The organism is Corallococcus sp. AB038B, from assembly GCF_003668955.1.
In the GTDB taxonomy this organism is placed as follows: domain Bacteria; phylum Myxococcota; class Myxococcia; order Myxococcales; family Myxococcaceae; genus Corallococcus; species Corallococcus exiguus.
Window position 1 is genome coordinate 514,858 of sequence record NZ_RAWO01000002.1, and the last position, 115,343, is coordinate 630,200.

General features: G+C 69.5%; 93 protein-coding genes and 2 tRNA genes (2 of these 95 only partly in view). 53 read left to right on the top strand and 42 right to left on the bottom strand.

Features of this window, described 5'->3' with window-relative positions; all coding sequences use genetic code 11:
- The 9 genes from D7Y04_RS13255 to D7Y04_RS13295 form a co-directional block, all read left to right on the top strand.
- Window positions 1–1,867, top strand: the 3' portion of a protein-coding gene (locus D7Y04_RS13255; protein ID WP_120598238.1) for an ATP-binding protein. Its footprint begins 632 nt before the window's first position; only the last 1,867 of its 2,499 coding nucleotides appear in the window; the start codon falls outside the window, past its left edge; the stop codon is at window positions 1,865–1,867.
- A 5-nt stretch (window positions 1,868–1,872) separates the two neighbouring features.
- Window positions 1,873–3,759, top strand: a complete 1,887-nt coding sequence (locus tag D7Y04_RS13260; protein ID WP_368666416.1) for a tetratricopeptide repeat protein — start codon at window positions 1,873–1,875, stop codon at window positions 3,757–3,759.
- Between the two features lie 12 nt (window positions 3,760–3,771).
- Window positions 3,772–4,608 (top strand): alpha/beta hydrolase, encoded by an 837-nt coding sequence (locus D7Y04_RS13265; RefSeq protein ID WP_120579804.1) that lies wholly within the window; start codon window positions 3,772–3,774, stop codon window positions 4,606–4,608.
- Between the two features lie 53 nt (window positions 4,609–4,661).
- Complete coding sequence (bacN, locus tag D7Y04_RS13270; RefSeq protein WP_120537550.1) at window positions 4,662–5,003, top strand: bactofilin BacN; 342 nt, start codon at window positions 4,662–4,664, stop codon at window positions 5,001–5,003.
- A 63-nt stretch (window positions 5,004–5,066) separates the two neighbouring features.
- Window positions 5,067–5,390, top strand: coding sequence for a polymer-forming cytoskeletal protein (locus tag D7Y04_RS13275; RefSeq protein WP_014397641.1), 324 nt, complete (start codon window positions 5,067–5,069; stop codon window positions 5,388–5,390).
- A 3-nt stretch (window positions 5,391–5,393) separates the two neighbouring features.
- Window positions 5,394–6,101, top strand: a complete 708-nt coding sequence (locus D7Y04_RS13280; RefSeq protein WP_121759564.1) for a polymer-forming cytoskeletal protein — start codon at window positions 5,394–5,396, stop codon at window positions 6,099–6,101.
- Window positions 6,102–6,225: 124 nt separating this feature from the next.
- Window positions 6,226–7,488, top strand: a complete 1,263-nt coding sequence (locus D7Y04_RS13285) for a ParB N-terminal domain-containing protein (protein ID WP_233601393.1) — start codon at window positions 6,226–6,228, stop codon at window positions 7,486–7,488.
- Between the two features lie 3 nt (window positions 7,489–7,491).
- The gene (gene pyrE / locus D7Y04_RS13290; protein ID WP_120581549.1) at window positions 7,492–8,067 is read left to right on the top strand and encodes an orotate phosphoribosyltransferase; all 576 of its coding nucleotides are present in this window, start codon (window positions 7,492–7,494) and stop codon (window positions 8,065–8,067) included.
- Window positions 8,064–8,693, top strand: a complete 630-nt coding sequence (locus D7Y04_RS13295) for a hypothetical protein (RefSeq protein ID WP_121759566.1) — start codon at window positions 8,064–8,066, stop codon at window positions 8,691–8,693. The genes pyrE and D7Y04_RS13295 overlap by 4 nt, the downstream gene beginning before the upstream one ends.
- Before the next feature lie 17 nt (window positions 8,694–8,710).
- On the opposite strand, the gene D7Y04_RS13300 is transcribed toward D7Y04_RS13295, so the two are convergent.
- Genes D7Y04_RS13300 through nadB form a run of 3 tightly spaced genes read right to left on the bottom strand, consistent with a single transcriptional unit; the run spans window position 8,711 to window position 11,673 of the window.
- Complete coding sequence (locus D7Y04_RS13300) at window positions 8,711–9,313, bottom strand: TIGR00730 family Rossman fold protein (RefSeq protein ID WP_121759567.1); 603 nt, start codon at window positions 9,311–9,313, stop codon at window positions 8,711–8,713.
- 2 nt (window positions 9,314–9,315) lie between these two features.
- The gene (locus tag D7Y04_RS13305; protein WP_199749659.1) at window positions 9,316–10,080 is read right to left on the bottom strand and encodes a rhomboid family intramembrane serine protease; all 765 of its coding nucleotides are present in this window, start codon (window positions 10,078–10,080) and stop codon (window positions 9,316–9,318) included.
- Window positions 10,081–10,086: 6 nt separating this feature from the next.
- Window positions 10,087–11,673, bottom strand: a complete 1,587-nt coding sequence (nadB, locus tag D7Y04_RS13310) for an L-aspartate oxidase (protein ID WP_120595235.1) — start codon at window positions 11,671–11,673, stop codon at window positions 10,087–10,089.
- Between the two features lie 89 nt (window positions 11,674–11,762).
- Between nadB and D7Y04_RS13315 the strand changes: the two genes are divergently transcribed.
- The 12 genes from D7Y04_RS13315 (at window position 11,763) to D7Y04_RS13370 (ending at window position 26,583) form a co-directional block, all read left to right on the top strand.
- Entirely contained in the window at window positions 11,763–12,452 is a 690-nt protein-coding gene (locus D7Y04_RS13315; protein ID WP_120576663.1) for a transglycosylase SLT domain-containing protein, read from the top strand.
- Window positions 12,409–14,169, top strand: a complete 1,761-nt coding sequence (locus D7Y04_RS13320; RefSeq protein ID WP_121759568.1) for a tetratricopeptide repeat protein — start codon at window positions 12,409–12,411, stop codon at window positions 14,167–14,169. The genes D7Y04_RS13315 and D7Y04_RS13320 overlap by 44 nt, the downstream gene beginning before the upstream one ends.
- 11 nt (window positions 14,170–14,180) lie before the next feature.
- Window positions 14,181–14,870 (top strand): CDP-diacylglycerol--glycerol-3-phosphate 3-phosphatidyltransferase, encoded by a 690-nt coding sequence (pgsA, locus tag D7Y04_RS13325; RefSeq protein WP_014397631.1) that lies wholly within the window; start codon window positions 14,181–14,183, stop codon window positions 14,868–14,870.
- A gap of 85 nt (window positions 14,871–14,955) precedes the next feature.
- Window positions 14,956–15,030, top strand: a tRNA-Gly gene (locus tag D7Y04_RS13330).
- Between the two features lie 30 nt (window positions 15,031–15,060).
- A tRNA-Gly gene (locus D7Y04_RS13335) sits at window positions 15,061–15,135 on the top strand.
- A 155-nt stretch (window positions 15,136–15,290) separates the two neighbouring features.
- On the top strand, window positions 15,291–16,070 hold the full coding sequence (locus tag D7Y04_RS13340; protein ID WP_120576666.1) for an ABC transporter permease: 780 nt from the start codon (window positions 15,291–15,293) through the stop codon (window positions 16,068–16,070).
- Entirely contained in the window at window positions 16,067–17,377 is a 1,311-nt protein-coding gene (locus tag D7Y04_RS13345; protein ID WP_121759569.1) for an ABC transporter ATP-binding protein, read from the top strand. The genes D7Y04_RS13340 and D7Y04_RS13345 overlap by 4 nt, the downstream gene beginning before the upstream one ends.
- Window positions 17,378–17,427: 50 nt before the next feature.
- The gene (locus D7Y04_RS13350; protein WP_233601394.1) at window positions 17,428–18,225 is read left to right on the top strand and encodes a glycosyltransferase family 2 protein; all 798 of its coding nucleotides are present in this window, start codon (window positions 17,428–17,430) and stop codon (window positions 18,223–18,225) included.
- Entirely contained in the window at window positions 18,222–19,643 is a 1,422-nt protein-coding gene (locus tag D7Y04_RS13355; protein WP_121759571.1) for a glycosyltransferase family 2 protein, read from the top strand. The genes D7Y04_RS13350 and D7Y04_RS13355 overlap by 4 nt, the downstream gene beginning before the upstream one ends.
- 4 nt (window positions 19,644–19,647) lie before the next feature.
- The gene (locus tag D7Y04_RS13360) at window positions 19,648–21,924 is read left to right on the top strand and encodes a glycosyltransferase (protein ID WP_158627514.1); all 2,277 of its coding nucleotides are present in this window, start codon (window positions 19,648–19,650) and stop codon (window positions 21,922–21,924) included.
- Window positions 21,925–22,074: 150 nt separating this feature from the next.
- A complete protein-coding gene (locus D7Y04_RS13365) occupies window positions 22,075–25,692 on the top strand; it encodes a class I SAM-dependent methyltransferase (protein ID WP_121759573.1) in 3,618 nt (1,205 codons plus the stop codon).
- An 18-nt stretch (window positions 25,693–25,710) separates the two neighbouring features.
- Window positions 25,711–26,583: a bifunctional 2-polyprenyl-6-hydroxyphenol methylase/3-demethylubiquinol 3-O-methyltransferase UbiG gene (locus D7Y04_RS13370; RefSeq protein ID WP_120595242.1), complete on the top strand. Its 873-nt coding sequence runs from the start codon at window positions 25,711–25,713 to the stop codon at window positions 26,581–26,583.
- A gap of 4 nt (window positions 26,584–26,587) precedes the next feature.
- Here D7Y04_RS13370 and D7Y04_RS13375 read toward each other — a convergent pair whose 3' ends face one another.
- The 6 genes from D7Y04_RS13375 to D7Y04_RS13400 all read right to left on the bottom strand — a co-directional run bounded on the left by D7Y04_RS13375 (window position 26,588) and on the right by D7Y04_RS13400 (window position 32,325).
- A complete protein-coding gene (locus D7Y04_RS13375; RefSeq protein WP_121759574.1) occupies window positions 26,588–27,985 on the bottom strand; it encodes a DUF2142 domain-containing protein in 1,398 nt (465 codons plus the stop codon).
- Between the two features lie 26 nt (window positions 27,986–28,011).
- Entirely contained in the window at window positions 28,012–28,422 is a 411-nt protein-coding gene (locus D7Y04_RS13380) for a DUF2304 domain-containing protein (protein WP_121759891.1), read from the bottom strand.
- A 5-nt stretch (window positions 28,423–28,427) separates the two neighbouring features.
- On the bottom strand, window positions 28,428–29,126 hold the full coding sequence (locus D7Y04_RS13385) for a glycosyltransferase family 2 protein (protein WP_120595244.1): 699 nt from the start codon (window positions 29,124–29,126) through the stop codon (window positions 28,428–28,430).
- A 59-nt stretch (window positions 29,127–29,185) separates the two neighbouring features.
- On the bottom strand, window positions 29,186–30,097 hold the full coding sequence (locus D7Y04_RS13390) for a bifunctional 2-polyprenyl-6-hydroxyphenol methylase/3-demethylubiquinol 3-O-methyltransferase UbiG (protein ID WP_120595245.1): 912 nt from the start codon (window positions 30,095–30,097) through the stop codon (window positions 29,186–29,188).
- Between the two features lie 64 nt (window positions 30,098–30,161).
- Window positions 30,162–30,689, bottom strand: coding sequence for a hypothetical protein (locus tag D7Y04_RS13395; protein WP_121759575.1), 528 nt, complete (start codon window positions 30,687–30,689; stop codon window positions 30,162–30,164).
- Window positions 30,679–32,325 (bottom strand): glycosyltransferase, encoded by a 1,647-nt coding sequence (locus D7Y04_RS13400; protein ID WP_121759576.1) that lies wholly within the window; start codon window positions 32,323–32,325, stop codon window positions 30,679–30,681. The genes D7Y04_RS13395 and D7Y04_RS13400 overlap by 11 nt, the downstream gene beginning before the upstream one ends.
- 114 nt (window positions 32,326–32,439) lie before the next feature.
- Between D7Y04_RS13400 and rfbB the strand changes: the two genes are divergently transcribed.
- From rfbB to D7Y04_RS13425, 5 genes are all read left to right on the top strand, one after another.
- On the top strand, window positions 32,440–33,465 hold the full coding sequence (rfbB, locus tag D7Y04_RS13405; protein ID WP_121759577.1) for a dTDP-glucose 4,6-dehydratase: 1,026 nt from the start codon (window positions 32,440–32,442) through the stop codon (window positions 33,463–33,465).
- 4 nt (window positions 33,466–33,469) lie between these two features.
- On the top strand, window positions 33,470–34,369 hold the full coding sequence (locus tag D7Y04_RS13410; protein WP_121759578.1) for an SDR family oxidoreductase: 900 nt from the start codon (window positions 33,470–33,472) through the stop codon (window positions 34,367–34,369).
- 72 nt (window positions 34,370–34,441) lie between these two features.
- A complete protein-coding gene (gene rfbA, locus D7Y04_RS13415; protein WP_120576678.1) occupies window positions 34,442–35,323 on the top strand; it encodes a glucose-1-phosphate thymidylyltransferase RfbA in 882 nt (293 codons plus the stop codon).
- The gene (gene rfbC / locus D7Y04_RS13420; RefSeq protein ID WP_120576679.1) at window positions 35,320–35,865 is read left to right on the top strand and encodes a dTDP-4-dehydrorhamnose 3,5-epimerase; all 546 of its coding nucleotides are present in this window, start codon (window positions 35,320–35,322) and stop codon (window positions 35,863–35,865) included. Before rfbA ends, rfbC begins: the two co-directional genes overlap by 4 nt.
- 145 nt (window positions 35,866–36,010) lie before the next feature.
- On the top strand, window positions 36,011–37,072 hold the full coding sequence (locus tag D7Y04_RS13425) for a YihY/virulence factor BrkB family protein (protein ID WP_121759579.1): 1,062 nt from the start codon (window positions 36,011–36,013) through the stop codon (window positions 37,070–37,072).
- A gap of 53 nt (window positions 37,073–37,125) precedes the next feature.
- On the opposite strand, the gene D7Y04_RS13430 is transcribed toward D7Y04_RS13425, so the two are convergent.
- Genes D7Y04_RS13430 through D7Y04_RS13440 form a run of 3 tightly spaced genes read right to left on the bottom strand, consistent with a single transcriptional unit; the run spans window position 37,126 to window position 38,816 of the window.
- Entirely contained in the window at window positions 37,126–37,611 is a 486-nt protein-coding gene (locus tag D7Y04_RS13430) for a hypothetical protein (RefSeq protein ID WP_121759580.1), read from the bottom strand.
- A gap of 48 nt (window positions 37,612–37,659) precedes the next feature.
- Window positions 37,660–38,280, bottom strand: coding sequence for a hypothetical protein (locus D7Y04_RS13435; RefSeq protein ID WP_147477101.1), 621 nt, complete (start codon window positions 38,278–38,280; stop codon window positions 37,660–37,662).
- A gap of 23 nt (window positions 38,281–38,303) precedes the next feature.
- Entirely contained in the window at window positions 38,304–38,816 is a 513-nt protein-coding gene (locus tag D7Y04_RS13440) for a helix-turn-helix domain-containing protein (protein WP_121759582.1), read from the bottom strand.
- 91 nt (window positions 38,817–38,907) lie between these two features.
- On the opposite strand from D7Y04_RS13440, the gene D7Y04_RS13445 reads away from it, so the two are divergent.
- Window positions 38,908–39,567: a glutathione S-transferase family protein gene (locus tag D7Y04_RS13445; protein WP_121759583.1), complete on the top strand. Its 660-nt coding sequence runs from the start codon at window positions 38,908–38,910 to the stop codon at window positions 39,565–39,567.
- Window positions 39,568–39,574: 7 nt separating this feature from the next.
- On the opposite strand, the gene D7Y04_RS13450 is transcribed toward D7Y04_RS13445, so the two are convergent.
- Complete coding sequence (locus D7Y04_RS13450; protein ID WP_233601396.1) at window positions 39,575–41,098, bottom strand: serine hydrolase; 1,524 nt, start codon at window positions 41,096–41,098, stop codon at window positions 39,575–39,577.
- A 237-nt stretch (window positions 41,099–41,335) separates the two neighbouring features.
- Between D7Y04_RS13450 and D7Y04_RS13455 the strand changes: the two genes are divergently transcribed.
- Complete coding sequence (locus tag D7Y04_RS13455; protein WP_158627515.1) at window positions 41,336–42,433, top strand: serine/threonine-protein kinase; 1,098 nt, start codon at window positions 41,336–41,338, stop codon at window positions 42,431–42,433.
- Here the strand turns inward: D7Y04_RS13455 and D7Y04_RS13460 are convergent.
- The 5 genes from D7Y04_RS13460 to D7Y04_RS13475 form a co-directional block, all read right to left on the bottom strand.
- A complete protein-coding gene (locus D7Y04_RS13460) occupies window positions 42,420–43,757 on the bottom strand; it encodes a hypothetical protein (RefSeq protein WP_121759584.1) in 1,338 nt (445 codons plus the stop codon). The two genes, D7Y04_RS13455 and D7Y04_RS13460, sit on opposite strands and share 14 nt — an antisense overlap.
- 952 nt (window positions 43,758–44,709) lie before the next feature.
- Window positions 44,710–45,195 carry a hypothetical protein gene (locus tag D7Y04_RS44020; RefSeq protein WP_147477103.1) on the bottom strand — a complete coding sequence of 162 codons (486 nt, stop codon included), beginning with the start codon at window positions 45,193–45,195 and terminating at the stop codon, window positions 44,710–44,712.
- A gap of 6 nt (window positions 45,196–45,201) precedes the next feature.
- Window positions 45,202–45,699, bottom strand: coding sequence for a hypothetical protein (locus D7Y04_RS13465; protein ID WP_121759585.1), 498 nt, complete (start codon window positions 45,697–45,699; stop codon window positions 45,202–45,204).
- A gap of 1,016 nt (window positions 45,700–46,715) precedes the next feature.
- Window positions 46,716–48,002: a Shedu immune nuclease family protein gene (locus D7Y04_RS13470; protein WP_121759586.1), complete on the bottom strand. Its 1,287-nt coding sequence runs from the start codon at window positions 48,000–48,002 to the stop codon at window positions 46,716–46,718.
- A gap of 576 nt (window positions 48,003–48,578) precedes the next feature.
- Window positions 48,579–50,177, bottom strand: coding sequence for an ABC-F family ATP-binding cassette domain-containing protein (locus D7Y04_RS13475; protein ID WP_121759587.1), 1,599 nt, complete (start codon window positions 50,175–50,177; stop codon window positions 48,579–48,581).
- Window positions 50,178–50,460: 283 nt separating this feature from the next.
- Here D7Y04_RS13475 and tgt point away from each other — a divergent pair, with 283 nt between their 5' ends.
- The 3 genes from tgt (at window position 50,461) to D7Y04_RS13490 (ending at window position 53,865) form a co-directional block, all read left to right on the top strand.
- Window positions 50,461–51,630, top strand: a complete 1,170-nt coding sequence (tgt, locus tag D7Y04_RS13480; RefSeq protein ID WP_120580612.1) for a tRNA guanosine(34) transglycosylase Tgt — start codon at window positions 50,461–50,463, stop codon at window positions 51,628–51,630.
- A gap of 109 nt (window positions 51,631–51,739) precedes the next feature.
- A complete protein-coding gene (locus D7Y04_RS13485) occupies window positions 51,740–52,924 on the top strand; it encodes a nuclease (protein WP_121759588.1) in 1,185 nt (394 codons plus the stop codon).
- Between the two features lie 179 nt (window positions 52,925–53,103).
- On the top strand, window positions 53,104–53,865 hold the full coding sequence (locus D7Y04_RS13490) for a transglutaminase-like domain-containing protein (protein ID WP_121759589.1): 762 nt from the start codon (window positions 53,104–53,106) through the stop codon (window positions 53,863–53,865).
- Window positions 53,866–53,921: 56 nt separating this feature from the next.
- Here D7Y04_RS13490 and D7Y04_RS13495 read toward each other — a convergent pair whose 3' ends face one another.
- Window positions 53,922–54,482, bottom strand: a complete 561-nt coding sequence (locus D7Y04_RS13495; RefSeq protein WP_121759590.1) for a sugar O-acetyltransferase — start codon at window positions 54,480–54,482, stop codon at window positions 53,922–53,924.
- A gap of 104 nt (window positions 54,483–54,586) precedes the next feature.
- Between D7Y04_RS13495 and D7Y04_RS13500 the strand changes: the two genes are divergently transcribed.
- On the top strand, window positions 54,587–55,360 hold the full coding sequence (locus D7Y04_RS13500) for an HAD family phosphatase (protein ID WP_121759591.1): 774 nt from the start codon (window positions 54,587–54,589) through the stop codon (window positions 55,358–55,360).
- 97 nt (window positions 55,361–55,457) lie between these two features.
- Here D7Y04_RS13500 and D7Y04_RS45610 read toward each other — a convergent pair whose 3' ends face one another.
- From D7Y04_RS45610 to D7Y04_RS13515, 4 genes are all read right to left on the bottom strand, one after another.
- The gene (locus tag D7Y04_RS45610; protein ID WP_233601397.1) at window positions 55,458–57,170 is read right to left on the bottom strand and encodes an OmpA family protein; all 1,713 of its coding nucleotides are present in this window, start codon (window positions 57,168–57,170) and stop codon (window positions 55,458–55,460) included.
- Between the two features lie 36 nt (window positions 57,171–57,206).
- On the bottom strand, window positions 57,207–60,470 hold the full coding sequence (locus tag D7Y04_RS45615) for a kelch repeat-containing protein (protein WP_233601398.1): 3,264 nt from the start codon (window positions 60,468–60,470) through the stop codon (window positions 57,207–57,209).
- A gap of 165 nt (window positions 60,471–60,635) precedes the next feature.
- A complete protein-coding gene (locus tag D7Y04_RS13510) occupies window positions 60,636–61,640 on the bottom strand; it encodes a type VI immunity family protein (RefSeq protein WP_147477104.1) in 1,005 nt (334 codons plus the stop codon).
- Window positions 61,641–61,997: 357 nt separating this feature from the next.
- Window positions 61,998–62,981 (bottom strand): hypothetical protein, encoded by a 984-nt coding sequence (locus tag D7Y04_RS13515; protein WP_121759593.1) that lies wholly within the window; start codon window positions 62,979–62,981, stop codon window positions 61,998–62,000.
- A gap of 48 nt (window positions 62,982–63,029) precedes the next feature.
- Between D7Y04_RS13515 and D7Y04_RS13520 the strand changes: the two genes are divergently transcribed.
- Window positions 63,030–63,881 carry a tRNA (5-methylaminomethyl-2-thiouridine)(34)-methyltransferase MnmD gene (locus D7Y04_RS13520; RefSeq protein WP_121759594.1) on the top strand — a complete coding sequence of 284 codons (852 nt, stop codon included), beginning with the start codon at window positions 63,030–63,032 and terminating at the stop codon, window positions 63,879–63,881.
- On the opposite strand, the gene D7Y04_RS13525 is transcribed toward D7Y04_RS13520, so the two are convergent.
- Window positions 63,832–64,449, bottom strand: a complete 618-nt coding sequence (locus D7Y04_RS13525; protein WP_121759595.1) for a DUF2378 family protein — start codon at window positions 64,447–64,449, stop codon at window positions 63,832–63,834. The two genes, D7Y04_RS13520 and D7Y04_RS13525, sit on opposite strands and share 50 nt — an antisense overlap.
- 79 nt (window positions 64,450–64,528) lie before the next feature.
- Window positions 64,529–65,530, bottom strand: coding sequence for a LysR family transcriptional regulator (locus D7Y04_RS13530; RefSeq protein WP_233601399.1), 1,002 nt, complete (start codon window positions 65,528–65,530; stop codon window positions 64,529–64,531).
- Between the two features lie 81 nt (window positions 65,531–65,611).
- On the opposite strand from D7Y04_RS13530, the gene D7Y04_RS13535 reads away from it, so the two are divergent.
- Window positions 65,612–66,505 (top strand): NmrA family NAD(P)-binding protein, encoded by an 894-nt coding sequence (locus tag D7Y04_RS13535; RefSeq protein ID WP_121759597.1) that lies wholly within the window; start codon window positions 65,612–65,614, stop codon window positions 66,503–66,505.
- A 138-nt stretch (window positions 66,506–66,643) separates the two neighbouring features.
- Window positions 66,644–69,412 (top strand): bifunctional acetate--CoA ligase family protein/GNAT family N-acetyltransferase, encoded by a 2,769-nt coding sequence (locus D7Y04_RS13540; protein ID WP_121759598.1) that lies wholly within the window; start codon window positions 66,644–66,646, stop codon window positions 69,410–69,412.
- A 30-nt stretch (window positions 69,413–69,442) separates the two neighbouring features.
- Here D7Y04_RS13540 and D7Y04_RS13545 read toward each other — a convergent pair whose 3' ends face one another.
- The 4 genes from D7Y04_RS13545 to D7Y04_RS13560 form a co-directional block, all read right to left on the bottom strand.
- Window positions 69,443–70,258 carry a hypothetical protein gene (locus D7Y04_RS13545; protein ID WP_233601400.1) on the bottom strand — a complete coding sequence of 272 codons (816 nt, stop codon included), beginning with the start codon at window positions 70,256–70,258 and terminating at the stop codon, window positions 69,443–69,445.
- Window positions 70,259–70,276: 18 nt separating this feature from the next.
- Window positions 70,277–71,113 carry a hypothetical protein gene (locus D7Y04_RS13550; protein ID WP_147477105.1) on the bottom strand — a complete coding sequence of 279 codons (837 nt, stop codon included), beginning with the start codon at window positions 71,111–71,113 and terminating at the stop codon, window positions 70,277–70,279.
- 60 nt (window positions 71,114–71,173) lie between these two features.
- Complete coding sequence (locus D7Y04_RS13555) at window positions 71,174–72,826, bottom strand: serine/threonine-protein kinase (RefSeq protein ID WP_121759601.1); 1,653 nt, start codon at window positions 72,824–72,826, stop codon at window positions 71,174–71,176.
- 148 nt (window positions 72,827–72,974) lie between these two features.
- The gene (locus D7Y04_RS13560) at window positions 72,975–73,607 is read right to left on the bottom strand and encodes a DUF4142 domain-containing protein (RefSeq protein WP_120599138.1); all 633 of its coding nucleotides are present in this window, start codon (window positions 73,605–73,607) and stop codon (window positions 72,975–72,977) included.
- Between the two features lie 192 nt (window positions 73,608–73,799).
- On the opposite strand from D7Y04_RS13560, the gene D7Y04_RS13565 reads away from it, so the two are divergent.
- Window positions 73,800–76,361, top strand: a complete 2,562-nt coding sequence (locus tag D7Y04_RS13565) for an RNA helicase (RefSeq protein WP_121759602.1) — start codon at window positions 73,800–73,802, stop codon at window positions 76,359–76,361.
- A 3-nt stretch (window positions 76,362–76,364) separates the two neighbouring features.
- Here the strand turns inward: D7Y04_RS13565 and D7Y04_RS13570 are convergent, their stop codons facing one another.
- On the bottom strand, window positions 76,365–76,658 hold the full coding sequence (locus D7Y04_RS13570) for a LysR family transcriptional regulator (protein ID WP_120599136.1): 294 nt from the start codon (window positions 76,656–76,658) through the stop codon (window positions 76,365–76,367).
- A 101-nt stretch (window positions 76,659–76,759) separates the two neighbouring features.
- Between D7Y04_RS13570 and map the strand changes: the two genes are divergently transcribed.
- Both map and D7Y04_RS13580 read left to right on the top strand, forming a co-directional pair.
- A complete protein-coding gene (map, locus tag D7Y04_RS13575; protein ID WP_120599135.1) occupies window positions 76,760–77,551 on the top strand; it encodes a type I methionyl aminopeptidase in 792 nt (263 codons plus the stop codon).
- Window positions 77,552–77,596: 45 nt separating this feature from the next.
- The gene (locus tag D7Y04_RS13580) at window positions 77,597–78,589 is read left to right on the top strand and encodes a YeiH family protein (RefSeq protein ID WP_233601401.1); all 993 of its coding nucleotides are present in this window, start codon (window positions 77,597–77,599) and stop codon (window positions 78,587–78,589) included.
- Between the two features lie 133 nt (window positions 78,590–78,722).
- Here D7Y04_RS13580 and D7Y04_RS13585 read toward each other — a convergent pair whose 3' ends face one another.
- Window positions 78,723–79,637, bottom strand: coding sequence for a LysR family transcriptional regulator (locus tag D7Y04_RS13585; RefSeq protein ID WP_120599134.1), 915 nt, complete (start codon window positions 79,635–79,637; stop codon window positions 78,723–78,725).
- A gap of 133 nt (window positions 79,638–79,770) precedes the next feature.
- Here D7Y04_RS13585 and mltG point away from each other — a divergent pair, with 133 nt between their 5' ends.
- Both mltG and D7Y04_RS13595 read left to right on the top strand, forming a co-directional pair.
- Entirely contained in the window at window positions 79,771–80,787 is a 1,017-nt protein-coding gene (gene mltG / locus D7Y04_RS13590; protein WP_121759603.1) for an endolytic transglycosylase MltG, read from the top strand.
- 9 nt (window positions 80,788–80,796) lie between these two features.
- Window positions 80,797–82,491, top strand: coding sequence for an ATP-binding protein (locus D7Y04_RS13595; protein WP_121759604.1), 1,695 nt, complete (start codon window positions 80,797–80,799; stop codon window positions 82,489–82,491).
- A gap of 4 nt (window positions 82,492–82,495) precedes the next feature.
- Here the strand turns inward: D7Y04_RS13595 and D7Y04_RS13600 are convergent, their stop codons facing one another.
- Window positions 82,496–83,461: a hypothetical protein gene (locus D7Y04_RS13600; RefSeq protein WP_199749660.1), complete on the bottom strand. Its 966-nt coding sequence runs from the start codon at window positions 83,459–83,461 to the stop codon at window positions 82,496–82,498.
- A gap of 146 nt (window positions 83,462–83,607) precedes the next feature.
- On the bottom strand, window positions 83,608–85,959 hold the full coding sequence (locus D7Y04_RS13605; RefSeq protein ID WP_120596968.1) for an immune inhibitor A domain-containing protein: 2,352 nt from the start codon (window positions 85,957–85,959) through the stop codon (window positions 83,608–83,610).
- A gap of 201 nt (window positions 85,960–86,160) precedes the next feature.
- Between D7Y04_RS13605 and D7Y04_RS13610 the strand changes: the two genes are divergently transcribed.
- The 3 genes from D7Y04_RS13610 to D7Y04_RS13620 all read left to right on the top strand — a co-directional run bounded on the left by D7Y04_RS13610 (window position 86,161) and on the right by D7Y04_RS13620 (window position 91,551).
- Window positions 86,161–88,830, top strand: coding sequence for a phosphoenolpyruvate carboxylase (locus D7Y04_RS13610; protein WP_120596969.1), 2,670 nt, complete (start codon window positions 86,161–86,163; stop codon window positions 88,828–88,830).
- Between the two features lie 10 nt (window positions 88,831–88,840).
- A complete protein-coding gene (locus tag D7Y04_RS13615) occupies window positions 88,841–89,563 on the top strand; it encodes a hypothetical protein (protein ID WP_121759605.1) in 723 nt (240 codons plus the stop codon).
- A 77-nt stretch (window positions 89,564–89,640) separates the two neighbouring features.
- The gene (locus D7Y04_RS13620; RefSeq protein ID WP_121759606.1) at window positions 89,641–91,551 is read left to right on the top strand and encodes a CotH kinase family protein; all 1,911 of its coding nucleotides are present in this window, start codon (window positions 89,641–89,643) and stop codon (window positions 91,549–91,551) included.
- Here the strand turns inward: D7Y04_RS13620 and D7Y04_RS13625 are convergent.
- From D7Y04_RS13625 to D7Y04_RS13640, 4 genes are all read right to left on the bottom strand, one after another.
- A complete protein-coding gene (locus D7Y04_RS13625) occupies window positions 91,545–91,910 on the bottom strand; it encodes a DUF2845 domain-containing protein (protein ID WP_121759607.1) in 366 nt (121 codons plus the stop codon). The genes D7Y04_RS13620 and D7Y04_RS13625 overlap by 7 nt on opposite strands.
- Before the next feature lie 80 nt (window positions 91,911–91,990).
- A complete protein-coding gene (locus D7Y04_RS13630) occupies window positions 91,991–92,344 on the bottom strand; it encodes a DUF2845 domain-containing protein (RefSeq protein WP_120596972.1) in 354 nt (117 codons plus the stop codon).
- An 89-nt stretch (window positions 92,345–92,433) separates the two neighbouring features.
- Window positions 92,434–93,711 (bottom strand): SGNH/GDSL hydrolase family protein, encoded by a 1,278-nt coding sequence (locus tag D7Y04_RS13635; protein ID WP_121759896.1) that lies wholly within the window; start codon window positions 93,709–93,711, stop codon window positions 92,434–92,436.
- A 216-nt stretch (window positions 93,712–93,927) separates the two neighbouring features.
- Entirely contained in the window at window positions 93,928–94,818 is an 891-nt protein-coding gene (locus D7Y04_RS13640; RefSeq protein ID WP_233601402.1) for a hypothetical protein, read from the bottom strand.
- A 127-nt stretch (window positions 94,819–94,945) separates the two neighbouring features.
- Here D7Y04_RS13640 and D7Y04_RS13645 point away from each other — a divergent pair, with 127 nt between their 5' ends.
- Window positions 94,946–95,302, top strand: coding sequence for a TIGR02266 family protein (locus tag D7Y04_RS13645; RefSeq protein WP_120580246.1), 357 nt, complete (start codon window positions 94,946–94,948; stop codon window positions 95,300–95,302).
- Window positions 95,303–95,360: 58 nt separating this feature from the next.
- Here D7Y04_RS13645 and D7Y04_RS13650 read toward each other — a convergent pair whose 3' ends face one another.
- The 3 genes from D7Y04_RS13650 to D7Y04_RS13660 form a co-directional block, all read right to left on the bottom strand.
- Window positions 95,361–95,831 (bottom strand): GNAT family N-acetyltransferase, encoded by a 471-nt coding sequence (locus tag D7Y04_RS13650; protein ID WP_169827289.1) that lies wholly within the window; start codon window positions 95,829–95,831, stop codon window positions 95,361–95,363.
- Between the two features lie 120 nt (window positions 95,832–95,951).
- The gene (locus D7Y04_RS13655) at window positions 95,952–97,007 is read right to left on the bottom strand and encodes an alpha-ketoacid dehydrogenase subunit beta (RefSeq protein ID WP_120596975.1); all 1,056 of its coding nucleotides are present in this window, start codon (window positions 97,005–97,007) and stop codon (window positions 95,952–95,954) included.
- Window positions 97,008–97,009: 2 nt separating this feature from the next.
- Window positions 97,010–98,017, bottom strand: a complete 1,008-nt coding sequence (locus tag D7Y04_RS13660) for a thiamine pyrophosphate-dependent dehydrogenase E1 component subunit alpha (protein ID WP_120596976.1) — start codon at window positions 98,015–98,017, stop codon at window positions 97,010–97,012.
- Between the two features lie 345 nt (window positions 98,018–98,362).
- On the opposite strand from D7Y04_RS13660, the gene D7Y04_RS13665 reads away from it, so the two are divergent.
- From D7Y04_RS13665 to D7Y04_RS13690, 6 genes are all read left to right on the top strand, one after another.
- On the top strand, window positions 98,363–100,162 hold the full coding sequence (locus D7Y04_RS13665; protein WP_120596977.1) for a PP2C family protein-serine/threonine phosphatase: 1,800 nt from the start codon (window positions 98,363–98,365) through the stop codon (window positions 100,160–100,162).
- An 8-nt stretch (window positions 100,163–100,170) separates the two neighbouring features.
- The gene (locus D7Y04_RS13670; protein WP_121759609.1) at window positions 100,171–102,684 is read left to right on the top strand and encodes a tetratricopeptide repeat protein; all 2,514 of its coding nucleotides are present in this window, start codon (window positions 100,171–100,173) and stop codon (window positions 102,682–102,684) included.
- Window positions 102,681–103,607, top strand: coding sequence for a PhnD/SsuA/transferrin family substrate-binding protein (locus tag D7Y04_RS13675; protein WP_233601403.1), 927 nt, complete (start codon window positions 102,681–102,683; stop codon window positions 103,605–103,607). Before D7Y04_RS13670 ends, D7Y04_RS13675 begins: the two co-directional genes overlap by 4 nt.
- A gap of 236 nt (window positions 103,608–103,843) precedes the next feature.
- The gene (locus tag D7Y04_RS13680; protein ID WP_120596979.1) at window positions 103,844–106,444 is read left to right on the top strand and encodes a TonB-dependent siderophore receptor; all 2,601 of its coding nucleotides are present in this window, start codon (window positions 103,844–103,846) and stop codon (window positions 106,442–106,444) included.
- Window positions 106,445–106,470: 26 nt separating this feature from the next.
- Window positions 106,471–107,295: a hypothetical protein gene (locus tag D7Y04_RS13685; RefSeq protein WP_233601404.1), complete on the top strand. Its 825-nt coding sequence runs from the start codon at window positions 106,471–106,473 to the stop codon at window positions 107,293–107,295.
- Window positions 107,296–107,299: 4 nt separating this feature from the next.
- A complete protein-coding gene (locus D7Y04_RS13690) occupies window positions 107,300–110,650 on the top strand; it encodes a serine/threonine-protein kinase (protein WP_121759610.1) in 3,351 nt (1,116 codons plus the stop codon).
- 73 nt (window positions 110,651–110,723) lie between these two features.
- Here the strand turns inward: D7Y04_RS13690 and D7Y04_RS13695 are convergent, their stop codons facing one another.
- Window positions 110,724–111,116, bottom strand: a complete 393-nt coding sequence (locus D7Y04_RS13695; RefSeq protein WP_121759611.1) for a hypothetical protein — start codon at window positions 111,114–111,116, stop codon at window positions 110,724–110,726.
- 87 nt (window positions 111,117–111,203) lie between these two features.
- Window positions 111,204–111,509: a hypothetical protein gene (locus D7Y04_RS13700; RefSeq protein ID WP_121759612.1), complete on the bottom strand. Its 306-nt coding sequence runs from the start codon at window positions 111,507–111,509 to the stop codon at window positions 111,204–111,206.
- A gap of 242 nt (window positions 111,510–111,751) precedes the next feature.
- On the opposite strand from D7Y04_RS13700, the gene D7Y04_RS13705 reads away from it, so the two are divergent.
- The 3 genes from D7Y04_RS13705 to D7Y04_RS13715 all read left to right on the top strand — a co-directional run.
- Complete coding sequence (locus tag D7Y04_RS13705) at window positions 111,752–112,282, top strand: molybdenum cofactor carrier protein (RefSeq protein WP_121759613.1); 531 nt, start codon at window positions 111,752–111,754, stop codon at window positions 112,280–112,282.
- 134 nt (window positions 112,283–112,416) lie between these two features.
- The gene (locus D7Y04_RS13710; protein ID WP_120580637.1) at window positions 112,417–112,818 is read left to right on the top strand and encodes a hypothetical protein; all 402 of its coding nucleotides are present in this window, start codon (window positions 112,417–112,419) and stop codon (window positions 112,816–112,818) included.
- 18 nt (window positions 112,819–112,836) lie between these two features.
- A protein-coding gene (locus D7Y04_RS13715; RefSeq protein ID WP_121759614.1) for an AAA family ATPase crosses the window boundary here: on the top strand, window positions 112,837–115,343 show its 5' portion. Its footprint extends 1,795 nt past the window's final position; the window shows 2,507 of its 4,302 coding nt (coding positions 1–2,507); it begins with the start codon at window positions 112,837–112,839; its stop codon lies beyond the right edge, outside the window.

The window sequence follows — 115,343 nt, forward strand, 5'->3', positions numbered from 1 at the left end:
GCGGCAGCCCGTCCTGATTGAAGAGGCGCAGCGCGACCCGCTGATGGCGGAGGTGCGCACGTCGCTGCTCCCGCAGGGCGTGAAGTCCATCCTGGTGCAGCCGCTCATCTGCCAGGACGACCTGCTGGGCGCGCTCTTCCTGCGCGTGTCCAAGGGCGAGGCGTCCATCGGGCGCGACGAGCAGGAGTTCGCGGAGGCGGTGGCGGGCGTGCTCGCCAACTCCATCCGCAACGCGCGTCTGCACACGGCGGTGAAGAAGAAGCGCGAGGACCTGGAGCTGGCGTACGTGGAGCGCTATCGCGAGCTCAACGACGCGAACCGCCGCCTGAAGGAACTCAACCGCCTCAAGGATGAGATCATCGCGGTGTGCAGCCACGACCTGCGCGCGCCGCTCCAGGTGCTCCTGGGGCACGGCCGGCTGCTCTTGGAAGGGCCGCTGGAGACGCAGCAGAAGCAGTCCGCGGAGGCGATGATCCGCCAGGGCCGGAAGATCCTCACCCTGGTCGAGTCCCTGCTGGAGAAGGGCAAGGGCGAGGCGGCGCGGCTGTCCATCGAGCCCCGTGTGCTGGACGTGGCGCAGCTGTGCCGCGACGCCGTGGCGGAGCTGGAGATTCTCGCGGCGGAGAAGGCCGTGTCGCTGCGCTCCGAGTGCCCCGACAGCCTGATGCTGATTGGCGACGAGGTGAAGCTGCACGAGGTGCTGCAGAACCTCATCAGCAACGCCATCCAGCACGCCAGCGACCCGGGCGTGGTGGTGGTGCGCACGCAGCGGCTATCGCGGCCGGACGGCGACGCGGTGCGGGTCATGGTGAGCGACAACGGGGTGGGCATTCCCCCGGACGAGCTGCACCTCGTCTTCGACCGCTACCGCCACGGGCCCAAGGGCACGGGGCTGGGGCTGGCCATCTGCAAGGAGTTCGTGGAGCTGCACGGCGGTGAAATCTGGGCGGAGAGCCCGGCCGACGGCGGCTGCACCTTCGTCTTCACGCTGCCCCTGGCGCAGGAGGCCGCGCGCAACCCCCGGCCGCAGCCCGCGCCCGGCTCCGCGCCCGAGCAGCCGCGCGTGCTGGTGGTGGAGGACGAGCCGGAAATCGCGGCGGTGCTGTCGGAGGTGCTGCGCTCGAAGTACCGCGTGGAGGTCGCTCGCGACGGCGCGGAGGGCCTGGCGAAGGCACGCGCTTCACGGCCGGACCTGGTGGTGATGGACGTGTTCCTGCCCAAGCTGGACGGCCTGGATGCGGCCATGGCGCTCAAGTCCTCGTCGGACACGGCGCACATCCCGGTCATCCTCCTGTCCGCCCACCAGGGCGTGGCCGACAAGGTCCGCGCGCTCAACCTGGGCGCGGTGGACTACATGGCCAAGCCCTTCAACGCAGTGGAGCTGCTCAACCGCACCGAGCGCGCCCTCAAGCTGAGCCGGGGTGAGAAGGATCAGCAGGACAAGACGAACTCGCTGCAGCGGCGCACCGGCAGCGATCCGGTGACGGGCCTGCTCGACCGCCGCGGCCTGCTCCTGCGCTTGGAGCAGGAGGTGGCCCGCAGCCGGCGCTACCACCGCGCCCTCACGCTGGCGGTGCTGCGTCCGGACCGCGAGCTGGAGGCCATGCCGCCCAACATGGCGGAGGTGATGCGCAAGCGCGTGCGCCACCCGGACTCCATCGCCCATCTGGGGCTGGGCGTCTTCGCGGTGGTGCTGCCCGAGTGCAACGCGGACGCGGCGCGCACGGTCATCAACCGCCTGATGCCGGACGTGGAGAACGTGACCTCCATCGAGTACCGGGCCGCCATGGCGGACGTCAGCCAGGACAGCGATCCGGTGGAGAAGCTGCTGGAGAAGCTGGGAGCGCCGCCTCCCGAGGTCCACTAGCCCGCGTGCGCCCGCTCCCGCTCCTCAGCCGTGCCGCCGTGATGTGCCTCGCGCTGGCCGCCGGAGGTTCGGGGGCCGCGCCCGCGAGGAAGGCCCCGGCCCCGCACGTCGACCGCGAGGCGATGCGCGAGGCAATGGATTCGAGCGACCGCGACGACGAGCCGTCCGCGTCGTCCGCCAGCTACGCGCACTACCTCCAGGCGCGGCTGATGCACCTGGAGGGCAACCACCGGGCCTCGGTGGACGAGCTGCGGCTGGCGCTCGCCACCGACGACGGCAACCCGACCCTCCTCACCCAGCTGGGCGAGGAGTACGCGCGCCTGGGTGACCTGGAGCGCGCCGAACGCGAACTTCGCCGGGCCGTGGAGAAGGCCCCCACGCACTACGCCGCCCACGTGCTCCTGGGCCGGGTGTTGCTGGAGTCCGGCCGCACGGTGCGCGCGAAGCAGCACCTGCGCCGCGCGGTGGCCCTGCGTCCCCGGGAGCCGGAGGCGTACCTCGTCCTGTCGCAGCTGTACCTGGACGCGAAGGCCCCCGACGATGCGGTGAAGGTGGTGGAGTCGCTGGCCCACGCGCTGCCGGGAGAGGCCTCCGGCTACCGGCGGCTGGGGCTCGTGCTGGCCGAGCGCGGCGACGCGGCCCGCGCCGAGCGCCTGCTCGCGAAGGCCTCCGAGCGCGACCCGGGCGACGTGGAGGTGTGGTCCACGCTGGCCCGTCTCTACGAGGACTCCGGCCGTCCGAAGGAGGCGGAGGACGCGCTGGCCCGCGCGCTGGAGGCGGATCCGGACAGCCGCGAGGTGCTGCTGTCCGCGGGCCGTGCCGCGCTGAAGGGCGGGTCGGCGACCCGGGCGCGGGCCTACTTCGACCGGCTGCTGTCGCTCTCCGCGTCGCCGGAGCTGGCCGTGCGGGTGGCCTTCAGCTACCTGTCCTCCGGAGAGTCCGCCGCCGCGAAGGAGGTGCTGGACGCCGCGCGCAAGGACGCGCCGGACGAGCCCCGTCTCGCGTACTACGCGGGCCTCGTCGCGGAGCGCACGCGCCGCTTCGCCGTCGCCGCCGCGGACTTCGCGGGCGTGCCCCCGGACTCGGAGGTGTTCCCCGACGCCCGCGTGCGCCAGGCCCGCTGTCTGTCGCTGACGGGAGACCATCCTCGCGCGCTGGTGCTCTACCGCATGGCCATGTCGGAAGCGCCCGACGACGTGGAGGTGCGCGTCGGCTACGCCCGGGCGCTGGAGCGGAGCGGGGACGCGGCGCGAGCGGAAGGCGTGCTGCGCGAGGCGCTGGCGGGGGAGGGTGGGGCGCTGGCGTACGACGCGCTGGCCAGCCTGCTGGAGCGCCAGGGCCGGGCTCCGGACGCGCTCGCGCTCTTGAGGGACGCCGTCGCGAAGACGCCGAGGAACCAGGACCTGCAGTTCGCCCTGGCCACCCTGCTGGATCGTCAGGGCGACGTGGCCGGAGCGCTGTCGCGCATGCGGGGGGTGCTCGCGCTGAAGCCGGACCATTCCGCCGCGCTGAACTTCATGGGTTACGTGATGGCGCAGCGGGGCCGGGACCTGGACGAGGCGGAGCGGCTGGTGCGCCGCGCGCTGGCGCTCCGGCCGGACAACGGGGCCTACGTGGACTCGCTGGGGTGGGTCCTCTTCCAGCGCGGCGACGCGAAGAAGGCCGTGGAGGTCCTGGAGCGCGCAGTGGAGCTGGCCCCGGACGACCCCGCCATCCTGGAGCACCTGGGGGACGCGTACCTCAAGGCAGGCCGCGCCCCGGAGGCCGTCCTGACCTGGAAGCGCGCGCTGGAGGTGCTGACGCTGGAGCCGGAGGCCGCCGAGCCCGCGGACCAGCGCACCACCCTGGAGCGCAAGTTGAAGGCGCTACCCTCGACCGCGCCGGGCCGCTAAGGTCCCGGGCTCATGGCCCGCCACGACGAAGGCTTCTTCACCGGGAAGGACAACACCCGGCTGTTCTGGACGCTCGACCTGCCGGACGCGGCTCCGCGCGCGCACGTCGCCATCGTCCATGGCTACGGCGACCACATCGGTCGCTACCGGCCCGTCATCGACGCGCTGGTGCAGGACGGCTTCGCCGTGCACGGCTTCGACTACCGGGGCCACGGCCGCGCGGATGGCCGGCGCGCCTACGCCGCGAAGTGGACCGAGTTCCTCGACGACCTGGACGGCTTCTGGCAGCGCGTGCGCAAGGCCGCGGGCAACGAGAAGATCTTCCTGCTCGCCCACAGCCACGGCGGCCTGATGGCCGCGCACGCCCTGACCGGGAGACTGGAAGGCCTCTCCGGCGCCATCCTCTCCGCGCCCTACCTCAAGCTGGCCATCAGCCCGCCGGCCGCGAAGGTGCTCGCCGCGCGCATGGTGGGCACCCTGGTGCCGTGGATGAAGGTCCCCTCGGGCCTGGCCCCGGAGATGCTCAGCACCGACCCGGACATCCAGAAGGCAGTCGGAGCGGACCCGCTCTACGTTCCCTTCGCCACGCCCCGCTGGTTCGTGGAGTCCACGGCCGCCCAGGCGCAGACGCTCGGGCTGGCGCCGAAGATTCAAGTGCCGCTGTTCGTGCTGTGTGGCCAGGAGGACGGGGTCGCGCTGCCGGCGGCGGCGCGGGCCTTCTTCGAGGCTGCGGGGACGGCGGACAAGAAGTTCAAGGAGTACCCCGGCATGCGGCACGAGCCGCTCAACGAGCGGGACCGCGCGACGGTGTTCCAGGACATCTCCGGCTGGATCTCCGCGCATCTCTGACATAATCAGGTCGCCCCGCTCCCGACGGAGCAGGCGCTGGCGAGGATCACCTCATGGCACAGGGTGAAACGGGCATCATTGGCAAGGGCATCGTCATCAGGGGCAACCTCACGGGCGGAGGGGACCTGGTCATCGAAGGACGCGTGGAGGGGCAGATCGCCCTGAAGAACCACCTCACCATCGAAGGCACCGGCAAGGTGCAGGCGGACATCCGCGCCGAGGAACTGACCATCAACGGCGAGGCGAGCGGCAACATCGACGCCTCCACGCGCGTGGCCATCAACGCCTCGGCGAAGGTGGCGGGCGACATCAAGGCCCCGCGGGTCGTCATCGAGGATGGTGCCGTGTTCAACGGCTCCATCGAGATGGACGTGAAGTTGCCGGACGACATCTAGCATCCACCGGGGACCGACCCACGGCCCCCCAGGCGCACAGCTTCGAGAAGGCGGACAACACTCATGGCGAATACGATCATTGGCTCGAGCATCGTCATCGACGGGGAGATTTCCGGGGACGAGGACCTGGTCATCCAGGGCACCGTGAAGGGGAAGATCTCCCTCAAGGAGAGCCTCTACGTGGAGGGCTCGGGCGTCGTCGAGGCGGACATCGAGACGCAGAACGTGGAGATCGCCGGCCGCGTGACGGGCAACATCGCCGCCACCGACAAGGTCGAGCTGAAGACGGACTGCCGCGTGGTGGGCGACATCAAGGCCCCGCGCATCCTCATCGCCGACGGTGCCTCCTTCAAGGGCAACGTCGACATGGACATGAAGGAGCGCTGATCCGTGGCGACCGCGAAGGATCTTGCAGGCAACTCCGTCGACAACACCGTGGTGGGGCCTTCCATCCTCATCAGCGGTCGGCTCACGGGTGACGAGGACCTCACGGTCCGCGGGCGCGTCGAGGGTGAACTCACCCTCAGCCGCACCCTCATCGTGGAGCCGTCCGGCGTGGTGAAGGCCAACGTGGCGGTGAGAAACGCCATCGTCAGCGGCGTGGTGGTGGGCAACATCAACGCCACGGAGAGCGTGGAGCTCACCCGCGAAGGCCGCATGGTGGGCGACATCCGCGCCCCCCGCGTCATCATCGTGGACGGGGCCAGCTTCCGCGGCCGCGTGGACATGGGAGACGTGGAACCGGGCCGGCTGCCGTCCGAACGCCCCGCCGTGGCCCGTCCCCAGGCGGTGACGCGTCCCACGGTGCGTCCGGGCGCCACCCCGCCGCGTCCTCCGACGCCGCCGGCCGCTCCGCCGCGCGCCGCCCCGCCCCCGCCTCCCGCGCGCACGCAGCCCGCGTCGGCGCCGGCCACCGTCGTGGCCCGTCCGTCGGCCAAGCCGCTGCCGCCGCCCCCTCCGCCCGCCGCGACCACGACCCGGGCTCCGGAGCCTCCGCGTCCGGCAGTCACTGAGCAGGCGAGCAGTGCCGGCGCGCCCCTTTCCCGCGTGATGGGTGCTGGCGCGAAGAAGAAGGTCGTGGTGAAGAAGTCCCGTTAGAGCCCGCCCGCCGCGCCGTCGTTTCCGGCGGCGCGGGGGTGGAACAACCGGGGGTGCCACCATGGACGCCGAGCACAGGGCCGAGGGACAGGAAGGGATGCCGGGCACACCTGGAGAGAATTCGATGCCGTCCCAGCAGGAGGGAGCGGCTGACGCGTCCGCGCCGAAGCAAGGCGAGGGCGCGAGTGGAGACGTGACGCCGGAAGGTGCCCCCCAGGCCGAAGCGGGTGGGGCGCAGACCGACGTGCCTGAAGAGAGTGGGCAGGCCTCCGTGAGCGCGACCGAGGCCAGCACGGCCGCCGGAGCCTCCAGTGAGCCGGAGACACGCACCGAGGGCGGCGAGTCGCCGGGCCGCACCGGCGAAGAGACTCCCGCCGGGGACGCCGCGACGTCGGGTGGAGCATCCGCCCACGCTGGCGAACCGGAAGGCTCCGGGGCGACCGTGCAGGGCGAGGGCACCAGCACCCCGGCGGACGCGGAGGCCTCTTCGGGCCCTGGCCGCTACGTGGAGCTATCCTCGGGCGAGAGCGTCCAGGACGCCTCCGCCACGGGCAGCGACGGTGGCGGCGAGGCGAAGGACATGGTGGCGGAGCCGAGCTCCGGTCCGGTGTCGGGCGCGGATGACGCGCTGCTGAGCGCCGGCATCTGGGACGTGGCGAGCCGTGCGAGCCAGGAGGACGCGGGCTCCATGGGCTCCGGAGACGGTTCGGAACACAGCGCCAACGACGGCGCGGCGACTTCGGATGGGGAGCCCCACGCGCAGGCCATCGAGCCACGCGTGATGGGACAGGTGACGGCGATGGTGCTGCCGCTGGAGCGACTGGAGGAGGACACCACCTTCCGCCTGCGGGACGAGGGCGACGTGTCCGAGCTGGCGACGGACCTGGCGCGACTGGGCCAGCTGTTCCCGGTGGACGTGCGCCCGCGCGGCGAGGAGCGCTACCAGCTCATCTGCGGCTTCCGGCGCGTGGCGGCGCTGCGCTTCCTCAAGCGCGACCAGCTCCAGGTGCGCGTGCACGAGGAGCTGTCCGACGAGGACGCGCTCCTGTTGTCCCTGGCGGAGGCCATCCACGCCTCGCCGGTGGAGCACGACGTGCTGGAGGCCAAGCGCGAGTCGCTGGAGGCCGAAGGCCGGCTGACCGCGCCGGTGCGCGACATGCTGGAGAAGGCGCTCGCCACCGAAGAGACGCTGGCTCCGGAGGGCGTCGAGGAGGAAATCGACGCGGACGAGCTGGCGGTGGACGTCGCGCAGCGCATGGGCGCCCTCAACCAGGACTTGTCGCTGCTCGCGGACGTGTTCGCGGCGCTGGACGAATCGCGCAAGGCGGAGCTGCTGATGCAGCTGCGCTACTCGGCGCAGCTGGTGGCGTACCTGGAGGGTCTGTAGGCCATGGCGGAAACGCTCGAACGCGACCGCGCCCGGCTCCTGGAGGTGCTCACGCAGCGCTCCTTCGAGCGCAGGCGCGTGGTGCTCTCCTCCGGCAAGGAGTCGGACTTCTACATCGACTGCAAGCGCACGGCGCTGCTCGCCGAGGGCCACTACCTCATCGGCCGGCTGCTCCTGGAGGCCATCCGGCGCGACGCTCCGTCGGCGGTGGCCGCGGGCGGTCTGACGCTGGGCGCGGATCCGCTCGCGTCGGCGGTGAGCCTGACCAGCTTCCTGGAGGGCGGCGGCCAGAAGCCCCTGCACGCGTTCATCGTGCGCAAGGAGCCCAAGGGCCACGGCACCGGCCAGTGGATTGAAGGCCTGTCCGCGCTGAGCCCCGGCGCCCCGGTGGCCATCGTGGAGGACGTGGTGACGACGGGCGCGTCCACGATCAAGGCGATTGAGCGCGCGAAGCTGGAGGGCCTGACGGTGCTGGGCGCCTTCGCACTGGTGGATCGGCTGGAGGGCGGACGCGAAGCCGTGGAGTCCGCCGGCCACCGCCTCACCACGCTGTTCACGCGCAAGGACTTCATCCCGTGAGAAGGCTGCTGTTGGCCGCGGTGCTGCTGGTCGTGCTGGGCGGCTGCTCCACCTCGCCCCCCATCGTCGGAGAGCCCGCGCCCACGCTGGATGACCCCAAGCAGGAGTCCGCCTACATGGCGGTGTTGGACCGCTACTCGGACCGCAAGGAGATCTACGACGGCTTCGACACGCGCGTCTTCGCGGGGGCCACGTTCCAGACGCCTGCGTTCCGCGAGGCCCGCATCCACCGCCGAGCCATCTTCCAGACGCTGCCCGCGGCGAAGGTGGAGCAGCTGCTGGCGGAGGAACAGGCCGAAGCGGCGAAGTTCTACGAGTTCTTCCTGGCGGTGCACGTCAACGACTACCGCTACGACGACTTCGCCCACCGCAACAGCATCTGGCGGATCGCGCTGGTGACGCCCGCGGGCGAAATCACGCCCATGGAGATCCGCCGCCTGGGCCGGGCGGACCTCAACGTGCGCGCCTACTACCCCTACGCCAGCCTCTTCTGGGTGGGCTACCGCGTGCGCTTCCCCAAGACCTTCACCGACGGCCAGCCCGTCATCCCCGAGGGCACCGAGCAGGTGATGCTCCGCGTCGCCTCGTCGTTGGGGAACGCGGAGCTGAAGGTCCACGCGCGCTGACCGCGGCGGGACGGCCTTCAGGTCTGCTGGCCGTCCTTCAGCCACTTCGACGTGAGCGGCATCGTGGGCCCCGCGAGCAGGCGGTCCAGGAGCGCGTCCGGCGAGGCATTCACCGCGAAGGGCACGCCCTGCGTCTCCGGGACGAAGCCCGCCTCCACCATCTGCTTCGCCATCGCGAGCAGCGGCTGGAAGAAGCCGTCCACGTCCAGCAGGCCCATGGGCTTCCGGTGCAGGCCCAGCTGCGCCCAGGTGACGATTTCGAAGAGCTCGTCCAGCGTGCCGAAGCCGCCGGGCAGGGCGACGAAGGCGTCCGAGCGCTCGGCCATCATCGCCTTGCGCGAGTGCATGGAGTCCACCCGGTGCAGCTCCGTCAGCCGCGGGTGGGCCAGCTCCTTCGCGTCCATGAAGTGGGGGAGCACGCCCACGGTCTGGCCACCGTTGGCGATGACCGCGTCCGCCACCGCGCCCATCAACCCCACGCTGGCGCCGCCGTAGACGAGCGTCAGGCCCCGCTTCGCCAGCGCGGCCCCCATCCTGGAAGCGGCCTCGCGGTACTCGGCGCGCACGCCGGAGCGCGAGCCACAGAAGACGCAGACGCTGCGAACGGTGGGTTCAGCCATCGTCAAAAGCCTCCAAGGCGCCCGGGATGGGCGGCGACCACGGCCAGCGCCGCGGCGATGAACAGCAGGACGGGGATGGCGCGCGCGTAGACCTTCGGGCCCATGCGCAGCGCCATGCCGCACGGCAGGCCGAAGACGAAGCCGCCCAGGTGCCCCGCCCAGCTCACCCCGGGCAGCAGGCTGATGACCGCCACCTGCACGAGCCAGAACATGTGATCCCGGCGGCCCTGCTGGTTGAGGATGGGCAGCATCGCGCCGCCCCAGCCGAGGATCATTCCGGACGCGCCCACCGTCACGATGTCGAAGTTGAAGAAGAGCGCGAACGCGGAGCCGCCCAGCGCGGTGACGAGCGACAGCCCCAGGAACCTCAGGCTTCCGATGCCACGCTCCAGCGACGCGCCCAGCGAATAGACGGCGAGCATGTTGAAGAGCAGGTGCATCGCGCCGCCGTGCTCGAACACCATGCCGAGCAGGCGCCAGTACTCGCCCGCCTGGACCCACGGCCCGTAGAGCGCCAGCGGCCCCACGATGCCGTAGTTCGTCCCGTCGATGATCAGCGGCCGGCCCAGGGACCGACTGAGGACGAACATCCCCACCGCGCCCGCGATGATGGCGAAGCTGACGTAGGGCGTGCGCAGCGCGGGCCGGGGCTGCTGGGGGCCCGGGGGCGGTCCGTCCCCGCCCTGTCCACGTGGCGCGTTGTCCTTCTCGTCTCCCAGCCCGGAGGGGCCGGGGAGGTCATCCAGCATGCGGCGCGGACGGGACATGGGTTCTCACAGCTCCCGTGAAAGGACGGTGTCGCGCGTGCCCTGGTGCTCGTCCGTGTGGGGGTAGTCCAGGGTGTAGTGCAGGCCCCGGCTCTCCTTGCGGCGGCTGGCGCAGTCCACGATGAGGTGCGCCACCTCCGCGATGTTGCGCAGCTCGATGACGTCGCGGGTGACCTTGAAGCGCCAGTAGTAGTCGCGGATCTCCTCGCGCAAGAGCTCCAGCCGCCTCCGTGCGCGCATCAGCCGCTTGTCCGTGCGGACGATGCCCACGTAGTTCCACATCAGCCGGCGGATCTCATCCCAGTTGTGGGTGACGACCACGCTCTCGTCGGAGTCCACCGCGCTGCCGGAGTCCCAGGCCGGAGGGTCCTCCTTCGGCAGCGTCAACGAGGACAGCTCCTCCGCCGCCACCTGCACCGCGCGGTGGCCGTACACCAGGCCCTCCAGCAGCGAGTTGGAGGCGAGCCGGTTCGCGCCGTGCAGGCCGGTGCAGGACACCTCGCCAATGGCGTAGAGGCCCGGGATGTTGGTGCGCCCGTGCAGGTCCGTCACCACGCCGCCGCACTGGTAGTGGGCCGCGGGCACCACGGGGATGGGCTGCACCGCCATGTCGATGTTGAAGGCCTTGCAGGTGGCGTAGATGTTGGGGAAGCGCTCGGTGAGGTACGCGCGGCCCAGGTGCGTCATGTCCAGGTAGACGCAGTCATTGCCCGTGCGCTTGAGCTCCGCGTCGATGGCTCGCGCCACCACGTCGCGCGGGGCCAGGTCCCGCATGGGGTGGTAGCGGTCCATGAACGTCTGGCCGCCCTTGAGCCGCAGCTTGCCGCCCTCGCCGCGCAGCGCTTCGCTGATCAGGAAGCTCTTGGCCTCCGGGTGGAAGAGGCACGTGGGGTGGAACTGGTAGAACTCCATGTTCGCCACGCGCGCGCCCGCGCGGTACGCCATGGCCACGCCGTCGCCCGTCGCGACGTCCGGGTTGGAGGTGTAGAGGTACACCTTGCCCGCGCCACCCGTGGCCAGCACCGTCACCTTGGAGAGGAAGCGCTCGATGGAGCCGTCCTCCATCAGTGCGTACGTGCCCAGGCACCGGCTGCCGGCCGGGGTGTGCGGACGCCGGTCCAGGATGAGGTCGATGGCGGCCGTGTTCTGGAAGAAGGTGATGTTGGGCTGCGCGTCGCACGCGGCCAGCAGCGCGCGCTGCACCTCGCGGCCGGTGATGTCACCCGCGTGGATGATCCGGCGGGCGGAGTGGCCACCTTCGCGCGTGAGGTCGAACTCGCCGCCGCGCTGGTCGAACGCCGCGCCCAGCGCCACCAGTTCCTTGAGACGCGCGGGCCCCTCCCGCACCGTCACCTCCACCGCGTCGCGGTGGCACAGGCCCGCGCCCGCCACGAGCGTGTCCTCGATGTGCGAATCGAAGGTGTCCGTGGGGGAAAGTACCCCGGCGATGCCCCCCTGGGCGTAGGCGGTGTTGCCTTCGCCGCGCTCGCGCTTGGTGAGCACGGCGACCGTGCCGTGCCGGGCCGCCTGGAGGGCGAACGACAGTCCGGCCACGCCGCCGCCCATGACCAGAAAATCAAACCGATGGGGCATGGCCAACAGCCTTAATGGCGGTAAGTGCTGGAAACAAGGCGTTTTCTTGAGGACTTTCCGGGTGTTGTCTAAGGTTTCGCACCGCCGCCATGCGTGTCCTGACCGCCCTCGTCGTCCTGTTGACCGCCGCCCTGCCGGCCGCTGCCTCGGACGGCATCTACAGCTACGTGGAGAAGGACGGCACCATCGTCTACACGAACGTGCCGCCTGGAGGCGCGCGCAAGGCCCGCAAGCTGTCCGGGACCTTCACGCCCGCGCCGGCCAAGTCCGCTCCCGTGCGGGGCCGTTCGCGGACGCCCACGGAGTTGGATCCGCACATCACCACCGCGGCGCTGCGCTACCGCATCCCGCCCGCGCTGGTGCGCGCCATCATGCACACGGAGAGCAACTTCAACCCGAACGCGCTCAGCCACAAGGGCGCCAGCGGGCTGATGCAGCTCATGCCGGGCACCGCGTCGGACATGTACGTGAAGGACATCTTCGACTCGAAGGAGAACATCGAGGGCGGCGTGCGCTACCTGCGCGTCCTGGCCAACATGTTCGACGGCGACATGGTGAAGATGGTCGCTGCCTACAACGCTGGGCCGGACGCGGTGAAGAAGTACGGAGGCCAGGTGCCGCCGTACGCCGAGACGCAGGATTACGTGCGCAAGGTCCTCCAGCTCTACCAACACTACAAGGAGCGCGAGCGGCTCGCCCAGGCCGAGGCCAGCAGCCGTGAGCCCACACCCGAGAATGACGACGCGCACGAAGGGGACGAAGCCGCCGGGCCCCGATGACGAGGAGTTCCTGCAGCAGCTCCATCGCGGGAGCGAGCTGCTGGGCGCCGGCAAGGTCACCGAAGCGAAGGACTTCCTGGAGCGTGCGCACCAGCTCCAGCCGCGCCATGAGAAGGCCCAGAACCTCCTGGGCCTGACGTATTTCAAGCTGGGCCTCTTCGACCGCGCCGCCGACCTGTACGAGATGCTCGTGCGGGACAACCCGGTGGACCCGACGCTGCGCGTGAACCTGGGGCTCGTCTACTTGAAGACGAACGCGCTCCAGCGCGCGGCGCGTGAATTCGAGACCGCCACCGACCTGGCTCCGGATCACAAGAAGGCCCACAACTACCTGGGCCTGACCTTCGCCCAGATGGGCGAGTACGGCCGCGCGCGCGAGCACTTCCTCCTGTCCGGCAGCGACGCCATGGCGGAGAAGATGTCGCGCGCCATCGCCGGGGAGGTCTACAGCCGTCCTCCCGCCGCCCCCATGCCGGCCCGTCCGCGCGAGGAGGAAGAGGAGACCGCCGCGCCGCCTGCGTCCAGCTCCGGCGAGAGTGACTGGGGTGCCCAGTTCGGTCTGGATGAGGCGCCGCGCAGTCCTCGCACCGCCGCCGCGCCGCCGCCCCAGGTCGCCGCGAAGCCGCCGGACGACGACATGCGCTTCGCGGAGGACGAGGGCCCTCCCGCTCCCACGGATGACCACGCCTTCACCTCGGGAGCCGCGATCCAGGTCCAGGAGGACGAGGACCCCAGCCTGGCTGCGGGCGAGAGCCTCTTTGACGAAGACGCGGAGCTCGCCGCCACCACGGACGCGGACACCTCCGGTGACGACGTCGAGGTCGCCGACGAGCTGCCCCCCACGCCGGTGTCGGAGGAGATCGAGGTCTCCGAGGAGCCGCCCGTCCTCGCGTCCGACCTGGAGTCGGAGCCCGGCGACGCCTTCGCGGAGACCTTCGCCGCGCTGGCCACGAGCGAGCAGCCCCCGGAGACCCGGCCTGCCGAGCCGCTCCAGCTGACCCGGTCCATCGGGTCGCTTCAGGTGACCCACTCCGCCGAACCGCCTTCCTCGCCTGATGCCGGAACGGGCGTGAGTCCGCCGGTGCTCACCGCGTGGGTGCCCTCGGTGGCGCTGCCGGGCGCGGTGCCGGGCCAGCCCTTCACCCAAGGTGCGTCCGCGATGGCGCTCGCGGTGGAAGGCGAGCTGCTCACGCGCCTGGAGGGGCTGATCGCCGTGCGCGGGCAGGTCACCTTCGAGCCGGAGATGAAGCGCTTCCGGGGTCGGGCCACGGACAAGCCCTTTGGCGAGGGCGACCAGTCCATGGTGCGCGCCCGGGGGCAGGGGACGCTGCACCTGGAGCCGGTGTCTGGGCGGCAGTGGGTGGCTGTCTCCCTGGACGACGAGTCCGTCTACCTGCGCGACGCGTGCGTCTTCGCCTTCGAGGAGCCCGTCGTCTTCGAGAACGGCCGCGTGCCGTCGGACCTGGCCCAGGACCTGGACCTGGTGCACCTGCGCGGGCAGGGGCGGGTGCTGCTCAGCCTGACGGGCCCGCTGCGCTCGGTGCCGGTGGCCATGGACCAGCCGGTGACGGTGCCCCTCACGCACCTGGTGGGCTGGGTGGGCAACCTCACGCCCCGCGTGGTGCCGCTCGTGACATCCGCTGCCGGGGAGACACTGAAGGCGGCGGTGGAACTGGGCGGTGAAGGATTTGCCCTCATCGCACTCGGGGTCCGGTAGAACGCGCGCCCATGGCCACCGAGCGAGCCCTCAGGAAGCAGCGCAAGCGCGAGGAGCGGGCCCGCCGCCGCGCGTCCCGCCGTCCCAGCATCCTGGTGCAGGAGTTCTGGAACCTGCCCAACATGCTGACGCTGGGGCGCATCCTCCTCATCCCCGTGTTCGTCTGGCTCACCTACGACGCGGACCCCCTGCACTCGCTGCTGGCCGGCCTGGTGTTCGCCGTGGCCGCCATCACCGACGTGATTGACGGCTACCTGGCGCGCCGCTGGAACCTCATCACCGTCGTCGGCAAGTTCATGGATCCGCTGGCGGACAAGCTCATCGCCATGGCCGCCCTGGTGATGATGGTGCGCCTGGGCCGCATCGCCGCCTGGGTCGTCATCGTGCTGCTGGCCCGCGAGTTCATCGTCACCGGCCTGCGCACCATCGCCGCCAGTGAAGGCATGGTCATCGCCGCGGGGCAGGAGGGGAAGTGGAAGACGTCCCTCCAACTGGTGGGGATCATCTCCCTGTGCGTCCACTACGTGCATCCGCTGGACGTGGGCTTCCGCGTTGTCACGGTGGACTACAACCAGGTGGGCAAGGTGCTGGTGTACCTGTCGGGTGCGTTCTCCGTGTGGAGCGCGGTCGTCTACTTTCGCGCGTTCCTCAACATGCTCGCCCGCCGGGGCAGCACGGATCCGGATGCGAAAAGTGTTTGACGTGTCCGAAGGGCCTCTGTATATCGCACCCCACCTCCGGCGCGGCACCGACCGGCGGGTGGCGAGTAACACAGCGGTACCTGATGCGGGAATAGCTCAGCGGTAGAGCATCGCCTTGCCAAGGCGAGGGTCGAGGGTTCAAATCCCTTTTCCCGCTCCAAGCGAAGTACGCAGCACTGCAGTACCTGATGCGGGAATAGCTCAGCGGTAGAGCATCGCCTTGCCAAGGCGAGGGTCGAGGGTTCAAATCCCTTTTCCCGCTCCAATCAAAGGCCCTCTGGGAAACCAGGGGGCCTTTTTCTTTTCCAAGATGGCCTCTCCGAGGGCGCGCGAGGGCTGCCGGCCAGACGGGCTTTCGCGTGGATGGCTGGAGTCCCATGCCTGACACCTTCCGGGGGCATGAGGTATGGATGGCGCCGCATGCTTCGCAACCTCCGTGAGCTCTACCAGTACCGGGGCCTCCTGCTCAGCCTGACCCAGCGCGAGCTGAAGGCGCGGTACCGGAACTCGGTGCTCGGCTTCTTCTGGACGTTCCTCAACCCGATGCTCCAGATGGGCGTCTACTCGCTGCTCTTCACCGTCTACATGCGGCAGAAGATCCCCGGGTACACGTTCTTCGTCTTCATCGGTCTGCTCCCATGGATCTGGTTCTCCACGTCGCTGGGGACCGGGGCCAGCGCCATCAGTGACCGGCGCGATCTGCTCACCAAGGTGCGCTTCCCCGCGCAGGTGCTGCCGGCCACGGTGGTGGTGACCAACCTGTGCAACTACGTGTTGTCCCTGCCGCTGATGGTCGCGCTGGGGCTGCTGCTGGGCTACGTGCCCAGCTGGCACGTGGTGGCGTTCCCCGTGGTGCTGCTCACGCAGCTGTGCATGACGGTGGCGCTGGTCTACATCGTGTCCGCGCTCAACGTGACGTTCCGGGACCTGCAGCAGATCATCGCCAACCTGCTGACGATGTGGTTCTTCGTCACGCCGGTGTTCTACCGGGTGGACTCGCTGCCGGAGGCGGCCCGGGGGCCGATCGTGCTGCTCAACCCCATGGCGGTGATGGTGACGTCGTACCAGGCCATCTTCTACGAACACCAGCTGCCGCAGCCCGGCCCGCTCCTGATGTGGATGGGCATCTCCGCTGCGCTGCTGTGGGTGGCGGCGGGCATCTTCGAGCGCCGTCGCGAGGACTTCGCGGAGTTCATATGACCACCGCCATTGCGTCTCCGGACGCCATCGTGCTCCGCAACGTGGTGAAGAGCTTCCGGAAGAGCACCATCCGGCGCGAGTACACCACCATCAAGTCGGAGCTCATCCGCCTCCTGCGTGGCCAGCGCGACACGGACGGCAAGTCCATGATCGAAGCGCTCCGGGGCATTGACCTGGTGGTGCCCCGCGGCAAGACGGTGGGCATCATCGGGCGCAACGGCTCCGGCAAGAGCACGCTGCTCAAGCTCATCTCCGGCATCTACACGCCGACCACGGGCACCATCGACATCAACGGGCGCATCAGCGCGCTGTTGGACCTGGGCGCGGGCTTCCACCCGGACTTCTCCGGCCGGGAGAACATCCTCATCAACGGCATCATCCTGGGGATGTCGCGCGCGGAGGTGAAGGAGCGGATGGAGGAGATCATCTCCTTCAGCGAGCTGGGCGACTTCATCGACGAGCCGGTGCGCACCTACTCCAGCGGCATGTACATGCGTCTGGCGTTCTCCGTGGCCACGCACGTGGATCCGGACATCCTCATCATCGACGAGATCCTCGCCGTCGGTGACGAGCACTTCGGCAAGAAGAGCCTGGCGAAGATGACGGAGTTCAAGCGGGCCGGGAAGACCATCGTCATCGTCACCCACGACCTGGGGACGCTGGAGCGCTGGTGCGACCTGGGCGCGTGGATCGACGCCGGGCGCATCCGCGAGTTCGGTCCGCCCGCGGACGTCATCCGCAGCTACCGTCGCGCGGTGGCGCTGGCGGAGGAGCGCGGCATGTCCATGGAGGCGCCCGCGCTGGCGTCGGACGGCGGTGCGCTGCCGTCGCTGGCGGCGCCCCAGGCCGAACCGTCTCCGCTGACCGTGGACGCGGTGCGGCTGCTGGGCCGGGACGGCGCGGCGGTGGAGTTCGTGGACACCGAGGACGGCCTGGAGCTGAGCGTGGCGTACACCGCGCGCACGCCCGCGCCGGAGCTGGGCCTGGGGCTGGAGCTCTCCCGGGCGGACGGGGTGCTGGTGCACGCCACGGACACGTTCGCGGAGGATGTTTCCTTCTGCGCGGCGGCGGCCGGCAGCGGGACGGTGCGCTTCGTGGTGGACCGGCTGGGCCTCACCGCGGGGCGCTACGCGTTCACGGTGGTGGTGCGCGACCGGGCAGGGCAGGTGCGGGAGAAGCGCGAGGCGGCGTGCTCCTTCGAGGTGCGCTCCAGCGTGCGGGACGGAGGCCTGACGCGGCCTCCGCACCGGTGGATCGTGGAGGGCGTCGCGGCTCGCGTGGCGCCAGTGCGAGACGTCGGCTCGTGAGCGGCCCTGCTTCGGCGAATGGGGGGGGGCCGGGCATCTGGCTGGGCATCGTGCTTTACCGGAACCCGGAGCGGGAGCTGGAGCGACTGTGGGAGTCGCTCCGGTGGAACCGAGAGGTCCCGGGTGCACCCGCGTTCCGGGTCGTCTGGATGGACAACTCGCCGGACGACACGCTGCGCTCGCGGGTGGCGCGGCTGGACGCGGACGCGGACTACCGTCACGCCGGCAGGAACCTGGGCTTCGGGGCCGCGCACAACCGGCTGATGACGGAGGCCTTCGGTTCGGGCGGGGCGCGGTACTACGTCTGCGTGAACCCGGACGGGCTCCTGCATCCGGACTGCGTGCGGGAGCTGGCGCGGGTGGCGGATCAGCGGGCGGACACGGGGCTGGTGGAGGCCCGGCTGTTCCCGGACGAGCACCCCAAGCCGTACCATCCGGCGACGGGCGAGACGCCCTGGTGCAGCGGCTGCGTGCTGCTCGTGACGAAGAAGTTGCACGCGACGGTGGGCGGCTTCGACGAGCGCTTCTTCATGTACTGCGAGGATGTGGACCTGTCGTGGCGGGCGAGGGCCTCCGGGCTGTCCATCCGGGTGGCGCCCTCCGCGCTGGTGCACCACTACACCGTCACCCGGGAGGAGAGCCCGGTGCGCGAGCGGATGGTCCGCCGCAGCGCGGTCCTGCTCGGGGCGAAGTACGGTGACGCGGCCTTCACGAACGCCCGCATGCGGGAGTACGCGCAGCTGGGCGGCGAGCCATTCCAGACGCCCGACATCCTCAAGCCCGGGCGGCGGCTCGCGGGCATCGCGGACTTCAGGCACCATCTGGAGTTCGCTCGGAGGCGCTGGTGAACGCTCTGTCCGAAGAGGCGCCTCCGTCCGTCGCGTCCGCGCGGTGGATGGAGCTGGTGCTGTCGCGTGCGCACGCGGGCGCGGCGGTGTGCCTGGTCGGCGCGTCGCCTGCGCTGGCGGAGGCTCTGCGGGCTCGGGGCGGCTCCGTGCGGGAGCTGCCGGGGCCGGAGTGGAAGCGGGGCAAGGGTCCCGCGCCGACGCTCGTGGTGCTGGAGGGCGACGCGGTCGAGCGGTTGCTGGAGGAAGGGCTGGAGGCGCTGCGGCGCGAGGCACCGGGGGCGGAGCTGGTGTTCAGCTTGCGCAACGCCGGTTCGGCGCGGGCGCTGATGGGCGCGCTGACGGGTGACGCGCCGGTGCGCGCGGGGCTCTCCGAACAGCGGATGCTGCGGCTGCTGGCCGAAGCCGGCTACCGCGTGGCGCACCGTGAGGTGGTGCCGTGCGCGTCCGGGGGCACGGCGCTGGCGGAGGACACCGCGCAGGCGCTGCGGGCGCTGCTGGCCCAGCTGTCGCCGTCCACGCAGGTGGAGGAGGGGCTCTACGTCGCGGTGCCGGACGGGCCCGTGCGCGCGCCGGTAGCGGGACTGCTCAGCGTCGTCGTCACGGTGGAGCCGGGGACTCGGGACGCGGCGCTCGACGAGGCTCTCTTCGCGCTGGCCTGTCAGGAGCAGCAGCCGCTGGAGCTCCTGCTCGCGGCGCCCGAGGGCGTGGACCTGTCCGCCGCGGAGGCGGCGCTGGAGCGCTACGGCAGACTGGGGTCGTTCCAGGCTCGCACCGTGCGCGCGCCCTCGGGGGCTCTGTACGCGGAGGCCGTGCGCGAGGCCCGGGGACAGTACCTGGCGTTCGTGGATGCTCGGTGCGTGGTGTACCCGCGTCACTTCGTGGAGTTGGTGCGCGCGCTCCAGACGGGCCGTGAGGCCTGGGCGTTGGCGCGGGCGTTCCGCACCGAGTGGGCGTCCGGTGAGGGGACTCCGCCGTACGTGCGCGCGAAGGTGCCTTTCCCGCTGGGTGAGCGGCTGGAGGTGGAGCACCTGGTGATCCACCCGGAACTCGTCCACGCGATGGTGATTGACCGGAGTCGCATCGGGCCCTTCCCGGTGGCGATGGAGTCGGGACTTGGGGACCTGCCGGCGCGGCTGGGGGCGCTGTTTCCACCGGTGTTCCTGGGCGGTATCGCCTCGTGTGAGGTACGCGGTCCGCGCGAGCCGCCGTCCGTCGCCGTGGCTCCGGGGACCTGGCTGGTGCGCCCGCTGGATGCCTGGGTGGACGTCGTGGCGCGGATCCGCGAAGAGACGCTCCAGGCCAGGGAGTTCCGCCACCGGGTGGTGGACATGCTGAATGCCCGCGTCCACGGCATCCCCTGGGTCCACGGTACGCTCAAGGCCCTGGCGAATCGGCTCAAATCCGGCAGCGGGCGCTGAGACGATGGGCACCGCCGACAGTGACGGCCCACGTGGCTCGCGGGAGACGCCGGGCGTCGAGGCAGCGACGTTGGATGCGGCCGACCGGAAGTCATCCTCCGTTGCGGAGTCCGCGTCGGGACCTCCAGGCGGCCGGGCGCATCCGCCGCGCGATATCTTCGTCGAGGTGTTGGGCTTCGATGTGCCTCAGTCGCACCGCGCGCGCTGGGGGCCGGTCATCACCGCCGCCAAACGCTTGGGGACGCGGGGGCTCTCGCCCTTGCAGCGCTGGGTGCTGGATCGCCAGCTGCGCTTCGACCTGCGGCTGAGGGCATTGATCCGGCAGCCGGAGCGGACACTGCCGGAGCTGGCCCGCGAGGAGCTCGGGCGACTCGCGGATCCTCGGCCCGTGGGCGCGGTGGGCCGCTGGCTTCCCTCCGTGCCCGGGCTGGAGGCACAGCGGGCCTGGAACCTCGCAGTCGTGGCCCTGCTCTCCAGACCTGGATGGCCCCTCCGGACCGAAGGTGCCGCCGAGGCACTGGACGCGCTGGAGGCCCGCTGCGACGTGCTGTCGCAAGAGGCCGGTGCGGTGGGCCTGCCCTTGTGGCGCGAGCTGTGGCGGCGGCAGGTCGCCTTCAATCACGCGACCGTCCGCCTGTTGCGGCACCTTCTGGGCGTGGCCCGTCCCGCCGTGTTGTTGCCCGCGCCGGTGGGGTACACGCGCGACGCCCTGGAGCAGGAGGCCCACGAGGTCTGCGACGCGACCGCCGCGCTGGCACGGCTGGAGCGCCAGCCGCTGATCAGTCTGGTCACGCCCGCGTGGGAGACGCCGGTGGACGTCCTCCGCGCATGTGTCGCGTCCGTGCGTGCGCAGGTGTATCCGCACTGGGAATTGTGCATCGTCGACGACGGGTCGCGCTCGGCGGCGGTGGCGGACACGCTGCGAGAGGCCGCGGCCGGCGACGCGCGCATCCGCTTCGAGCGGCTGGAGTCGAACCAGGGCATCGCCCGCGCGACCAACGCCGCGCTGGCCCTGGCCACCGGCGATTACGTGGGTTTCCTCGACCACGACGATCTGCTGGCGCCGCACGCGCTGGCCGAGGTCGCGCTGCGGCTGGGTGAAGCGCCGGACGCGGACGTCGTCTACTCGGATGAGGACAAGGTGGACGCGCAGGGGCTGCGCTTCGCACCCTACCTGAAGCCCTCTCTGTCTCCGGAGTTGCTGCGCGCGGTGAACTACGTGTGCCACTTCCTCGTGGTGCGCGCATCGCTGCTGCGCGAGGTGGGAGGCATCCGCCCGGGCTTCGAGGGAGCGCAGGACCACGACCTGTTGCTGCGCCTGATGGAGCGCACGCGGCGCTTCGAGCACATCCCCCGCGTGCTCTACCACTGGAGGACGCTGCCCGGCTCCACGGCCACGGACGCCAGCGCGAAGCCCGCGGCCTCCGAAGCGGGACGCAGGGCCGTGGCGGAGCATCTGGCGCGCATGGGGGAGGGCGGCTCCGCGGAGACGGTCTCGCCAGGGCTGTACCGGATCCGTCACCCGCTCGTGGGCCGTCCCCGGGTGTCCGTGCTGCTGTCGGAAACGCCCACCGAGGCCGAACTCGCAGCGCTCCTCGCCTTCACGGACGACCTGGACGTGGAGGTCCGCGTCCCTGTTTCGTCTCCAGCAGCTTTCTCCACCGGCAACGCCATCCGCGTCCAGGTCGACGCGGCCGCGACTCCGGGCGCCGTGGCGAACCAGTTGCTGCGCGAGGCCCGGGGCGAACTCATCCTCGTCCTGGAGGCAGGCACGCTTCCGACCGGACCGGGGTGGCTGCGGGAGCTTGCGTCGCAGGCTTCGCGCCCCGGCGTCGGCGTGGTGGGCGCGCGCATCGTCTCTCCCTGGGGCCTGGTGCTGGAGGCCGGGCTGCGCTTCGACGCCGAGGGCCAGGTGCTGCGTCCCTTCGCGGGGCTGTTCGATCCCACGCTCGGCGCATTCGGTGGCTCGCATTGGCCGCGGGACGTGCGCGCCGTCTCCAGCGCCTGCGCGATGATCCGCCGCGAGGTCCTGGAGTCGCTCGGAGGTTGGGACGCGGCCTTCACCTCCGACGAGGCCCGCGGCGTGGACCTGTGCCTGCGCGCGAGCGAAGCCGGGCTGCGCGTCCTCTATGCTCCCCACGCGCGACTCGTGTGCACCCGCTCCCGGGACGACGCACCCGAGGCCACCCACGACGCCAACCGGCTCCGTGAAGCGTGGGTCCGCGCGGGACGGACCGACCCCACCGGACATCCGCGCCTCCGCTTTCTCCAGACACCGTAGAAATGAACAGCGACCGCGCCTCCTCCCATGGGGAGCGGGCGGGCTGCCAGCCTTGACGCTCCCGGAGGGGGGTGACATGGAGGACATCCGCCAAGGAGAGGGGGGCGTGCCTTGCCTGCAGCGAGGGTCGGCCTTCCGGACGCCACCACCATGCATCCACAGCTCAATCCCCTGGAACACCCCCTCTGCCTCACGCAGCCCCTGCGGCTGCTGGCCTCCTCAGCCTGGGTGGAGCACGTCCCGTTCGCGATGTTCCTGATGGACCTGCTGCGTCCCGCGACGCTGGTGGAGCTGGGTGCACACACCGGCGTGTCCTACTCCGCGTTCTGCCAGGCGGTGGACGCGCTGAAGCTGGAGACGCGCTGCCACGCGGTGGACACCTGGCAGGGCGACCCGCACGCGGGCTTCTACGGGGCGGACGTGCTCGCGGACCTGCGCGCGCACCATGACCCGCTCTACAGCCGGTTCTCACAGCTGCACCAGATGACCTTCGACGAGGCACTGAGCCAGTTCGCGGACGGCTCCATCGACCTGCTCCACATCGACGGCTGCCACGAATACGCCCAGGTGAAGGCGGACTTCGAGCACTGGCGCCCCAAGATGAGCGCGCGCGGCGTCATCCTCTTCCACGACACCCACGTGCACGAGCGCGACTTCGGCGTCTGGCAGCTGTGGGAGGAACTCCGGGGTCAGTATCCGTCCTTCGAGTTCGAGCACGGCTTCGGTCTGGGCGTGCTCGCCGTGGGCCCGGAGCAGCCGGAAGGGATGCTTGCCCTGACGAGCACCCGGGACGCGGAGCGCGAAAACGTGCGGCAGGCCTTCGCCACGCTGGGCGGGCGACTGACGCTCCTGCTGCACCGGCAGCACCTGCGCGACGCCTACGGCCAGAAGGAACAGCAGGCCGCGGACCACGCGCGCCAGGCGCAGCAGCTTCAGACGGAGCTGGACGCCGCCCGTGAAGCGGCGCGCGACACCGCCAGCACCCTGCGCGAGTTCGAAGGCCGGCTCGCGCGGCAGGGCCTGGCCCAGCGGATGCTCCAGGAGGAGCTGGGCCGCAAGAACGCTCGCATCTACGAACTGGATGCGCACGTGTCGCGCCAGGGCTCGGAGCTGGCGCACATCAACGGCAGCCTCGCGTGGAAGGCCATCAACCGCTACTGGGCCATGCGCGAGCGCGTGCTGCCCCCCGGCACGAAGCGCGGCCACCTCTACCAGAAGAGCAAGGGCACGCTGCACAAGGTGGGCGCGAAGCTGATCAAGCTTCCCGCGAAGCAGGGCGCGCTCAAGGCGCTGCGCGCCGCCAAGGCTGCCCTCACGCCGGCCGCCCCCGTCGCACTCACTGCCCCCATCCCCGCGGTCGTGGCCCCGAGCGCGCCGCTCGCGCCCCCGGCTCCATGGACCGCGCCGCTGACGCAGCTCTCCCAGGCCAGCCTGGGCCGGCGCATCCTGATCATCGCGGAGCTGTCGCTGCCCCAGTGCAAGCGCTACCGCGTGGATCAGAAGGTCGCCATGTTCCACCGGCTCGGGTACGACGTCACCGTCCTGCGCTGGAACGACCACGAGGAGTGCAAGGCCGCGCTCCAGTTCCACGGCCTGGTCATCTACTACCGGGTGCCCGCGTTCCCTGGCGTGGAGGAACTGCTGGCGGAAACGAAGCGCCTGGGTGTCCCGCACTTCTTCGACGTCGACGACCTCATCTTCGACGTGGAGGAGTACCAGAAGAACACCAACGTGCAGCGGCTGCCGGAGAACGAGCGCGAGCTGCTGCTCAACGGCGCGAAGCTCTACCGCAAGGCGCTCAGCCTGTGTGAGCACGCCATCGCCAGCACGCCCACCATCGCGGAGCAGATGGCCCGCGTCATCTCCGGCAAGGTCTACGTCGTCGAGAACTGCCTGGACGACGGCATCCTGGAGCTGGCCCGGGAGATGGAAGCGCGCCCGCCCGCGGTGGACGCGGACACGGTCACCATCGGTTACGGCAGCGGCACCCGCACGCACGACGCCGACTTCGCCATCGCCGCGGACGCCATCCTCGCGGTGATGGAGCGCCATCCGAACGTGCGCCTGGCCATCCACGGCTTCCTGGAGCTGCCGGCGGGCTTCGAGCGCTTCTCCGACCGCGTCTTCCGCATCCCGTTCCTGGACGCGGACGACTACCTGCGCGCGCTCGCGTCCTGGCAGATCTCCATCGCGCCGCTGGAGACGACGGTCTTCAACGACGCGAAGAGCAACATCAAGTTCATCGAGGCGTCCATCTTCCGCGTGCCCGCGGTGTGCTCCGGCTCCGGGCCGTTCCGGGAGATCATCGACCACGGCCGTAATGGCTTCGTCGCCACCACCCGTGAGGAGTGGGAGTCCGGGCTGTCCGCGCTGGTGCAGGACGCGTCGCTGCGCAAGCGCATGGGCGAGGAGGCCCACCGCAGCGTGATGGCGCGCTACCACCCGGCGGTGGTGGCCACGGAGCGGCTCCAGCCCATCCTCCAGCACCTGCCGCCCGCGCCGCCTCCGCGCCTGAAGGTGCTGGAGGCCAACATCCTCTTCGCGCCCTTGAGCTTCGGCGGGGCGACCGTCGTCGCGGAGCAGTTGGCGCACCAGTTGAAGACGGAGGGCTGCGACGTCACAGTGTTCACCGGCATCCTGAACTCGCCGCTGCCCGCCTATTCGGTGGTGCGCTACGAGGCGCTCGGCCTGCCGGTCATCGCCACCCAGGTGCCGGCCCTCACCGACCGCGCCCAGGAGTACCAGAACCCGCGCATGGGGGAGACCTTCACCCAGGTGCTCAAGGCGGTGCGCCCGGACGTGGTGCACTTCCACTCCATCCAGCTCTTGACCTCCGCGCTCGCCACGGCGTGCGCCGCGGAGGGCATCCCGTACACCATCACCGTGCATGACGCGTGGTGGCTGTGCGAGCGGCAGTTCATGGTCCGCGAGGACGCCACGTACTGCGGCCAGAAGGGCATCGACCTGCGCGTGTGCACCAAGTGCGTGCCGGACACGCGCTACACCTTCAAGCGCACGTTCGCCCTGCGCAAGGTGCTGGACGGCGCGGCCCTGCTGATGGCGCCCAGCGAGTTCCAGCGCCAGCTCTACATCGCCAACGGCGTCGCGCCGGAGCGCATCGTCGTGAACAAGAACGGCGTGCTGCTGCCCACGCGTGCGCGCGCCCCGCGCCCCGCCAACGCCCCCGTGCGCTTCGCCTACCTGGGCGGCCACGCGGTGCACAAGGGGTACTTCTGGCTCAAGGACATCCTGGAGTCGGTGCCGGAGTCCGGCTGGGTCCTGAAGATGACCGACATCCAACTGCGCATGGGGTCGGCCTCCATCGACGCGAAGGAGTGGAAGGTGAAGGGGAAGGTGGAGGTGGTGCCTCCGTATGATCAGGACGGGATGGACGCCTTCTTCGACGGGGTGGACGTGCTGCTGATGCCCTCGCAGTGCAAGGAGAGCTTCGGCCTGACGGTGCGCGAGGCCATGGCCCGTAACGTGTGGGTGGTCACCACGGCGTCAGGCGGCGTCAGCGAGGACATCGTGGAGGGCGTCAACGGCAACGTCGTGGACATGGCGGACGCCGACGGCTTCCGCCGCGTGCTGCGCGACCTGGTGGCCCACCCGGAGCGTCTGTCGCGCGCACCGAGCTCCCAGCACACCACCGTGCGCGACTACGAGACCCAGGCCAAGGAACTCCACGGGCTTCTGTCCGGCCTGGTGAATCCGCCTGCCCGAAGCACGCCTCTCAAGGAAGCCAACACCGCGGCGACCCAACGCTGAACCCACCGGAGACGACCCATGCGTTTGTCCCAGCTCAAGGCCCTGATTCCTCCCGCGATCAAGACCGTCGTGCGCTCCCAGCTCCACACGGGGCTGACACGCACGGAGAACCAGTTGGCATCGCTGCGGTCGCGCTGGTCGCCGCCGGCCCCCGTGGAGCCGTCACCGCCGGTCGTCGAGGCGCCGCCACCGCCGGCCCCCACGCTTCCGCCCATCACCCGGCAGCTCATCGCGGCCCAGTACCTGCGCGGTGAAGGCCTGGAGATTGGTGCCCTGTCCAATCCCACGCAGCTGCCCGCGGGAGTCCGGGTCCGCTATGTGGACGTGGCGCCCATCGACGTGCTGCGCGCCCGTTTCCCGGAGGTGGCGGACCGCATCGTCACGCCGGACATCGTGGACAACGGCGAGGAGCTGGGCACGGTGGCGCCGGAGTCACAGGACTTCGTCATCGCCAACCACGTGCTGGAGCACTGCGAAGACCCCATTGGCACGCTGAAGAACTTCATCCGGGTCCTGCGGCCCGGAGGCATCCTCTTCATGGCCATCCCGGACAAGCGCTTCACCTTCGACCTGCCCCGGGCGCTCACCTCCGCGGCGCACGTCGTGGAGGACCACCTCAAGGGGCCGGAGGTCTCCCGGCGCGCCCACTACGACGAGTGGCTGCGCGTCATCGACCGGAAGGAGGGCGAGGAGCTGGCCCGCCTGACGGAGGACTTCATCCGGAACGGCACCAACATCCACTTCCACGTGTGGACGTTCAACGAGATGTTCGAGCTGTTCTCCGCGGCCCGCGACCAGCTGGGCCTGCCCTTCGACATCAAGCTGGCCTTCCTGGATCCGCCGTGTCTGGAAGTGGTGTGGGTCCTGGAAGTGAAGAAGCCCCAGGCCTGAGACCCTACGCCGGGCCGTAGTAGCGCTGGTACACCGTGGTGAGCGTCACCGCCGCGGTGAGCAGGATGAAGCAGGCGATGAGCACCGGTTTGAAGCGCGCCAGCGCGCGCGGTGCCCAGGCGGGCGGGGCCAGCGCCACCACCAGCAGCGGCGTGTAGGGCAACAGGTAGCGGCCCTGCACCCCGTCCACGTGGTTCGCACCCGGAGCCGTCCACGCCAGGTACAGCATGGCCTGGATGGCCAGCACGCCCGCCACCGCCACACCCAGCGCCACCACGCGCTCGCGCCAGCCCACCTTCGGCGCGGCCCCGTCGGCGTCCAGCGCCATCACTCCCAGGAGCAACGCGGCCAGGGCGAAGAGGGCAGGGCGGGGCACCGGCGTGTCCAGCCAGCCCAGCACGCCGCCGCCCTGGTGCAGGAAGTCCGGCAACCGCCTCCAGAAGTCGCTCACCAGCACGCCCAGCACCTGGAAGGGGTGCGCGCGGATGTGGGCCACCTGCGCCACCACCTCGCTGGGGCGGAAGATGTCCCGCACGGTGGAGGACCACGCGAACTGGAGCAGCGCGGGCACGGCGACGATGGCGGCCAGGGCCAGGGCGTAGCGGCCGCGCGTCCCCAGGCGGGTGAGCGGCAGCAGCAGGAACACCAGCGACAGCGGCAGGTAGGCCTGCTTGCAAAGCGCCACGAACACCGCGCTCGCCAGCAGCAGCCCCAGCTGCTTCGCGCCCAGCGGCCCCGGGTGCGCGAAGGTGTAGTGCAGAGACAGCGCCACCAGCAGCAGGCACGCCGACATCGTGATGGGATCCGCGGAGACCGACGCGCGCTGGAAGAGCACCATGGGCGTGAGCGCCAGCAGCGCGAAGGCCCACCGCTGGAAGGGCATCAGGCGCAGCGCCAGCGCGGTGAGCACCAGCGCCACCAGCACGTTGCCCAGCCGGCCCGCCCACAGCACCGCCACCGGGGACGCCTCCAACAGCCGTGCGGGCACCATGCCCAGCGACTGCGGGAAGTAGACCAGCGGGAAGTAGATGGCGGACGCGGCGAAGCGCCACTCCTGGGTGTCCTGGGGCGCCAGCGCCGCGTGCATCGCGTCGCTCAGGCGCTGCCGGTCCTGGCGCACCTCGGGATGGCCACCCACGCCGTCGGACACCTCCTGCGCCACCCGCACGATGCTGCGCGGGAGCTGCCCTCCCGCGTCACCCACCGGGATTCGCGTGGCCGTCAGCTGTCCCTCGGAGACCTGGTACGCGCGGTAGAAGTGCGCGGGCTCGTCCGCCACCTGGAACGGGGGCGTGAGGAAGCTCAGCACCGCGCCCAGCACGGCGGCCACGACGAGGAAGGCCACGACGGGCGCGATGAAGAACGGACGCAGCGGAGACGGGGGCGGTGAAGACGGAAGCATGGAGAAGGGATGGGCCCGTTGGGCCCTCAGACGGCGTGCGAGTCGCGACGGGCGGCGACAGCGGAGGAGACGACTTCAGGACGGGGCTGTGTACGCGCGACGCGCTCGGCCTCCGCGGAGGTGAGCAGGGCGACCTCCTGGGCCAGGCGCTTGAGCTGCTGGCGCTGGTCGGCCACCTGGAGGCTCAGCCGGTATACCAGCCACATGAGGCACGTCAGGGCGATGAAGAAGAGGGCGGATGGGGCGTAGTAGATGCCCATGGCTGACGCCAGCGCGTCGATGCCATGGCGCCACAACGACAGGCCCGCGATGGCCACCGCCACCAGCAGCCACGCGAAGGTGTGCCGCTCGCTGGTGCGCCGGCCCCGGGCCGACCACAGGACGCTGAAGGCGAAGGCGGCCGCGAAGGCCACGCCGATGAGGCTGGAGCGAAGCATGGGCATCAGACGGGACGGACCCGCTCCATGAGCAGGGCGAAGGACACCTTCGCCATGTAGAAGGCCGACTTCCACGGCGTCAGCGAGCTGGTGCCGGTGAGGCGCGGGCGCATGCGCACCGGCACCTCCGCGATGGCGAAGCCCTGCCGTGCCGCCATCAGCACGCTCTCCGGCTCCGGGTAGTCGTGCGGGTGGACGCGCGCGAAGAAGCGGATCGCCTGCGGACCGAAGCCCCGGAAGCCGGAGGTGGGGTCGGTGATGCGGTGGTGGCTCAGCGTGGACAGGAGGCTCGACAGGAACCGGTTGCCGAAGCGGCGCAGCCACGTGGAGCGGAAGCTGGTGACGCCCGCGAAGCGGCTGCCGATGACCAGCTCCACGCCCGACTGGAGCGCCTCGCGCAGTGCGGGCACGGACGCCGGGTCATGCTGCCCGTCGCCGTCCATGCGGATGACGTGCTCGTACCCGTTGCGGGACGCGAACAGCAGGCCGCTGGCCTCGCCCGCGGCGACGCCCAGGTTGAAGGGATGGGTGAGCACCCGCGCTCCGCAGTCCCGCGCGCGCTGCGCCGTGGCGTCGCGTGAGCCGTCGTCCACGACGAGCACGTCGAACTCCGGCAGCGCCTCGCGCAGCTCCGCCACCGTCGAGCCGATGCACTCCTCCTCGTTGAAGGCCAGCAACACGATGAGGCCCTGTCGGGTGTCCATTCAGCCCCCTCCTGCGTCTTCCGGGCTTCTATCGTTTCCCGGCACGCACGAACAACTCGCTACGCCCGATTCCCGCTCACACGCGCGATGAAGATACCCGCGTCCTCCAGGCTCAGGCCCCTGGCCACCGCGCCCAGGCCCTGGCCCGCCAGGGAGACGAGCGGCCGGGGGAGCTTGCGCAGGGCGTGCGCCCGGTCCGCCAGGCTGTCGGCCTCGAAGTCCAGGTCCCCGAAGGCGTCCACGCGCTCCAGGCCCACGCGCGGGAGCAGGGCGTCCATGGAGTCGTGGGTGAAGTAGCTCTCGTGCGGCGGAAAGGTGCCGGCCTGGTAGAGCTGCTCCAGAAGCCCCGACGAGGCCACGCCGGCCATGGCACGGGAGACGCGGTAGAGCAGACCGCTGGCCACCGGCACCTTCAACACCACCCACTCCAACTCGGGCGCCAGCTGTGTGACGAGGTGGCGCACCATGTCCGTCAGGTGCGCACCCGGGAAGTGCTCCACGACGTCCAGAAGCGTGAGGATGCGCGGACGGAAGGGCAGGTCCTGGAGGGGCAGGGGCCACTGTCCGCCCTCCGGAAGGGGCAGGCGCATGGCGGGGATGCCCGCGTCGCGCATCAGGTTGACGGACAGCTCGGAGATGTCCGCGCCAGCCAGCTCCTGGACGCCCGCCTCGCGGCAGCCCTCCAGGAACCAGCCCCGGCCCGCACCGAAGTCCAGGAGCCGCGAGGGCTGGGGGATGTGGCGGCGCAGACGCTCGACGATGCTCCGGGCCTGGCGCTGGCGCGTGACGCGCAGCGAGTCCATGAAGCCACCGCTGTCGTATTGCGCGTGGTAGTCGGCGGTGTTGCGCGGCGCGCGGTGGGTGGCCACTCGGTGGCCACAGCTCGCGCAGGTCTCCACGTCCAGCCGGGGCCCCTGGAAGGACGGTCGGAGCGAGGATGAAGCGCAGGCGGGACAGGAGGGGGCGGACATAGGGGGCGGCACCCTACCGCTTCCGCGCGTCCCCCGTCACGTGTCCGCCGGGCTTCCAGGCCAGCTAGCGGCCCCGTCGCCGCGAAGGCCCACGGCGCGGCGGTTCCTGCGCTGGCTCTGGAGACGGCTTCGGCGAAGGCTCCGGCGCCGCGGCAGGCTGGCGCGACGTCAGCTGCTCCAGCTGGCGCTCTACCTCCTGGCGCCACAGGGACTGCGTGCGCGCCTGCACGCGCTGGTGTTCGTGGATGAGCGCGAGCGCGTCCAGGATGGCCTCGTTGAACTCCACCTGTCGCCGGAGCGCCTCGTTGATGAAGGGCTGGAACGCCAGCCGGAAGGCGCGCTTGGCCATCACCAGCGCGGGCCCCACCACGGGCCGGTGGGACGAAGGGGGGTCCGCGTAGCGCGCGTCGCGCTTCAGCCGCGCGCCCTCCAGGAACGGAGGCCACGCGGGGCTGGTGGCCGGGCCCTGGGTGGCGGCGAGGCGTCTGCGCAGCGCCTCCACCTTCTCGGGCTCGGGCGTGGGCAGCCGCTCCAGGGACTCCAGCACCGCCTTCACGGTGGGGTCGCCGGTGATGAGGTCCTCAGCTCGCATGCGGGCGTCCTCCCACGTCCAGCTCTCTTGCCAGCTCCGCCGCCAGCGACGTCAGGTCGCGCCCCGGGGTGAGCTCCCACAGCCTCTTTCCCAGCACCTGTTTGACGCTCGCGTCCGGCGCGCGGCGAGGCTCCCAGATGCCCGCGACGCGCATGTCCGGCGGCAGCCGAGACACCGTGCGCCGGGCCACCTCCTCACCGGCGCCCGCGAACAGCAACGGCCCCGGGGCGCACCGCACGCCCGTCTCCAGCGACGACGACGGCGGGCTGACCCCGTCCAACCCGAAGCAGGGCTCGTCCGCCGTGAAGCGCCGCACCCGCGTCACGCCGTCGCGCTCATCGCTCGGGGCCAGCTGCAGGGGCATCACCTGACGGCGCACCGTCCACAGGCTCGCGTCCGGCAGCCGGTCCACCACCGCGCGCGCCAGCTGGGACATGGGCGCATCCGGCGAGGCGTCGAAGCCCGGGCACACCACGGTGACGGCGGGCGCGGCGGGCGGACGGGCCGGGGGTGCATCTCCCTGGAGGAAGGGCATGAGCGCCTCGCGCACGCGCTGGGCCACGGACTGCTGGTCCAGGGACGCCAGTCGCTGGCGCTGCGCCTCCACCACTCGCGAGCGCAGGGCGGGGTCTCGCTCCAGCACCGCCAGCAGCCCCGCCACCTGCGCGGGGTCGTCCGACAGGGTGGTGAGGCCCGCGCCGCCCATGGTCTCCGGCACCGCCGCGGCGCCGTAGGCCACCACCGGCACGCCCCGGTACATGGCCTCCAGCAGGGGCACGCCGAACCCCTCGTGGCGGCTCATGGAGAGGTACGCGGTGGCGGAGGCGAAGCACGCGGACAGCTGCGCGGCGTCCACCCGCCCCAGGAACACCACGCGATCCGGGCCCAGCTGCTCGCGCAGCGCCAGCACGGACGCGTCATAGGGCGCGCTGCTGTAGAGCGTCCCCGCGACCAGCAGCCGGCTCTTGGGCTGGTACAGGCGCTGGTAGGCGGTGAAGACGCGCAGCACGTCCTCCAACCGCTTGCTGGGCACCGTGCGGCCCACGAAGAGCACGTTGGCGCACCCGTCCTCCACCTGCTCGCGCAGGGCCGTGTCTGGCGGCACGTTGAACGCGTTCCAGTCCACCGCGAAGGGCAGGACGCTCGCGTCCGGATAGCCCGCGGCGGACAGCTCCTCCACGCTGAAGTGCGAGTACGCCCAGGCGTGCGTCACGTGCTCGCGCAGCTGGAGCAGCTCCTCGCGCGCGAGCATGCAGCCGCGGGCGACGTGGCGGTCGGTGCCCTCGAAGAACCGTTCGGGCGTGACGTTGTGGTACAGCAGCGCCTTGCGGCCCTTCGCCTTGGCCACCAGCGGCACCAGCCGCGACTCGAAGCTGTGGTGGACGAGCAGCGCGGTGTCCCGGCCCGCGTCGCGCGCGTAGTCGAGAGCTGGGCGCACCTCGTCGCGACACGCCTCGTCCCACTGCTCGGCGTAGATCTCCGACGCGTATCCCCATCCGCGCAGAAGGTTTCGCAGGTAGCGCACCTGGTTGCCCACGGCGTCGCCCCAGGCCAGCCGCGGCACGAGCTGGTGGACTGCTCCGGCGCTCGAGGACGCGGTCCCTCGCTTGCTGTTCCAGAGGCTCACGTTGGGCATGGCATTTACCCCTGGCCCGGACCGGCCACAAGTGGTCGCGCGCTTGCCTTGACGGGGATCCTTCCCTCCGCTACGGAGGGCGCTTTCTCTCGAAGTGCGAGTGGTGGCTTGTCAATGAACGTCCTGGTGACAGGGGGCTGCGGCTTCATCGGCTCCAATCTGGTGAAGTACCTGCGCCGCGAGCGCCCCGACTGGAAGATCATCAACCTCGACAAGCTCACGTACGCGGGCAACCTCGAGACCCTCGCCGACCTGGAAGGTGACCCGAAGCACGTCTTCGTGCGCGGCGACATCGCCAACCGGGAGCTGGTGGAACACCTCATCGTCCAGCACGGTGTCGACGCGGTGATGCACCTGGCCGCCGAAAGCCACGTGGACCGCTCCATCCTGGGCCCGGAGGTGTTCATCAACACCAACGTGCTGGGCACCCAGCAGCTGCTGGAGGCCTGCCGCGCCCGGGGCGTGAAGCGCTTCCTGATGGTCTCCACCGACGAGGTCTACGGCTCGCTGGGCCCCACGGGCGCCTTCACGGAGACCTCTCCGCTGCAGCCCTCCAGCCCGTACTCCGCGTCCAAGACGTCCTCCGACCTGGTCGCGCTGGCCTACCACCACACGTTCAAGATGGACGTGGTGGTGACGCGTTGTTCGAACAACTACGGCCGCTACCAGTTCCCGGAGAAGCTCATCCCGCTGATGGTGGTGAACGCGCTGCACGACAAGCCGCTGCCCGTCTACGGCGATGGCGCCAACGTGCGCGACTGGCTCCACGTGGAGGACCACTGCCAGGGCCTGCTGGTGGCGCTGGAGAAGGGCCGCGCGGGCGAGGTCTACAACATCGGCGGCGGCTCCGAGCGCCGCAACATCGAGATCGTCAAGGGCATCCTGGGCCTGCTGAAGAAGCCCGAGTCGCTCATCCAGTACGTGGCGGACCGGCCGGGCCATGACCGTCGCTACGCCATCGACCCCACGAAGATCCGCACGGAGCTGGGCTATCAGCCGAAGCACACCTTCGAGCAGGGGCTGGAGGAGACGGTGACCTGGTACATGGAGAACCGCGCCTGGTGGGAGCGGGTGACCAGCGGCGCCTATCGCCAGTACTTCGACACCCAGTACAAGGCCCGTCTGCAGGGGCGGGGCTAACGCCATGCGCTTTCTCGTCACGGGAGCCAACGGCCTGGTGGGCAGCCGCGTCTGCGCGCAGCTGACCGAGCGCGGACACGAAGTGGTGGGTCTGGGGCGCGGTCCCCGGCGCACGGGTGGCACGCACGGCTACGTGGAGGTGGACCTCACGCGCGAGCAGGACGTGGCCGCGGCCATCGCCCAGGCCCGTCCGGAGGCCATCATCCACCCCGCCTCCATGACGGAAGTGGACGCGTGTGAGAAGGACCCGGACGCGGCCTACGCGGCGAATGTCCACGCCACGGCGGCAGTGGCCCGCGCGGCGAAGGTGGCCGGGGCGCACCTGGTGCACGTCTCCACGGACTACGTCTTCGACGGGGACGCCGGGCCGTATTCCGAGGACGCGCTGCCCAACCCGCGTGGCGTGTACGCGCTGACCAAGCACATGGCCGAGCAGGCGGCGCGCGTGTTCGCGCCGGGCTGCGCCATCGCGCGCACGGCGGTGGTGTACGGCTGGCCCGCGGCGGGGCGTCCCAACTTCGGGGCGTGGTTGGTGGGGGCGTTGGAGAAGGGCCAGCCGGTGAAGCTCTTCGAGGACCAGGTGGTGTCCCCCAGCTTCGCGGACAGCGTGGCCGCCATGCTGGTGGAACTGGGTGAGCGTCGGCTCGGTGGCGTGTGGAACACCTGCGGTGGCACGGTCATCGACCGGGTGGGTTTTGGCCGGGCGCTCTGCGAGGTGTTCGGCTTCGACGCGTCGTTGATCACGCCCACGCGGATGGCGGACCTGAAGCTGGCCAGCCCCCGTCCGCTGCGCAGCGGCCTCAAGACGGACAAGGTGCGCACGGAGCTGAAGGCCCAGCCGCTGGAGCTGGCGGAGTCCCTGGCGCGCTTCCACGCGGCCTGGAAGGCGCACCGCGCCGGTTGAGCATCGCGCGCGTGGCGTCCGGGCCGCGCGCATCCGTTTCGCGGCCGGGCCGTGGAACACAGGGGAGCACGCATGAAGGGAATCATTCTGGCCGGGGGTTCGGGCACGCGCCTGTATCCACTGACGCGCGTGGTGAGCAAGCAGCTGTTGCCCGTCTACGACAAGCCGATGATCTACTACCCGCTGACGACGCTGATGCTGGCGGGCATCCGGGAGATCCTCGTCATCTCCACGCCGCAGGACCTGCCGCGCTTTCGCGAGCTGTTGGGCGACGGAGAGCAGTGGGGCATCCGCCTCCAGTACGCCGAGCAGCCGCGTCCGGAGGGCCTGGCGCAGGCGTTCGTCATCGGCCGGGACTTCGTGGGCAATGACCCCGTGTCGCTCATCCTGGGTGACAACATCTTCTACGGCCACGGCATGGGAGAGCTCACCCAGCGCGCGTCGAAGCGCACGCAGGGCGCCACGGTGTTCGGCTACTACGTGAAGGATCCGGAGCGCTACGGCGTGGTGGAGCTCAACGCCCAGCACAAGGCCGTCAGCATCGAGGAGAAGCCTACGAAGCCCAAGTCGCACTACGCCGTGACCGGTCTGTACTTCTACGACAACCAGGTCATCGACATCGCGGCGAACCTCAAGCCGGGCAAGCGCGGCGAGTACGAAATCACCGACGTCAACGCGGAGTACCTGCGCCGCGGCCAGCTCAACGTGGAGCTGATGGGACGCGGCTACGCGTGGCTGGACACCGGCACGCACGAGTCGCTGATGCAGGCATCCAACTACATCGAGATCATCGAGCGCCGTCAGGGCCTCAAGGTGGCCTGTCCGGAGGAGATCGCCTTCCGCATGGGCTACATCGACGAGCAGCGGCTGACGGCGCTGGCGGAGCCCATGCGCAAGAACGAGTACGGCCAGTACCTGTTGGACCTGGTGGAGAAGCGGGGGGCGGTGTCGTGAAGGTGACCCCGCTGGCGATTCCGGACGTCCTGCTCATCGAGCCGAAGGTGTTCGGCGACGACCGGGGCTTCTTCCTCGAGTCCTTCCACGCGAAGCGCTACGCGGACGTGGGCGTGGTCGGCCCGTTCGTACAGGACAACCTGTCGCGCTCGGTGAAGGGCACACTGCGAGGCCTGCACTTCCAGGAGCCGAACGCGCAGGGCAAGTTGGTGCAGTGCCTGGCGGGCGCGGTGTGGGACGTGGCGGTGGACATCCGCAAGGGGTCGCCCACGTTCGGCCGCTGGGTGGCCGCGGAGCTGACGGGCGAGAACAAGCATCAGCTCTGGGTTCCCGCGGGCCTGGCGCACGGGTTCTGCGTGGTGAGCGACTCGGCGGACTTCTTCTACAAGTGCACCGCGCTGTACTCCCCGGAGTCCGAGCGGAGCGTGGCCTGGGATGATCCGGACCTGGCCATCCCGTGGCCGGTGAAGCAGCCGCTCTTGTCGGCGAAGGATCAGCGCGCGCCCCGGTTGAAGGACGCGCCCGTGCTGCCCGTTTTCTAACGCGAAGGGCGGCCGGGCAGGCGTGGCGCGGGGGCTTGTCATTCCCCGCCCCCTGCGCGATGAGCAGGCAGGGGGGCGAGCTCCGTCCTGGGGGAGGAAGCCAGCCGGGGGATGGAATGCCCAATCTCCTCCAAGGAGGAGACGCATGGTCCTGCCCGGCAGGGGAATGAGTTGGAAGGAGTTCTTCAAGTCCCTCAAGGACGAATGGGGGCGCGACAACGTGAGCAACGTCGCGGGAGCGCTGACGTTCTCCGCCATCATGGCGTTGTTCCCGTTCCTTCTGTTCCTCGTGTCACTGGCCGGTGTGCTGATTGATCCGCACCAGGCGCAGCAGCTCATCCAGGAGCTGTCGAAGGTGGCGCCCCAGGAGGTGACGAAGATCCTGGGCGAGCGGCTGGAGGCGCTGGCGAGCAGCAATCCGGTGGGGCTCTTGACGATCGGTGGCGTGGGCGCCGTCTGGGCGGCATCCGGCGGTGTGGTGGCGCTGATGGACGCGCTCAACACGGTCTACGGCGTGACGGAGAAGCGCCCGTTCTGGAAGAAGCGTGGACTCGCGCTGCTGACGACGCTGGGGACGGCGGTGACGGTGGTGTTGGCGGCCCTCGTCGCCATCGTGACGCCGGCGATCGCGAACAAGCTGGGCGAGCCGTTCACCAGCATCGTGCTGTGGCTGCGCATGCCGGTGGCGGGCATCCTGATGATGCTGCTCCTGGCGGTGCTGTACTACGTGCTTCCGGACGTGAAGCAGAAGTTCAAGTTCATCACGCCGGGCTCGGTGGTGAGCGTGGTCATCTGGGTGATCGCCTCGTGGGGCTTCTCGAAGTACGTGGCGAACTTCGGCTCGTATGACGTGAACTATGGCGCCATCGGCGGTGTCATCGTGATGCTGCTGTGGATGCAGATCTCCTGCATGGTCGTGCTGCTGGGTGCGGAGATCAACGGCATCCTCGAGCACAAGTCGCCGGACGGGAAGGCTCCGGGTTCGCGTGATCCGGACGCGCCGGGACCGAACGTGACGAAGACGGAGGCGGAAGAGGAGGGCGCGAACCTCCCCGGCGCCACGGACTTCCGTCCGGTTCCGCCCCAGCCTCAGTACGAGAACCGCCCGGTGCCGCTGAGCAAGACGCCGCTGGCCGCCGCGGCGAAGTGGGCCGCGGGCGTGGGCCTGGGCGTGTTCCTGATGCGCCGCAAGTCCACGGCGCGGTAGTCATGCCGCTCGACGGCGGGCGGTCCTCGAAAGGGGGCCGCCCGTTGTCATTTTCAAGGCAGGGGTGACGTGACGTAGTCCATCCCGTCGGAGTGGCAGCCGTGGCAGGTCGAGTGGGCGCGGCCGTAGTAGTTGTTGGAGTAGCTGGGGCCGAAGCCCTCGTAGAAGATCCAGGTGTCCTTGCCGGGGCCTTCCGAGACCTTCACGTCCAGCGCGTGGCCTCGGAGCGTCCTCCCGTCGTCCTCGAAGAGCTCCTTCACCAGGATGCTGCCCACGGGGTGCGTGGCGTTGCCGTCGCGCAGCGAACGCGTGACGACGTCGTTGAAGAACACGCGGACCTTGCTGCCGTGGGGGGCGCGCGTGTCATGGACCGAAGGCTCCGCGAGCCAGGAGGTGTACTGGCCCGAGCGGACGAAGTCCGTGATGCCCTTCTCGGACGTGTCGATGCCCTGGACGACGCCGAGCCCCTCGTCCACGGAGGAGGAGGGACCACAGGCGGAGGCGAACAGGACCAGGAGGGGCAGTGCGTGGGCGCGCATGCCCAGGACTACGCCAGGGGCGCGGAGGCGGTTACAGCCGGGCCCGGCTCACTGCGGTGCGTAGTTGTGGCTCAGCTCGAAGACGAGCGTCTTCACGATGGGCGGGATGGAGAGCTCGATGCGGCCCAGGTTCAGGTCCGCGCGGGTGACCTGGTAGGAGAGGCCGCCGAACTCGTCATCGAAGGTGAAGTCGTCGTTGTCGAAGATGGAGATTTCAATCGGGTAGCGCAGGAGGTTGGAGGAGATGACCTGGCAGCCGCCGGAGCGCCATTCGGGCTCCCAGCTCTCGTCCTCGGGGGTGCGGGAGCGATCGGGAGCGGAGGGGCACTTCATCTCCACGACGACGTCCGGAGGGGAACCGTCGGAATCCCAGTCCTCGCCCGTGTCCGGATCGACGTCAGCGATGACAGCCCGCCGGGGCTGCACGTAGGTGCGCATCACGCCCGCGTAGCAGGCGCGCTGGTCGAGCCGGCAGACACTGCCTTCCGCGCACGCTTCACAGCTGCCGCCATTGGGGCCGCATTCCGAGTCGCTCCGGTAGCGGATGCATTCATTGAGCGCGGAGCAGCATCCGTCCGCGCAGTTCTCCGCAGTGCAGTCGTAGGGACCGCAGGCGGGGAGCCACAGCGCGCACATCAGGACGAACATCCACCAGCCGATGACTTTCATGAGCGCGGTGAACGCTACCTGCTTCAGGTCCGTCCGTCCCGAGCGTTGCGAGCGACGGCCTTCTCGTAGGCTGCCTGAAGCTCGCTGAACACCGAGCGGGAAGGGCGCGGCGCGTCCAGGTGCAGGTGGCGCAGCTCGTCCATGAACGCGTTCCAGAGGGACGGGCCGCCCTTCTCAAGCAGCTCCGCGCGTACCGACAGCTCCTCGCTCACCTGCGTGTGCCGGCGGCCCCAGGCCCCCATGTGCGCGAGCAGGGGCACCAGTTGGATGGACGCCTCCGTGAGGCTGTAGATGCCTTTCTGCTGGTGGTTCGGATCCGGGCGTCGCGACAGCAGGCCGGACGCAACCAAGCGCTTCAGCCGGTCCGCGAGGATGTTGGAGGCGATGCCTTCTTCGCTCTGTGAGAGCAGGTCGCCGTAGCTGCGCCGGTTCCCGAACATGACGTCGCGGATGACGATCAGGCTCCAGCGGTCGCCAAGCTGTTCGAGCGTCAGGTTGATGGGGCAGCCGGAGCGCCCTGTCTGCGGCATGGCCATGCTCCTGGGGTTTCTGCTTGCAGTATGCAAGTGGTGCAAATACGGTTCAACCCGTTGTTAAACGCAAGTGGTCGAATGGAGAGGTCCGACGATGTCGCTCGCGGTCTACGGTCACTATTTCTCTTCGTATACGCAGAAGGTGCTCATCGCGCTGTATGAGAACGGCACGCCCTTCGAGTTTCGAAGCATCAGCCCGGAGACGCCGGAGCATTCAGCCGAATGGCTGCGCCGCTGGCCGCTGCGCAAGTTCCCGCTGCTGGTGGACGGTGACCGTCAGGTCGTCGAGACGAGCATCATCATCGAGTATCTCCAGCTGAAGCATCCCGGGTCGGTGCGCCTGCTGCCCGAGGACCCGCTGGTCGCGCTGGACGTGCGGTTCCTCGACCGCTTCTTCGACCTGCACGTCATGGACGCGGCCCAGCACGCCGTGAACGGAGCGCTGACGGGGGACCCGGTGAAGCGCCAGGACGGGATGAAGCTGGCGGTGGAGAAGCTGGAGCGGTCCTACGCGTGGATTGAAGGCCAGCTGGGTGGCCGGACCTGGGCCGCGGGCAACGACTTCACGCTGGCGGACTGTGCGGCCGCGCCGTCGCTGTTCTACGCGGACTGGACGCACCGGATTCCCGAGTCGTGTCCCCAGCTGCGCGCCTATCGCGCGAGGTTGCTCGCGCGTCCGTCGGTCGCCCGGGCTGTGGATGGAGGGAGGCCGTACCGCCCGCTCTTCCCGCTGGGCGCGCCGGACCGGGATTGATCGCGGCTCAAGGCGAGACCGCGGCCATGATGTACCGGGGCAGGAGTTCCTCGCGGAACTTCCGCCAGATGGCGACGTGGTTGTAGTTGCCCGCGGTGAACAGCACGACGAGGTCCAGCTCCGGGACGACCATCACGAGCTGGCCACCGTTGCCGCTGGCCTCGTACTGCGAATACACACGGTCGCCGACGCGGAGCTCATGGCGCCACCACGTGTAGCCATAGGTCCGTCCGTCCGGCATCGTCGCCTGGTTCGCGACGGAGCGTTCCACCCAGCGCTGGCTGACCACGCGCTTCCCGTTCCAAGTGCCACCGGAGAGGTAGAGCTGCCCGAGCTTCAGGGCGTCGCGAGGGCGCATGTAGATGCCGCCGCCGAGGTACTGCTCGCCGTCAGGCATCAGGTCCAGGTGGTAGCCGCGCATCTGGAGGGGCGTGGCGACGTTCTTCGTGAAGAACTCGGGGATCCACGTGCGGGTGGTGTTGCGGACGACGCCGCCCAGCAGGTTGATGTTCGCGGAGCAGTACACGGCCTTCCCGCCGCCGGGAGCACGGACCATGGGGAGGTCCAGCGTGTACTTGTACCAATCCGGTACGGAGTCCTCGAGCCGGTCCTCGTTGCCGGGTGAATCCGGATTGTCGTCGTCACAAGCCAGGCCCGTCGCCATGGTCATCAGGTGCGCGACGGTGAGCTTGCGCTTGCGCGCGTCCAGGTTGGAGAGCTTGCCTTTGTACGCGGGGAAGAGGGACGCGACGGGCGTGTCCACGGAGAAGGCCGCACCCTGGTCCAGGGCAATGCCAATCAACAGCGACGCGTAGGACTTGGAGGAGGAGCGCAGGTCGTGGGGGCGCTCCTTGTCGAAGCCCTGGAAGTACTCGTCGACGATGAGCTTTCCGTGACGCGCGATGAGCAGCCCCTGGATGGCGGGCACTGAGTCCGGGCTGGGTTCCTGGTCGAGGATGCGCTGCACGAACTGCTGGAGCGGTTGGACGTCCATGCCGACGTCGGCAGGGGAGGCCGTGGTCCAGCCGTCGTCCTCCGCGATTGGCTTCTGGTAGGCGTAGGGGCCGGGAGCGGGCGTGCGCGAGTAGAGGCCCACGGCCTGCGACCGGTCCCGGCGGGTGAAGTCGAACGTCGTGTCGAAGGGAGGGTAGGGGAGCGACAGCCGTCCGGACTGCGAGTCGAACGTGCCTTCAATCTGGGTGTCGCCCTTGGTGGACGTGAGTCGGACCGTGCGGCCCTGGAGGTCGACACGGAAGAGCATCCGGTTGCCGAAGTTTCGCTCCGGGTTGCGGATGAACGCCGTCACGGAGCCGTCAGGCTGCTTCTGGACGACGAGGTACAGCGAGAACCGGTCCTCCAGCGGAGCCACGGTGCCGCGCCAGACGCCCGGCTGAAGTGCGCGCAGTTCCACGGGAGTGGCGAACTTCATGCCGCTCATGAGCACACGCGGCTGGATCCAGTGGCCCGTGATGCTCTGGCCGTTCTCCGCCAACGTGGCTCGGAGTTCGCCACCTGGGAAGACGACGGACACCTTCCGACTCTCAACCCGGGCAGGAACATCGAATCCGGCGATGCGCGCGCGCCAGGTGTTGCCCTCCCGAACCAGCGTCAGCTCGCCTCGGACTTGAGGACCCAGGACGCGCTCACTGCCCCAGATGCCCACCAATTGCTCGGCTGGAATGGAAACAGCGCCGACATGGAGAGGAAGCAGCGCCAGCAGAAGCCCAAGGAAGCGATACCGGGTCATGGTCTGCTATTCATACGCTCCGTGACATCCCAAGTCGGCAAATACCAGCGCATCCGCCTGCTCACCGAAGACATCATCGAGGATCATCTGGCCAAGGCCGCCGGCCCGCGAGGCGTCGAGAAGACGCTGGTGCTCCAGTGCCTCCGCTCGGACATGGCCGAGCAGGTGAATTTCCCGGAGATGTTCCTCGACACGGCGAAGAGCGTCGCCCAGCTCAATCACCCGCACCTCGTGAAGGTCGTCGACTTCGGTGAGGCGGACGGCACGTACTTCCTCGCCAGGGAGCACGTCGATGGGCCCAGCCTGCGCAGGGTGATCAAGCACGTGGTGGCCCAGCGGTTGACCCTGCCGGCGACACTGTGCGCGCGCATCATCTCGCAAGCCTGTGAGGGGCTCGCCTATGCCCACGACCTCGCCGACCCCAAGACGAACCAGCCGCTGCGGCTCATCCACCGCTGTGTCCGGCCGTACAACATCCTCCTGTCGCGCCAGGGGACGACCCAGGTGGTGGACTTCGACATCGACTACTTCCGAGTCCGATGGGCCCCCGAATACTTCACCCCCAACCTGAGCAAGTACAGGTACATGGCGCCCGAGGAGATCATGGGCGTGTCGGTGGACCGGCGGGTGGACGTCTACGCGCTGGGTCTGGTGCTCTACGAACTGCTCACCACGCGTAGGCCTTTTGAGTCCACATCCGACTGGGACTTGTTTCGTGCCGTCGTGTCCGAGCCCATCGTGCCCGCCGAGCAGCACCGGCCGGACCTGCCCGACGCCCTTCGAGCAATCCTCGCCCGGGCGCTCGCGAAGGATCGGGACGAGCGGTATCCGGACTGCCACACGTTCCGGAAGGACCTGGAGGCTTTCATCCGTTCGGTGGGAGAGCCGGTGACGCCGAGGCAGCTGGCCCAACTCGTCCAGCAGGTCTCTCCGAGCGACGACCCGACCGTCATCCCCCCGGCTCCGGACGTCCCGGAGCGCCAGGCACGGCCCCGCGTGGGACGAGGCTGGATCCTCGCGGCGGCAGTGGGCCTGGGTCTCGTGCTCGGAGGCGGCGCCCTGCTCTGGAAGATGAACGCCGCGCCCGAGCCCGAGAAGGTTCGCGCTACTCCACGGTGATCGAGAACTGGGCGGATGCCGGATGGCCCGTCACCGCGAGGACGCGAGACTCCTCCTTGTCCCACTGCCACGCTTTGCCCTGCGACTGCCAGGAGCAGGGCTCGACGGTCATGGTCAGCGGTCCCGAGCCTTCGCTCCGGGGCTTGAAGGTCACCTCCAGCTCCGCGGTGGCCCCGCTCTCCAGTCCGGCGGAAACCCCCACGAGGTTCACGCGGTGCTCCTCCACCATCGGGAGTGGCTGACCGCGATACCGCACGCTCACGTCCATCACGCGAGCACCGACGAGCACCCCGGACACGCGGATCCGCACCGTCTCACACGCGGTCCCGTCATTGCGCACCACCGCCCGCCACGTCTCGGTCACAGGCGCGGACACGGCCAGCGGCGCCGAGGTGTGTTCGGTCCAGTGGAGCGTGGGCGTTTTGTAGCCCACGTGCATGAGCGGCGCGCCCGGACTCACCGGACGGTTCGACGCGTCGAGGCGCAAGGGCTGTCCGGGCTCGGCGGTGAGCAGGAAGAGCGCGTCACTGTCCTCGGGGCCCACCCACCACCGCTCAGTCCCCGCAGGCGTCACGGACACGAAGGAGGGCCACTCCCCGGCGAGCGTCTCGAGCACCTGGAGCCCGGGCAGGGATACCAGGAGGGTCTTGTCCTGCACGAAGAGGAGCGCCCGCTCCGAGTCGAGAACGCACACCCCTTTACCGCCCCAGGTCAGTTCAACGTCATCTTCGTCCTCATCCTCATCGTTGGACGGGAGGGAGCCGAGCACGGTGCCGTCGAGCGCGAAGTGAAGGAGCACCGTCTGCCGGTAGTTGATGACGAGCAGGAGGAGCACTCCGTGGGGAGTGGCCTGGGCCCGCCAGATGTCCTGCTCATGGCCCGGCTCCACCTGGAGCGCGCCCTCCGGCTGAGCCGCCCCTGGCCGGAGCACATAGACGCGGCCCCGGCCCTTCTCCACGACGGTGATGCCAAAGGGGCTCGTGTCGAGGAACGCGCCATCGGGAGCCTGACGCTGGGGGCGCCCCTCGCTATAGCTGTACCCGTGGCTGGCGGGCACGGGCTTGGGCAAGGTCATGGGCGCCAATTGCTGCCCGGACCCGTCGGTCGTGAAGAGGGTGGTCAGCTTGAGGGCCGCGCCCACCACTGTTCCGATGAGCCGGTCCCCATCGGTGGTGAGATCGAAGCACTCCCTGGGAAGGACCTGGGCGGGAGCGCTCGCGCCGGCCCCCACGGAGAAGACACGCCGATCTCCGCTCCCCACCCAGACGTCCGTTGCCTCGTCGAGTGCGGCGAGCACCACGGGCGAGGACGGATACTCCGGCACGTCGCCTCCTACCTCCCGACGCACGCCTTCGGCGCCGTGGAAGACGATGAGCCGATTCGGTCTGAGATCAAACAACCACGGTCCACGGGCCAGGAGACGGCGTCTCGGGTGCATGGCTCTGCATCATACCCACTGACGCCCGTCTCCCTCCGGCATTAAGCTTTGTGGGCAGCTAGGTTATCCATCAGCGCCACATCGCCTGAATGGAGCCAAGGGCAAATCCGCTGGCGGATGACTCGCCCGGAGATGCGGCCGTCGATGGCCCCTTGATGCGTCATCAACTTGGGGAAGACAGCCCTCGCGGATGGCGCCCACCAGCGTCAGGGGTGTCCAGCGTCCTCCAGGGTGCATGCATCGGGCGCGTTGGCCCATCGGAGCCCAGCTGTACTCGCGCCATGGATGTATTGCAGAAGGACTCGCCGAGGAAGACGATCCGCTGCACGTCCACAACGCTCAGGAGCGCGGCAAAGACGCTTCTGCTCCAGAAGCTTTGCGGTGCAGCGTGCTCGAAGGCGGTGAATGACTTTCTTGGGTGAGAAGCCCAGTAGATGCAGGCCCCTTTGGATTGAGGGACGGCCGGCGATGATTCCCAGGCGGGCCATCAACTCGGCCATCAGATCGCACACCGTCGCGTCCGGCTTCCGAGCCAGCAGTAGTTTGGACTCGCTGGCCACCTTGCCCCGAATAGGCGAGAAGTTGCCGTTGCCTTTGGGCCGCAGCACGACGTCTCCCGTCTCTCGGTACAGCCGGAGGCGCGGCTCACCGTCGCTTCCCCAATGCCTAGCATGTGAGCTATCTGCACATACGACAGGCCCTCGTCGTGGAAGGCCCGATCGATAGCCCGTCGCAGCTTCTCCGGGGGATGTCCTGCGCTCATCCCCAGAGAAGAGCAAGCCTCGGCGATCGCGCTAAACGAGTCCTGAGTTAATCGCAGCGTTCGCCGTTGCAATGCTCATTTGTTCTGTAATTCTTCTTTGATCTTGGCGATAATTGACAGTTGTCTTTTGAGTTCTCGTTCTTCTTCGTTGATGACGAGCAGTAGCTTGTAGGGGTTTCGATGGCGCTGTCGAGTTAGCTGTCGTTTGAATTGATTGGAGAGTCCTCCATGTACTCCAATCGTGAGCTGTCTGCGTAACTGGTCACGCAGGCGACGATACTCGCTGCCGGTCAGTCTTGAGTTTTCTTGCGCAGCAGCCAAGCCAAAAAGGGCGCGTAGTTGCTTCCCGTATTCAGATACTAACGCAAATGTGATGCCAAGCACCGCCAGCGTCATCGAGATGACGAGAAGGGCTATTTTTGTTTTGAACTCTCGTCCGCTTGGTGTGAGTGCGAATACGCTCACGGCTACTGCCGTGCCAGTTAGTGCGGATGAGACAAGCAGTCTCTTGAGTATGCGGTCAGGTTGAGAAGGTGTCGGTTTTGAATTTTTCTGCTGCATAGATATTTACTCCGTCTCGACCTGTTGGTGGATGGGCTTTGTTTGTGGGGTTTTCCTTGTAGGGGATATGTCTGATTGGCTGTTTGATGCGTCTTGATGGATGCCAACGCCTTTTATGAATAGAAAAGCGAGTAGCAAGCCTGAGCCGAGTAAGTTGCAAACGCCGGCGAGCGCGATGATGTGCCACTTGTCGAAGGGTTGACCCTCGAAGTGCTGATGGAGGGTCAGTATGAGCATGAAAACGACGAGCGAAATCAGGGTGAAGCCGACGATTCCGAGTACTCTGCGCCAGTCCTGCTGATGGCTTTGTTGCGCTAGTTCTCCAATGTATATGATGGCAGATGTCAGTGCGGCAGTGGATGATTCGATTCCAAGGAAGTATAACGGCCAATCATTCCACGCCTTCTTGCTGATGAGCTTTTTGGCAAGAACCCCAATGATTAAAAGGATAAACGGGGGGAAGAATGCGAAGAAATAGGGGCTTTGTAAAAACTCGCCGTTCATACGATGGTGGATTTGAGGTGCATAATTTTGGTCGAGTGATGATGGTAGAGAATTGAATTGGATTTAAGTGCCATTGTAACGCCTTGTTCGACCTCTTGTCCTGAACATGCAGCATGGCACAAAAGAGGGGGTAGGTGTGTCCATGGGCCGCTTGTGTGCATCCTTCCTTCATTCGGGGCCCAGATCATCAGACTTGCATGAAGAGCCAACACATGGTGGCGGGGGCCGTCCGGCCAACGATGTGCCGGATCGCTTGAGGGCGGACGGGTGTCTCGATCGCCGAACCACTCGACGGTTCAGGAATCGCTGTGCATGGAATGCGGCTTCTGGAAGAGTCGGCGGCGCGTTGGCAACTCCACTCGTGCGGCAGCAGTTCCTCGATGCACATCCTGGTGCGTCTGGACGCCCAACGGTACGTCGGTGAGGTACGCCTCGGGATTCACGCCGTCAGCCTCACGCATGGCGGCGAGGGGGCAGAGGTCTGCGAGGTTGTTCCTGAGGCCTTGTGGCCGACGAAAGGAAGTTCTTGCGGACAGTGCCAAGGCCCAGGTAAGCGGAGCGCGCAAGGGTTGATTGAAGGGAACGCATACGCTGACCGCTCAGGACTGGCTACTTGCCCCACGCACGTGCGAAGAGCGGGGTATGGGTGCAGACCTGTTCAGGTTTCGGCGAGGCTGGCCCTGTCGCTCCCGAGCACACGGGCTCGCGGGCCTGATCGAAACCACCATCCAATAAGGTAAACCGCGAGCAGTCCCATAGGGGCCTATGACAACGCACTGAAGACGGGAGCGCTATGCCATGAAAAGCGCGGACGACAAATAGCCGCCGCTTTTCAGTGTGAGTTTTTGGTTGATATTTCTCAGTAGCTTCAATAGTCCCAACTCGCCTCAGGTAAGGCCTGAATCAGGAGGCTGGTTTTGATGGCAGGCAGGAAATTGCTTGCATCCACTATGGAGTGTCTGCCGAGCGAGGTTTTATGGGTTCGAATTTATTGATGCCGCTGTCTTGGAACTTGTTTATTGGTCACCACTGACGTGCCACTCTGCCCGAGCTAAGAGTTCGTCGAATGTGATGATTTCCGGTTCATACAAGTTGCGTCTGTAGAGTTCGAATGACTGGTATTTATCGCGATGCACGCCACCGCCCGAGCCCCGAAGTTGGTCCAGATGTCCTGCGATAAGGAAGGAACGCGGCCTGACGACAAAGGTCCCATCCTGTGTTTCTGCCCCGTCTTCATCCGTGTCGGATAGATATGAACCTATCTGTTTTGCAGCCAGATGAATCGTCTGCTGCACCTGAGTGACACCTCCGACAAGCTCTGGAGAAGGTGCCCAACAGCCTGGGCGATACTCTTGGCTTGCGAGCAGTTTGGTTTCGTGGTGTTTAATTTCTGCGAACACCATTGCGCGAATTCTGCCATTGGTGCGCATAAGGGCATCTGCGCGCTTGCCGGAACCTGCGATCGAGAAGCCGGCGACTACTTGCTCCAGTTTGTTTTTGCTCCAGGATGTCAAAAGTTGACCAGTTAAGCTGATGCCCAGGATCCACGGGTTTTGTTCAAGAAGTGCCTGCCAGACCTGCTCCCGGCTACCCCCATGCAGGACTCGCGCGCGCTCGAAATGGTTCTCATCGGAGAGCAGATCTCGGAACTCTTGAACCACCTTCTTGCGGTGGGCAAGTGCAACGAGATCCTCAGCCGAAGCGTCGTTCTCAATGATTTGGCGGAATTTGGCAGGGTCCCGAGAGTACAAACGAAGCATTGCCTCAGGATCGGCGAAGAAGTCGCGAATCGTTTGATCGTCTATTCGGATTCTTGATTCCCCTCCTTCAACTGGAATGTGTTTGAGTGCCTGAATCATGTCAACGAGCCTTGCCGCAGCTTCGCGATCGAGAGTCAGGAGATTCTCAAGTTTTGTTGCGTCACCGCTCGTGGGAACTCGCTGGATTTGCAGTTCTCTGACTTGGCCCGTTTCCCGGGCAATTTGTATCTTAATTTGCTTGCGACCACCTGGCGTGGTGAACACTGTTTGCTCCGTCCGCTCTAGGTTGTGGGGTGTATTTTCGGGTTGATTTGGCTCATTAGACTCGTCGAAAACCTTGACTATGAAGCGAGCTGGCTGGCCGTAGTCCTGTGAGGCACGTAGATCCAGGGTGAAGGTACGGTGGATGTAAGTGCAGTCAGTTCTTCGGCCGCGCGCATACGTCACTTCGTTAGGTTTGAAAATGACATTTCGAGGTTCGCTATTGTTGCCCCCCGGCAATGGCGCGTTCACCCGTCGTTCATGCTCGTAGTCATGTGGCATTTTTTTGCCTCTAGCCTATTCGCGAAGGCGTGCCGCAGCGAGTTTCTACGTTATTGCCGAATCTTCTTGGCGGGGACGTCTTGGGTGTTGGTCAAGTTGGGCACTTGCAGGGTTGGGGATGTAGGGAGGTAACGAAGTTCCTTGGGTGCTTGCATCCTCTCTAGAGGGCATCAGTCATGAGGTAGACATCAACGCCCGCGTCGGCGTTCTTGGCGCCCTTGACCTCCCGCTTGAGGGGAGTGTATCGGTTCAGCTTGAAATCCTGGGCCCGCATGCTGTGTGAGTGATACCGGCATCTTCATCGAAAATGAACTCGGTCTTCGAGGTCATGCTTCTGACCTGTGCAGTGGATGCCAGCGTCTTGCTGGTGGGGGCCGCTGCGACGGGTCGGCACGGCGGACACTGACTTCAACCTGAGGTGAATCAGCTTCTCCCAACTGGAAGAGCGGTGTCTTGGCCGACTTCGCTCTGCTTTGGCATCACCCGGAAGCGGGATGGACACGGGCACGAAAACGCCGCCTCGCTTCCGGATGACCGGAAACGGGCGGCGTGGGCACAGCCTGAACTGACGAAGAACTACCGGCGCTTCTGCGCCGCGTCCGCGTGCTTCTCCATGAACTCCGAATACGGGCCGTTGAAGTCGAGCACTTCCTTGCCCGCCTCCAGGCTCCAGATGCGGGTCGCGACCTCGGAGATGAGCTCCTGGTCGTGCGTCACGCAGATGACCGTGCCGTCGAACTTCGACAGGCCTTCGGCCAGCGCCGCGATGGACTCCAGGTCCAGGTGGTTCGTCGGCTCGTCCAGGATGAGCACGTTGTCCTGCGTGATCATCAGCTTGGACAACAGCACGCGCACCGTCTCACCACCGGAGAGCGTGTCCGTGGGCTTCATCCGCTCCTCACCCGAGAAGAGCATCCGGCCCAACACGCCCGAAATCTCCTCGTTCGTCAGCTTCTCGCTGATCTCCCGCAGGTAGCCGAAGCACGTCGTCCCCTTGTGGATGACGCCGTGGTGGTCCTGCGGCAGGTAGCCCACCGTCGCCTGGTGGCCCCAGGTGATGGTCCCCGCGTCCGGCTCCAGCTGGTTGGCCAGCATCTTCACCAGCGTGGACTTACCCACGGCGTTGCGGCCAATCACGCAGATGCGCTCGCCCTTGCAGACCAGGCCCGTGAACGGCTTGATGACCGGCACCCCGTCGAAGGACTTCTTCAGGCCCTCGAACATCAGCGTCTGACGACCGCTGATCACCTTCTGGTCGAACCGGATGAACGGCCGCGCGATGTTCGAGCGCTTCAGGTCCTCCGTCTTCAGCTTGTCGATCTGCTTGATGCGGCTCTGCACCTGCGACGCTCGCGTACCGGCGTGGAAGCGCGCCACGAAGTCCTGCAGCTGGGCGATCTTCTTCTTCTTCTCTTCCGTCTCGGACTCGACCCGGGTCCGCAGCTGCGACTTCTGCCGGACCATGTCGTCGTAACCACCCGTGTACTGGATGATGGTCTCGTAATCGATGTCCGCGATGTGCGTGCAGATGGAGTTCAGGAAGTGCCGGTCGTGGCTGATGGTGATCAGCACGCCCTCGTACACATGGAGGAAGTTCTCCAGCCAGCGGATGGAGTCGATATCCAGGTTGTTCGTGGGCTCGTCGAGCAGCAGCCCCTCCGGCTTGCCGAACAGCGCCTGCGCGAGCAGCACTCGCAGCTTCAGGCCGCCCGTCAGCTGGCGCATGGGCTCTTCGTGGAAGGACTCCTCGATGCCCAGGCCGGCCAGCAGCGTGGCCGCGTCGCTCTCCGCCGAGTAGCCGTCCTCTTCCGCGATGACGCCTTCCAGCTCACCCAGCCGGTTGCCGTCCTCCTCGGTGATGTCGGCCTTGGCCAGGAGCTTGTTCTTCTCGTCCATCGCCGCCCACAGGTGGCGGTTGCCCATCAGCACCACGTCGATGACGCGGTCGCTCTCGTAGCGGAAGTGGTCCTGGCGCAGGATGCCCAGCTTCCGCGGGCGGATGATGTCGCCCATGTCCTGCTCCTCGTCTCCCGCGAGGATCTTCATGAACGTGGACTTGCCGGCCCCGTTCGGACCGGTCAGGCCGTAGCGGCGGCCCGGCGAGAAGGCGACGTTGACCTCCTCGAACAGCTTCTTGGGCCCATAGGCCTTGGAGACGTTGATGACGTTGAACATGGCGGCGGCTTGTAACGGAAATGGCGCGGCGACCCAAGACGCGCGGTAAATCGAAGCCCGGCGGCGTACCGGAGGACCCAATGTAACCGCCGGACCGCCCCGGAAATGCCGCCTTCCCACCGGGTTCCCATCCCCCCAGCCACCCCCTCGCCCCCGGGGGCTGGGTAGGGAAACCGGGGCCTCCCGAGGGCGGGGAGGGGCGAGACGGCCTCCAGGAGACCAGGCGGGCGTCCCCAGGAAGCGGGTGCCCCCGGACGGGCAGGCTGGGTATAAGGCCCGTCCAATGGCCGTCCGCTTCGAACTCCTGAATACCGACCCCACCGGCGCCCGCACGGGCATCCTTCACACCCGCAAGGGGTCCTTCCCCACGCCGATGTTCATGCCGGTGGCCACCCACGCCGGCTTCCGCCACCTCGCCATGGAGGAGGTGAAGGAGACGGGGGCCAAGGTCCTCCTCGCCAACACCTATCACCTGATGCTCCGGCCCGGCCCGGAGGTGTTCGAGCGCTTCGGCGGCATCCACCCCTTCATGGGCTGGGACGGCGCCGTGCTGACGGACTCGGGCGGGTTTCAAATCTTCTCCCTGCCGGAGGACCGGCTCATCACGGAGAAGGGCGCGCACTTCCGCAGCTTCTACGACAACAGCCGCCGGCTCCTCAGCCCCGAGTCCAGCATCGCCATGCAGCAGGCGATCAACTCGGAGATCATGATGGTGCTGGACGTGTGCATCGACTCGCGCACGGACGAGGCCGGCACCCGCGAGGCCATGGAGCGCACCCACCGCTGGGCCGTGCGCAGCCTCGCCGCGAAGGAGTCGAAGCCCACGGGCCAGGCGCTGTTCGGCATCGTCCAGGGTGGCGTCCACCCGGCCCTGCGCGATGAGAGCGCCGCGTTCCTCACCCAGCTGCCCTTCGACGGTTTCGCCATCGGCGGTCTGGCCGTGGGCGAGACGAAGGTGGAGCGCGACACGATGACCGAGCGCGCCACCGCGTCCCTGCCGCAGGACAAGCCTCGCTACCTGATGGGCGTGGGCACGCCCACGGACCTGCTGGAGGCGGTGCTGCGCGGCGTGGACATGTTCGACTGCATCATCCCCACCAAGATGGCGCAGCAGGGCTACGCGTACACGTTCCAGGGGCTGGTGCGCATCACCCGCACTGTGTACCAGTTGGATGACGGGCCGCTCGACCCCGAGTGCGACTGCTACGTGTGCAAGCGCTACACGCGCGGCTACCTGCAGCACCTGATGCGCGGCAAGCACCACCTGGGCTCGCGCTTCTTGTCCGTGCACAACGTGCGGCACTATCAGCGGCTCATGGAGCGCGTGCGCGAGGGCATCCTGCGCAACGGCTATGCGCAGACGTACCGCGAATTGAAGGCCGCCATCGCCACGCCCAAGGACCTCAAGGACGAGGCCCTGGCCAGCGCCGCGACGTTGAAGGACGTGGGCTGAAGTCCGTGCGGGTGGCCCTCCGCCCGCCCTCCGGCCGGGTTGTGACGGGCCGCACGCGAACGGCGGTGCGGCGGGACGTGGCGGGTTAGCCTGCGGTGCTACCTGCCGCATGGACCCGCGCGTCGCCACCCTCCTGAGTCACGTCCGCTCGAGCGCGGAGAACCGGCCCGGCGTGTACCGGTTCTTCGGTCCCGCTGGGGAGCTGCTCTACGTGGGCAAGTCCGTGCGGGTGCGCACTCGGCTCCTGTCTTACTTCCGCGCGGACGAGGGCGAGAAGGCCTGGGAGATCGTCGCCCAGGCGCACCAGGTGGAGTGGGAGTACACGGCCAGCGAGTTCGCGGCGCTCCTGCATGAGTTCCGGCTGATCAAGAGCCACCGGCCTCTCTACAACGTGGAGCACAAGCGCGACCGCGCGCACTGCTTCCTCCAGCTCACGCGCGAGGCCGTGCCCCGGCTGCGCGTGGTGGGCCAGCCGGGTGGCGGTGGTCGCGCGGAGTACTTCGGGCCCTTCCACGGCCGGCACACCATGGCGGACGTGGTGCGCGCGGTGAACGACCTGCTGGAGCTGCGCGACTGCCCGTCCGAGACGCCCATGCGGCTGGCGGATCAGATCCAGCTCTTCCCCCTGAAGGACGACCCGCGGTGCATGCGTGGGCAGACGGCGCGGTGCCTGTCTCCGTGCGCGGGCGGGTGCACGACGGCGGAGTACCTGGCGCAGGTCTCGCTGGCTCGGGCGTTCCTCAACGGCGAGTCGGACCGGCCGCTGGTCATCCTGCGCGAGCGCATGGCGATGGCGGCGCGGCGGCTCCAGTTCGAATACGCGGCGGAGCTGAGGGATCGCGCGGAGCGGCTGGAGAACGTGCAGGCGTGGATCGTCGAGCTGGGGCGCACGCTGCGGCGGCTGTCGCTGGTCTACACGGTGCGCGGGCACGGCGGGGAGGACCGCACGTATGTGCTGCGGCGGGGGCGGATCCGCGCGGAGGTGCCCACGCCCCGGACGCCGGAGGAGCAGGCGGCGCTGGACGCACGCGTGCGGGACATCTTCGACGTGCCGGAGCCGGAGGCGATTGGCCTCCGCGCCCAGGAGGCCCAGGAGGTGATGCTCGTCGCGAAGTGGTTCCGCCTGCACCCGGCGGAGCTGGATGCGACGGTGCCTGCCCCCGCGCGGGCCGGGAGCGATGAGCCCTTCGAGGAGGCGGCGGAGGCGCGGGCCGCGCTGGCTCGCACGCTGGAGCGCACCGTGGAGGGACCGGACGAACCGGAGCCTGACGTCGCCTCCGAGTCGGTGGGGTGATGACGCCGGACATCACCCGGCGCACGGCTGTCATCAGCGGCGCGGGCCTTCGCTGACAAGGACAGGCCCACGGCGCTTGGAAACACAGGGGTTTGGCGTTCACCCCAGGCAGCACGAGCGCTGGCACACGCCGTGCTCATGGGACGGGCATCCCCGCTGTTTCTTCGAGGCCCTATCCCATGGCGATCTCTTCCCTCTCGCGTCCGTCCTCCAGCCCGTGCGCGAAGGTGTCCCCCGAAGCCGCGCAGGCCCCGCGGAATGTCGTGGTGAAGGTCGTCAACGCCGACGGCTCTCCCGTGAAGACGGTGGACTCCGCGAAGCAGCCCCAGGAGTTCGCCAAGCTGCTGAAGGAGCTGGGCCTGACGAAGGAGTCCCTGCTGAAGGGCGAGGGCGTGAAGGCCCAGGGCCCGAAGCCCACCACCGGCTCGCAGAGCTTCCAGCAGAACTGGCAGCGCGACAGCTTCGAGCCGGCCAAGGCCCAGGCCCAGAAGCCCCAGCCCACTCCGGCTCCGACGCCCGCTCCCACGCAGGTGCAAGGCGCGAAGGGCCCGTCCTCCGGCAAGAGCGCGGATCAGGTGGCCCAGGACATCGCGAAGGAGGCCACGTCCTGGAAGTACGACTACTCGGGCGGCAAGACGTGGGATGCGGCCATGAAGAACTCCAGCAACTTCGACGCGTCCAAGTCCGGCGTCTGCGTGGACATGGCCATCGAGGCCGAGCAGCGCTTCGAGCAGGCCGGCGTGGACGCGCGCGTCGTCTTCGGCAATACGGACCGGGGCGCCCACGCGTGGGTGGAGTTCAAGGACGACAAGGGCCAGTTCCAGGCCTTCGACCCTACCGCCGCGGCCTGCACCAAGAAGGCTGACGACGCCATCACCCCGTATGACAGCGGCGCCTACCAGTACCAGGGCGTCACCGAGACCCACCAGGCCGTGGGCTGAGGTCTCCCGCCTCAGTTCGGGTCTTGCTCGATTCCGGGCCGCAATGACAGTCCGTGCTACCGGAGGTTCCGGATGACGCGACAGGGATTGCCGGCGGCGAAGACATACGGAGGAATGTCCCGCGTCACCACGCTGCCCGCGCCGATGGTGGTTCCCTCGCCGATGGTGACGCCCGGGCAGATGATGGAGCCGCCGCCAATCCACACCTTCGAACCGATGGTGACGGCGCGGCCCAGCTCCGGGCCCTTGATGCGCTCATCCGGGTCCAGGGGATGCGTGGCCGCGTACACCTGCACGCCCGGGCCGAAGGACACGTCGTCCCCAATCGTCACCGTGTTGCAGTCCAGGATGACGCACTGGAAGTTCATGAAGACGCGCTCGCCCAGCCGGATGTGCTCGCCGTAGTCGCAGAGGAACGGCGGTTCGATCCACGTTCCGGCGCCCACCTTGCCCAGCAACTCGGCGAGCAGGCTTTCACGCAGCGGCAGCTCGTCCTCGGTGGACTGGTTGTAGGCGCGCAGGAGCTTGCGGGCGCGGACCCGCTCGGCCGTCAGCTGTGGGGCGGTGGCGACGTAGAGCTCGCCCGCGAGCATCTTCTCTTTCTCGGTTCGTGCCATGCCCTGAAGAGTAGTCCCCCGTTCCCCAGGATGGTGAACAGCCCGCGTTCCGGCTGCGCGGACACGGGTGACACCGCACAGTGCGGCCAGCGAGGATGCCGCCCATGAGGATTGAGCGGGTCGAGGAGACGCTGGAGCGCATCCGTCGCGAGGTGGAGCGGACGCCGGACGGTGTGCTGGCCTTCGACGGTGACGGCACGCTGTGGAGCGGGGACGTGGGCGACGACCTGTTCATGGCCCTGCTGGAGCACGGCGGCGTTCGCCCCGAGGCCCGCGTGGCGCTGGAGCGGCTGGGGGCCCGCCACGGCGTGGAGTCGCATCCGGACGCGGTGACGCTGGCGCACGCGCTGTTCAAGGCGTTCGAGGCCGGGCGCCTGCCGGAGAAGGACACCTACGAGATGATGGCGTGGGTCTTCGCCGGCTGGCACGCGGAGGAGATGCGCGGCTTCGCGCTCGACGTGGTGGCCCGGCGAGGCGTGGCCGGTCGCGTCCATCCGGAAGCCCGCCGCGTGGTGGAGTGGGCCCGGGGGCAGGGCGTGGACTGCTACGTGGTCAGCGCGTCGCCGCGCGCGGTGGTGGAGGCCGCGGTGCGCGAGGTGGGCATCACGCCTGACTTCGTGGTGGCGTGCACGCCGAAGGAAGAGGGCGGACGGCTGCTGACGTCTGTCTTCGAGCCCGTGCCCTACGGCCCCGGCAAGGTGAACAGCCTGAGGCTGCGGACGGACCGGCCTCTCTACGCTGCGTTCGGCGACAACGTGTTCGATTTGGAGTTGCTCGCGGCCTCCCGCGTCCCGGTGGCCATCCGGCCCAAGGCTCGGCTGCGTGACCGCGCGGCGGAGCTTCCCGCGCTGGTGCAGCTGCATCCCGAAGAGGCCTGACGCAAAACGGGCGTGGAGGAGGACTCCACGCCCGTCTTACTGAAACATCCATGCGCCGCTTCGTGGGTGACCACGAAGCGGCGTCACGTTGGCGCGGTCAGCTCCCCGTGACGGGGACGAACTCCACGCGGCGGTTCGCGCTGCGGCCTTCCGGCGTCTCGTTGGACACGCGCGGACGGTCGGGGCCGAAGCCCTTCGCCTCCAGCCGCGAGCCCGCGATGCCCTTCTGGATGAGGTACGCGCGCACGCGGTTCGCGCGCTGCTGGCTCAGCGTGCGGTTGGCTTCCTCCGGACCGCTGTTGTCCGTGTGGCCTTCAATCCGGACGTTCAGCTTCGGGTTCGCCTTCAGGTAGGCCGCGATGTCATCCAGCTGCCGCTGCTCGTTCTCCTGGAACTCCGACTGGTTCACCGGGAACTGGACGATGTGCTCCAGCGGCGACGTCGTCTCCGCGGGCTTCTCCTCGGGCTGGGGCTTGGGCTCCTCGGGCTTGGGCTGTTCCTTCGCGGGGCAGCCACGCTCGGACGCGGGGCCGGCCTCGTTCGGGCAGGCATCGTCCTTGTCGGGCACGCCGTCGCCATCCGAGTCCTTCACGGGGCAGCCACGCTCGGACGCGGGGCCGGCCTGGTTCGGGCAGGCATCGTCCTTGTCGGGCACGCCGTCGCCATCCGAGTCCTTCACCGGGCAGCCGCGCTCGGACGAGGGACCGGCCTCGTTCGGGCACGGGTCCTCGCGATCCACCACGCCGTCGCCGTCCGAGTCCTTGTCCGGGCAGCCGTTGTTCTCCACGGAGCCGGCCTCCAGCGGGCAGCGGTCGTCCTTGTTGGCCACGCCGTCGCCGTCGTCGTCCTCGTTCGGGCACTGCTCCGGCGTATGGCTGCGGCCGGTGCGGCACCGGTCCACGGGCTCGGGCTCGTTCGCGTACGCGATGCCCGCGGCCAGCCGGAACGACGGCGTGCCCGGGATGTCCGTGAAGCCGTGCCCGCCAATCGCGAAGGCCTCGAAGCCCGCGCCCACCGGCAGCCGCACGCCGCCCAACAACTCCAGCGCCAGGTCCGACTCCACGAGCGACTCGGCGGCCTGCAGCGCGATTTCGGCGCGCAGCCCCTTGCCGCGCGTGGCCACCACCACGCCCTGCTCCAGCTCCGTGCCCACGTCGCGGCCCGGCTCCACTTCACGCGAGCGGATCCGGATGCCCGCGTTGGCACCCAGCACCACGGGGCCCACTTCGCGGCTGATGGACACGCGAGGCGCGAACTGGAACCCGGCCCAGCCCGCCTGACGGCCGAACGCGTCCGCCGTGCCTCCCGGCAGCCCGATGTCCAATCCCAGGCCCAGGAACACCGGCGCGCCTTCTTCGCGCCGCAGCAGCTCGTAGCGCACGCCCAGCTCCGGCGTGCCCAGGCCGAACGAGTCCGGCTCGCTCACGCCCACCAGCTGCTCCGCGCCGTGACCGCCCTGCGCGATGATGACGGGCAGCTTCGCGGAGAACTCCAACCGGTCCACCGGCGACCACGCGCCGGCCAGCCAGCCCGCGGTGCGGTAGTGGAGGATGGAGCGCTCCAGTCCGTCACTGCCCTGGAGCAGGAGGATGCCGCGCTCGTAGTTGACCATGAGGAGCAGGCGGTAGCCGCCCTCGGGGAGAACGCGGCCGGTGTCCACCAGCATCGAGTCCGTCGCCGCCGGCGTGAAGCGCAGGCGCTCCAGGTCCAGCGGCCTGAGCGGGCTCGTGGTGGTCTGCCCGAACGCGGCGGGGGTGACGGCGGTGGCCAGCAGCGCGGCCAGCGCCCAGCTCTGAGCCTTCGTACGCAAGGGGAGGTCCATTCGAGAAAAGAGGGAGCGCATGTCTCAGTTCCCCCGGGCCGGGTTCTGACGGCGACGCGACGAGCCCCAGGCCGCCAGCGCGGCGAGGAGCGCCAGCGCGGACGTGGTGCCACCGGTGCTGTTGCAGCCACCGCCGGCAATCTCCACGACCTGCGCCTGGACCCGGACCTGGAACGTGCACTGCGCGGTGTTGCCCGCCGCATCCGTCGCGGTGACGGTGACCTGCGTGGCACCGGCGGGGAAATCACTGCCCGACGCGGGCGAGGACGTCACGGTCGGATTGGCTGTCACCGCGTCCGTGGCCGTGGGCGTGAACGTCACCTGCGTGTTCGGCGCCACGGTGATGTCCGCGGGGCAGGTGAGGGTGGGCGCCGTGGTGTCCTGCACCGTCACCTGGAAGGTACAGGTGAGGCCGGTGGAGGTCGCGGTGACCGTCGTGGTGCCAATCGGGAACAGCGAGCCCGACGGCTGCGAGTAGCTCACCGGGAGCCCTCCCGCCGGCTCCAGCACGGCGGGGTCGTAGGTCACGAGCGCGCCGTCTGGATCCGTCGCCTCCACGGTGAGGTTCGCGGGGCAGGTGAGGGTGGGGGGCACCGCGTCGTCCGTCACGTTGAGGGTCACGGTCGCGATGTTGCTGTCGTCGGCGCAGTCACGGACCCGGTAGGTGAAGCTGTCGGTGCCCACGAAGCCGGGGTTGGGGGTGTACTCGAGCGTCCCCTGCGCGCTGGTGCCGAGCGTGCCGTGCTGCGGCTGGGTGACCGCGGTCCAGCTCAACACCTGACCGGGGTCCGGATCCGTGCCGCTCAGGGCGATCGCCGTGACCGTGTCCTTCGGAACGACGACCGTCTGGTCCGCAGCCGTCGGAGGACGGTTGGCGACGACGGTCACCATCCGCCCGCCGGAGATGGCGTTGGCGAAGACGGACAGCCCGTAGGTGCCCACCGGCACGTCCGCGGGGACGGTCACCGTCGCGCGCGTGGCCGAGGTGTTGCTGGAGGGAAGCGTCCAGAGACGCCCGCCTTCCGCGGCGCGGAACCGCACCAGGGGGAAGTCGGTGGGGGAGTCCGAGTAGCTGCCGCTGCTGCCTCCGGAGATGCCCCGGAACAGCATGCCCTCCAGGACGGTGGGGCAGGCCGCGACGAGGGTCACCGGATTCGTCACCGTGGGCCGCCACGCGGGCTGGGCGCCGTTCTCGTTGAACAGCTCCGCGTCGGGCGCACCCACGCCTCCCACGAGGAGGACTTCGCCTGAAGGCAGCGCGGTGGAGATCAGCCCTCCGCGCGTGGTGGGGTCCGCGACGGTCGTGAAGATGCGCAGCTGGGGATCGAAGATCTCCGCGGTGTCGACGTACGCGCCCAGGTCGGTCAGGCCGCCCGCGATCAGGACCTTGCCGGAGGGCAGCAATGTGGCGGTGTGGTGATAGCGCGACTGCGAGAGCGAGCCCACCGGAGTCCAGGTGTTCGTGGCGGGGTCGTACAGCTCCGCGGACGTGAGGTACGTGAGGCCCACGAGTCCTCCCGCCGCCAGCACCTGGCCCGAGGGCAGCAGCGTCAGCGTCAGCTCGTCCCGGATACCATTGAGGCTCGCCGCGGGGGCCCAGGTGTTCGTGACGGGGTCGTACAGCTCCGCCGAAGCCGTCTCCACGCCGGTGTTGTCATGGCCGCCAGCGACGAGCACCCTGCCGTCGTGGAGCAGCACCGCGCCATGGCTTGCACGCGCGACAGTGGGAGGCGCCGCCGCGCTCCAGGTGTTGGCGTCGGGCGAGTAGATCTCCGCGGAGGCGAGCACCGCGGCGTTGCGCTGGCCACCGGACACGAACACCCGGCCATCCGGAAGGAGCGTGGCGGAGTGGAGGTGCCTCGTGCCGAGGAGGTCGGCGGTGGGCAGCCAGGTTCCGGTGGTGGAGTCGTAGCGTTGGGCGGAGGCCGTCGAGACGCCCGCGTTGCGGCCACCGGCGACCAGCACCTGGCCGGAGCGCAGGACGGTCGCGGTCGCGCGCTCGCGGGGCACGGCGAGCGCGGGCGCGGCGCTCCAGCTGTTGCTCGCGCGGTCATACACCTCCACCGCCGCCGAGGAACTGACGCCACGGCCTCCCGCGACGAGCACCTGACCGCCAGGCAGCAGCGCCACCATGGGGTCCGTCCGGGGCGTGCCCATGGCGCCGGCCGGGGACCACTGGCTCGCGGCGGGGTCGTAGACCTCCGTCTGCGCGAAGAACGTCAGGCCGGGGAGCTGGGCGAACCCGCCCGTGACGAACACCTTGCCCGAGGGCAGCAGCGTCGCGGTGTGGTTCTCGCGGGCGATGTTCATCGTGCCCGCGGAGGTCCAGGTGCCGGTGGCGGGGTCGTAGAGCTCCGATTCGATCTGCGCCGCCCTGGAAGTGTTGGAACCGCCGGTGACGAGGACGCGGCCATTGGGCAGCAACGTGGCCATGTGGCTGGCGCGCGGGAACGCGAGGCTGCCGGTCGCGGTCCAGGTGTTGGCGGCCGGGTCGTAGAGCTCCGACTGGGCCGTGACACCGCTCGCGGTGAAGCCACCCGCGACGAGCACGCGGCCGTCGGGCAGCAGGGTGCTGGTGGAGTAGTGGCGGGCCACCAGCGGGGGCGCGGCGGCGGACCAGGTGCCGCTGGCCGGATCGTAGAGGTCGGCGCCGGGCACCTCTCCGCTGCCGCTGAAGCCGCTCACCGCGAGCACCCGCCCGTCACGCAGCCGCGTCGACATGTGCGCGCCGCGGCCCTCGGTCATGGCGCCCGTGGCGGTGAAGGTGTTGGTCGCGGGGTCGTACAGTTCCGCGGTCGTGAGCCGGACGCCGCCACCGCCGGTGCCGCCCGCGATGAGGACCTGTCCCGTGGCCAGCAGCGTGGCCGTGGGGAGCGCGCGGGTCGTGGACATGTTGCCCGTGGCGGCCCAGGTGTTGGCGACGGGATCATAGAGGCGCCCCCCCTGCGAGCCATCGGTCAGCACCAGCACCCGGCCCGTGGGCAGGAGCACGGCCAGGGTGACGTTGCCCGTGAGGCTGGAGGGGCCCGCGGAGGCCCAGGTGCTGGTGGCGGGATCGTAGGTCTCCGCCGTGCCCACGAATCCGGACGAGTTGACGCCGTTGACGACGAGCAGTTTCCCGTTGGGGAGCAGGACGGCCGCGTGTTGCCCGCGTGCCGTCGCCATGGACGGGGTGGCGTACCAGGCCGGCGCCGTCGCGAGACGGGCGTGCGTGGTGCGGATGCCCTCGGATGCCGCCGGGCGCTCGTTCCCGCCGCAGGAAAGAAGGCCCAGGCTCGCGGCGAACAACAGGAGCCTGCTCCAGACAGCGCGTTGTGACCGCATCGATGAAACCCCGATCCGCGAGGGCTGGCGCGACCACGACCGTCGGCCTGCCGCTCGACGTGAACACTCCGGGTTGCGGATTATCAGTGCGCCGGGTGCTGGGGCAATGCGTGAAAAAATCCGGCGCGGTCATCCGCCGCGTGGGTCGTAGATTTTCTCGGGAGGGGCCTCCAGGAAGCGGCGCCACCAGAGACGGGCCTCGTCGTCGGTGTAGCCGTCCCAGGTGTTGACGTGGGGGAAGGGCAGGAGCCAGGGCTCCAGGAACCGGGCCAGCTCGCGATACGCCGGCAGTGTCTCACCCAGCTTCGTGTCCCCGGCGAGCGGCTCGGGGCCCAGGCTGATCAGGGCGCGGCCTCCGGTGAGTTCCTGGACGGTGGTCTCCGGATGGCTCAGATGCGAGCGAAGTGCCTGGATACCGCCAACGGTTTCGAGCAGGGGAGGGCCCAGGAAGTTCAGCCAGTGCACGTCGTCAATCCACGGTCCCAAGCCCCACGCCAGCGTAGGCGGAACGTGCCAGCCGGGATGCCTGGACAGCTGCTCTTTAAGCAGGGGAAGAAGTTTCGACCTCCCGCGTGTGAATGAGAGCGACAGCCCGGCATGGCCCGTGGAGAGCGGAAGAAGCTCCGCCAGAGACCGTGCCAGTGCAAAGGCCTTCTCGGGCCCCTGTGTCTCCAGGAAGCTTATCGGGAGCTTCACGCTCAGCACGCTGTGCTCGGAAGTGGGTTCTCTCCATGGGAGCCGAGACTCGAAACTGAATTCATAGCCATCTGGCTCCGAATGTCCTCCCTTGAGGATGACCCATGTGTCGAAGCCCCTCTTGGTCAATCTTCGGAACCAGTAGGAGTCTTGATCCATGTCGTCCAGGTATTCGAATCGAGACTTGGTGAGGTGGCGTTGAGCTTCCTCCCAAAACTCGGACTCAAGCGGGAAGGCATCCTCAATGACGTCGGAATCCTCTCCGACGGTCAGTGCCCCGCCACTGGCAGCAATGAATCCGAGATAGGTGTCGAGGACCCGTCGTAGGACTGGGGCCAGCACTCCGTGGTCATGCGGCAGGTAGAACACGATGCGCAGGACCAGTTGGACCCGGGGGAGCGTCGGGGCGAAGTGTTGCAGGAACGGATACTTACTCACGCACGACTCCAAACTGGGGCGTGATGATCGCGGGCTTGCACTTTCCTCTCAGCTCCGCGTAGCGGGCCATTTGTTCACGGGTTCCGTCGTTGGAGAGGGGGTCGCCCTTGCTTTTCATCGTGCACGGGAACTTGAGGTCGAAAATGCATTGGATTTGGAATCGTGGCGCCCGCGGAAGCCGCTGCCCTCACGGCCTTGTCCATCCAAGGCAGGAACGCCTCATCCCCCGGCTGCGTGTAGCAGGTGGGATTGCGCAGACATCCACTGGTCGCGGAGTCCGTGGTCTGCGCGTACTGCCTTGGACCCGAAGCGCACGACAGACAGAGCAGGGCCACCAGCCCACCCAGGAGGCGCAACTCAATCATCGTCTTCACCCACGTCGTGCGCCGCCGCGTTGAACAGGCCGAAGCCCCCGGCCTCCTCACTGGAGATGTCCGCCCGGCGCAGGGCAGGGGAGTCCTGTGTCTGTCCCACCGCCATCCACCGGGGCGCGGCCAGCAACACGCCATCCTTCGGCAGCTCCGGCAACAGGTGCTCCAGGTCACCGAGGATGAACTCCGCGTGCCCCACGCCCTCGGGCTCCGGCAGCCCCACCGGCGGATGCCAAGGCCCTCCGTCCAGGTGCCCGAAGGGGAAGCTCCCCGTGCCGCTCGCGCCCCCGTACCCCCCTTCCAGCAACCGCCGCGTCCGCTCCGAGCCCCCCGTCACCGCCGGAAGGCACACGCGCGTCAGCCAGTCCCAGGTCGCCGTACCCTGCTCCACGGGCCAGTCCAGCTCCACCGCGTCATCCGCCTTCGCCAGCAACGCATCGATGTACGCACACGCCGCTCGCGGCCCCAGCACGCCCCCTCGGCGTGCCTCCTCCACCGCCGAGGCCCACAGCTCCTCGCGGTAGTAGTGCGCGAAGTAGAACCCGGGCTCGTCCCACTCCGGACTCGCGCCCCGGGGCAGCTTCGCCAGCACCAGCCCGCTCGACAGGTACGCGGGCCCCGTGGCCCGGGGGTGGAACTGGCTGAAGGCCAGCCGGAACACCCGCACCGCCAGCCCCGCCTCATCCGTCGTCTCCAGTCCGTCCGGACACCCCGCGCGCAGGTGGAAGTCGTCGAAGCGCAGGAACACGTCCACCGCCATGCCCACGGAGTTCTGGCACAGCGACTCCAGGCACGCCGCCAGCGGATGCCCCGTATCCACGGTCGCCTCCCACGCGGCCGCCAACACCGTGCGCGTTCCCGCCTCCACCCGCAGCGACAGCCGCACCCGGCCGCCCTCGAACGGAGCCTCCCCGTGCCGGACGTCCTCCCCGTGAAGCGCGCCCCGATGTTCCTGCCCTGGAGTCGTCATGCTAGGCACCCATCCTTTCCCACACATCCCCTCCAGGCCAGGAGCCCCGTGTCCGAGCCCTCCCATCCGCGCGACGGCGACTTCGAGCTCATCACCCTTCGCAACGGCCACCGCGCCGTGCGCCACCTGGGCCATGGCGAGGTCATGCACCCCGCGGTGGGCCCGTGGCAGGAAGCCCTGCGCCTCTACGTCGACCAGCCCGGCCTCGCGGACCGCCTGCGCCAGCCCGGCCCGCCGCTCGTCATCCATGACGTGGGCCTGGGCGCCGCCACCAACGCCGTCGCAGCGCTCACCCGCGCTCGGGAAATGGGCCCGGACCGCGCCCGCGACCTGCACATCGTCAGCTTCGAGGTGGACCTGGCCCCGCTGCGGCTCGCGCTCGCGGACGCGGAGGGCTTCCCCTTCCTCCAGCCGTTCCGCGAAGCCGCTGAAAGCCTCATGAAGCACGGCACCTGGTCCGAGCCCGGCATCCAGTGGACCCTCAAGCTGGGGGACGCGGTGCCCTTCCTGGAGCCGGACGCGGGGCTGCCCCCGGCGGACCTCGTCTTCTTCGATCCGTTCTCACCCGCGTCCAACCCGGACATGTGGACCGAAGCCGTCCTCGCCCGGGTGCGCCGGCATTGCCGGGAAGACGGAGAGGGCGCCCTGCTGATGACCTACAGCGCGGCCACGCCCACCCGCGTCACGCTGCTGCTCGCGGGGTTCTACGTGGGCGCCGGCGTGTCCACCGGCGCCAAGGGGGAGACCACCGTGGCCTCGACCCGCTACGAAACACTGGCCGCCCCGCTGGGGACCCGGTGGCTGGAGCGCTGGGAGCGCTCGTCCTCCCGGGCCCCGCACGGGGGTACCCTCACGCCTGAGGTCGAGCGTCGCCTCCGGACCCATCCTCAGTGGCGCTGAGCGCCCCTTCCGCGGAAGCCTCGCTCCAGCGAAGGTGGAACGTCGCCGCCGTGCCGTCGAACTCCTCCGGCAGCGCCACCACCCGCCAGCCCCCGCACAGCGCCACCGCGCGCGCCAGCAGACCCGCCGCGAACGTCGGCTGATCCGCCAGCACGTCGTTCATCCAGAGCTCTAGCGACGTCGCGCTGCGCTCCACGATTTTGATTTCACTGAAGTTGTTGCCGGCGCGAAAGCCCAGGTCCGCCCGCAGCAGCATCCGCCGGGGACCGGCCAGCCGGCCCACGCCCAGGAGCGCTCGGCCAAAGAAGGTGCCGAAGTAGGCGTCCATGAAGCGCTCGCCCAGGGAGTAGTACGCGGCCTCCGCCGGCACGCCGCCATAGACGTGGCCCGCCGCGATTCGCAGGAATTCCCGCCACTGCTCCAGCGAATAGGTGCGCTCCAGCTTTTTGTCGAGGTCCAGCCCCGCCCGCTTCAGGTGCTCGCGGCACGCCGGCGTCAGGCGGTTCTCCAGCGCGCGGACGAAGAGCGCGTCGACGGTCTGGGCGAAGACAAGCTTCTCAGGATTCATGGGGAGCACCCTACACGAAGCCCCCCATGCGATGCTCCCCCACCTGTGTACTGACGTTCAGTGTCGCGTCCCCCGAGTGTCAGGAAGCTGGCGCGCGCCGCACCCGTCGTGAATTCCGGGTGTTTTCAGACCCTGCGTTGACGGACCGCGCCACCAGTTCGCGGAGCCACTGGTGCGCGGGGTCGCCGTCGAAGCGCTCGTGCCAGACCTGGAGGATGTCGAAGGGGCGCAAGGGGATGGGCGGGGGGAAGACCTGGAGTTCGTACGCGTCGCGGAACGCGGCGATGAGGCGGCGGGGCGCGGTGAGGACGTGGTCCGAGCGCGACACCGCCAGCGGCGCGATGAGGAAGTAGGGCACCCGCACGGCGATGCGGCGCGGGGGCAGGCCGCGCTGGGCCAGGGCCAGGTCCACCGCGCCCACGCCGTCGCCTTTGGGGCTGATGAGGATGTGGGACAGCTTCAGGTAGGTGTCCACGTCCAGCGTGCGGCGCACGGTGGAGTGGTCCTTGCGCACCACGCAGACGAAGTCCTCGGTGAGGAGCTTCTGCTGGCGCAGGCCCGGCCCGGACGGCACGGGCGCGACGATGATGGCCAGGTCCACCTCGCCCGTCTCCAGCTGGCCGGCGAAGGTGTTGCTGTCCACGTGCAGCACGGACAGGTCCACGCCGGGGGCCTCGCGGCCCAGGAGCTCCAGCGCGCCCGGCAGCAGCACCGACCCGAAGAAGTCGCGCGTGGCCACGGTGAAGCGGCGGGTCGCGGTGGCGGGATCGAACGCGGGCTCGTCGCGCAGTGCACGGCGCAGCTCCGCCAGCCCCCGTTTGAGCGGCGCGGCCAGCTGCTGCGCGCGAGGTGTCAGCACCATGCCGCCCCGGCCGCGGATGAGCAGCGCGTCGCCCAGCAACTCCCGCAGCTGCGCGAGCGCATGGCTCATCGCGGACTGGGTGAGGCCCACGCGCGCGGCGGCGCGGGTGACGTGCGCCTCCTTCAGCAGCGCGTCCAGCGTCACCATCAGGTTGAGGTTGATGCCGGAGAGGTCGACCTCCGCAGGGGAGGGCGCTGGGGTTTCATGAGCGCGGCGCATGGGCGCATGCATAGCATGCAGTGGCCTCATGAATGGCGCGGGAGCACTGTTGCGCCATCTCGCTGTCGCTGGAGGCACCCCATGTCCATCGTCATCAACACCCCGAACGGCAACATCGGTCGTCCCCTCGTGGAGAAGCTGCTGAAGGCGGGCCGTCAGGTCACGATCATCTCCCGCACGCCGGAGAAGGTGGCGGACCTGGTGAAGCAGGGCGCGAAGGTGGTTCAGGGCTCCATCGAGGAGCAGGCCACGCTGGACGCGGCGCTCGTGGGCGCGGAGGCGCTGTTCTGGCTGTCGCCGCCCGCCATCCGCCCGGACTTCCAGGACTGGGCGAAGGCCAACGGCAAGATGGCCGCGGAGCGCGTGAAGGCGCACGGCGTGAAGCGCGTGGTGATCCTCTCCAGCGTCGGCGCGCAGAGCGGTCCGGGCACGGGGCCGGTGTCCGTGCTGAAGCCCATTGAAGAGGCCTTCCAGGCTGCGGCCCCCAACGTCGTCAGCCTGCGCGCGGGTTTCTTCATGGAGAACCTGCTGCGCGACGTGCAGGGCCTGGCGAAGGCCGGCGCGCTCTTCAGCGCGAGTCCGGAGACGAAGGCCTTCCCCATGGTCGCCACCGCGGACATCGCGGCCAAGGCCGCCGAGGTGCTCCTGGATCCGTCGTGGACGGGCCACCGCTATGTGGGCGTCCACGGGCCCAAGGACCTCACCTATCCGGAGGTCGCCAGCATCCTCACCCAGGTGCTGGGCCAGCCCGTGAAGTACGTGCGGGTGGGACTGGAGGACCTGCGCAACGGCATGACGGGCGCGGGCATGCCTGCTTTCGCGGCGGACACCTTCGTGGAGATGTACGGCGCCATCCAGGACGGGCGCATGGATCCGGCCGAGCCGCGCTCGAAGGAGACCACCACGCCCACCACGCTGGCGGAGTTCGCCAGCACCGTGCTCAAGCCGGTGGTGGAGCAGGCGCGCGCGTCGTGACGGCGTCCGCCCGTTCGCTCGCATAAGGAACAGGATGGGGAAACGTCCGCTGCCCCGTCCCCTTCCTCACAACTGGTGCACGATGGGGGCCTGCCGGAGATTGCTCCGGTACGGCCACCCACCGAATACGAGCGCACCATGGACGAGCAACGCCCCGCCACGCCCCCGGCCCGGACGGACCCTTCCATCGACCTGCTCCACCAGCGGACCCGTCAGCCGCTGGAGGTCATCTTCTCCCCCCGCAGCGTCGCGGTGGTGGGGGCGAGCGAGCGTCCCGGCAGCGTGGGCCGCACCGTCCTCTGGAACCTCATCAGCAGCCCGTTCGGCGGCACCGTCTACCCGGTGAACCCGCAGCGCCCCAACGTGCTCGGCATCAAGGCGTGGCCTTCGTTGCGCGCGCTGCCGGAGCCCGTGGACCTGGCCGTCATCGTCACCCCCGCCAAGTCCGTGCCGGCCATCATCCGCGAGTGCGCGGAGGTCGGCGTCAAGGGCGCCATCATCATCTCCGCGGGCTTCAAGGAGACGGGCCCGGAGGGCGCGAAGCTGGAGCAGGAGGTGCTGCAAATCGCGCAGGCCGCGAACCTGCGCATCATCGGCCCCAACTGCCTGGGCGTGATGCGCCCCACGAGCGGCTTCAACGCCACCTTCGCCAAGGGCATGGCCCGCCCCGGCAACGTGGCCTTCATCAGCCAGTCCGGCGCGCTGCTCACCTCCATCCTCGACTGGAGCCTGCGCGAGGCCGTGGGCTTCAGCGCCTTCGTCTCAGTGGGCTCCATGCTGGACGTGGGCTGGGGAGACCTCATCGACTTCCTCGCGGATGATCCGATGACGCGCTCCATCCTGCTGTACATGGAGTCCATCGGCGACGCGCGCGCCTTCCTGTCCGCCGCGCGCGAGGTGGCCCTCACCAAGCCCATCATCGTCATCAAGGCCGGCCGCACCGCGCAGGCCGCGCAGGCCGCCGCGTCCCACACCGGCACGCTCGCCGGCAGCGACGAGGTGCTCTCCGCCGCCTTCCGCCGCGCGGGCGTGCTGCGCGTGGACTCCATCGAGGACCTGTTCCACATGGCGGAGGTGCTGGCCCGCCAGCCCCGGCCCTCCGGCCGCAGGCTCACGCTGCTCACCAACGCGGGCGGCCCCGCGGTGCTCGCCACGGATGCGCTCGTGTCCGGTGGCGGCGAACTGGCCGTGCTGTCCGACGACACCAAGAAGCAACTGGACGGCTTCCTGCCGCCGCCTTGGAGCCACGCCAACCCGGTGGACATCCTGGGAGACGCGGACGCGGAGCGCTACGCGAAGGCGCTGGAGACCACCGGCGCGGACCCCAACAGCGACGGCCTGCTCGTCATCCTCACCCCGCAGGACATGACGGAGCCCACCAAGACCGCGGACCGCCTCAAGGGCTACGCGAAGCTGCCCGGCAAGCCCGTGCTCGCCAGTTGGATGGGCGGTTCGGAAGTCGCCGCCGGCGAGCGCATCCTCAACGACGCGGGCATCCCGACCTTCGGCTACCCGGACACCGCGGCCCGTGTCTTCAACTACATGTGGCGCTACTCGGACAACATCGCCGGGCTCTATGAGACGCCCACGCTGGCGGAGGAGCCCACCGGCGGAGCCCGCGACGTGGCGCGCGCCCTGGTGGACGAAGCCCGCGCCTCCGGTCGCACCCTCCTGTCCGAATACGAGTCCAAGCGCCTGCTGGCCGCCTACGGCATCCCCACCGTGGAGACGTGGCTCGCCACGTCCGAGGACGAGGCGGTGGAGAAGGCCCGCGCGCTGGGCTTCCCCGTGGTGCTCAAGCTGAACTCGCTCACGGTGACGCACAAGACGGACGTGGGCGGCGTGCGGTTGGACCTGCGCGACGAGGCGCAGGTGCGGGAGGCCTGGCGCGCCATCCGCGACGCGCTCGTGGAGCGAGGACTTCAGGACGCGTTCCAGGGCGTCACCGTGCAGCCCATGGCGAAGCTGGACGGCTACGAGCTGATTCTGGGCAGCAGCCTGGACGCGCAGTTCGGGCCGGTGCTGCTCTTCGGCGCGGGCGGCACCCTGGTGGAGGTGATGCAGGACCGCGCCCTGGGCCTGCCGCCCCTCACCACCACGCTGGCGCGACGCATGATGGAGCGCACGCGCATCCACCACGCGCTCAAGGGCGTGCGCGGCCGGGCCCCCGTGGACATGGGCGCGCTGGAGCGGCTGATGGTGCGCTTCAGCCAGCTGGTGGTGGAGCAGCCGCTCATCCGCGAGCTGGACATCAACCCGCTGCTCGTCTCCGGCGAGCGCATCATCGCGTTGGATGCGCGCGTGGTGCTGCACCCGCCGGAGGTCCCGGTCGCGGCGCTGCCGAAGCTCGCCATCGAACCGTACCCGCACCAGTACGCGAAGCTGCTCACGCTGAAGAACGGCGAGCAGCTCCTGGTGCGCCCCATCCGCCCGGAGGACGAGCCCGCCATGGGCCGCTTCCATCAGGCCCTCTCCGAGCAGACCGTGTTCATGCGCTACGCGGGCCTGATGAAGCTCAGCCAGCGCGTGGCCCATGAGCGTCTGGCGCGCATCTGCTTCAACGACTACGCGCGCGAGATGGCGCTCGTCGCCGAGCGGCCGTCCCCGGACGGGAAGGGCGGGGGAGAGATCCTCGCGGTGGGCCGGCTCACGCGCCTGCGCGGCACGAAGGACGCGGAGTTCGCCATCACCGTCAGCGACCCCGCCCAGCGGCTGGGCCTGGGCACGGAGTTGCTGCGGCGGCTGGTGGATATTGGGAGGGACTGGGGCCTGCGCCGCATCGTCGCGGACATCCTCACGCGCAACCGCGGCATGCAGGCCGTCAGCAAGAAGCTGGGGTTCACCCTCGTGGAACACGAGGAGTTGGCCCCGGACATGGTCAAAGCCGTGAAGGTGCTCAACGGCTGACCGTGCCCGGGGCTCCCCGGTGCTACGGGACTACACGTCGTCGCAGGGCGTGCCCAGCCGCGCGCCCGTGTAGACGCCCAGCTCGTTGTAGATGAACGGCAGGTTCTCACCCACCGGCACCGCGCGCAGCTTCTGGCGCTTGCTCTTCACGACCCAGAACGACGGCTCCTCGCGGTCCACCACGAGGCGCAGGTCGCCGCCTTGCGTGGAGAAGATTTCTCCCTGCGAGTCGGTGACGACGTTGAGCATCTTCTGCTGCTTCACCTGGCCGCGCTGGCCCGTGAAGATGCGGAAGCTCTTGTTGTCCGAGCCGATGCCGCGCTCGACCAGGTAGTACACACCCTTGTCGTCGCGCAGCAGCGCGTACGGCTGGAACTTCACCGGGCTGGGCTGGTACGTGGCCTTGCGCAAGAGCTCCTTGGCCTCTTCCGCCGGCACCGGCTGCTGCGGCAGGTTCTTCTCTCCGCAGCGCAGCGCGCACGTCTTGAAGTCTTCGCTCAGCTTCACGTCGGAGACGACGCGGTAGTCCGTGCCGCGGAAGTTGTCGTTGGCCTTGGGGTTGAAGAAGCGGGGCTCGAAGAAGGCGCCGTCCGTGGAGGACGGGTAGCCCACCGGCACCACCTGCGTGAACGTCTTGCCGTCCCCGTAGAACAGGTCGCCCTCGTGCTCGGGCGTCTGGGGGATGAGGACCGTGTAGTGACCCTTGCCGTCCGCGCAGACCTTGGCGGACTCCAGCACCATGCGGTCGCGCAGCTTCTGCTCCTGCTTCCAGGGCGGATCCAGCGCGAGCGCGGCTTGCGGGGCCAGGACGAGCCCCAGGGCGATGACCATGTGTCGAAGCGTCATTGTCGGTGGGCTTTCGTTCTAGAGGTTGTCGGTGAAGAAGGTGGTGGTCTCGTCCGACTGGACCGTCCGATCCGCGGTCACGGACCAGATGACCTTCTGGGCTTCCATCTTCAGCGCGGCCTTGGCGTCGTCCAAGCGGCACTCCACCGCCTGGAGCTTCTGCTGGACGGCGCGCTTGGCCTCGTCGGAGCGCTCGCACAGCTTCTGGAGCGACTCCATCGGGCCCACGCAGTAGCTGCCAAAGGACATCTTGTTGATCTGCGCGTCCGTGATGGAGTCCCAGGCCACGGTGGACGTCAGCTTGGAGCCGCACGCCTTGTTCGTCGCCGCAATGGCCTCGGACAGCTGCGTCTCCGCCTGGTTCGTCCAGAACTTGCGGTCGAACGCGAGCAGGCCCTGGTACTTCTTGTCGCCTTCCAGGTCCTCGTAGCGCTCGAAGACCTTCTCCACCTTCAGCGCGCCCGTCTTGGCCGTGTCCGGCTTCAGGTGCGAGTAGCCCGTGTGGTTCACGCCGCTGAAGACCAGGTCCTCGTAGCCGCCCCGGTCATGCACGGTGACGAAGCGCTGCTTGTTGCCGCGCCACATCGTCCAGTACTCCACGGAGCGCCGCTGCTGCGTGTCCACCCACGCGACCAGCACCTGGCCGTCCAGCTCGCTCTTGGTGCCTTCGAAAGCGACCAGCGCCTTCTTCGCGTCACCGGGCTCCAGCGCGATGAGGGAGATCTTCTCGCCGGCCTCGTTGGAATACACCTTGCCGGTGGTGGGCTTCGTACCCGCCACCTCGCTGTCGGGCCGCACGCCCCGGGAACACCCCAGGGACAGCGCCACGACCCCCACTGCCAGTAGCACTCTCACGACAACTCCTTGGATTGCGGGCGCGCCCCCGCTCTGGAGTTTCCGCGCGCCCGGACGACGCTAAAGGTCGATATCGTACTGCGAACAGTATTGTCGGACCCTTGGACGTTCCGTTGCCGGTACGCGGGTCCAATTTGCCCGCGAGTTCGCCAGGTCGTGCTGCTGGCAGTACACGCGGGTGAGCAGCGAGAACGACAGGCCGGTGATCTTCGTGCGCTGGCTGCGCCGGATGTGACGCAGCGCTTCCGCCGTGTTCGACGCGTCCAGTGCCTTCTGCGCCGCCGCCAGGTCCTCGCGCACGCTGTCCGGCATGGCCTCGGGGGCGACGCGAGTCTTCGGCTTGGTGTTCACCGTGGGCTGCGTGGAGTTCTCCGGTTCCGTCGGCTGCGTCGGCTGGGGCTCCGGATCCACGGGCTTGTTCACGTCCTCCGGCGGCGCCACGACCACGGCGGGCGGCGTGACGGGCTCCGTGGGCTGGGGCTGGACCGGGGGCGACGGGGGATTCGCCACCACGACGGCGGGCGCAGTCACGTCCGGGCGCTTCCAGAAGAAGGCGACGGCGAACGCGATGATGACCGCCATCCCCACGGCCACGGCCACCGGCCACTTCGGGCGGGCAGGGGCCAGCGGCTGGGCGGACAGGGATGCCGTCTGCGGACCGGCGGAAGGGGCAGGGGACGACGTGTCGTGGCCGGCGTGGGGGCGCATGCCCACCGTGGGGATGTGCTCCTCGCGGTCCGGCGGACGCGGCACCGACGGCGGGGCCGTGGGATTGGCGGGCCGCGAGCGCTGCTCCGGCTTCACTTCCGCGAGCGTCTGGAGCGGGCTGCCCGTCAGGTCCAGGATGAACGAGCCCACGTCCGGGTAGCGGTCGTCTGGCTTCTTCGCCATCGCGCGGGAGATGGCCGTCACCACGTGCGGCGGCGTCTCGGGCGCAAGTGACAGGAGCGGCGGGGGCTCCAGGTGGACGATCTGGTAGATGAGCTCCGCGACGTTGTCGCCCGAGTAGGGCGGCCGGCCGGCGATCATCTCGTAGACGATGCAGCCGAACGCGAAGAGGTCCGTGCGCGCGTCCACGTTGCTGTTGTGGCCCATGGCCTGCTCGGGGGCCATGTACTGCGGCGTCCCCATCAGCACGGAGTCCAGCGTCATCAGCGTGCGCGAGTCCACGAGCTTGGAGATGCCGAAGTCGAGCAGCTTCACGCGCTCGCCCACGACGCCGCCCGCTTCCGTGGGCACGAGGAACACGTTGCCCGGCTTCAGGTCGCGGTGCACCACGCCCGCGCGGTGCGCCGCCTGCAACGCCGCGCCCATCTGCCGCGTGATGGAGAAGACCTCCTCCAGCGGCAACTTCTTCTGCTTGCGCAGCCGGCGCGACAGGCCTTCCCCGCGCAGGTACTCCATCACCATGAAGGGCGTGCCGTCCTCCAGGGTGTCGAAGTCCAGCACCTCCACGATGTTCGGGTGCCCCAGCCGGGAGGCGATCTCCGCCTCGCGCCGGAAGCGCAGCGCCACCTCTTCCGACACCTCCTCCGCGCCGTGCAGTACCTTGATGGCGACCTGCTTGCCCGGCAGGCGCAGGTGGCGCGCGAGGAACACCGCGCCCATGCCACCCTTGCCCAGCACGGTGCCAATCTCATACGTGGAGCGCAGGACCCGTCCCGTGGTCAACGGCTCGCTCTGCGCGGAGGTCGGTTCGGTTGGCTTTTGCATCGGCGGTCCAAATTCCTACTAGACCGGTCCGACACGATTGGAAAGCACCTGGGTCGAATCCTCCCCCACGGGTCGTGTGAACGCGCTCGGGCTCTCAGGTTCTGAGAGCCCGAGCTGTATTTTTATCCAGCGACGGAAAGCGCTCCCGCTACGGCGTGACGGGTGGGAGCACCAGGTTCGACTGGGTGACCACGGCGGCGTTGATGTTCTGCTGCACGGCCTGCCGCTCGGTGAGCGCCTCCTGCGTCAGGGCCGGGTTGGTGATCTGGGTCGACAGCAGGCTGTCGTTGAGGAAGCCGATTTGTGTGTGCAGGGCGAGCTGCGCGCTGGTCAGCGCCAGGTCGAGCTCGGGGCCCGCGGCCGGTGCGTTCGGACCGGCGAGGGTCTGCATGATCTGCTGGGCCTCGGTCTGCAATTGGAGGCTCAGCGCGGAGTCCTCGGGTGTGATGCCTTGGGCCGTGAGCAGCGCGTCCAGCCGTTGTCTCGCGGCGGTCTGATCCGTGACCAGCTGGTTGTTGAAGGCGACCACGGCCGGGTCGGAGGAGAGCGGCGCGGCGTACTGGGCCAGCATCACCAGGCTGTCGTTGGCCACCTGCAGGACGCGGGCGATCTGCGCGTCGGTGAGCGTCAGGAGCACGCCCGCGTCGATGCCCGCGTCCGGGACCTGCTGTTGTGGCACGTCCTGCGGCGTGGGCTCCTTGTTCGCCTCGCTTCCGCAGCCGTAGCCCAGCGCCAGCGCGCCCGCCAGCAGTGTCCCCATCCAGAATTTCGCTGTCCGCATGTCCAACCCCCGTGAATGTCGCGGAGGCAGGATGGGGAGGCCCTCCGTTGATGGCCATGCGCGTCCCAGCCGTTGCCACTGTGCCCGGGTGCACAGGCCGGGCAGGCAGGGGGCCTCTCCGGGTGCGAGTGTCGGCCTGGGAACGCGCGATTTTTCACGGGGATGGGGCGGCTCCTCCTAGAGTCGGGCCCGATGAGTGCCTCCGCCGACACCCGCGCCCCGCTCGCCGCCTTGCTGCCGAAGCCCGGCGAGCCCCCTCTCGATGCCGACGAGATCCTCAACCGCTTCGTGGGCTACGTGGCCACGAACGGCCTGAGCCTGTACTCCGCCCAGGAGGAAGCCATCCTGGAGCTCTTGAGCGACAAGCACCTGTTCCTCAAGACGCCCACGGGCTCCGGCAAGTCGCTGGTGGCCATGGCGCTCCACTTCAAGGCCATGGCCGAGGGCAAGGTGTCGTTCTACACGTGCCCCATCAAGGCGCTGGTGAACGAGAAGTTCTTCGCGCTCTCCAAGGCCTTTGGCCCGGAGAACGTGGGCATGCTGACGGGCGACGCGTCCATCAACCGCGAGGCGCCCATCCTCTGCTGCACGGCGGAGATCCTGTCCAACCTCGCGCTGCGTGACGCGTCCGCGCGCGTGGACGCGGTGGTGATGGACGAGTTCCACTACTACTCCGACAAGGAGCGCGGGGTGGCCTGGCAGATCCCGCTGCTGGCGCTGCCCAAGACGCAGTTCCTGCTGATGTCCGCCACGCTGGGCGACACGCACGTCATCGAGCAGAGCCTGGAGAAGCTCTCCGGCCGCGAGGTGGCCACGGTGCGCAGCTCCGAGCGCCCCGTGCCGCTGGACTTCGACTACCGCGAGGTTCCGCTGCACGAGACCATCCAGGACCTCATCGCGCGCGGGAAGTACCCCGTGTACCTGGTGAACTTCACGCAGCGGGCCGCGGCCGAGCAGGCGCAAAATTTGATGTCCGTGGACTTCAACACCAAGGAAGAGAAGGAGGAGATCCGCCAGGCGCTGCTGGACGCCCCCTTCGACACGCCCTACGGCAAGGACTTCCAGCGCTTCCTGCGCCACGGCATCGGCATGCACCACGCGGGCCTGCTGCCCAAGTACCGCCTGCTGGTGGAGAAGCTGGCGCAGCAGGGACTGCTCAAGGTCATCAGCGGCACGGACACGCTGGGCGTGGGCGTGAACATCCCCATCCGCACGGTGCTCTTCACGCAGCTGTTCAAGTTCAACGGCGAGAAGCTGGCGACGTTGAGCGTGCGTGACTTCAAGCAGATCTCCGGCCGCGCGGGCCGCAAGGGCTTCGACACCGAGGGCAGCGTGGTGGCGCAGGCCCCGGAGTACATGGTCGAGAACATCCGCCAGGCGGCGAAGGAGGCCGCGGGCAAGAAGAAGTCGCCCAAGGCGAAGCCGCCGCAGAAGGGGTTCGTGCAGTTCGACAAGAGCACCTTCGAGCGGCTCCAGAACGGGATGCCGGAGCCGCTGGAGTCGCGCTTCGACGTGAGCCACGGCCTGCTGCTCAACCTGCTCCAGAGCGACAAGACGGAGGGCAGCGGCGGCTACAAGCGGCTGGTGCAGTTGGTGATGCGCTCGCACAGCTCCGACTACACGAAGAAGAAGCTGCTGAAGGACGCGGCGATGTACTTCCGCACGCTGCGCGACGCGGGCATCGTGAAGGTGGTGCAGTGGGAGAAGCACTCGGCGACGGTGGAGGTGTCGGAGGACCTGCAGCGCGACTTCAGCCTCAACCACACGCTGTCGCTGTACCTGCACGAGACGCTGGAGTTGTTGGACCCCACGCTGGACACGTACGCGCTGGACGTCGTCACGCTGGTGGAGTCCATCCTGGAGAACCCGGACGTGGTGCTGTACGCGCAGCTGCACCAGCTGAAGGGGGAGAAGATCCAGGAGATGAAGGCGCGGGGCGTGGAGTACGACGACCGCATGGAGGAGCTGGAGAAGCTGGAGTGGCCCAAGCCGAACCGCGAGTTCGTCTACGGCACCTTCAACGCCTTCGCGAAGAAACACCCGTGGGTGGGCGAGGAGAACATCCGCCCCAAGTCCATTGTCCGGGACATGTTCGAGCGCTTCATGTCCTTCCACGACTACGTGCGCGAGTACGGCCTGCAGCGCAGCGAGGGCGTGCTCTTGCGTTACGTGGGTGACGTCTACAAGTCGCTGGTGCAGACGGTGCCGGAGAAGTTCCGCAACGAGGACCTGGACGACATCCTCGACCACCTCCGCGCGACGCTGCGTCAGGTGGACTCCAGCCTCCTGGACGAGTGGGAGCGGATGCGCAACCCGGAGGCCCCCGTCGAAGTGAAGCCGGTGGTGGACCTCAAGCCCAAGGAGCTCACGGAGGACCCCAAGGCCTTCGCCGCGCGCGTGCGCGAGGAGCTGCACCGTTTGTTGCGCGCCCTGGGCCAGCGCCGCTACCTGGACGCGCTGGGCATGCTGGACAACGCGCTGGGCGAGTGGACCGCGCCGAAGCTGGAGCTGGCCATGGCGCCGTACTTCGAGGAGCACAAGCTGGTGGTGCTCACGCCCCAGGCGCGCAAGCCGGCGAACACGCAGCTGAAGGAAGCGGGCACGCGCCAGTGGGAGGCCCAGCAGCGCATCATGGACCCGGAGGGCCATGGGGACTGGGTCATCGACTGTGAGGTTGATTTGCGCGGCCGGCGCATGGACGACGGCCCCATCCTGATGCTGCGCCGGATTGGCGGCATGGCCGCCTGGTCTTGACCGTCAGGTGTGTGGCGGCTTGGAGGCTCCAGAGCCTCCGGCCGCCTCGCGCACGGTGAGGGTAGCGACCTCCACCTCCGCGAGGATGCGGCGCGCGTGGTGGAGCAGGGCCTCTCCGGTGGGCAGCAGGCGCATGCCTTTGGGGACGCGCTCGAAGAGGGGCGTGCCCAGCTCATCCTCCAGGGCGAGGATGTGACGGCTGAGCGGCGGCTGGGTGATGTGCAGCCGGAGCGCGGCCCGGCCCACGTGGCCCTCTTCCGCCACCGCGACGAAGGACTGGAGGTGCGTGATGCTCACGCGCGGGACGTTAGCGCGAGTCGTGCGCGCCGTGCACGCAGGCCGCGTCATGCCAGAACAGCATTGGACGCTCCGGACGGGCGGGTGCCACCTTGCCCGCCATGGGAATTCCTCTCTTCAAGGGCAGTGAAGTGGAGCGGTTGCGGCTCGCGGGCCGTGCAGCGGCGGGCACGTTGGCGCACGTGGCCTCCCGGCTCCAGCCGGGCGTGACGACGGCGGACATCGACGCGTGGGTTCGCGAGGACACGGCGCGGCGGGGTGGGACGCCCAGTCAGCTGGGCTACAAGGGCTTCCCGGCCACGGTGTGCACCAGCCGCAACCACGTGGTGTGCCATGGCATCCCGCGCACGGATGAAGTGCTGAAGCCCGGCGACATCGTCAACGTGGACGTGACGACGCACCTGGACGGCTTCCACGGCGACACGTCCGCCACGTTCATGATTGGCGAGGTCTCCGCGGACGCGAAGCACGTCGTGGACGTGGCTCGGCGTTGCCGGGACGCGGGCGTGTCGGTGGTGCGGCACGGCGCGCGGCTGGGGGACATTGGCGCGGCGGTGATGGCGCTGGCGAAGGCGGAGGGGTGCAGCATCGTGGAGGAGTTCGGGGGCCACGGCATCGGCAGGCAGATGCATGGGGAGCCGCATGTGCCGCACGTGGGCAAGGCGGGCACGGGCATCACGCTGAAATCGGGGATGGTCATCACCATCGAGCCCATGGTGAACCTGGGGCGGCCGGACATCCGGATGATGCCGGACGGGTGGACCGTCGTGACCGCGGACGGCAGCCTGTCCGCCCAGTTCGAGCACACCGTGCTCGTCACCCGCGACGGCTGCGAAGTCCTCACGCCCAACGAGCTGTCCCTGCTCATCTCCGTGAGCCATCCAGAAAACTGATGCCTTATCGCTTCTGACATCTGGTGTCCGGAGGCCGCCCGGCGCATGTCCTGGCGCATGGAAACGCCTCCACCGCTTCCCGTTGTCCATCCCCGGACCTGGACGGCCGGACATGTCCTGGTGCCGTTGTGCACGGCGCTCTGCCTGCTGCCTTCCGTCTCCACCGGCGTGGCCCTGCTCGCGGGGCTGTGCGTGGCGCTGACCGTGGGCAATCCGTTCGCGGGGAAGACGCGGGCGCTGACGCCCAGACTGTTGTCCCTGGCGGTGGTGGGATTGGGCGCGGGCATGGACCTGCGCACGGTGCTCGCGGCGGGGCGTGAGGGGCTGGGCTACACGGTGGTGGGCATCGCGGTGTGCCTGACGCTGGGGGTGGGGCTCGCCCGGCTGCTCGGTGTTCCCCGCGTGACGGGGCTGCTCATCAGCGTGGGCACGGCCATCTGCGGCGGGAGCGCCATCGCGGCGGTGGTTCCGGTGCTGCGGCCCCAGGAGCACGAGACGTCCGTGGCCCTGGGCACGGTGTTCCTGCTCAACGCGGTGGCGCTGTTCGTCTTCCCCGTCGTGGGCCACGCGGTGGGGCTGACGCCGCACCAGTTCGGCTTGTGGTGCGCGATGGCCATTCACGACACCAGCTCCGTGGTGGGCGCGGCGCTGCGCTACGGCCCCGAAGCCCTGGCGGTGGCCACGCCCGTGAAGCTGGCGCGCGCCCTGTGGATCCTCCCGCTGACGGTGGGCCTGGCCGCGTGGCGCCGGCGCGAGGGCCACGAGGTGACGGGCCGGGTGCGCCGGCCGTGGTTCATCGCCGGGTTCCTCGGCGCGGCGGCGGTCGTGACGGTGTTCCCGGGGCTCGCGCCGGTGGGGCAGGGTGTGGCGGCCGTCGCCCGGCAGCTGCTCGTCGTGACGCTGTTCCTGTTGGGGGCGGGGCTGACGCGCGAGACGCTGCGGGCCGTGGGCCTTCGTCCGCTCGCTCAGGCGGTGGCGCTGTGGCTGATCATGGCGGGCCTGTGCCTGGGCGCGCTGAGGCTGGGTTGGGCGGCGTGAGGCGCGGGCTCAGGGCAGCAGCACCGATGGCGTTGCGGGCAGGGGGCGGCGGCCAGGCGGCGTGAGCCTCGGGCTCAGGGCAGCAGCACCGGGGGCGTGGCGCGGGCATGGCGCGGCGGCGTGAGCCTCGGGCTCAGGGCAGCAGCACCGGGGGCGTGGCGCGGGCATGGCGCAGGAAGCGGCCCGCGGCTCCGGACGGATCATCCACGGGCAGGGCCCAGGAGAACGCACGCGGGATGCGCAGCCCCGGCACGGGCAGCACCTGGAACCGGCCCAGGGACAGCTCGCCGTCGATGCTCCAGCGGGATAACAGCGCCACGCCCATACCCAGGGACACGGCCCGTTTGATCGCCTCGGTGCTGCCCAACTGGAGGTCTCCGCGTCGGGGCCCCTTGCGCACGCCCGCCTTGCGCAGGGCTCGGTCCAGCACGGCCCGTGTGCCGGAGCCCTGCTCGCGCCACAGCAGCGGTACCTCCCTCAGTGCTTCCATGGTGCGGATCCGCGACCACTCCGTCGGCCCCTGTGACGAGACCACCGGCACCAGCTCGTCATCCAGGTAGCGCTCCAGCCGGATGCCGGGCGCCCGCGCGTGCCCCTCCACCAGCCCGAGCGGCACCCGGCCCTCCGACAACCACGTCAGCACCTCGCGCGTATTGCCCACTTCCAGACGAACCTGGAGCTCACGGTGCGTGCGCAGGAAGGACGCCAGCAGGCCGGGCACGATGGCATTGGCGACGGTGGTGCTCGCCGCCAGCGCCAGCTCTCCGGTGAGGGTCTCCTCGGCCGCGATGGCGAGCGCCGCCTCGTCCAGCAGGCCATGGATGCGCTGGGCGTAGTCGAAGAGCACACGCCCCGCCGCGTTCAGCCGCACCCCGCGCGCGGTTCGCACGAGGAGCGGTTGGCCGCAGTCCGCCTCCAGTTGCCGGACCTGCGCGGTGACGGCGGGCTGCGACAGGTGGAGCAGGCGGGAGGCGGCGGAGATCTGCCCCGTCGAGGCGACGACGCGGAAGGTTTCGAGCCGGCGGGGGTCGACGAACAAGGGCTTCATCCTAGACGAGGCGCGGGGGGAGGGGCGCCTTCATCGCTGGGTGTTGAGAAGGGGGCGCTTGCGTCCGCCTGCCCGGCAGGGCGCCCGGTGGTTCTCGTTGGAAGCGTCAGGGCCTTTGATAGGTTGCCGCCCCATGAAGAAGATCCTGGTCGCGCTCCTCGTGCTCATCGTCCTGGCGGTCGCGGGTGCAGGCGGCGTGTTCATGCACTTCCAGAACGCCACCACCGCGCCGCACGCAGCAGCGGATCCGGCTCCCAAGGAGTTCGTGGTGAAGAAGGGCGCGTCCGCGCGCTCTCTGGGCCAGCAGCTCCAGGCCCAGGGCTTCCTGGAGAATCCCGCCGTGTGGCGCTTCCACCTGTGGCGCCGGGGCAGCCTCAACGTGAAGGCGGGCCGCTTCATGCTGAGCCCCACCGCCTCCGTGGCGGAGCTGGCCAACGCCCTGGAAGGCCAGCCGCTGCCGGAGGACGTGCCCTTCGCGATGATCGAAGGCTGGCGCCTGCGCGACACCGATCAGGTGCTCGCCGCCCAGGGCCTGATCAAACCGGGCGAGTACATCGCCGCGGCCAGCCGCACGAGCAACTTCAACGCGCCGTTCCCCATGCCCGTGCGCAGCCTGGAGGGCTACCTCTACCCGGAGACGTACGGGATCATCGCGGACAACTTCAAGGTGGAGGCGTTCATCCAGCGGCAGATCGACACCTTCCGCGCCCGCTTCTACGACGAGCACAAGGACGAGATCGGCAAGAGCGGCCGGTCGCTGCACGACATCGTCGTGATGGCCTCCATGCTGGAGCGCGAGGAGCCGGTGCCGTCCCAGCGCGCGCTCGTCGCGGGCATCCTCTGGAAGCGCGTGGACAAGGGCTTCCCGCTGGGCGTGGACGCCACCAGCCGCTACGAGCTGGCGGAGTGGAACGACCGCAAGGCGTTCCTCAAGCGGCTGCGGGACAACTCGGATCCGTGGAACTCGCGCACCCGCGCGGGCCTGCCGCCGGGCCCCATTGGCGCGCCCACGGTGGACTCGCTGCTCGCCGCGCTGCGGCCGGTGAAGAGCGACTTCTGGTACTACCTGCATGACGCGCAGAAGGTCCTGCACCCGTCGCGCAACGCGCAGGAGCACGAAGCGCTTCGAGCCAAGTACAACGTGTACTGAGGCACCGCGATGACGTCCCCCCTCCTGGACCCGAGCCGCGTCTCCACGCCTCCCGCCGGTGCCGAGGTCGCCCTGCGCGAGGAGGTGGCCCAACTGCGCCAGGAAGCCGAGCGGCTCCGCCGGCTGCTGGAGACCGCGGCGCAGGTCATCTGGTCGACGAACCCCGCCAGGGATGCGCTGGCGCCCATTTCTCCATCGTGGACGGCCTTCACCGGCCAGGCGCCGGAGCAGATGCGCAACCAGGGGTGGCTCCTCGCCCTGCACCCGGATGACCGGGCCGGGGCCCTGGCGGCGTGGGAGCGGGCCAGGGCGGGGACGCAGCCCTTCGTCACTCGCTACCGGCTGCGCCGCGTGGACGGGGCTTACGTGTGGATGCTCGCGCGGGGCATGCCCGTGCTGGGGCCGGATGGCTCCGTGCACGAATGGGTGGGCACCTGCATCGACATCCAGGCGCAGGTCCTGGGCGAAGAGCGCGCCGCGTTCCTGGCGCGGGCCAGCGAGTTGTTCGCGTCGTCGCTGGACGCCTCCGCCACGCTGGCGTCGCTGGCGAACCTGTCGGTGTCGGCGCTCGCGGACTGGTGCATCGTGGACGTGCTGCATTCGGACGGCCACTTCGAGCGCGTCCAGGTGGTGTCGGCGGATCCCTCCCAGGCGCCGCTCGCGGCCACCGTGCAGCGGCTGACGCCGGTGCCCCAGGACCGGCCCGTCTATCCTCCCGCGGTGGCGCTGGCGACCGGCCGGTCCACCCTGGTGCCGGAGGTCACGGACGCGGTGATGCAGTCCGTGGCGCAGGACGCGGACCACCTGGAGACGATGCGGCGGGTGGGCATCCGTTCGCTGCTCACCGTGCCAATCATGGCCCGGGGCCACATCCTGGGCGCGCTGTCCTTCCTGATCACCACCTCCAGCCGCCGGTATCACGACGAGGACCTGCGGTTCGCCCAGGAGCTGGCGAACCTGGCCGGGCTCGCGGTGGACAACGCGCGGCTGCTCCACGGCGCGCGCGAGGCCATCCGCCTGCGCGACGAGTTCCTCTCCGTCGCGAGCCACGAGCTGAAGACGCCGCTGACGCCGCTGAGCCTGAAGCTCCAGGCGCTGTCGCGCGCGGTGAAGTCGCATCCGGACTCGCCGCTCGTGCCGGTCATCGAGGCCCACGTGGAGACGGGGCACCGCCAGGTCCGCCGGCTCACGGAGCTGATGAACGACCTGCTGGACGTGTCGCGCATCAGCGCCGGCACCTTCCGCCTGCAGCGCGAGGAGGTGGACGTCGCGGAGGTGGTGCGCGAGGTGGCCGCGACGTTCGCGCCCCGGTTCGTCCTGGAGCACTGCGAGTTCCAGGTGGAAGCCCCGGAGTCGGTGCGCGGCTGCTTCGACCGGACACGGCTGGCGCAGGTGTTGGATCACCTGCTGGACAACGCCCTCAAGTACGGCCCCGGGACGCCGGTGTCCGTGCGGCTCGTGGCGGATGGGCCCGTGGCGCGGCTCACGGTGCGCGACGGAGGCATCGGCATCTCGCCAGAGCAGCGGCCCCGCCTCTTCGAGCGCTACGGCCGCGCGGTGTCCGAACGCCACTATGGCGGCCTGGGATTGGGGCTCTACCTCACCCGCACCATCGTGGAAGCCGAGGGCGGGCGCGTGTCCCTGGACAGCTGCCTGGGCGAGGGCGCGACGGTCACGGTGGAGCTGCCGCTCACGCGCTCCTGAGACGCTACGGCGCGCCTGTGCCGGGCGACTGGGGAGATGTCTGGAACATGCCCGCGAGGATGCGCTCGGCCGCGTCCGCGAGCAGATCCCTGGCCATGCGCGTCTCCTCGCCGAAGATGCCGCGTGACGTGTTCGCGTCCAGCACGTGCGTGGCGAGCAGCGCGAACGCCGCGGGCTCGTCGAACGTCGCCTCCGAGGTGAGCACGCGCTTGCCGGGCTGTTGATCCTCTTCGTGGAAGCGCCCCTCCCACGTGTCGCCCAGCGTGATGGAGAAGTACTGCGCGGCCACGTTGCCGGGCCGCGACATGTGCGAGGCGGCCACCACGGCGCGCAGCTGGCCGCGCTCCTCTTCGGTCATCTGGCGTTTCCACGCTTCGACCGAGGCGTGCATGGTGTCGATCTGATCCCTCGCCGCGTCCTCGGCGTTCTTCAGGAGGTCCGGCACCTGGGCGTGGATGAACGCGGAGAGATCCGACTGAGTCACCCGGCTCGCCGCGAGCACGGCGTCCACGAGCGAGAGCGACGCGTCGAGCAGACGGTGCTGCCTCGCCAGGGCTTCGTCTGGAAGACCCCGGCCATCCAGGCTCATTCGCGAGGCGGTGATGAGCCGTCGCATCGTGGTGAGCCGCGTGCGCGTCTCTTCATCGAGCACGTCCTTGCTGGCGAGCAGGACGTGGAGCGCGAGGGGCACGTGGGTGACGGCCTTGTACTCGTGGTAGTGGCGCGTGCGCGCGGGCGCCTCGAAGCGCTGGCCGCCTTTGCGCAGGATGAGCACGTCGTCGATCTGCGCGATGACGGGCCCCATGCGGGACAGCACGGCCTCACGGCGCGCGGCGTACGCGTCGCGGAACGCCTGGTTGAGCACGGAGAGCGGATCCGCGGACTCCAGCGCCACGGTTCGCGCGACTTCGGAGGGCGGCTCGGGAGGAGGGGAAGGGGAGGAGGGCGCTCCCACGGGGCACTCGGCCATGGCGGGCACCGTAGCGTCCCCCGCGCGTCCGTCATCCCCGGCCGCGCCCCGGGTGTCCGGATTCCTTCAACCCGAAAAGCGAAAGGCCGGCCCCGCATCGAAGCGGGACCGGCCTTCACTGCTCAGCGGTGACGACGGTCAGCGGCTCAGTCGACCGGGCGCACCTGGACTTCCATCACGGTCTGGGCCGGGTTCGTCGACAGCACCTCGATGATGGTGCCCGTCTTCGGAACCTTCACGCCGCCGTACGGCTGCGTGGCGTACCAGAACTCGTTCGTGTCGTTGAACACCGGCACCGCGGGCTGCGAGGCGTACTCGTTGCGCGGGAAGCCGTTGGGCTTGAGCGACAGCGGGAAGCTGGGCTCCAGACCGAAAGTCGCGTCGTGCGTCTGCACGCGGCCGGACCAGTAGCGGCCGTCGCTGCGCTGCAGGGGCTGCGGGCGCGAGTCGATGGGCAGGATGCGGCCCGAACCCGGGTGCTGAGACACGTTGTTGTTCGACTGCGACGTGTCCCAGTAGGTGATCAGCAGGCCGGGGTTGTACGAGTAGCGCTCCGCCCAATCCACCAGGCCATCCGAGCTGAAGCCGAAGTTGTAGGGACCCGTGGCCAGACCCTCGTCGTAGCCGCGGAACTGGCGCCACTCGGCCAGGTAGTAGTTGTCGTAGAGGGTGTTGGTGCCGTCCGTCACGAAGAACGTCGACTTGTCCCACCACTTGTGGCCCCACTCGCCGTCGTCACCAAAGACGTAGGTGTTCTTCGCCCACAGCTGGACGTAGTCCACCAGGAAGCCCTTGTTGAACTCCGCCGCGTCCGTCTTGTAGCGGATCTTCAGCGTGACGCTCTTGCCCGCGTAGGCGGACAGGTCGAACTCCAGGGGAATCCAACCACCGGACGTGCCGGTGATGCCGTTGCCCAGGTTGTTGCCCCACGGGTTCGTGGTGCGGCTCACCGGGCTGGCCAGGTTGGTGAACGGGCCACCGTCCACGGAGAGGGCGACGTAGGCGTAGTCCCAGTCCTCCTCGATGTCGAACCAGGTCTGGAAGGAGAAGGTGATGGGCTTCTTGTTCGGCAGCTTCACCGTCTTCTCGAGCACGCGGTCCAGGTTGTTGCCCTGGCCGCCCTGCCACATGCCCTGGCCCTCGAACGGGGCGGTGGTGGGCTGCACCACGGGCTTGCCGGGCAGCTTCACCACGAGCGCCTGCTTCGCGTTCTGGGACGTGACCTCCGCGGGGCCCAGGTTGTGGTACGAGTACAGGCCCGCGTCCGTGGTGGCGTAGTCCAGCCAGCCCAGCTGCAGCTTGTCCCAGGCGAAGAAGTCACCCGGACGGCTGCCGATGTCCTTGGTGCCGTCGTTCAGGTACGAGCCGGACGACATGATGGTCCAGAAGCCCGTCCCGTTGTCCGCCGCGTTCGTCGTGTCGTAATGGTCCGGCAGGCCCAGGTCGTGGCCGTACTCGTGCGCGAACACGCCGAGTCCGCCGTTCTCCGGCTGGATGGTGTAGTCGCCCACCCACTTGTCGATGCCCGTCCCGAAGCGCGTGCCGCCATTCTGGTTGTACGCGGGGCCGATGCCGTCCGCGCTCGTGCCGTTGCTGTACGCGAACCAGCGGTGGCTCCACACGGCGTTGGTGCCCTGCGCGCCGCCGCCGACTTCCTCACCCATGCCGGCGTGGACGATCTGGAAGTGGTCGATGTAGCCGTCCGGCTCGTCGAAGTTGCCGTCGCCGTCGTAGTCGTACCGGTCCCACGTGTCGAACGTGTCCAGGTACGCCTTGACCTCCGCGGGCGTCTTGCCAGCGGCCAGCTGGGCGTTGGTCCACGCCTTGATGGCGTCGCTGACGAGCGGCCAGATGGAGTTGGAGCAGCTGGAGCTGCCGCAAAGGTTGTTGCCGTAGCGGGCGGCGTTGTACGGCACCTTCACCCACTCGGACACCGTGCCGGACACGGTGTAGCGGCCGGAGGACGCGGCCTTGTAGAAGTTCGCCACCGAGTCAGCGCCCGGCGTCGTGTCGAAGTAGAGCTTTTCGAAGTGCTCGCGGTTGTAGTCCGGCTGCCAGATGGTGGTGTTGTCCACCGTGCGGTCCGGGCCCGGAATCGCGTTGTGCAGCGGGCCGGGGATGTTGCCGCCCGGGTTGGTGGCGGGGTTGCCGAACACCGGGTGGATCTGCGTGCCGTACTCCACCAGGATGACGAAGATGCGGTCCGTGCGCTGCAGCTCCAGCTCCACGAACTTGCCGTTGGCCAGCTTCTGCACGCGGCCCGGCTGACCACGACCCTCCAGGCGCTGCTGCAGCGCCTGGGCCTTGAGCTCCTTCTGCTGCTCACCCAGACGGTGGGGCAGGTCGTCCGTGATGTCCTGGACAACCGCCTGGCGCAGCTTGGTGGACGGCGCGGCGACATCGGGTTGCGGCTTCTCGTACCACGCGCGCTCCGCGTACGCCGACGGCGCCGCGAGCGTCAGCAGGCCCAGGGCCAGCCAAGATGGGTTTTTCCGCATTGCCACTCCTTTGGGTCAGGTCAGACATCCCGGCGGGGTCCGGGAGTGCCCACTTTCTAGTGGAAGGCCTGACCGTTTGGGAAGACCGGGAGGTTGAATTTTTCCTGCAAGGACGGAGTGGGTCATCCGTCGGCTGGCGGTCGAAAATTCGAGAATGGGTAGGGGCGGTGGGGGGCCAAAGGACTACGGTTCCGGTCCGTTATGGCGCGTTCACGTCCCGTGGATCCCCCGCTGCGGCGGGATGTCCGGCTCTTGGGCCGGTTGTTGGGTGAGGTGTTGGTGGAACAGGAGGGGCAGGCCCTGTTCGACAAGGAGGAGGAGGTCCGCCACCTGGCCATCCAGCGGCGGCGGGGCCCGGTGGCCGGACGACGCGCCGCGGCGGCGGAGCTGGCGGCGGTGTTGCGGCGGCTGCCGTCGGAACAGGTGGAGCCGGTGCTGCGCTCCTTCTCCGTCTACTTCCAGCTGGTCAACCTTGCTGAGCAGCACCACCGCATCCGCCGCGCGCGGGCCCACGCGAGCCCCACCTCCACCCGGCCCCAGAAGGGGTCGCTGGAGTCGACGCTGCTGGCGCTGAAGGCCGCGGGCGTCAGCGCCGACAAGGTGCGTGAAACGCTGGGGACGCTGAAGGTGACGCTGACGTTCACCGCGCACCCGACCCAGGCGGTGCGCCGCACGCTCTTGGAGAAGCTCTACCGGCTGGCGCAGCTGTTGGAGGAGCGCGACCGGTGCACGCTCACCCCGCGCGAGTCCGCCGCGAACCTCACCGCCATGCGCGAGGAGATCACGGCGCTGTGGCAGACGGACGAGCTGCGCCGAGAGCGCCCCACCGTGGGCGACGAGGTGAAGAACGTCCACTGGTACGTGGAGGAGATGCTGTCGGAGCCGGTGGCCCGCCTGCCGGAGGCGCTGGACTGGGCCTTCGAGCGTGCCTACGGCGAGCCCCTGGGCGCGCTGGACACGCCCGTGCGCGTGCACTCGTGGGTGGGCGGCGACATGGACGGCAACCCGCTGGTGACTCCGGAGGTGTTCGCGGACACGCTGCGCGCGCACCGCGCCCGGGGCCTGCGGTTGCTCCTGCGAGACGTGGAGCTGCTGGGCGGGATGCTGTCCCAGTCGGAGCGGCACGCGCGCCCCACGCAGGAGTTGGAGCGCTCGCTGGAGGAGGACGCGAAGGCGCTGCCGGACGTGGCGAAGCAGCAGGGCCCGCGCACGCTGGGCGAGCCGTGGCGCCGCAAGCTGCGCTTCATGGAGGAGCGGCTTTCCTTGGCGCTGGAGCACGTGCTGGCGCGGCGGCAGGGGCGGGAGTCCACGCTGCCGGCCGAAGCCTACCGCTCGCCGGAGGCGCTGGGGGATGACCTGGCGGTGCTGGAGCGGTCGCTCTTCGCGGCGCGCGCGGAGCACGCGGGCCTGCGCGAGGTGCGCCGCATGTCCGAGCGCGTCCGCGCGCTGGGCCTGGGCCTGGGCGAGTTGGAGGTGCGCGCCCCCGCGGAGGACGCGGTGAGCGCGGCGGCGTCCTTCAACGGCGGACCGGCTCCCACCGAAGGCGGCAAGCGGCTGCTGGAGGTGCTGGCGAAGCTGCGCGAGGGCCAGGACGAGGGCGGCGAGTCCGTGTGTCGCACGCTCATCCTCTCCATGGCCTCCACCGCGGACGACGTGCTGGCGGCCTTCCAGTGCCTGAAGCACGCGGGGCTCTGGGACCCGAAGCTCCAGTGCGCCACCGTGGACGTGGCGCCCCTCTTCGAGCAGCTGGGCGCGCTGGACGGAGGCCCGGACGTGCTGCGCCAGCTCTTCGCGCATCCGGAGTACCGCCAGCACCTGAAGGGCCGTGGGGTGCAGGAGGTGATGGTGGGCTACAGCGACTCCGGCAAGGAGGTGGGCCTGCTCGCCGCGAGCGCCGCGCTGTACCGCGCCCAGGTGGCGCTCACGCAGGTGGCGGACGAGAACGACGTGCCCCTGCGCCTGTTCCACGGCCGAGGGGAGACGGTGGCGCGCGGCGGCGGCCCCGCCCAGACGGCCATCCTCGCGCTGCCGCCGGGCACGGTGGCCGGCGCCTACAAGGCCACCGAACAGGGCGAGGCGATGGACCACAAGTACGCGCGCCCGGAGCTCACCCAGCGCACGCTGGAGCTGGTGGTGGGCGGCGTGCTGCTGCACACGCTGGACGCGCAGCCGCGCCCCTCCCCGGAAGACGAGTCCGCCTTCCGCGCCGCCTTCGACGCGCTGGCGGAGTCCGGCCGCAAGGCGTACCGCGGGCTCGTCTGGGAGGACCCGGGCTTCGTGGAGTTCTTCATGAAGGGCACGCCGGTGGACGAGATTTCCGCGCTGCCCATCGGCTCGCGCCCCAGCAAGCGCAAGGCGGGCGGGCTGGACACGCTGCGCGCCATCCCCTGGAGCTTCGCGTGGACGCAGACGCGCGCCATCCTCCCGGCCTGGTACGGCGTGGGCAGCGCGCTGGAGGAGTACGCGGCCACGCCGGAGGGCGCGGCGCTCCTGCAGCGCATGTACAAGGAGTGGCCCTTCTTCCGCACGGTCATCGACAACGTGACCATGGTGCTGGCCAAGACGGACATGGCCATCGCGGCGCGGTACGCGAAGCTGGCGCCCGCGTCCACGCGGCCCCTGTGGCTGCGCATCCAGCAGGAGCACTCCCGCACGCGCCGCGCGGTGAAGTCGCTCACGGGCGAGGCGAAGCTGCTGGACAACAACCCGCAGCTGCAGCGGAGCATCGCGCTGCGCAACCCCTACGTGGACCCCATGTCCTTCCTCCAGGTGGAGCTGCTCAAGCGCAAGCGGGACGGGGACGCGGAGTGCGACCGGCCGCTCCTCCTGGCGCTCAACGGCATCGCTGCGGGCATGCGGAACACCGGTTAGAGAAGAGACCATGGCCCAGGACACGTTCGTCGTGGAGGAGATCAACCCCAAGTACGGCTTCGCGCGCGTGCGCCCGGAAGAGGGGACGGGGTTGCTGCACACCGCTCTCTATCCGGATCCGGAGTTCACTCAGGCTCCGCCCTTCCAACTGCGCAAGGGGGACCGGGTGACGGGCCTTCGCCGGGGAGAGACGGTGTCGGAGGTGTCCTGGCTCACGCGCGTGGAGCCACCCTGGGAGGAGGTGGAGCGCGTGGCGGAGCTGCTCGCGCTGCTGGAGCGCTGGGAGATCCGCATCCCCCACGAGGCCCGCGTCCTGGCCGAGCACGCCTGGCGCGACAGCAAGGACAACCCGCTGCGCGACGAGCTCCAGGCGCAGCTGCCCACCTTCTTCGACCTGGAGGGCGCTCACCCCTTCGAGGACCCGACGCTGCTGGAGCGCCTGTCCGCCGCCATGCAGCCGTACCTGCCGGGGTTCGTCATCCAGCCGGTGCAGGGCCAGCCCGCGGTGCGCGTGGAGCCCGGCGCCGTGGAGGTCCAGGCCGGCGTGGGGAGCTGGGACGTGCCCCAGCCCACCTTCGTCCCGATGATCGCGGAGGTGAACGCGCGGCTCGCCGCCGCCGGCGCCCCCGTGCGCTGGGTGCCCACGCGCGAGGACTGGATGCTCGCGCCGCCCGCGCTGGCCACGCTCCTCCAGAAGCACGGACTGCTCGAAGCCACCGCGCCCCCCGCTTGAGGGAGGGGGCTCCCGCCGCGCTGTGTCACAAGGCGGTGTGAGGTCAAAGCATTGTCTGGTACAGGACGGAGACCCTCATGCGTCTCCGTCACTTCGCGTCCTTCGTCCTGGGTCTCCTCCTCTTCGCAGGGGCCGGCTGTGAGCCCGCTCCCGAGCGGCGGCTGAATGAGGCCGAGCTTCCACCGCCCTCGGGGCCTCGCGTCACCATCGACGGGCACGAACCGGACACGCACCGGCTGTTCGGCACGGTGGCGAGCGACGCCGGGCCGTCACGGGTGCAGGTGTACGAGGACGGGCGCTTCCTGGGCCATGCCGACATCGACAGTGGCCGCTGGAGCCTGCCCTGGTGGCCGGGCCGGCGTGCGCTGTCGCTGGAGGTGGTGGCGCGCGACAGGCAGGGCGCCGAGGCGCGGGCCCGCGTCGACTTCCAGCACCTGACGTTCGACGCGCGGCCCGGGCTCTATCAACCGGAGACGCTGCTGGCGTTGCCCACGGCCCAGGGGTTGCGGACGTACTTCACGCGGGACGGCTCCACGCCCACGCCCGAGTCGTCGCGCTACACGGCCCCCATCGCGCTGCTGGCGCGCTCCACGCCGCCGGCGCGGTGGTCCTTCGTCCCCACGACGCCGCGGGATGCCCCGGAAGTCCTACGGTGGGTCGCGCCGCTGGAGGAGCCGCCCCAGGTCGCGGTGGTGCGCTACCGGCAGTTCGCGGGCGCGGAGCCGGTGGGCCCGGTCCGCACGCGCACATTCGTCGTTGGCCGGGCGCCGTACACGCTGCCGGTGCTGTCGCTCGTCACCGACGCTGCGAACTTCTTCGACCCGGAGACGGGCATCTACGTCCCTGGGCTCGCCGCCGAGGCCTGGCCCGATGATCCGCTCGCCGCCAACTACATGCAGAACGGCAAGGAGTGGGAGCGCCCCGTCCACGTGGAGTGGTTCGAAACCTCCGGCCATCGCGTGTTCGACCAGGACGCGGGCGTGCGCATCCACGGCACTGGCAGCGCGGTGATGCCGATGAAGAGCCTGCGGCTGTACGCGAAGGAGGACTACGGCCCGAAGTCATTCGCGGGGCCGGTGTTCCCCGGCTCCCCGGTGACGGAGTTCACCCGGCTGCTCGTGCGCACGTCCGGACAGGACCAGGGCGTCACCAAACTGCGCGACTGCCTGTTGCAGGGCCTGCTGGCCGAGACCCAACTCGCGCTCCAGGCCTGCCGTCCCACGCTCGTGTTCCTCAATGGCGAGTACTGGGGCCTGCACGAACTGCGCGAGCGTCTGGACGAGTACTACCTGGCGTCGCACTACGGCGTGGACCGCAAGAAGGCAGTCATCCTGGAGAGCTACGGCGTCCTCGACGTGGGGGAGGAGGGGGACGAGCAGCCCTATCAGGAGCTCATCGACTACGTGGCGACGCACGACCTGTCGGTGCCGGAGCACTACGCCTGGGTGAGCGCGCGGATGGACGTGGAGGACTTCATCGACTACCAGGTCGCGGAACTCTACCTGGGCAACACGGACTGGCCGCAGAACAACGTGAAGTTCTGGCGGCTGCGCACGAAGAAGCTGGAGCCGGACGCGCCCCGTGGACACGACGGTCGCTGGCGCTGGCTCGTGTACGACCTGGACGTCGCCCTGGTCCACGGTCCGGACCAGGACAGCCTGGGGCGCGTGCTGGACGCCCGGTCGGAGGTGGCGGCCTGGTCCACGCAGCTCTTGAGGGGGCTGCTCCAGTCGCCGGAGTTCAAGGCCCGCTTCGTCGAGCGCTTCCTCTGGCACACCGAGCACACCTTCGCCGAGGAGCGGGTGACGGCGGCCCTGGACGCGGCGGCGGAGGCGCTCGAGTTGGAGATGCCCGACCAGGTGGCGCGCTGGAGTCAGCCGGCCTCCATGCCGGGCTGGCGCGCGAACCTCCTGAACTTCCGGTCAGCGCTGATCCGGCGGCCGGCAATCATGCGCCAGCAACTGGAGCAGTACCTGGGGCCTCAGTAGCCGTAGGAACCGCTGCGCACGTCCACCAGCCGGCCGTCACGGAAGATGGCCACCTGGATCAACCGGTGGGGCCCGAAGTTGTAGGTCCACTCCTCCACGGTCGTGGAGGTCGTGACCTCCGTGGAGGCCTCCCCGTAGCGCGTCTCACCCCGCGCCCCTTCCTTGACCTTGTGGGTCACGTACTCCGTCTTGCTCTGCTTCGCCACGGGCTGCCCACACTTGGCCAGCGCGTCCACCTGCGAAGCTCCTTCCGACACGATCTTGTTGTCACAGCGCAGCGCGGACGCGTGGACGAGGGAGGGCAGGGCGAGGCCGGCGACGACGAGGGCGGCGGGAAGGGCGGCGGGAAGGGCGCGCATGGGGGACGCTCCGAGGAGGAGAAAAGGCAGGGAACACGGCCTGGACGCAGCGGCCCCGAAGCTATTCAACCGCTCTGGACTCAGTAGCCGTAGCCGCCGCTGCGCACGTCCACCAGCAGGCCGTCGCGGAAGATGGCCACCTGCAACAGCCGGTTGGGCCCGAAGTTGTAGGTCCACTCCTCCACGCTGCTCGAGGTCGAAACCTCCGTGGACGAATCCCCGCGGCGCGACCCGTCCCGCCTGCCTTCCCGGGACTTGTTGGTCACGCGCTCGCGCTTGGTCTCGGTCGACACGGGCTGGCCACACTTGGCCACCGCGTCCGTTTGCGACGCCCCCTCCGACACGAGCTTGTTGCCACACCGCAGCGACGCCGCGTGGGCGAGCGAGGGCAGGGCAATGCAGGCGACGACGAGGGCGGTGGGAAGGGCGCGCATGGGGGAAAGCTCCGGGAGTTGTGAAAGACGGGAACACCGCCTGGACGCAACGCCCGCGAACCTATTCAAACCCTCCGTGCGCTTTCCAGCTACAGCCCGCCCTTCGCCTTGAGGGTCCGCGCCGCCTCGTCCGCCATGACCCGGTGGCCTTCCACGGACGGGTGGATGCCGTCCACCTCCAGTCCGTCGATGAAGAGGTCCACGTTGCCCGGCTGCCGCGTCACGGCCTCCAGGTCGATGATCTGCGCGCGCGTCAGGGAGCGCAGCCACGCGTTGAACTCGTGGCGCTGGGCCTTCATCAGATCGAAGTCACCGCCGTCCGCGCCCATCTTCTCCTTGGGCAGCAGCGTGCTGACCCACAGCTTGCACATGGGCTGGAGCTGATCCAGCAGCTGCGTCATGCGCTGCTGCAGCTTCGGCACCGTCATGCCCTCCGCGGCCAGGTCGTTGACGCCCAAGAGGACGACGCAGTCGGTGACGCCCTGCAGGGAGAGCACCTCTTGCGGCAGCTGGAGGTTCGCGTCCCAGAAGCCCTGCCCGGACGCGCCCGAGTTCACCACCGGCACCCCGAGCTGCTTCTCCACACGCGATGGCCACGCGTTGCGCGTGTCGTTCCACGTGCCCGTGTAGCCCTCGGTGATGCTGTCTCCAATGGCGACGAAGGCCCGGCCCGGCGCGCCTTCCACGTCCACCGTCGCCACGCCCGTGGCGTATTCCCAGGCCTGGCCGCCCAGCACGCCCTGCGTCGTCGCGAAGGCTCCGGTCCTCATCCAGCTGTCCGGGAACGCCTGGATGCGGCTCTTGCCCAGCGCACCCTTCACCTCGAAGGAGATGGCCACCTCGTCGCGGAAGCCCACCGGGAAGGCGATGGGATCCGACGTCACCAGCGTGCGCGTGCCCGTGGTGAAGCCCGCTTGTCCGCCGAAGGTGAGCGCCACCGGCGCGGAGCCCAGCGCGCCACTGGCGCCAGCCTTCGCCACCGTGGCCCGTTGCAGCGTCAGTCCGCCGTCGCCGGAGCGGAAGGTGACGCGCACGCGGCTGCCCGCGCGCCCCAGGGGCACCTTGATCCGGTACGTGGTGAAGCTCCCCACGGAGACGGATTCGCGCAGCGACTGATGGAAGGCGGGCTGGAACTGCGTGGGCAGGGGCGCCACGGGCGGAGTGGCCTGCACCTGGTGCCCATCGTGCAGCGTCAGCGTGGGGGCGGCCTCCACGGACTCCGTGGCGGCGGGCGCGTTCACCTCCGCGTCCGTGCGGCCCGGCCCGGAGGACTCCTCGGGCGAGCGGCCGTCATCCATGCCTCCACACCCCACCAGCACGCTCAGGGCACCGAAACACCCCCAGCGCAGCGCCATCCTCAGACCCATGCCCACGACCTCCCGGCGCAAGACAATGTGCACGATGTGCCCGCGTGGCGACCCGGGGATTCATGGCGCGAGCCAATCGCCACGGGCCGTGAACTTCCAACAGCCGGGCACGGACGGCGCAGGACTTCCCCCACGAGGTGGCGGGCCGGGCCCCTGGAGGACCCGCGCGCTCGCCACCCCGGGTGGAGAAGCTTCCTTCCGTGGGCAATCCGTTGCCTACGGGACGCAGGCCCCCACGTCGCCGTTGTTGTTGATGGGCCGGCAGGTCACGCCGTTCGCGCACCCGGGTGAGCCCGCGGGCGTGCGGCACAGCGTCCGGCACGTGCCGCTGCCGTCGGCCATCACGCAGGTGCTCCCCCGTGAACACTGGTTGCTGAACTCGCACGAGGCGCCTTCCGCCAGCGCCCCCTGGCCCGCGCACACCGGGCCGTTGGCGGCGGGGTAGCAGCCCAGCGGGCTCTCGCAGTCCTGCGCGAACGCATCGCAGCTCGTGGACGCGGGGCCACACACCAGCGGCAGCTCTCGCGTGCCGTTCAGCCGCAGCACGGTGTTGCACTCGCCGGAGCCACAGTCGGACGGCGCGTGGCACAGCTTGCGGCAGAAGAACCCCGTGCCGCCGTCGTCCTGCGACGCGTCCTTGCAGTACAGGCCCGCAGCGCACGTGTCATACGTCTGGCCTGGAGGCGACTCGGCCAACGTGCACGGCGCGCCCTCTGTGGCGGTGCCCGCGGCGACGCACTGGCGCGCGGTGGTGCCTCCGTCCGTTCCCACGTAGGTGCACCGCTGTCCGGACGGACAGTCCTGGCGGACCACGTCGCACGCGGCCGCGAAGCACTGACTGCCCGTGCCGCCATCCGCCAGGTCCGTGTAGAGACAGCTCTGGCCCGCGGCGCAGCCCTCCTGCTTCGCCACGTTGCACGCGAAGTCGGAGCTTCCACCGCCGCCGCCATCGCCAGCATCGACAGTCCCGGAATCTCCGCCATCGGTCCCGGAATCCAGGGACGTGCCCCCATCCGTTGGCGGGCGGACAGTTTCTCCGTCATCGCAGCCCGCCACCCACAGCCCCAACATCAGGGCTCCACCCAACAACACGAGACGTGCACTCATCCGGAAACTCCTGGCTTCGAAGTAGCCTGGGACTTACACGAGCCATTCCGTAGTCCGTGGGCCCTTGAACCGGGCCTGGAAACCAGCCGACACTTCCGGTCCGAGAACCGAGGGGGTCAGGGTGCGCATGAACACGAAGTTGGATGGGCCGGTGGAGCCAGACCCGTACATGAACCGCCGCGCCGAGGAGCGCGTGGCGGCGCGGTTCGAAGTGCGCTTCGAGCAGATGGAGGACGCGGCGCGTGCGCTGCGGGCCTACTCGCTGAATGTGTCCGCCGGCGGTCTGTGCCTGCGCACGCGCAAGTCCTACGACGTGGGCGCGCAGGTGCGGCTGGCCATGGTCATCGATGGGGAGGACTTCCACCTCACCGCTGTCGTCGCCTGGGTGCGCGACGAGGCGGAGGCCATCGGCGTGCGCTTCATCGACGTGAGCGAAGAGGACCACGAGCGCCTGCGCCGAGTCATCGCGAGCTTCAAGCGCTGAAACGCTTCACTCCGCGAAGGAGCCCGGCCAGGACGCCGGGCCCTCGCGGCACTTCCCGCTACCGCTGGGGCAGCTCGTACTCCGCGTGGCGGAACACCCCGGAGTCACCTTCCACGTAGCCGCACGCCCGGTAGAAGGCGCGCGTCTCCTCGGTGACGTTGATGGGGGCGATGAGCTGCAACTGCTTCACGCTCAGCACCTTGCCCCGCTGGGCCACCTGCGCGAGCAGCGCGCGGCCCACGCCCCGGCGGCGCCAGCCCTCCGACACCACCAGCTCGTCCACGGTGGCCACGCGCCCGCGCAGCCGCAGCTGCGGCCGGTGGGAGAAGGACACCATGCCCACCGCGCGGTCCTGCGGGTCTCCCGCGACGAAGATTTCAATCTCCGGATGGCTGATGACCCAGTGCACCGTCTGCTGATCGGTGCCCTGGGGGTAGCCCAGCTCGCGCAGCAGCTGGGCCATGACCTCGGCGTCACCGCGACGCGCGCGGCGGATGCGGAAGGCGTTGGCGTCTGGGGCGGGGGTCATGGTGCGTACGATGGGCTGGGACACGGAAGTTGGGATTCTAACGACTGGGCCGCCGGCCTCCAAAGAGGAACGGCGGCCCGGATGTCTTTCTGCGGTGTAGGCGGAAACCCGGGCCAGCGCCTACGGCTGCTCGCGGCAGAGGTTGCGCAGGGCGGTGGTGACGTCGTTCTGCTGCGGCACGGACGCCATCTCCAGCGCGTCCGCCAGGCCGATGCCCGGGATGAACTTGCCGGCGACCAGCCGGGGCGGCGCGAGCAGCGAGTAGAACAGCTCCTCCACGGTGCGCCGGACCAGGTGCTCGCCGAAGTTGGTGACCTCCGTGTCCTCGTTGACGAAGAGCACGCGGCCCGTCTTCTGGACGGAGGCCTTGATCATCTCCCAGTCGTACGGCCAGAGCGAGCGCAGGTCGATGACCTCCACGCTCAGGCCCTCTTCTTCCAACTGGGCGGCGGCCTTGATGCACAGGGGCATGGTGCGGCCGTAGCTGATGACCGTGGCCTGGGTGCCCTCGCGCACGAGCTTGCCCTTGCCAATGGGGATGGCGAACGCCTCCACCAGGGGCCACTGGGGCTTCCACTGCGAGCGGTCACCCAGGGGCGCGTCGATCATCTTCGACAGCGCGCGGTCGTCCTCGGGCTCGCCGGGGATGCGCTCGTCGCCCTTCACGCGCAGGAGCGCCTTGGGCTCCAGGAACATGACGGGGTTGGGTTCCTGGCACGCGGAGATGAGCAGACCGTACGCGTCCAGCGGCGTGGAGGGCATGACGACCTTCCAGCCGGGGATGTGCGTCATCGTCGCGTCGAAGGAATGCGAGTGGTACAGCGACCCTCGGATGCCGCTGCCTACGGGCGTGCGCACCACCATGGGCACGGACCAGTCACCGTTCGTGGACCAGTGCGTGTTGCCCACGAGCTTGAGCAGGTCGATGGTGTTGTAGATGTAGTCGCAGAACTGGATCTCCGCCACGGGGCGGTGGCCCGCCATCGCCAGACCCATGGCCGCGCCGATGATGCCGCGCTCGTCCAGGGGGCTGTTCCACGCCGTCTTCAGACCCTGCGTACAGGTGAAGACGCCGCCCAGCGGGGCACCCACGTCCTCGCCGAAGATGTCGGTGACGCCCAGGTTCTCTTCCGCGTAGTGCAGGGCCATGCGGATGGCCTGTGCCATGTTCGCCATGGTTATTTCTTCTCCGCGTAGATGTGTTCCCAGATGGAGTCGCCAGAGGGCTGCGGCTCGTCGCGCACGGTGCGCGCCGCGGCGGCCAGCTCCTCCGAGTACCGGGTGCGCGCCTCGTCCATCTGCTCGCGGTTGAGGACTCCTTCCTGCTCCAGCCGCGCCTCGAACAGGCGCAGGCAGTCCTGCTCCTCGTTCACGAAGTTGGCGCCGGACGCGGACGAGTGCCCGTACAGGCGGGACACGCGAGCCTCGATGAAGAAGGGCTTGCGCTCCTTGCGCACGTACTCCATCGCGGCCTGGATCTCCTGGTAGGACTCCACCGGATCAATGCCGTTGATGGTCTTCGCCTGGATGTTGAAGGCGCGCGCGCGGTCGCTGATGTTCGTCTCGCCGTGCTGGCCGTCCGAAGTGGTGCTGATGCCCCACTTGTTGTTGGTGACGATGATCAGGATGGGCAGCGGGTTGGCCGGGCGGCTGCTCCAGATGAGGCAGCTGGCGAAATCGCCCTCGGCCGTGCCCGCGTCGCCGCCGGTGACGATGGTGATGCCGTCGCCGCCGTGGCGCTTCTGGGCCATGGCCGTGCCCGGCGCGACGGCGTACTGCACCTCGATGGGGGAGGTGACGGGCGCGATGTTCTTCGAGCGCCGGCTGAAGTGGCCCGCGAAGTTGCGGCCGCCGGAGTAGGGGTCCGTGGCCGTGTTCTTCATCTGCCGCAGCGCCCCGATGGGCTCCTCGCCCATGGCGAGCAGCGTCGCGGACTGACGGTAGTGCGCGTGCAGGTAGTCGTAGGCCGGGCCCTCGCCGACCTTCATCAGCATGCCCAGGGGGACGTTGAACGCCTCCTCACCGGGGCCGCCGATCCAGAAGTAGCCGTGGCCCTGCTTGTACATCTGGATCAGGCGCTCCTCCAGGACGCGCGCCTTCACCATCAGGTCATGGATGCGAATGAGCTGCTCTCGGGGCAGGGAGAGCGGCGCGGAGTTCTCTTTGATCAACCGGGGCCGAGACACGGGCGGACGACCTCGAAGGGGAAAGAAAGGGACGCCCCTATACTCCGAACGCGGCCTCCCGACTCAAGGACCCTGATGTCACGGGTGTTCGCCAGCACCTTTCGGCCCCCGGGTGGCGCGACGCGGCAATGAGCGGAACTCATCCATGCCCTCGTGACGTGCTGCTTCCAGGAGGCGCTTGGACGCTCCCGGTCCGGGCTGATCGCACGGCCGTTGGGGGGGCGGGAGAGGGGGCGCCCGCGAGGAATCGGCTGACAGGTGGACTCCTCGCGTCAATCAGGAAGTGAGATACAGTCCGCCCCGCTCCGACCGCGTTCTCCGACGCGGGCTCCCCCAGGTGTGCCTTTGTCCCGTACGAACACGCGCCTCGATCCCGTGCCCGAATCACCTGATGCATCCGATGCGGCGCCCGGCACCCCGCCTCCTCCTCCGGAGTACACCGGCACCCATTCCCGGGAGCTCACCGGGCTGCGCGGGGAGAACACGGCCACCCGGCTGACGGGCTCGGTGGGGCTGCCGGCGACGGAGCCCACGAGCACGGTCATCGCGCCCATGGAGGCCGGAGAGCTGCCCAACGTGGCGGCCATCCGCGGGCTCCGGTTGGATCAGCTGCTGCTGCTCACCACGGGCGCGCTGGTCATCGTGATCGTGGGCCTGCTGGCCGCGCTGTCCGCGAAGACGACGGAGGCGCAGCTCACCGCGACGTCGGACCGCTTCACGCAGCGGCTCCAGTCCCAGGCGCGCGAACTGGGTCAGACGGTGAGCCACACGCTGGCGCTCACCTCCGCCACCAGCCTGCGTGACAACAACTACGCGTTCCTCACGGAAGTGGCGCGCTCCATCATCTCGGACAACCGCAACATCCTGCGTGTGCAGATGTTCGACGCGGACGGGCAGCTCGTCGCGGACAGCGACCCGTCCGCCAAGCTGGGCGAGTCCTCCGGAGGCCGCAGCGCCGAGCGCCGCTGGGCCAGCGCCTTCTTCCAGGGCCAGCCCGTCTTCGAGTTCCAGGAGCCGCTCGACTACGGCTCGCAGGCCGGCAAGGGCGTGGTCGTCATCAGCTACTCGCTGGAGGACCTGCAGAAGCAGCTGCATGAGTTGGAGGAGACCAACCGCGCCGCGGTGCGCGCCAACACGCTGCGCATCGTCGGGCTGGGTGTGGGCTTCGTCGTACTGGCCGGCGTGCTGGCCGCGTTCCAAAGCCGCCGCATCACCAAGCCGCTGGGCGTGCTCACCCACCGCGTGATGCAACTGGCCGCCGGTGACCTGGGCGCTCGCGCGGGCACGGCGCCGGGCGCGGGCCGCGAGGTGACGACGCTGGGCGTGGTGTTCAACCACATGGCGGAGCGCATCAAGGTCCTGCTGGAGGACGTGCGCGCCAAGGCGCAGCTGGAGCGCGAGGTGTCGCTCGCGCGCACGGTGCAGGAGACGCTCCTTCCGGGCCGCGAGGCCGTGACGGTGGGCCCGCTGCGGCTGGCCGGGCTGGTGGTGCCCGCGGACGCGTGCGGCGGCGACTGGTGGTTCCGCGCCGCGCTGGACGACCGGCGCGTGGTGATTGGCATCGGAGACGTGACGGGCCACGGTCTGTCCACGTCGCTGGTCGCCACCAGCGCCACCAGCGGCTTCGCCTCCGCCATGACGCTGCGCGAGCCGTCGCAGGTGCACGCGCAGATGCTGATCACCGCGCTCAACGTGACGCTGGCCAACGTGGGTCGCGGCGAGCACCAGATGTCCAGCGCGCTCGCGGTCATCGACGTGTACAGCGGGCAGATTGATTACGCGGCGGGCGCCCACCCGGCGGCGGCCATCTACAACCGGAACACGCGGCAGATGGCCTCGCTGCCCGCGCGTGGTCCGCTGCTGGGCGCGAACGTCGCCTCGCAGTTCACGTCGCGCCAGGCGGTGCTGAGCCCCGGCGACATCGTCGTCTGGTACACGGACGGCCTCACCGAGGCGCGCGACGGCGCCAACCGGCTCTACGGCACGCAGCGACTGGCCGCCGCGCTCCAGACCCACGCCCACCTCCCCGCCGACGCCCTTCGCGACGCGCTCCTCGCGGACGTGCGCGCGTACAGCGCCGGCCAGCCCCAGCGCGACGACATCACCGTCATCGTCGCCGAATTCAGCCCCGCCCCCTCGCCGTGACGAATCGCATGCGCCCATTCCACCGTTCCCCGCGCCGCGTCTCCACCGCGCTCGCCCTGCTGGCCACCCTGGCCGGCCCGCCGGCGGCGCTCGCCCAGTTCCGCCCTCCGCCCGCCACCGAGGCGCAGCGCATGACGGAGCAGGGCGAGCAGGCCCTCGTGTCCGCCAACGCCGCCGCCTCCAAGGGTGACAAGAAGGAGGCGGAGGAGAAGTTCAAGAAGGCGCTCCAGCTCTTCGAACAGTCGCTCACGCAGGAGCCGCAGTCCGTGTTCGCCGCCGCGGGCCTGGGCAGCGCCGCCAACGCGCTCCAGGACTTCCAGCGCACGGCCGCGCGCCTTGCGCCGGTGTTCGCGCAGAACCCGCAGGAGCTGTCGCTCGCGTACCCGCTGGGCACCGCGTACTTCAAGCTGCGCCGCTTCCAGGAGGCGGTGCCGGTGCTGGAGCAGGTGGCCGCCGCGGATCAGCCGGACCACCTCATCGTCCACTACTACCTGGCCAGCTATTACCTGTACGTCCAGGACGGGAACCGGGCCGTGACGCGGCTGCAGCGCTACCTGACGCTGCGCCCGGAGAAGCTCGCGGGCAACGACTTCCAGATCCACGAGCTGCTGGGCAAGGCGCACCTCATCCGCCGGGACGCTGTCGCCGCGCGCGCCTCGTTCGAGAAGGCGCAGGCCGGCCGGGCCGAGTCCGCGACCGCGCAGATCGGCCTCGCGGCCGTGCTGGAGATGGAAGGCCACGTGCAGGAGTCCCGCGCGCTCCTGGAGCGGCTGGTGACGAAGTTCCCGCAGGTGGCGGAGCCGAAGGAGCGCCTCGCGCGCCTGTATCTCGCCGCGGGCGACGTGCCGCGTGCGGACCTCCAGGCCACCGCCCTGATGAAGCTGGGCTCCACTCCCGCCGCGCACCTCTTGCTGGGTGACGTGCGGCTCGCGCAGAAGCAGCCCGCGCAGGCGGAAGCGGAGTTCCGCAAGGTGCTGGAGCTGCAGCCGGGCCTGCTCCTGGGACAGATCGCCGTGGGCAAGGCGCTCCAGGCGCAGGCGCGCCACGAGGAGGCCATCCAGTTCCTGGAGTCCGCCGTGAAGTCGGGTGGCGGCAGCCTGGAGCTGTGGGCGACGTTGGGCTCCGTCAACCGCCGTGCCGGCCGCTACCAGCGCGCGGTGGAGGTGCACCGGCGCGTGGTGGAGATGGCCCCGCGCCAGGCGCTGGGCCACGTGCTGCTGGGCGCGGATCACTTCGCCACCGGCCAGTGGGATCAGGCCATCGAGGACTACGGCAGCGCGCTCCAGGTGGAGCCCAACCACCCCGGCGCGAAGCAGTGGCTGGCCCGGGCCCTGGCCCACCGCGCGAGAGACCGAGCCGGCACCCAGCGCCTGGAAGACGCCGTGCGCGACCTGCGCCGCGCGTATGACCTGGACCGCTCCGTGCCCATGGCCCGCCGGCTGGGCGCGGCGCTCCTGGACAGCCACCAGTTCGCGGAGGCCCGCAAGGTGATGGAGGGCGCGGTGACGCTGCCGGGTGCGACCTGGCGCGAGCACCTGTTGCTCGGCTACGCCCGGCTGGGCGGTGGCGACGCGCAGGCCGCGCTCGCCGCGTTCACCCAGTCCGGTGAGGCCACGCAGGAGCCGGATCAGCGCGCGGAAGCGTCCGCGGGCGCCGCGCTCGCGGAAGTGGAGCTGGGCCAGGTGGACGCCGCCGTGCAGCGGCTGACGGACGCGGGGCCCTCCAAGACGGCCGCGAAGGTGGCGGAGGCGAACCTGCCTCGCGTGCTGGTGCGCCGGGCCCTGGCGAAGCTGGAGACGGGCGACGCCGCCGCGGCGAACCGGGACCTGGACGCGGTGGACCGCCTGGGCACCGGCAAGCGCGGGGACCTGGCGAAGCTGGCCGCCTTCGCCCGTGCGCTCACGCGCGCGGAGGAGGGGAAGTTCGCGGAGGCCACCGCAGGCCTCAAGCGCTCCCTCACGCCCGCGCCGGAATGGGCCTGGCCCAACACGCGCACGCTCGCGGATGCGTGGGTGCTCTACCGCCAGGGCAAGGTCGCGCCCTCGCGCAAGCTGCTCACCGCCGCGCAGAAGAAGCCCATGCCCGGGCAGCCGAAGTGGATGGGCAACCTCACCGGCGCGCTGCTGCGGCGTGAGGCGGCGCTCGCGTACGCCTCCGGCAACATGAAGGCGTCGGAGAAGGCGCTGAAGGCCGCGCTCGCCGCGACGCCCGACGACGCGCTGGTGCAGCACAACCTGGCGTGCGTGGGCTGGCGCCAGGGCGACAGCGCTTCGGCGCTCGCGACATGGAAGCGCCTGGAGACCGCCGTACCTGTCGCCTCGCTCAACCTGGGCATCGACGCGCAGGAGCGACGGCATGAACCCGCCGAGGCCGTGGACGCCTGGCGCCGCTACCTGGCTGCTGGCGCGGGTCCTCGCGCCGCTCAGGTGCGGGAATGGAAGGACCGCCTGCAGGGCCTCTATGGACTGGGTGACGCGCAGGGCGTCGCGCCGGCCGCTGGGGTCGCGGAGGAGACGCCGTGAAGACGCCATCCCTTGTCGCGCGGGGGAGCCTCCTGCTCGCCGCCGTGCTGTTCGCCGTTTCCGTTGCCAGCCCCGCGTCCGCCGCGCCGAAGAAGGCCACGCTGGGCGTGTTCCTCGCCACCACGCTGTCGGACGGCCAGGAGCGCTTCCAGTACGCGGAGGCGCTCGCCCAGAAGCTGGAGGCCAGCCTGGGCCGCCCCGTTGGCGCCAAGAGCTTTGGCCGCTACGAGGACTTCTCCAAGGCGGTGGGGGAGGGGCAGATCGACTTCGCCGTGGTGGACGGCTGGGCCGCGGTGCAGCTGGGCTCCAAGGCGGAGCCGGTGGCGTACGCGCCGCGCGCCGGTGAGACGCAGCAGCGCTGGGCCATCATCTCCCTCCAGAAGGGCACCGTGAAGGACCTGGCCGGCAAGCGCATGGCGCTGGTCAAGGGCGCCGGCTCCGCGGATCCGAAGTTCGTCTCCCACGTCGTGCTGGGCGGCGACCTGGATGCCCAGAAGCACTTCAAGCTGGTGCCGGTGCCCAACGTGGAGTCGGCGGTGAAGATGCTGGAGGCCAAGGGCGCGGAGGCCGCGCTCGTGCCGGTGGCGCACGTGCCCAAGGACATGCGGGTGCTCTTCAAGAGCAGCCGGGTTCCGGGCGCCGTGCTGGTGGACCTGAAGGGCGGGGGAGACGCGTTGTCCCAGTCCCTGTCCTCCGTGGGTGCGGTCGCCCCGTTCGACGCCTTCGCCCGCATCCAGGGCCGCGAGTTCGAGGACTTCCGCAAGCTCGTCACCCAGGGCCCCCCGCGCCGTCAGCCCGTCCTCGCGGACTCGCCCGACCTGCGGGTGGAGACCCCCGTGCTCGTCCAATCCGAGTCGCTGGGTCCTGCCCTGCCGCCGTTCGCGGACGACCTGGCCGTCTCCGCCGAACAGCCGGATGACTGATTGCGCCGTGGGCTGATCCGCGCACGGTGGTTTCGCCGCCGTGCGCGTGTTTCACCGCGATCGACAGCCATGACTTGGCCTAAGGCGAGTTATTGCGGTAATTTGAGAAGTCGAGCGGATCGCCACCGTTCAGGGGTGGAAACTCGTCCCTGAGAACGATTGCCAGTCGCACCGGCTCTGGTTCCTGGCGCTAGGACCGCGGATACCCCCTGCTTCCCCTCGTGGAATTGAGAACGATGGACTCGACTGAGTACGGTGGATCGCGCACCAACGCGGTGAAGGGGTTTGCCGGTCGGATGGGCGCGCGCGCGTGCCTGACCCTGGTGGTTTGCGCCCTGTCCCTCTTCGCGGTGGAGACGGCCCAGGCCCAGGAGGCCCAGGAGCCCGCCCCCAAGACGCGGACCAAGGCCACACGCAAGCGCGCGGCCACCACGCCGGGCGCCAAGGCCGCCACGCCGGGTGCCAAGGCCGCCACGCCCGGCGCGAAGCCTCCGCGCACGGCGAAGACGCGCCGGGGCGCGAAGGCCCAGCCCCCGCCGACGGACGTGGAGCCCATTCCCACGGACGAGCCCGCCGCGCAGCCGCCGGCGCTCGCCACCGAGCCGCCGCCCGCGCCGCTCGCCCCCGTGGCCGGCCCGGGCCCGTCCGTTTCGGATCCGCTGCCCGTGGCCTCGCCGTCGCCGTATGACGGGCCGCTGACTTCGGACATCCCGTCCAACCCGCCGCCCGCGCCCGCGCTGGGTGCCGGCGCGATGCTGCCGTCGTCGCAGCCGCGCACGGCGGACAACGTCCCGGACCGCGCGCCCTTCACGGAGCCCACCTCCGACCGCGCGCTGCCGCCGCCCTCCAGCCTCTCCGGCCTGGACGGCCCGGACCTGGGCGGTGGCGACGACCTGGAGCAGAACATCAACAGGGCGCTGAGCGAGGCCGTCGTCACCACGGCGTCCAAGCGCAGCCAGCGCATCTCCGACGTGCCCCTCACGGTGTCGTGGATCCCCGCGGAGGAGCTGGAAGGCACCGGCCAGTTCTCGCTCTGCGAGGCCATCCAGTACTTCCCCGGCATGGAGTGCCGCCGGGGCTCCATGCGCAAGGCGGCGGTGAGCGCGCGCGGCCTGGGCTCCAACTACCTGTCCAACCGCCTGCTGCTCCTCAAGGACGGCCGTCCGCTGACGGACCCCTGGACGGGCCAGTTCTACGCGGATGAGACGACGCCGCTCACCAACCTGAAGCAGGTGGAAGTCATCCGCGGCCCGGGCTCGTCGCTCTACGGCTCCAACGCCTTCAGCGGCGTCATCAACATCATCGAGCGCCAGCCCGCGGACCTCATCGCCAAGGGCCAGAACGTGGGCGCCGACGCGCGCATCCTCGCGGGCCAGGACAAGACCTGGCGCCTGCAGACCAACGTCGCCGGCCGCGGCGGTCCGGTGGAGGCGCTGCTCGGCTACTACGGCTTCGGCTCGGACGGCCCGCAGCTCTTCAACAACCCGCAGCTGAACCAGACGGACACCAACGAGGACTCGCTGGTCCATCAGGTGAACGGCAAGGTCCGCGTGGGCCCCCTCGCGCTGGACGCGGACTTCACGGACGGCAACATCGGCCGGCCCGGCGGTCAGAACATCTCCACCGTGGGCAACTGCGGCCGCTGCCACTACACCGCGCAGGACAACGAGCACGTCCAGAACCTGAACGCCGCCCTGCAGTTGGATCAGCAGGTGACGGACCACGTGCGCGTGTTCGCCCAGGCCTACGCCTTCTTCAAGCGCCGCAACGTGACGCTGGAGAACGAGGTCACCGGCGCCCTGGAGGACACGCTGGGCAAGCGCAGCCGCCTGGGCGGTGAGGCTCGCGCGCTGTTCTCCCTGGACAAGCTCTCCGTCACCGTCGGCGGCGACGTGAAGGCCGACCAGGTGAACAACCAGAACATCCTGCCCGGCCTGACCCTGGACGACACGAAGCAGACCATCCTGGGCGGCTTCGTGGACGCGGAGTACCGCATCACGGACCGGCTGGTGGTGGGTGCGGGTGCTCGCTACGACAACTACCAGATCCCCGCCAAGGTCTGGGAGGCGAAGACGGATCAGGTGTCCCCGCGCGCCAGCGTCGTGTTCCACGCCATCCCGGAGTTGCTCACGCTGCGCACCAACTACGGCCGCGCCTTCCGCGCGCCCACGATGGCGGAGTTGGCCATCAACCAGCAGATGTACGCCGCGACGCTGTTGGGCAACCCGTCCCTGCGCGCGGAGACGCTGGACACGGTGGAGGCGGCGGTGGACTTCTGGCCGCTGGACCGCAGGGTGCGCCTGACGGGCACGGGCTTCTACAACCGCGCCCGCAACTTCATCAATCAGGAGCTCCTCTTCGGCTCCACGTCCCAGTTCAAGAACCTGGGCGACGCGCGCGTGGCGGGCTTCGAGGCGGAAGCGGCGGCGCAGGTGCCGTCCCTCAACTCGTCCTTCGACGTGGCCTACCAGTTCCTGGACGCCCAGGCGCTGCCCGTGGGCGGCGGATCCAGCTACCCACTGGACTACGCGCCCACCCACCGCGTCTACCTGCGCGGCCGCACCAACATCGGCAAGTTCGCCTTCGTGGAGCTCTACGGCCTGTTCGTGGGCGCCCGGTATGATCCGGGCTTCGTGGTGGACGAGAACGCCGGCACCACCACCCGCGTGAAGCTGCCCAGCTACATCACCGCGACCGCGCGCGTGGGCTTCAACGTCCACGAGCGCGTGGCGGTGTCACTGCTGGGCACAAACCTCTTCAACGCGAAGTACGAGGAGTCCCACGGCTTCCCCGCACCGCCGCTGGGCGTCTTCACAGAAGTTCGACTCCATTATTAGGGCGCTGTTTGGATACCGTCGCCGCCGTGAAGGATGCTCCCCTGAAGTTGACGCCGGACACGACGCTCACGCCGGAGGCACTGGAGAAGGCCTCCGGAGTGCTGGCCCGGGACGGCCTGTTGTTGGGGCGCGGTGACGACGCGGCGCCGCAGCTGGTGCTGTTCGACGGGCGGTTCACTCCCGCCCACGCCGCGCTCCTGGAACGCCGTCCCCCGGCGCTGCTGCTGGCCACCCGCGAGGGCGGCCAGCCGTCCGCCTGGGAGGCTCGGCTGTTGAGCGCGCTCCTGCGCGGCGAGCCCATGATCCCCCAGGAAGCCGCCACGTCCGTGGCGTGGCTGGGCAGCGTGGCGGAGGTGACGGCCGTGGGCGAGCGCGCGGCCGAGGCCGTCCTCCAGGCTGGCGGCTCCAAGGGCGCGGCCAGCCGGGTGGCGGATGTCGTCCATGAGATTGGCGTGAACGCGCTGCTCGACGCGCCAGTGGACGGAAGCGGCGAGCCGAAGTACGCCCACCGGCGCGGTCAGGTGCAGTCGGTGGCGGATGAAGACCGCTGCCTGGTGTCGTGGGCGGTGGCGGACGGCCGGGCGTGGCTGGAGGCGACGGATCGCTTCGGCCGCCTGTCGGTGTCACCGCTGGTGCGAGTGATGAAGGCCTGGGGTGAGAAGGCGCAGGTAGATGCTTCGGGTGGTGGCGCGGGCCTGGGTCTGCGGCGCATCCTGGAGCACAGCGACGCGGTGGCGGTGCGGGTGACTCCGGGAAAGCGCACACAGTTCGCCTGTGGAGTGGACCTGGGCGACGCTCGCCGCCGGGCCGCGCAGCCCAAGTCGCTGCTGTTCAGTCTGGAACGAGGGTAGGCGGGTGGAGAGCCAAACTTCCAATGCCAGCATCACCTCCCTGCGCGTGGGCAGTCTGACCCACGTGCGCGTGGCCGGGGTGATCGACGAAACCTTCCCCCTCACGCCAGCGTCCAAGGGCATCCAGGGCCTGGTGGTGGTGGACCTGGGCCTGGTGGAGCGGATCAGCTCCTTCGGCGTGCGCCGGTGGATCGAGTTCGCCGGCCACCCGCCGCAGGGCGTGTCGGGGCTGTACGTCGTCAACGCGCCGCCGGTGGTGGTGGATCAGCTCAACATGGTGGAGGGCTTCGCGGGCGTCGCGCGCGTGCTCTCGCTGTTGGCGCCGTACACGTGCCGCTTCTGCAAGGAGGACCGGCTGCGGCTGGTCCGCCTGGTGGAGGAGGCGAAGGTGCTGGAGCAGGGCGGGGCCCCGCCGCACCAGTGCCCGGTATGCTCCCAGCCGCTGGAGTTCGCGGACGAGCCCACGGAGTTCTTCGACTTCGCGCGCCGCCAGCAGTTCTCCGCGGTGGATCCCGCGGTGCTGCGCTACCTGCGCTCCGGCATCCCATCGGAGCCGTCCGAGCTCTCGTCGCACCTGAAGATCGTCCAGGACGACATCACCTTCATCACCCTGGCCAGTACGCTCAAGGGCGACCTCAACGTGCGCCGGCTGGCGTCCGGCCTGGAGGGGCGCGTCGCATTCGACTGCTGCCACGTGAGCGTGGTGGAGCAGGAAGCGCTGCCGCGCATCGAACAGGTGCTGGAGGTGGCCGCGCAGGGCGCCCAGGTGGTGCTGTGCCGCGTGCCGCCGCCGCTGCTGGCCGTGCTGGCGAAGTCCACCAAGACGCTGCCCGCGAAGCTGGCCACGCTGTGGCTGCCGTGCGACTGCCGCAACTGCGGCCAGGTCACCCACCAGCGCATCCAGACCTCCGAGTACCTGGAGGTGCTGCGCGCCAAGGGCACCATGGAGCGCGTGTGCCCCGTCTGCGGCGGCAACGCCCGGGCCCCGGCGCTCGCGCAGTTCCAGGGGCTGCTCGCGCGCACGCCGCTCACGGACAAGCCGCTGGAGGACATCGAGGCGCTGGAGCAGCGCGCGCTCAGCCAGTACCTCTTCGGCTCCACCAACACGGACCCCAGCGCCCGGGGCTCGTCAGCCACGGACACGCACACCAGCGGCGCGCGGCTGCAGATCATCCGCCGGCTGGGGCAGGGCGGCATGGCGGAAGTGTTTCTCGCCAAGCAGCAGGGCGTGAAGGGCTTCGAGAAGTTCGTGGTGATGAAGAAGATTCTCGCGCAGTTCGCTGAGAATCCTGAGTTCGTCGACATGCTCTTCGCGGAGGCCCGCGCCAACGCGCGCCTCACGCACCCCAACGTCGTGCAGACCTTCGACGTGGGCGTGACGGACGGCGTGGCGTACATCCTGATGGAGTACGTGCGCGGCCCGGACCTGAAGCGCCTGCTCACGGAGCTGCGCCGCAAGGGCATGGCGCTGCCGCTGGAGCACGCGCTGCGCATCGTGGCGGAGGTCGCCGCGGGCCTGCACTACGCGCACAGCTACGTGGATCCGTCTGGCACGGCGCACCCGGTGGTGCACCGCGACGTCAGCCCCCACAACGTGCTGGTGTCGCTGGACGGCGCCATCAAGCTGTCGGACTTCGGCATCGCCAAGGTGCAGGGCGAGGAGCACACGCAGGCGGGCGTCATCAAGGGGAAGATTTCGTACCTCTCCCCGGAGGCCGCCAGCGGCCGCCCGCTGGACTGGCGCAACGACGTGTTCGCGCTGGGCGTGGTGCTCTTCGAACTGCTCACCGGCCAGCTGCCGTTCCGCCGGGACCATGACGCGGCCACGCTCGCGGCCATCGTGCGCGAGCCCGCGCCGGTGCCCTCGCAGCTGCGGCCCCACATCCCGCAGGACGTGTCGGACCTCATCCTGCGCGCGCTGGTGAAGGACCCGGCGCGGCGCACGCCCTCCGCGGCGGCGATGCGCGAGGAGATTGAAGCCGTCATCGCGCACCACCGGCTGTCCTCGTCGCCCGCGTCGGTGGCGCAGTTCTTCAAGGAGACGCTGGGCGACCGGCTCTCCGAGTACGCGCCGTCGTCCATCGCCGGCCCGGGGACGGGCTCCAACCCCCGGGCGCTGATGCCGGGCACGGGCTCGCACTCGCGCAACCTGGGTACGGGCTCGGGCAGCGACATGCGGGCCCCCTCGGACCTGTCCCGTCCGCCCGTGCGCGGCGGTTCCGGCAGCATGCCCCGGATGGAGCCGCCCCCGGTGGCCTCCCCGCCGGAGCCCGCCGAGCGCGGCACCGAGGTCGTCTCCGTCAACGGGCCGCCCGTGGCCTCCGCGCCTCCGGTGGCACCGCCCGTGGCCGCCGCGCCCCGCCCGTCGCGCCCGGCCGCGCCTCCTCCCACGTCGCCGATGCCGCCGCCCACCGCGGTGCGCCCCGCGGCGTCCGCCAACGTGCCCACGCGCGTGGGGCCTCCTCCGCAGGCGCCCGCGCGTCCGTCGGTGGCGGTGCCCTCCGTCGCCCCCCTGACCGCGGCTCCGCAGCCGCACCCCGTGGCAGCGCCCCCGTCGCATGGGGGCACCCACGCGCAATACGGGGCCGCCCACGCGCAGCAGGGAAGCGCCCCGCAGCCGCCGCTGGGGCACCATGCGCCGCCGCCGACCGGCTCCCACGCGGCCTATGGGGGACACCCCCCCTCGCCCGTGGCCGTGCCGCCGCCGCACGTGGCTGCCCCGCATGCTCCGCCGGTGTCCGCTCCCGTGGCTCCGCCCGCGCGGCCTCCGGCGGCTCACGTGGCCGCGCCGCCGGCCCCCGTCCACGCGGTCTCCCCCACGGCTCCGGCGCCCACCGCCGAAGCGACGGGGAAGGGGATGACGCCCGGTCAGCGCAAGGGGCTCATCGTGGGCGGCGTGGGCCTGGTGCTCGCGGGGCTCGCGTTGGTGTTCCTGCTGCCCAAGGGTGGCGTGGAGGTGCGCAACGCCCAGGAGGGCGAGCGCGTCTACGTGTCCGGCGTCCTGCTGGATGCGAGCCAGGGCCTGCCCGAAGGCAACACCGGCTGGCTCATCTCCACGGCCGTGGACGGCAAGCTGCACCGCTTCGGCAAGGTGCCGAAGTCGGAGCACATCGACCTGCGCACGCTCGCGGACGCCCCGCCCCAGGCGGAGGCCCGGGGCATACTCAGCATCACCGGTGCCCAGGGCTGCCGCGTGGCGCTGGGCTCGCAGGTGCTGGAGGGCCAGACGCCCCTGTCCAACCAGATGCCCGCGGGGCGCGAGTTCGAGGTGCGCGTCACCTGCGGCGGCAAGCCGGACGTCGTCCGCTGGGTGATGGCCGTCCCGGGGCAGGGCGTCGTGCTGGACGTGCCCTGAGCCGGACGGAATGTCCCGTGCCGGAGGACACCGCTGACAAAGCGGCCCTCCGGTCGGTGAGGCCGTGCGGGGCCTACAGTTTCTTCAGCAGGAAGGCCCGGTACTGGCCGTAGCCCGGCAGGTCCTCGCCGAGGGAGCCGTCCACCTTCGCGCGCAGCGTGAGCGTGCCGTCCATCAGGTCCAGCGTGAAGCCCGGCGCGTCCTTGTGGACGATGTGCAACGTCTGGATGCCTTCCCGGACGGCCTGCTTTCCGATGGCGTCGCTGCAGACGGACTTCATGTCGTCGATGAGCCGGTCGAAGACGCCGTTGGAGAGCATCTGGATGGCGGCCACGGTGGTGAAGCTCGCCTCGTCCAGCGTCACCTGGATGTCCGCGCCCGCCGCGGCCTCCTTCAGCTCCGCCACCTTCGAGGCGAAGGTGTCGTTCTTGAACGCGGCCAGTTCCGACCGTTCGGCGAGACCCATGGTGTTCGTGCTCCGTGCTGTGTCCGGGCGGGAATGCCTGAAAGCAGGCGGAAACCTCGTGGACAGGCCGCCCGTGTGTCAACGCCCTCAGTCGTGGGTGCCCACATGCAGGTCGCCGTGGCGCGTGCAGACCCAGTGGAAGGCGCAGGAGCACGCCACCGCACGGGCGTGCGTGCAGCACCGGCCCCCGAAGTCCTCCGGGAGGACTTCGCGCTCGGGAGGTGGCGGGTCGGGCAGCTCCTTGGGGGCGCCCCGCCCGGAGTCCGCGGGCACGCTGCCGCAGCAGCCGCGCACGAGGCATTCGGGACACAGGGACAATTCGCAGTGCGCGCACCAGTCGAACACCTCTCCGGCGGTGCCACGGCGCTCACAACCTCCACAGGCGTCGAACATGGGCAGCCTCCTTGCTCACCTGCGAGGAAGGTAGAGGAGGGGTCCGACATCACGGGTCGTGCGGAAACGTCTGGCGCTCCGGGAGGAGGGAAGCGACGGCTGGCCGACGCTCGCGCCGCGCACCTTCCACGGGTGGACGGGAATCAGGACGCACGCCGGTCCGTGAGCCCTTGCGGCGTTGGCCGGGGATTCGCATGGAACAGGGGCTCACGTAGTTCCAGTTTTTCGGGGAGGACGCAGTCATGCGCAGACACCGCCGCATCATCGGAGTGTTCGGCTCCGGGGCGCACTCTCACGAGGAGTGGGTCGTCCCCCTGGCGCGGTGGATTGCGGAGGCCGGGTTCGACCTGCTCACCGGCGCGGGCGGCGGCGTCATGAGCGCGGCGGCGGGGGCCTTCGTCCAGGTGGAGGGGCGGCGGGGGGCGGCCATCGGCATCATCCCCGGCACCGTGGGCGCGGACGGCCGTTACCAGCCCCGGGCCGGCTACCCGAACACGGACATCGAAATCCCCATCTACACCCACCTGCCGCTCAGCGGGGAGCAGGGCACGGACCCCATGAGCCGCAACCACATCAACGTGCTGACGCCGCATGCCCTGGTCGCGCTGCCCGGGGGCGCCGGCACCGCGGCGGAGGCCGTCCTGGCCTTGCGCTATGGCAAGCCGCTCATCCTGCACGGGCCACCGGAGCTGTTCCGGCGCTTCCCGGCGGAGGCCGAGCGCACCACCTCCCTGGAGCGGGTGGCCGAGTTCCTCCTGGCCGCCACCCGCTAGGCGGCAGGCGGGCTCAAGCAGGGCCTTGGTGGAGGGGAAGCCGCCCCACGGGGTGGCAAAAGATTCTAGGATGGACGTCGTGGGGAGGGGCGTGCGCCGCGGGTGCACGTCCGTCACCCATCACGTCCGCCATCATGATCAACCCCGACTATCCGCTGGCCAGCTGGTTCCTCGCGGTCTCCACCTCGGTCTTCCTGGTCGTCTACGCATTGCCGTTGCTGTTCATCCCGCTGCGCTGGGCGCGTTGGTTCGGGTGGGAACTGCCCACGGGCAACAACGATTTGACGGTCTACTTCGCGCGTTGCCTGGGCGGCCTGGCGCTGTCCGTCATCATCGCGGTGGTGCAGTTCATCCCGGACCCCAAGAGCCACCTGGTCATCTTCGAGCTCATCGGCCTCATTGGTGGCCTGATGACGGCGGTGCACGTCTGGGGCGCGGTGCGCAAGCAGCAGCCCTGGCCGGAGACGGCGGAAATCCCCCTCTACGGCGCCATGTGCCTGGGCGCCCTGTACCTGCGCTTCGCCAACCTGTCCTGAGCGGAAAGCCCCTTAAGGATGCCCTCCACGCAGCCCATCGATCCCGCTGTCGCGATGCTGGCGCCCTACATGCCGGCGGCCATCCTCGCGCGGCTTGGGAGCCAGGATGCGGACGCGCTGCCCCGGGCGGAGGGCGTGCGGGGCGCCATCCTGCTGCTGGACATCGCGGGCTTCACGCCCATCGTGGTGGGGCTGAGCGGCGCGGGCCCTCGCGGCATCGACGCGCTCCAGCGCCTGCTGACGAACTACTACACGGAGATGATCGACGTCGTCCGCGACCACGGCGGGGACATCTACCAGTTCGCCGGCGACTCCATCCTCGCGTGCTTCGAGTCCGCGCCCGAGGAAGCGGACGCGGACGTCGTGCAGCGAGCGGCGGTGTGCGCGCTGGGCGTGCAGCGCAGGCTGGCGCGCTTCGCCCGGCTGGAGCTGTTGGGCCAGCGCTTCGGCGTGTCGTCGCGCATCGGAATCGGCTTTGGTGAGGCCACCCGCATCGTGATGGGCACCACCGGCCTGTGGATGCACCCGGCGCTCGTGGGAGAGCCGCTGGCGCAGGCGGTGGGCGCGGAGAAGCAGGCCACGGTGTCGGAGGTCGTCTTGAGCCCGCGCGCCTGGGCGGCGCTGCCGGAGTCCGCGCGCAGGGGCGATCCACGCGAGGGTGGCAACCACCGGCTGGCGCTCGACGCGCCGGTGGAGTCGGTGAAGCGCCCGCTGCCCGCGCCCACGGGCGGGGCGGAGCTGGTGGGCCGGTGCGCGCTGCTCCTGCACCCGGTGCTCTTCACGAAGATCACCACCGCGCACCAGGAGTTCGCGGGCGACTTCCGCGACGTCACCTGCTTCTTCGTGCGCTTCACCCACGCGCAGGCGGACACGGATCCGGACGCGTTCACCCACGACCTCAACGCCTACTACGAATACGTCCAGCGCGAGTCCGCCCACCACGGCGGCGTGCTGCTGATGACGGACTTCACGGACAAGGGCAACGTGCTCTACGTCCTGTTCGGCGCGCCCACCGCCCAGCAGAACAAGGAGGTGCTGGCGTGCCGGCTGGCCTGCAAGCTGCTCAAGGCCCGGGAGCAGTTCCCCTTCCTGGATGAGCTGCAGATCGGCATCGCCACCGGCCACGCCTACTGCGGCGACATGGGCTCGCCCACGCGCAAGGGCTACTCGGCGCTGGGCGAGGTCGTGAACATGGCCGCGCGCCTGATGACGCACGGCGGACGCCAGGACGGCGTGCACCTGTGCGCCAACACCCAGTCGCGCTCGCAGCAGGGCGGCTTCGCCACGGAGTTCGTGGAGGACGCGAAGCTCAAGGGCGTGTCGCGCACGGTGCCGGTGTACCGGCTCTTGGGGGAGACGCGCCGCAGCCTCTTCATCAAGGGCCGGGGCGACATCATCGGCCGCAGCCGCGAGCTCAACGTGCTGCACGCGTCGCTCAACGCGGCCTTCGCGGGCCAGGGCCGCGTGAGCGTGGTGTCCGGCGAGGCGGGCATCGGCAAGTCGCGGCTGGGCGCGCGCGTGTTGGAGGACGCGGAGGAGGGCGGCGCCCGGGCGCTGTACGGCGTCTGCTACTCCTACGAGGCCTTCACCCCCTTCTTCCCCTGGAAGGAGGTGCTGCTCCAGGCCTTCGGTCTTCACGACTCGGACGACACCGAGGCGCAGCTCACGCGCCTGCGGCAGGGGCTGGACGGCCTGGAGGACGTGGGGCCGGAGTGGATTCCCGTGGTCGCGGGCATCCTCGGCATGTCGCTGGAGGAGACGTCCGCCACGGCGGGGATGGACGCGCGGCGCAAGCAGCAGAAGGTGTTCCAGATCGTCTTCCAGCTCCTGGAGAAGCTCAGCCGCGCGCAGCCGCTGCTGCTCTACTTCGAGGACCTGCACTGGGCGGACTACATCTCGTTGGACCTGCTCCAGTACCTGGCGGTGCGCGTGGGCTCGCACCGCATCATGGTGCTGGCGACGATGCGCCCGGGCGACCAGCTCCGCGGTCTGCGCGAGCTGCCGGAGTTCGTCCCGGTGGACCTGACGAGCCTGGACGAAGAGGACACGCGGGCGCTGCTGCGCGTGCACCTGCGCCTGTCGCCGCCGGACGTCGCGCTGGAGGACCGGCTGCTCGCGAAGGTGCAGGGCAACCCGTTCTTCATCGAATCCATCGTGGAGGGCCTGGCGGAGCAGGGCTACCTGGGGCCGGTGGAGCCCGGCTCGCCGCGCATGGAGGTGAAGCGCGGCCTCCAGGACCTGCTGCTGCCGGACTCCATCCAGGACGTGGTGCTGTCGCGCATCGACCTGCTCAGCGAGACGGAGAAGCTGGTGGTGAAGGTGGCGTCCGTCATCGGGCGCATCTTCACGCTGGACGCGGTGGTGGCGCTGGTGCCCACGCTGGGGAGCAAGGTCCTGCGCGAGGCCATGGACACGCTCCAGCGCCTGGGCCTCATCCTGCTGGAGACGGAGGAGCCGTACACCTGCCTCTTCAAGCACATCGTCATCCGCGACGTGGCCTACAACACGCTGCTGGTGTCCGCGCG

Bases quoted from the DNA above. Each gene is read 5' to 3' on its own strand.
- D7Y04_RS13485 (WP_121759588.1), top strand. From the start codon at position 51,740: ATGGACCCGCGCGTCGCCACCCTCCTGAGTCACGTCCGCTCGAGCGCG.
- D7Y04_RS13385 (WP_120595244.1), bottom strand. From the start codon at position 29,126: ATGGACACCCGACAGGGCCTCATCGTGTTGCTGGCCTTCAACGAGGAG.
- D7Y04_RS13710 (WP_120580637.1), top strand. From the start codon at position 112,417: ATGATCAACCCCGACTATCCGCTGGCCAGCTGGTTCCTCGCGGTCTCC.
- D7Y04_RS13635 (WP_121759896.1), bottom strand. From the start codon at position 93,711: ATGGGTCTGAGGATGGCGCTGCGCTGGGGGTGTTTCGGTGCCCTGAGC.
- D7Y04_RS13625 (WP_121759607.1), bottom strand. From the start codon at position 91,910: ATGCGCGCCCTTCCCGCCGCCCTTCCCGCCGCCCTCGTCGTCGCCGGC.
- D7Y04_RS13360 (WP_158627514.1), top strand. From the start codon at position 19,648: ATGGGCACCGCCGACAGTGACGGCCCACGTGGCTCGCGGGAGACGCCG.
- pyrE (WP_120581549.1), top strand. From the start codon at position 7,492: ATGGCGGAAACGCTCGAACGCGACCGCGCCCGGCTCCTGGAGGTGCTC.
- D7Y04_RS13410 (WP_121759578.1), top strand. From the start codon at position 33,470: ATGCGCTTTCTCGTCACGGGAGCCAACGGCCTGGTGGGCAGCCGCGTC.
- D7Y04_RS13630 (WP_120596972.1), bottom strand. From the start codon at position 92,344: ATGCGCGCCCTTCCCACCGCCCTCGTCGTCGCCTGCATTGCCCTGCCC.
- D7Y04_RS13445 (WP_121759583.1), top strand. From the start codon at position 38,908: ATGTCGCTCGCGGTCTACGGTCACTATTTCTCTTCGTATACGCAGAAG.
- D7Y04_RS13300 (WP_121759567.1), bottom strand. From the start codon at position 9,313: ATGGCTGAACCCACCGTTCGCAGCGTCTGCGTCTTCTGTGGCTCGCGC.
- D7Y04_RS13370 (WP_120595242.1), top strand. From the start codon at position 25,711: ATGCGTTTGTCCCAGCTCAAGGCCCTGATTCCTCCCGCGATCAAGACC.
- D7Y04_RS13655 (WP_120596975.1), bottom strand. From the start codon at position 97,007: ATGGCGAACATGGCACAGGCCATCCGCATGGCCCTGCACTACGCGGAA.
- D7Y04_RS13390 (WP_120595245.1), bottom strand. From the start codon at position 30,097: ATGTCCGCCCCCTCCTGTCCCGCCTGCGCTTCATCCTCGCTCCGACCG.
- D7Y04_RS13600 (WP_199749660.1), bottom strand. From the start codon at position 83,461: ATGGCCGAGTGCCCCGTGGGAGCGCCCTCCTCCCCTTCCCCTCCTCCC.
- D7Y04_RS13515 (WP_121759593.1), bottom strand. From the start codon at position 62,981: ATGACGACTCCAGGGCAGGAACATCGGGGCGCGCTTCACGGGGAGGAC.
- D7Y04_RS13640 (WP_233601402.1), bottom strand. From the start codon at position 94,818: ATGAGTGCACGTCTCGTGTTGTTGGGTGGAGCCCTGATGTTGGGGCTG.
- D7Y04_RS13565 (WP_121759602.1), top strand. From the start codon at position 73,800: ATGAGTGCCTCCGCCGACACCCGCGCCCCGCTCGCCGCCTTGCTGCCG.
- D7Y04_RS13620 (WP_121759606.1), top strand. From the start codon at position 89,641: ATGCGTCTCCGTCACTTCGCGTCCTTCGTCCTGGGTCTCCTCCTCTTC.
- D7Y04_RS13315 (WP_120576663.1), top strand. From the start codon at position 11,763: ATGCGTGTCCTGACCGCCCTCGTCGTCCTGTTGACCGCCGCCCTGCCG.
- D7Y04_RS13400 (WP_121759576.1), bottom strand. From the start codon at position 32,325: ATGCCCAACGTGAGCCTCTGGAACAGCAAGCGAGGGACCGCGTCCTCG.
- bacN (WP_120537550.1), top strand. From the start codon at position 4,662: ATGGCACAGGGTGAAACGGGCATCATTGGCAAGGGCATCGTCATCAGG.
- D7Y04_RS13430 (WP_121759580.1), bottom strand. From the start codon at position 37,611: ATGCGCGCCCACGCACTGCCCCTCCTGGTCCTGTTCGCCTCCGCCTGT.
- D7Y04_RS13605 (WP_120596968.1), bottom strand. From the start codon at position 85,959: ATGCGGAAAAACCCATCTTGGCTGGCCCTGGGCCTGCTGACGCTCGCG.
- D7Y04_RS13540 (WP_121759598.1), top strand. From the start codon at position 66,644: ATGGACGAGCAACGCCCCGCCACGCCCCCGGCCCGGACGGACCCTTCC.
- D7Y04_RS13705 (WP_121759613.1), top strand. From the start codon at position 111,752: ATGCGCAGACACCGCCGCATCATCGGAGTGTTCGGCTCCGGGGCGCAC.
- rfbB (WP_121759577.1), top strand. From the start codon at position 32,440: ATGAACGTCCTGGTGACAGGGGGCTGCGGCTTCATCGGCTCCAATCTG.
- D7Y04_RS13680 (WP_120596979.1), top strand. From the start codon at position 103,844: ATGGACTCGACTGAGTACGGTGGATCGCGCACCAACGCGGTGAAGGGG.
- D7Y04_RS13650 (WP_169827289.1), bottom strand. From the start codon at position 95,831: ATGACCCCCGCCCCAGACGCCAACGCCTTCCGCATCCGCCGCGCGCGT.
- D7Y04_RS13320 (WP_121759568.1), top strand. From the start codon at position 12,409: ATGACGACGCGCACGAAGGGGACGAAGCCGCCGGGCCCCGATGACGAG.
- D7Y04_RS13645 (WP_120580246.1), top strand. From the start codon at position 94,946: ATGAACACGAAGTTGGATGGGCCGGTGGAGCCAGACCCGTACATGAAC.
- D7Y04_RS13580 (WP_233601401.1), top strand. From the start codon at position 77,597: ATGTCCTGGCGCATGGAAACGCCTCCACCGCTTCCCGTTGTCCATCCC.
- D7Y04_RS13670 (WP_121759609.1), top strand. From the start codon at position 100,171: ATGCGCCCATTCCACCGTTCCCCGCGCCGCGTCTCCACCGCGCTCGCC.
- mltG (WP_121759603.1), top strand. From the start codon at position 79,771: ATGAAGAAGATCCTGGTCGCGCTCCTCGTGCTCATCGTCCTGGCGGTC.
- D7Y04_RS13695 (WP_121759611.1), bottom strand. From the start codon at position 111,116: ATGGGTCTCGCCGAACGGTCGGAACTGGCCGCGTTCAAGAACGACACC.
- D7Y04_RS13610 (WP_120596969.1), top strand. From the start codon at position 86,161: ATGGCGCGTTCACGTCCCGTGGATCCCCCGCTGCGGCGGGATGTCCGG.
- D7Y04_RS13500 (WP_121759591.1), top strand. From the start codon at position 54,587: ATGAGGATTGAGCGGGTCGAGGAGACGCTGGAGCGCATCCGTCGCGAG.
- D7Y04_RS13265 (WP_120579804.1), top strand. From the start codon at position 3,772: ATGGCCCGCCACGACGAAGGCTTCTTCACCGGGAAGGACAACACCCGG.
- D7Y04_RS44020 (WP_147477103.1), bottom strand. From the start codon at position 45,195: ATGCAGCAGAAAAATTCAAAACCGACACCTTCTCAACCTGACCGCATA.
- rfbA (WP_120576678.1), top strand. From the start codon at position 34,442: ATGAAGGGAATCATTCTGGCCGGGGGTTCGGGCACGCGCCTGTATCCA.
- D7Y04_RS13285 (WP_233601393.1), top strand. From the start codon at position 6,226: ATGCCGTCCCAGCAGGAGGGAGCGGCTGACGCGTCCGCGCCGAAGCAA.
- D7Y04_RS13380 (WP_121759891.1), bottom strand. From the start codon at position 28,422: ATGCTTCGCTCCAGCCTCATCGGCGTGGCCTTCGCGGCCGCCTTCGCC.
- D7Y04_RS13440 (WP_121759582.1), bottom strand. From the start codon at position 38,816: ATGGCCATGCCGCAGACAGGGCGCTCCGGCTGCCCCATCAACCTGACG.
- D7Y04_RS13535 (WP_121759597.1), top strand. From the start codon at position 65,612: ATGTCCATCGTCATCAACACCCCGAACGGCAACATCGGTCGTCCCCTC.
- D7Y04_RS13495 (WP_121759590.1), bottom strand. From the start codon at position 54,482: ATGGCACGAACCGAGAAAGAGAAGATGCTCGCGGGCGAGCTCTACGTC.
- D7Y04_RS13435 (WP_147477101.1), bottom strand. From the start codon at position 38,280: ATGAAAGTCATCGGCTGGTGGATGTTCGTCCTGATGTGCGCGCTGTGG.
- D7Y04_RS13305 (WP_199749659.1), bottom strand. From the start codon at position 10,080: ATGTCCCGTCCGCGCCGCATGCTGGATGACCTCCCCGGCCCCTCCGGG.
- D7Y04_RS13275 (WP_014397641.1), top strand. From the start codon at position 5,067: ATGGCGAATACGATCATTGGCTCGAGCATCGTCATCGACGGGGAGATT.
- D7Y04_RS13530 (WP_233601399.1), bottom strand. From the start codon at position 65,530: ATGCGCCGCGCTCATGAAACCCCAGCGCCCTCCCCTGCGGAGGTCGAC.
- D7Y04_RS13555 (WP_121759601.1), bottom strand. From the start codon at position 72,826: ATGCAAAAGCCAACCGAACCGACCTCCGCGCAGAGCGAGCCGTTGACC.
- D7Y04_RS13425 (WP_121759579.1), top strand. From the start codon at position 36,011: ATGGTCCTGCCCGGCAGGGGAATGAGTTGGAAGGAGTTCTTCAAGTCC.
- D7Y04_RS13475 (WP_121759587.1), bottom strand. From the start codon at position 50,177: ATGTTCAACGTCATCAACGTCTCCAAGGCCTATGGGCCCAAGAAGCTG.
- D7Y04_RS13340 (WP_120576666.1), top strand. From the start codon at position 15,291: ATGCTTCGCAACCTCCGTGAGCTCTACCAGTACCGGGGCCTCCTGCTC.
- D7Y04_RS13490 (WP_121759589.1), top strand. From the start codon at position 53,104: ATGGCGATCTCTTCCCTCTCGCGTCCGTCCTCCAGCCCGTGCGCGAAG.
- pgsA (WP_014397631.1), top strand. From the start codon at position 14,181: ATGGCCACCGAGCGAGCCCTCAGGAAGCAGCGCAAGCGCGAGGAGCGG.
- D7Y04_RS13700 (WP_121759612.1), bottom strand. From the start codon at position 111,509: ATGTTCGACGCCTGTGGAGGTTGTGAGCGCCGTGGCACCGCCGGAGAG.
- D7Y04_RS13525 (WP_121759595.1), bottom strand. From the start codon at position 64,449: ATGAATCCTGAGAAGCTTGTCTTCGCCCAGACCGTCGACGCGCTCTTC.
- D7Y04_RS13560 (WP_120599138.1), bottom strand. From the start codon at position 73,607: ATGCGGACAGCGAAATTCTGGATGGGGACACTGCTGGCGGGCGCGCTG.
- D7Y04_RS13365 (WP_121759573.1), top strand. From the start codon at position 22,075: ATGCATCCACAGCTCAATCCCCTGGAACACCCCCTCTGCCTCACGCAG.
- D7Y04_RS13375 (WP_121759574.1), bottom strand. From the start codon at position 27,985: ATGCTTCCGTCTTCACCGCCCCCGTCTCCGCTGCGTCCGTTCTTCATC.
- D7Y04_RS13545 (WP_233601400.1), bottom strand. From the start codon at position 70,258: ATGACGCTTCGACACATGGTCATCGCCCTGGGGCTCGTCCTGGCCCCG.
- D7Y04_RS13595 (WP_121759604.1), top strand. From the start codon at position 80,797: ATGACGTCCCCCCTCCTGGACCCGAGCCGCGTCTCCACGCCTCCCGCC.
- D7Y04_RS13585 (WP_120599134.1), bottom strand. From the start codon at position 79,637: ATGAAGCCCTTGTTCGTCGACCCCCGCCGGCTCGAAACCTTCCGCGTC.
- D7Y04_RS13395 (WP_121759575.1), bottom strand. From the start codon at position 30,689: ATGCGAGCTGAGGACCTCATCACCGGCGACCCCACCGTGAAGGCGGTG.
- nadB (WP_120595235.1), bottom strand. From the start codon at position 11,673: ATGCCCCATCGGTTTGATTTTCTGGTCATGGGCGGCGGCGTGGCCGGA.
- D7Y04_RS13465 (WP_121759585.1), bottom strand. From the start codon at position 45,699: ATGAACGGCGAGTTTTTACAAAGCCCCTATTTCTTCGCATTCTTCCCC.
- tgt (WP_120580612.1), top strand. From the start codon at position 50,461: ATGGCCGTCCGCTTCGAACTCCTGAATACCGACCCCACCGGCGCCCGC.
- D7Y04_RS13615 (WP_121759605.1), top strand. From the start codon at position 88,841: ATGGCCCAGGACACGTTCGTCGTGGAGGAGATCAACCCCAAGTACGGC.
- D7Y04_RS13345 (WP_121759569.1), top strand. From the start codon at position 16,067: ATGACCACCGCCATTGCGTCTCCGGACGCCATCGTGCTCCGCAACGTG.
- map (WP_120599135.1), top strand. From the start codon at position 76,760: ATGGGAATTCCTCTCTTCAAGGGCAGTGAAGTGGAGCGGTTGCGGCTC.
- D7Y04_RS13470 (WP_121759586.1), bottom strand. From the start codon at position 48,002: ATGCCACATGACTACGAGCATGAACGACGGGTGAACGCGCCATTGCCG.